The sequence below is a fragment of the Kitasatospora sp. NPDC092039 genome (assembly GCF_044756065.1).
Lineage (GTDB): Bacteria > Actinomycetota > Actinomycetes > Streptomycetales > Streptomycetaceae > Kitasatospora.
On the sequence record NZ_JBIVSD010000007.1, the window covers coordinates 169,833 to 276,873 of the forward strand.

A 107,041-nucleotide genomic window follows, 5' to 3' on the forward strand; every position below is an offset into this window, starting at 1 on the left:
CTTGCGGCGGGAGAGCAGTATCTGAAGCCCGAGAAATACCCCCACTTCGCTGAGGACTTCATGCGGTACGAGGTCGTCGCCATCGTCCACAGCTCGTACGAGAATTAGCATCCCCGGACTGCTTCAGACCGAGGAGACCGTTCGATCGCTCCTGCACGCACACTGGCCGCCCATGGACGACGAAACCGTCGAGGAACGCGTTGCTGCTCGTCTACAGCGGCAGGAACTGCTGAAGACCCAGACCAAATCATTCAACTTTCTGATCGAAGAGCACGTGCTGCGACGCCCGATCGGGAGCATCGACGAGCAGCGTCGCCAACTCCTCCACCTGCTCGCCAGCGGAAAACCTCGCCACATTGCGGTTCAGGTAGTGCCGGACACAGGAGCCCACCCTGGTCTCAACGGGCCTTTCGTCCTGCTTGAGACGCCCGAACATGACCGTCTCGCATATGAAGAAGGCCAATCGATGGGGCTACTCTCTTCGGAGCCGGACAAGGTCAACCAGCTCTGCCAGCGGCATGAAATGATCCTCAGGAAGGCCCTCACCCCCGAGGCCTCGGCGGAGTTCATCAGCAAGCTCGCGGAGGAACTATGAGCACTGAACCGGCCTGGTTCAAGTCCAGCCACAGTGGCACTGAGGGTGGCAACTGTGTAGAGGTCGCCCTCGCTCCGGGTACCGTCCGCGTCCGGGACTCCAAGGACAAGGCCGGGCCCCAGCTCGCCTTCACCACCGAGGCCTGGGCCGACTTCGTCGGCTTCGCCCGCGACAACGGCCCCGACGCGGGTCAGTTCCGGTAGGGGACCAGCCGGGCCAGGTCCAGCTCGAAGTCGAACGGCGCGGGAATGCGGATCTTCTCGCCGAACTCACGCTCCGTCCGGGTGTGGTAGCGGTCGCGATTGGGCTCGGAGAACAGCGTCACCGTCTTCTGCCGCGGATCCACGATCAGGTAGAGCGGGAAGCCCATCCGCGGGTAGTCGCGGACCTTCCCGCTCCAGTCGTTGTCGGGGTTGGACGGCGAGACGATCTCGACCGCGATCAGTGCCAGCTCGGCGGGGATCTCCCGGCCCAGCTCGATGACGTCCTCGGGCAGGTAGGTGAGGTCGGGGTTCCGGACCGAACCGACCTCGGGCGAGGAGAGGTCGCTGTTCCCGGTCGGGAAGTACCCGGCCGGGCAGTGTGCCTCGAACTGGCGTTGGACGATCGCCAGGTTGAGCTGGTGAATCGACGACGGTGACGCCTGCATGACGATGACGTCGCCGGACAGCTCGACCTTGTAGCCGTCCGGCAGACTGCGACGGGCCTCTTCGAGCAGACGGTAGTGCTCAGGGTTCATGCGCTCTCCTCCGGTGCTCCGACCACCGTACGGCAGCCGGAGCACCGGAGGCGGCACCGTCGGCCGGGTTCAGTCCTCCGGGGGCGGGCCCGGGGCTTCCGCCGGGAGGCGGGCGGCCAGGAGGGCGCCGGCGGCGACCAGGGCGGCGGTGAGCCCCAGCGCGAGGCGGTAGGGGCCGGCGCCCGTGCCGTCGCCGAGGGCGCCGATCAGGGCTGCCGTGGCGGCGATGCCGAGGGCGCCGCCGAGGGTGCGCAGGATGGTGAACAGGCCCATCGCGCGGCCCATGGCGGGGCCTGGGACGTCGGCGAAGCCGGCGATCTGGACGGTGAGGACGGCGGTGCCCAGGATCAGGCCGACGGCGAACATCAGCACCCGTACCGCCCAGGGGTTCTCGGCGAAGCCGAGGGCGGCCAGGACGAGCGCCGCCAGCAGGAGCCCTGGCAGGGCGAGGCGGCGCGGGCCGAGGCGGGGCAGCAGGCGGTCCACCACCTGGGAGGCGGCCATCAGCCCGATCGCCTCCGGGAAGACGCTCAGTCCGGCGTCCAGGGCGCTGGCGCCGCGCGCCGCCTGGTAGAGCAGCGGCAGCACGAACAGCGCGCCCATCAGCCCGGCCGAGGTCAGCAGGGCGAGCCAGCTCGCCGCTCCGAAGGTCCGGTCCGCGAGCAGCCGAAGGTCCACCAGCGGCTCGGGGGCGCGCAGTTGGTGCCGTACGGCCGCCCCCAGCAGAGCCAGGCCGAGCAGGCCGCTGAGTGCCACCGCGGGCGAGGTCCAGCCGTGCGCCGGGCCGAAGCCGAGTGCGTAGGTCAGCAGGCCGAGGCCGGGGGTGGCGAGCAGGAAGCCGGTGGTGTCGAAGCGGCCGGCCGGGGGCTCCTCGGCGCCGCGCAGGCCGACCAGCCCGACGGCCACGGCTGCCGCCCCGATCGGCACGTTGACCAGGAACAGCCAGTGCCAGGAGAGGTGTTCGGTGAGGAACCCGCCGAGCGGCGGCCCGAGGGCGGGCATCAGCGCGGTCGGGACGATCAGGACGCGGCCCAGGCCCGCCCGCTCGTGCGGGGCGAAGGCCCGGAACAGCAGGGTCATCCCGACCGGCGTGAGCAGCCCGCCGGCCACCCCCTGGACGGCCCGGGCGGCCGACAGCGCGCCCAGGCCGGGCGCCGCCGCGCAGAGCGCGGAGGCGAGGGTGAAGGCGGCGAGCGAGCCGAGGAACACCCGTTTGACGCCGTACCGGTCACCGAGCCAGCCGGCCACCGGCAGCCCGAGCGCGAGGCCGACCAGGAAGGCCGTCTCCACGGCGTTGGCCGCCGAGACGGGCCGGCCGAAGTCCTCGGCGATGCTGAACAGCGCCGGGTTGACGATGGTCGAGTCCAGGCCGTTCATGCACATCGCGGCCGTGTAGACGACCACCACCGCGGCGCGCCCCGCGAGCAGGGGGCGCGCCGGGGCCTCGACCGCCGGAGGGGTCACAGGGTCGTCCAGTGCGCGCTGATCCACTCCAGGGCGGCCGCTCGCTCGCACGGGCCGTGGGCGACGTCCCAGCCGGCCGGGACGGCGGCGAAGGCGGGCCACAGGGAGTGCTGGCCCTCGGCGTTGACGAGCGCGAGGAACTCGCCGTCGGCGTCGAAGGGGTTGGCGGGGGCGTCACTCATCGGTGGTCTTCTCCATCGTCGGTCGCCTTCTGGAGGTCGGCGAGGTGGTCGGCGATCACGCTCGCGATGTGCGCGATCGGGGCGGGCAGGGTCATGTCCTTGTGGGAGCAGGCCACGTCGGTGTTGGCGATCCGGCCGGAGACGTACGGCTCCCAGAGCTCGGGCACCAGGGTGTCGTCGATGGTGTCGACGGTGGCGCGGAAGAACAGCACGTCGCCCTCGAAGCGGCGGTGGTCGTAACCGCGCACCAGGTGGTTGGTGTTGAGGTAGATCTCGTTCAGCGCGGCCACGGTCGCCTCGTCGAGCCCGGCGAGGGGGCTGCCCTCGCGGCGCAACAGCTCGGTGACGGCGCCGAGTTCGAGCGGCCGGCCGGCCAGGTCCGCGGGCCCGAAGCCGCCCATGGTGAGCAGCGCCTCCAGTGCCTCGGCCTGGTCGGGGACGGGCAGCTCGCGGAAGCCCTCGGCCGGGTAGGCGTCCAGGACGGCGAGCAGCTCGACCTCCTGGCCCAGCTCCTGGAGCCGGACGGCCACCGCGTGCGCGATGATCCCGCCGGTGGACCAGCCGAGCAGCCGGTACGGGCCCTCGGGCTGGACCTCGCGCAGCCGGTCGGCGTAGTGCGCGGCCAGTTCCTCCAGCGATCCCGGCAAGGGGAGGCCGGCGGTGGCGGCGCCGACGCCCTGGGCCTGGAGGCCGTAGATCGGCACCTCGCCGGGCAGGTTGCGGATCAGGCCGGTGTAGCACCAGCTGAGGCCGCCGGCCGGGTGGACCGCGAACAGCGGGCGCTGCCGGCCCGGGGCGACCGGCCGCAGCGGGAGCAGCACGTCCAGGGCGTCGGTGTCCGGCGCGCCCGCCGCGAGGGCGGCGTCCAGGGCGGCCACGGTGGACGCCTGGAACAGCGCGCCGATGCCGACCTCCAGGCCGAGCACCTCGCGGATCCGCCCGGCGAGGCGCACGACCAGCAGCGAGTGCCCGCCGAGCGCGAAGAAGTCGTCCTCGACGCCGACCGCGGCCACGCCCAGCACCTCGGCGAACAGTTCGCACAGCTGCTGCTCGCGCGGGGTGCGCGGCGGGCGGCCGGCGCCGGTGGCGGGGGCCTCGGGGGCAGGCAGGGCGCGGCGGTCGAGCTTGCCGTTGGCGGTCAGCGGGAGGCGGTCGAGCAGCACCACGGCGGAGGGGGCCATGTGGACGGGCAGTCCGGCGGCGGCGTGGGCGCGCAGCTCGTCCGGGTCGGCGGTGCCCACCGCGTAGCCGACCAGCCGCTTGTCCCCCGGCACGTCCTCCCGGACCACCACCGCGGCGTCGGCGACGGCCGGATGGGCCGCCAACACGGCCTCGATCTCGCCGAGTTCGATCCGGAAGCCACGCAGCTTGACCTGCTGGTCGGCGCGGCCGAAGTACTCCAGCACGCCGTCGGTGCGGCGCCGGGCGAGGTCCCCGGAGCGGTACATCCGGGTGCTGCGCTCGCCGAACAGTCCGGCGTACGGGTCGGCGACGAAGCGGGTGGCGGTCAGCTCGGGGCGGCCGAGGTAGCCACGGGCCAGGCCCGCCCCGGCCACGTACATCTCGCCCGTGACGCCGGGCGGGACGGGCTGGAGGTACTGGTCGAGGACGTAGACCCGAAGGTCGGGAATGTTGACGCCGATGGTGCTGCTGCTCCCGGCGGCGGCGCTCGCCCGGTCGAGGGCGATGTACGAGACGTGCACGGTGGTCTCGGTGATGCCGTACATGTTGACCAGGGTGGGCGCGTCCTCGGCGTGCCGGTCGTACCAGTCGTCCAGCCGGGCGAGTTCGAGCGCCTCACCGCCGAACACCACGTAGCGCAGCGCGAGTTCGCTGCCCGGGCGGTCCCGGTCGGCGGCACTGAGCTGGTAGAAGGCCGACGGCGTCTGGTTGAGCACGGTGACCCGCTCGCGGGCGAGCAGCTCCAGGAAGGCCGCCGGGTCGCGGCTGACCAGGTGCGGGACGACGACCAGCCGGCCGCCGTGCAGCAGGGCGCCCCACAGCTCCCAGACCGAGAAGTCGAAGGCGTAGGAGTGGAACAGCGTCCAGACGTCCTCGGCGCCGAAGCCGAACCAGTGGTCGGTCGCGCCGAACAGCCGGACCACGTTGTGGTGGGTGACCGGCACGCCCTTGGGGCGACCGGTGGAGCCGGACGTGTAGATGACGTACGCGGTGTCGTCGGCCCGCAGCGGGCGGGTGCGCTCGTGCTGGGCCAGCGGGGTGGCGGGGAAGGCGGCGGACTCGGGCCCGTCGACCAGCAGTTGCCGCACCTCGTGGGCGGGCAGCCGGGGCGCGGTGACACGGTCGGTGAGCAGGGCGGCGGGCACCGCGTCGGCCAGCATGTAGGCGAGGCGGTCGGCCGGGTAGTCAGGGTCGAGCGGCAGGTACGCGGCGCCGGACTTGGCCACCGCCAGCAGGGCGACGACCAGTTCGAGCGAGCGCGGCAGGGCGAGCGCGACGATGCTGCCGGGGCCGATGCCCTCGGCGGCCAGCAGCCGGGCCAACCGGTCGGCACGGGCCGCGAGTGCGGTGTAGTCGAGCTGCTCGTCGCGGTAACTGACCGCGACGGAGCGCGGGTTGGCGGCGGCGGCCGCCTCGAACAGCTCGGGCAGGGTGGCGCTCGGGGCGGAGCCGACGGGCGCACTCGGACCGGAGCCGGCGGGGGCAGCGTTCCACTCGACCAGGGCGCGCTGCCGCTCCTCCTCGCTGATCAGCGGCAGTCGGCCGATCGGGGTGTCCGGAGCACTCGCGGCGGCGGTGAGCAGCCTGGTCAGGCGCTCCCCGAGAGCAGCCACCGTCGCGGCGTCGAAGAGGTCGGTGCGGTACTCCAGGAAGCCGCCGATGCCGCCGCCGGGCAGTTCACCGGCGTTGAGGGTGAGGTCGAACTTGGCGGTGCCGCTGGGGATCGCGGCGATCTCGGCGGTGAGGCCGCCGCCCAGGGCGATCGGCTCGTCCGGTCGGCTCTGCCAGGCGAGCATGACCTGGAACAGCGGGTGGCGGGCGAGCGAGCGGGCCGGGTTGAGCTCCTCGACCAGGCGGTCGAAGGGCAGTTCGCCGTGCTCGTGCGCGGCGAGCACGGTGCCCCGGACGCGGGCCAGCAGGTCGCGGAAGGTCGGGTCTCCGGAGGTGTCGGTGCGCAGCACCACCGAGTTGACGAAGTAGCCGACCAGCGCGGCGGTCTCCTCGTCCTCGCGGCCGGCCACCGGGGTGCCGACCGGGATGTCGGTGCCGGCGCCGTGCCGGGTGAGCAGCGCGGCGAGCCCGGCCTGGACGGCCATGAAGACGGTGCTGTCGGCAGCCCGGGCGAGCCCGGCCAGGGCGGCGTGCGCCTCGGCGCCGAGCGCGAAGGGCACGGTGGCGCCCCGGTGGCCGGCGACGGCCGGGCGGGGGCGGTCGACGGGCAGCTCCAGCTGGTCGGGCAGTCCGGCGAGTGCGGTACGCCAGTGCTCGGTCAGCCGGGCGGCGAGCGGGCTGGGGGCGTCGGCGGCGCCGAGCCGCTCTCGCTGCCAGGCCGCATGGTCGGCGAACTGGAGGGTGAGCTTCGGCAGTTCGGGTTCCTTCCCGGCGGTCCGAGCGGTGTAGGCGGCGGCCAGGTCCCGCAGCAGTGGGGTGGTGGACGCGCCGTCGCTCGCGATGTGGTGGAGCAGCAGGAGCAGGGTGTGGCGCTCGGGGCCTTCGGCGAACAGCGTGGTGCGCAGCGGCGGTTCGGTGGCCAGGTCGAAGGCGTACCGGACGGCCTCGGCCAACTCGCCTGCCCCGTCGTGCAGTTCGATGGCTGACGGGGGCAGGATGCGCTGGTACGGCGTGCCGTCCGGCTCCTCCCCGTAGACGGTGCGCAGGACTTCGTGGCGGGCGACGAGGTCACCGAGGGCGAGGACGAGGGCGGACCGGTCGAGCGGACCGGTGAGGGTGAGCGCCAGCGGGATGTTGTAGGTGGGGCTGGGGCCTTCGAGGCGGTGCAGGAACCAGAGGCCGCGCTGGGCGGGCGAGAGCGGCATCCGCTCGGTGCGCGGCACCGGGACGGGACGGCGCGCGGCCTCCGCGCCCGCGCCCGCGCCCGCGACGGGAGCCTCACCGAGCAGCGCGGCGAGGCCGGCCGGGGTCGGCTGCCGGAACACGTCGGCGAAGCCGACCGGCACGGCGAAGGTGTCGCGCAGCCGGGCGGCCAGGCGGCCGGCTAGCAGCGAGTGGCCGCCGAGGTCGAAGAAGGAGGCGTCCCGGCCGGGTGCCCGCGGCAGGCCGAGGACCTCGGCGAACAGGCCGCAGACCAGCTCCTCCCGGGGCGTGGCCGCAGCGGCGCCTTCGGTCGCGGCGGCGGCCGGCTCGGGCAGGGCGCGGTGGTCGAGCTTGTCGTGGGCGGTGCGCGGCAGTTCGTCCAGCAGCAGGACGGCCGCCGGGACCATGTGCGCGGGCAGCCGGGCGGCCAGCGCGGCGCGCAGCCCGTCCGGGTCGGGCGTGCTGCCGCTCTCCGGGACGGCGTAGCCGAGCAGCCGCTTGCCCTGCGGGCCGGGGCGGGCGATCACCACGGCCTGGGCGACACCGGGCAGTTCGGCGAGGACGGCGGCGATCTCCCCGGGCTCGATCCGGAAGCCGCGGATCTTCACCTGGTCGTCGGCCCGGCCGAGGAACTCCAGGGTTCCGTCGGGGCGGCGCCGGGCGAGGTCGCCGGTGCGGTACATCCGGGCGCCGGGCGGGCCGAACGGGTCGGCGAGGAAGCGCTCGGCGGTGAGGTCGGGGCGGCCGAGGTAGCCGCGGGCCAGGCAGGCGCCGGCCACGTACAGCTCGCCGGTGACGCCGTCGGGCGCGGGGCGCAGCGAGCCGTCCAGGACGTAGGCGCGGGAGCCGCGCACCACCCGGCCGCGCGGGGCGCCGTCCGGGCCCGGGATCCAGGCGTAGGCGTCGACGGTGGTCTCGGTCGGGCCGTAGAGGTCGACCGGGTGCAGGCCGGGGACGGCGGTCAGGCGCTGCCAGAGGGCGGGCGGGGTGGCCTCGCCGCCGACCACGAGGACGGACGGGCGGTGCCGGCCCTCGTCCAGGATGCCCTCGGCGAGCAGGACTTCGAGGTAGGAGGGGGTGAGGTCGAGGTAGTCGATGCGCTCGCGGTCGAGGTGGGCGGCGAGCGCGGCCGGGTCGCGGTAGGTGGCGTCGTCCAGCAGGTGGAGCTCGTGGCCGTGCACCATCCAGAGCACCGGGTCCCAGGAGGCGTCGAAGGCGAAGGAGGCGCTGTGGGCGACCCGCAGCCGGTCCCGGCCGGTGCGGCGCAGCGCGGGGGCGATGTGGTCCTCGCCGAGTCCCGCGTACAGGTTGGCCAGCGAGGCGTGGGTGACGACCACGCCCTTGGGGCGGCCGGTGGAGCCCGAGGTGTGCAACACGTAGGCGGGCTGGTGCCGTTCTGGTCCGGGCGGGGCGCTCTGGGCCTCGCTGCCGTGTTCGCCGTCGGCTTCCTCCGGCTCTACGGTGGGCCGGACGGTCGGCAGACCGGCGGGCAGGTCGAGCCCGGCGAGGGAGTCGGCGGTGCCGATCGCGCAGACCGGGCGAGCGTCGGCCAGGACGGCGGCGAGGCGCTGCGCGGGGTGGGCGAGGTCGAGGGAGACGCAGGCGCCGCCAGCCTTGAGCACGGCGAGCATCGCGACCAGGGTGTCGGTGCCGCGCGGCAGGGCGATGGCGACCGGCGCGCCGGCCCGGACCCCGAGGGCGGTCAGCCGGTGGGCGAGCCGGTTGGCGGCGGTGTCGAGCTGCCGGTAGGTCAGTGCGGCCGTGCCGGAGCGGACGGCGACGGCGTCCGGGGTGCGGGCGGCCTGAGCGGCGAACAGTTCGGGTACGGTCCGCTCGACCGCGGGCTCGGTACGGCCTTCGGTGGCGCGGCGCAGAGCCTCGGGGTCGAGCAGGTCGATCCGGGCGATCGGCGCCTGCGGGTCGGTGAGCAACTGGTCGGCGAGGGCGCTGAGGTAGCGCAGCAGGCCGTCGCGGTGGGCGGCCAGGGAGGCGGCGCCGTAGCGGGCCGGGTCGGCGTCGATGACCAGGCGCAGCGCGCCGTCCGGGCCGGGTGAGACGTTCAGGGCGAGGTCGTCGACCGGGCCGGCGGCGAGGTTGCGGACGGTGCCGGGCAGGCCTGCCAGGTCGAGGTCGCTCTCGAAGGCCTTGATGTTGACCATCGGGCCGAACAGGGCGCGGCGGTCGCCGGTGCGGGCGAGGTCGCGGCGCAGGTCCTCCAGCGGGTAGCGCTGGTGGCGGCGCACGGCGCGCAGTTCGCGGACCACGGCGCGCAGCAGGGCCTCCGCACTGTCGGCGGGACGGACGGCGAGGCGCAGCGGGAGCACGTTGGCGGCGGCGACGGGGGTGCGCAGGGCGGCCGGTCCGCGGCGGTTGGCGAGCGGCAGGCCGAGGACGACGTCCCGGGTACCGGTCAGGCGGTGCAGGTACCCGGCCGCGGCGGCGAGGAGCAGCTCGGCCCAGGTGGCGCGGACGGCTCCGGCGGCGCGCTCCAGTCGGTCGCGGGTACCGGCGGGCAGCTCGACGGTGAGGCGGATCGACGCGCCGGAGGCGGCGTTGGTGGCGCCGAGGGTGCCGGCGGTGCCTGCGCCGTTGTCGATGCTGCCGCCCTGGTCGCCGGTGGTGGGTTCGGGGGTGCCCGGGAGGGTCGCCGGGGTGTCGGCATCGGCCATCCGGGCGGACCAGTGGGCGCGGTCGGCCTCGTACTCCGCGCTCTCCCGGTAGGCGGCCTCCTCGGCGGCGGCCTCGGCGAGCCCGGCGAAGGGGCTCGGGGCCGGTTCGGCCCCGGTGGTGCGGGCGGTGTAGAGCGCGGCGACCCGGTCGCCGAGGAGGGTCAACGCGTAGGCGTCGACGGCGAGGTGGTGGATGCGGCGGTACCAGACCCGGCGGTCGTCGGTGAGCCGGATGAGCGCGTGGGTGAACAGCGGGCCCTCGGCGAGGTCGGCCGGGCGGGCGAGGTCGGCGCGCATCCAGACCTCGGCCTCGGCGGCTGGGTCGGCGGCGGCGCGCAGGTCGAGGCGGTGCAGCGGCCAGTGCCGGCCGGGGCGCAGCCGCTGACGGGGCGTGCCGTCCGGGCCGGTGACGACGACGGCGTTCAGCGCCTGCGCCTCGTCCACCGCCTGCCGCAGCGCCTGCTCGAACCGGTCCTCGTCGAGCGGGCCGGTGATCTCGACGGCGTCGCCGGTGTTGTAGACCGGGCTCGCGGGATCGAGGGCCTGGGCGTACCAGATGGCGGCCTGGGCGGCGAGCAGGGGGACGTCGGCGGTCTGGCTGTCGGCGATCTGGGTTTCGACGGCAGGCATGGGGTGGAGAGCTCCTCGGGGATCCGAAACGCCTTACTTAGGTTAGCCTAATCTAACTTCATATGATCTGGTCAACGGCCCCTTACGGCCGGGCCCCTGACAATCCGGAGACGCCGCCCATGCCCCAGACCGAGTCCCAGACCGAGCCCCCGACCGCTCCGCCCGCGATCGTTCCTCCCACCACGCGTCCTGCCACACCTCCCGCCACGCCTCCCGCCGAGGCCAGGCAGGCCGTGCGCGACCGTGTCCACGCGCACCGGGCCGAGCTGCTCGCGCTCAGCCGCCGCATTCACGCCCACCCGGAGACCGCCTTCGAGGAGCACCGCGCGGCCGCCTGGTGCACCGAACTGCTGCGTGAACACGGCTACTCGGTGACCGCGCCCGCCCACGGCCTGGCCACCGCGTTCGACGCGCGCCTCGGCAGCGGGCCGGTCACCGTCGCGCTGGTCTGCGAGTACGACGCGCTGCCCGGGCTCGGTCACGCCTGCGGGCACAACCTGATCGCCGCCGCCGGGATCGGCGCGGCGCTCGGGCTCGCCCCGTTCGCGGACCGGCTCGGGCTCACCGTGCGGGTGATCGGCGCGCCGGCCGAGGAGCGCGGGGCGGGCAAGGCGCTGCTGCTGGAGGCCGGGGCCTTCGACGGGGTGGACGCCGCGATGATGGTCCACCCCTGCCCCGTCGAGGTCGCCGACTTCCGCTCCTTCGCGCTCGGCACGCTGTCCGTCCGCTACACCGGGCGCGCCGCCCACCCCAGCCTCGACCCGCACCGGGGGCGCAACGCCGCCGACGCGCTCACCGTCGCCCAGGTCGCGATCGGCCTGCTGCGCCAGCAACTCCCGCCGCAGTGGCGGGTGCACGGCATCACCACGGCGGCCGGGACGGCGCCGAACCTGATCCCGGACAGCGCGAGCGCCGAGTACGAGATCCGGGCTTCGGCGGCCGAGGACCTCGCCGAACTGCGCTCCCGGGTCGAGGACTGCTTCCGCGCCGGGGCGCTCGCCACCGGCTGCGAGGTGGAGCTGACCAGGCCCGAGCCGGACTACCTGGACATGCGCTCCGACCCCCGGCTGCTGGCGCTGTGGCGGGCCAACGCGGCGGCCCTCGGTCGGCCGGAGCCGGTCGAGAGCGGGCCCTTCGCCTGTACGGACATGGGGAACGTGTCGCACGCGGTGCCGTCGATCCATCCGGTACTGGACATCACGGGCGGCGTCTGCGCTCCGCACGAGGCGGCGTTCGCCGAGGCGGCGCTGGGCGCGGAGGCGGAGCGGGCGGTGCTGGACGGCGCGGTGGCGATGGCATGGACGGCGGCGGACCTGGCGGCCGGCGCCGCGACCGCAGGGGTGCGCTGATCCCCAGGGTGCGCCGACCGACGGGGGGACAGCGGACCGGGAACAGCGAACAGAAGTCAGCGGACAGGATTCAGCGAACAGAGTTCAGAAAACAGATGATGAAATCTGTTCGCTGAACTCTGTCAGCCGCCGAGCAGCACCCCTGGCGCCACCCGCACCGCCGTCACGCCCGACTCCCGTACCAGCGTTCCGAGCTCGCCCTCCTGCCACGGGTCGGCGAGCACCACGGCGGCGCCCGTCCGCAACGGCCACAAGTACTCCCAGAGCGGCAGACCCAGGTGCAGCACCCGGTCGCCCGGCCCGAGCGGGTGGGCCGCCTGGAGCTCGCGCACCCGGCGGTCCGCCTCCCCGTGGGTGAGCCGTACGGCGGTCGGGCGCCCGCCTGGGCCGTACCCGACGCAGAGCAGGTGCTGCGGGGTGAGCGCCCGGGGCGGGTCGGTGGGCAGTTCGCCGTCCGTCTCCAGCCCGGCCAGCGCCCCCGGCACTCCCTCCCCCAGCACGCAGACCGGGGCGTTCTCCGCGAGCAGCCGCTCCCGCCGTCCGGGCGTGTCCGCCGGATCCAGCGGCAGGTACGCCGCGCCGGACTTCACCACCGCCAGCAGCGCAGTCAGCAGTTCCGCCGGACGCCGGAGCCCCGCCAGACCGACCACCGCGCCCGGGCGGGCGCCACGGGCGGCCAGGGCGCGCGCCAGCCGGTTGGCCGAGGCGTTCAACTCCCGGTAGTCGACGGTCTCCCCGTCCGCGAGCACCAGCGCCGGCGCGTCCGGCGTCCGCGCCGCCTGCGCCTCGACCGGCCCCACCACGGTGGTCGCCGGGTACCGCACCGCACGACGGGGCAGCGAAGGCAGCTCCGGGGCGGAGAGCACCGAGGACACCGCGGGCGGTTCCACGCCCCGGAAGGCCTCCCGGACCGCCTCGCCCACCCCCGCCGCCATCACGCCGCGCCCAGCAGCTCGGCCCAGGCCTCGATCGCCGGGCGCTCCGCGAGCTGGACGAACGCCACCTCGGCGCCCGCCTCCTGCCAGCGCGCGGCGAGGGTCATCAGCCGGATGGAGTCCAGGCCCCAGTCGACCAGGTTCTCGTCCAGCGGGATTTCCGCCGGGTCCTCGCCGAGGAGGTCGGCGACCTCGGCCCGGATCCGCTCCACCGTGAAGCCCACGCCCGTCACTTGCCGCCCACCCCTTCGAGTTCCACGTTCTCCGAAACGCCCGCAGCGTCCGCGACATCCGCGCCGCCCGCGCCGCTCGCGACATCCGAGGCGGCCGGCCGCGCGGCCGCACCCAGCGCTCCGAGCACGGTCTCCGCCGTGCCGACCATGCCGCAGCGCCCGGCCACCCAGGCCAGCGCGCCGTGGTGCTCGGCAGGGCCGAAGTCGGCGACCGCGTCGGCCACCACGAAGGCCTGGACGTCCTGCATCCAGGCGTCGCAGGCGGTGGCCTGCACCCCGATGTGGGCGTAGACGCCGGTGATCACCAACTGGTCCCGCCCCTGCTCGCGCAGCAGCTGCTCCAACCCCGTGCGCACGAAGGCGCTGTACTTCCACTTGGTGAGCACGGTGTCACCCGGCGCCGGGGCGACGGCCGCGGCGATCGCGGTGGCCCGCGGGTCGTCCGGGATGCCCGGGCCCCAGAAGTCCTGCTGCAGTCCGCGCTCGGCCGGGCTCTGCCCGCCGAGCTGCGCCGAGTACACCACGGGCACGCCCGCGGCGCGCGCGGCCGCCGCCAACGCCGTGACGTTGCCGAGGAGTTCGGGTACCGGTGCGGCCTCGGGGTCGAAGGCGCCCAGGAAGTGGTTCTGCAGGTCGTGCACCAGCAGGACGGCGCGCGCGGGATCCACCGTCCAGGAGACCCGGTTGGCGGGCAGCTCCTCGGCGGCGGGCATGGGATAGCGGGGAATGCGGGGCAGGCCCACGGTGGTGTTCCTTAACTCGATGGCGTGGTAGCGGGATCGGCGGGCGGTCGGCAGTCGGCGGTTGGCAGCCGGCAGTCGGCGGTCCAGCGGGCAGCAGGCGGCAGTCCAGCGCGCGGTCACCGGGCGGTCAGCGAGGCCGCGATCGCGGCGCGCAGGTCCTTCTTGCTGACCTTCCCGATCCCGGTCGCGGGGAAGGCGGCGACGAACTCGACCCGGTCCGGCACCTTGTACTCGGCGAGCCCGCGCTGCCGCACGAACCGCTTCAACTCGACGCCCTTCGGCGGCCGTTCGCGGTGCTCGGCGCGCAGCACCACGTAGGCGCAGGTGCGCTCGCCCAGGTACGGGTCGGGCATCGACACCACCGCCGCGTCGTGCACTGCAGGGTGCGCGAGGAGGTGGTTCTCGATCTCCTCGGCGGCGACCTTCTCGCCGCCCCGGTTGATCTGGTCCTTGGCCCGCCCCTCGACCACCAGGTGGCCGGTCGGGGTGCGCCGGACCAGGTCCCCGGTGCGGTAGAACCCGTCCGCCGTGAAGGAGGCGGCGTTGTGCTCGGGGGCGTTCCAGTAGCCGCGGATGGTGTACGGGCCGCGGGTGAGCAGGTGGCCGGTGGAGCCGTCGGGCAGGTCCCGGTCTTGGTCGTCCACCACCCGGACCTCGTCGTCCGGCGAGATGGGCCGGCCCTGGGTGGTGGTGATCAGCTCCTCCGGGTCGTCCAGCCGGGTGTAGTTGACCAGTCCCTCGGCCATCCCGAACACCTGCTGGAGCGTGCAGCCCAGCACCGGTCGCACCCTCCGGGCCGCCTCCTCGCTGAACTTGGCACCGCCGACCAGCAGCACCTCCAGGCTCTGGTACCCGCGGACGCCGCGCTCGGCGGCGTCCAGCCAGAGCAGGGCGAGCGGGGGCACCAGCCCGGTGATGGTCACGCCCTCGCGTTCGATCAGCGGGAAGGCCGTCTCCGGGGCGGGCTGCGGGCAGAGCACCACCCGGCCGCCGGCGTACAGCGTGCCGAGCGAACCCGGGGAGCTGAGCGGGAAGTTGTGGGCGGCGGGCAGCACGCACAGGTACACGCTGTCCGCGTCCTGCCCGCACAGCTCGACCGATCCGCGCAGTGAGTAGATGTAGTCGTCGTGGGTGCGCGGGATCAGCTTCGGCACGCCCGTGCTGCCGCCGGAGAGCTGGAGGAAGGCGACGTCCCCGGGTGCGGGCTCTCCGCCGAAGGCCTCCGGGCCGGGCCCGTCGCAGGGCACGTCCGCGAGCCGGACGTGCTCGCCCGGGTCCTCGCCGGCCACCAGCACCAGTCGCAGCGCGGGGTTCTCCGCCCGTACCCGGGTGGCGAGTTCGCGGTAGTCGTAGCCGCCCTCGACGGCCGGCACCACGTAGGCTGCGGCTCCGGTGAAGGAGCAGAAGTACCCGATCTCGGCGTACCGGTGGGCGGGCAGCGCAAAGGCCGGCAGCGCGCCGATCCGGAACAGCGCGAAGACGACCTCGAAGAACTCGGCGGCGTTGGGCAGTTGGACGACCACCCGGTCCCCGGCCCGGATGCCCCGGGCGAGCAGCCCGGCGGCCATCCGGTCGGCCCGGCGGTCGAGTTCGGCGTACGTCCAGCGCCGCTCCGCGGCCGCCACCGAGTGGCCGCCCGGATCGACGACGGCGGTCCGCCCGCCGTGCGCGGCGGCGCGCTCGCGCAGCATCCGCCCGAAGGTCTCGCCGCGCCAGTACCCGGCGGCCCGGTATCGCTCGGCGAACTCCGCGGGGTACGGGGTGAACCCGGCGAGAACGGTCTCCAGCGGCGTCACCGGGCCACCCCCGCGGCGTCCAGGAAGGTGCGGAACTTGGCCCTGGTCTCGGCGAGTTCGGCCTCCGGCCGGGACTGCTCGACCACGCCGGCGCCGGCGTACACCCTCAGCGTCCGCTCCTCCGCCTCGGCACAGCGGATGGTGACCACCCACTCGCCGTCGCCGGTCGCGTCCTGCCAGCCGACCATGCCGGTGTAGAGGCCGCGGTCGAAGGGCTCGACCTCGCCGATCACCCGGCGCGCGACGTCCGTCGGCGTGCCGCAGACCGCCGGGGTGGGGTGCAGCGCGCAGGCCAGTTCCAGGGCGGAGAACGCCGGGTCGGCCAGCTCGCCGCGGATCGTGGTGGCCAGGTGCCACATCGCGGCCGTCCTTACCAGGGTGGGCCGTTCGGGCACCTCCAGGGTGCGGCAGTACGGCGCCAGCGCCTCGCGGATGGCGTCCACCACGACGGCGTGCTCGTGCAGGTCCTTGGGCGACTCCAGCAGCGCGGCGGCCCGCCGGACGTCCTCGCCGAGGTCCTCGCTGCGCGGCACCGAGCCGGCCAGCGGGTTGGCCAGCACGGCCGTTCCCCGTCGGGAGAGCAGGAGTTCGGGGCTGGCGCCGATCAGGGTGCGGCCGCCACCGGACGGCACGGCGAAGGTGTAGCCGCCCGGGTCGCGCCGGGCCAGCCGCTGCAGGATGGCGGGCAGGTCGAGCGGCTCGGCGGAGGTCAGCTCCAGCGTCCTGGCCAGCACGACCTTGCTCAACTCCCCGCCGCGCAGCCGCTCGACGGCCGCCGCGACGCCCGCGCCGTACGCCTCCGGTGCGGGCACCGGAGTGATCCGCCAGTCGGTCCGCTCTACCGGCGGGGCAGGCAGGGCGATCAGCGGGTCGTCGCGCAGCGCCCCGGCGGTGCGCACCCGGGCGGGGACGGCGAGTTCGACCCGGCTGTCCCGGTCGAACGCCACCGCGCCGACCACCAAGGGCAGTTCGACCCCGTCCCGGCCCGCCCGGGCCAGCGTCTCGGCGACCCGCACCGGCAGCGGCCGGCCGTCCTGCGGCACCCGGGCGTGCGTGCCGGAGCCGAGCAGGGTGCGGGTCGGCGAGGCGAAGAACGCCTCGTAGGAGCCGGCCCGGTACTGGCCGAGCAGTCCGCTGGCCGCGCCGATCACGGCGTGGTCCGGGCCCTCGGCGAGGGCGGTCGCCGGGGCGTCGGGCCCGGCGGGTATCGGCCCGGCAGGGGCATGGTGCACCGTGGTCACGGCGGTTTCTCCAGTCTGGGACGGTTCTACGGGAGGACGAGGAGGAACGGGGGAACGAGGAGGAACGGGGGCGGCACGAGGAGCGGCCCGAGGGGCGGGGCACCGCCAGGCACCGCTCAGGCGCGCAGGGTCGCGCCGCCGTCGACGTACAGGTCGTGCATGGTGATGTGCCGCGCCCGCTCGGAGGCCAGGAACACCACGGCCTCCGCGATGTCGGAGGGCGCGGCGATCCGCCCGAGCGGGATGCCGACCCGCCAGGCCCCCAAGTCGCCGTCGATCACCCGGCGTTCGGCCGCTTCGGCGTCCTCGCCCCACAGCGCGCGCTGCATCTCGGTGTCGGTCGAGCCGGGTGACACCACGTTGCAGCGCACCCCGGACCGGGCGAGCTCCAGCCCCAGGCAGCGGGTGAACATGGTGGCCGCCGCCTTGGACGCCGCGTAGGCGGCCATCCCGGCCCGCGGCACCCCGGCGGCGTTGGACCCGACGGTCACGATCGCGCCGCGCCCGCGGGCCGCCATCCGCCGGCCGACGGCGCGGCTGACGCGGAAGACTCCGGTGGTGTTGACGGCGAAGGTGTCCGCCCAGTCCTCGTCGGTGAGTTCGACGACCGGGGCGGTGCGCAGGATGCCCGCGACGTTCACCAGCGTGCCGATCGGGCCGAGTTGGCGCTCGATCAACTCCACCGTCCCGTCCACGGCCTGGGCGTCGGCGACGTCCAGCACGTACGGACGCACGGTCGGCAGCTCGGCCACCAGGGCGTCGAGCCCACCGGGATTGCGGTCCACCGCCGCGACGACGGCGCCTTCGGCCACCAGCGCCCGCACCACGGCCGCGCCGATGCCCTGCCCGGCCCCGGTGACCATCGCGACGGCACCGGAAAATTCGGACTGCTGCTGCACAGGACATCCCCTCCGACCAGCAAGATTAGGCAAGCCTAACCTAACACAGCTGTTCGTCCACGCCGATGGTCTGTGCGAACGTCAACTTGCTCCGGAGCCCCTCCGGGCCCTTCGAGGGGCAGGGGCATGCGGCGCCGGAACCGCGCCCGGACACGACGAAGCCGCCCGGCCCCGGGCGGGACGGGCGGCCTCGGTGTCCTGCGGTGCTGTCCGAGTGGCTTCCTGACGGTGTACGGCCCGCGAGGATCGAGGCGGAGCCGGTCAGGGGCCTGGGTGGCTGCCCCGGCCGGTCGGAGAGGCCGGGGACGGGCAGGACCGGGCAGGGCCGGGCGGTGGAGAAAGAGGTCGAGGCTCGGCAGGCCCGCCGGTCTCCACCGGCCCTGCGCGGCAGAAGCCCCGTGCCACCGGGGAGTTGTGCTCACGGACCGTCCAGCGGCCGTACGGCTTGGGAACTCCGGGGTTCCCGGGAACCCCGGAGGCTCCGGGCGCTAGCGCGGCGCGGCGGGGGCCGTCGAGGCCTTCGCGGGCGCGGCCGGCGACTTGGCCGGAGACGTGGAAGCGGGAGTGGCGGGGGCGGCACCGGGGGCGGCACCGGGGGCCGGGGAGAGGCCGGTGCAGCCGCGCAGGCCGTCGCGGCGCTTGAGGGCGGCCTCGGCGGTGGCGCCGGTGACCGGTTCCGGGATGCCCTTGTCGTCGATGGTGGCCGGGGTGAAGACCTCGCCGGTCACCTTGCCGTCGGCGGTGAGGGCGAGGGTGGTGACGCCGGTCTCGTTGGAGTTGGCGTAGTTGGAGGTGCCGTACCAGAGGAAGTTGCCGAATCCGTACCCGACGTAGGTGTTGCCGAGCATGCCCGAGCCGACCATGGTGTGGGCGTGGGTGCCGACCACCGCGGTGGCCCCGGCGGTGGCGAGCTTCTTGGCGATGGTGGTCTGCGGTCCGGTCGGGCAGGCCTTGCCCTCGTCGCCCCAGTGCAGGTAGACGAGCACCACCGGCGCCTGCTGCTTCGCCGTCTCCACCGCCTTGACCAGCGCCGGGACGTCCAGCGCCGAGGCGATGCCGGGCTTGTCGGCACCGGCCCGCCACTTCTGGTTGGTGAGGTCCTCGACCTGACTGGCGGCGACCACCGCGACCTTCACCCCGCGCACGGTGGTGACGTACGGGGCGTACGCCTCCTTGGCGTTGCGCCCGAAGCCGACCACCGGGATCGGCGAGGAGTCCTTGGCGGCGAGGGTGTCGGCGAGGCCGTCGGCCCCGAAGTCCACGGCGTGGTTGTTCGCCATCGAGACGACGTCGACGCCCGAGTCCCTGAGCGCCGACAGCGCCTTGGGCGAGGTGCGGAAGGTGTACGTCTTCGGCTCCGGGGCGCCGCGCCCGGTGATCGCGGTCTCCAGGTTGAGGACGGACAGGTCGGCGTCGGCGAGGGTGCGGGAGATCGGGCCGAGCACCGGCTCAGGCGGCTGGACGGCCAGCCGGGCCTCGGTGCGGCCCTCGAAGTGGACGTCGCCGGCGAAGGCGACGGTGATGGTGCCGTCGGGCCTGGGCGGGGTGCTCTTGCCCGGGGCCGCGCCGGAGGGCGAGCCGTCCGGCGCGGCGGAGGTGCTCGGCGGGACGGGGGCCGCGGAGGCCGTTGCCGGCGCCGGTGCCGGGTCGTCCGGCCCGCAGGCCGCGACGGCGGTCATTCCGACGAACAGCGCGACGGCGGCCGCGGCACGGCGCATGAGTGGATCCCCCCGAGGATGATGCAAGAGCGGTCAGCCTACGCCACCGAATCACCACCCTCCGGACCCGAGCCCACAACATTCCGGCCACAAAAGGGCACTACCGGCCCCGGTCGGGCCCCCGACCGGTCCCCGGCCCGACCGGTCCCCGGCCCGGACGTTCCCCCGGCCCGGAGGTTGCCCGGCCAGGACCCCGACCGGCCGTTCCCCCGGACGGCGCCCCTGGCCCGCCCGGCCCAATCGCCCCGCCCGACCCGGCCACCGCGTCCCTGGCGCGGAGGCGGGCGGGGCGCGCAGCGTGGTGTACAGGGGACGAGCCCCGCGCCGAAGGCCGGGAGGTGTGACGTGATGGGCAGCAGTCAGCTCTCACCTGTGGGCGGCGAACCCCCGATCGGGGGCGAGGACCGGCCCTTCCCCGCCCGCGAGCGCCGGATCGTGGTCGGGATCGACGGCTCCGATCCGTCGAAGGCGGCCCTGCGCTGGGCGGTCGGCCAGGCCGTGCTGACCGGGGCGACGGTGCACGCCGTCGCCGCCTGGGAGTACCCCTCGCTGTACGGATGGTTCGCGCCGATGGTGGACGACGGCTTCGAGCGGACCGCCCGCCGCACGCTGAGCGCCGAGATCAACGAGATCCTGGGGCCGGACCGCCCGGTGGAGGTCCGCGAGAGCCTGGTGCTCGGCCACGCCGCCGAAGTGCTGCTGGAGGCCGCCGAGGGGGCGGACCTGCTGGTGCTGGGCAGCCGCGGCCGAGGCACCTTCGCCCGGACCCTGCTCGGCTCGGTGTCCGCCCGCTGCGCGGTGCACGGGGCCTGCCCGGTGGTGATCGTCCGCGCCGACGGGACGGCCGCCGCCCCGTCGCGGGCCGTGGCGGAAGGCGCCGAACAGCGGGCCCGCGGCACCGTGCGTACCAAGGACTGGCAGCTCAGCCTGCACGTGGTCGAGGACGAGGACACCACCCGGGTGCACGCCGTCCTGGACGCCGACGGCCATGTGCTGCACAGCGACGCCCGCTCCCGCCGCAACCCGCGCGACGCCCCGGTGCCGGAGGTCGGCGACGAGTTCGCGGTCGGCCGCGCCCTGGTGGACCTCGGCCACCAGCTGCTGCGCGCCGGCGTCCACGGCGCCACCGGGTCCATGGAGGAGTGAACCCCCACCCCCGGGTGGGCACCGGGCCTCGACGCGGACGCCGCCCCCTCGGCGTCGTCACCGGGCTGTGGCGTGCGCACCGGCTGGTCGGGTGCGCCATGCTGGATCACCGCCGAACCCCAACCCCCGTACCGACCTACCGACGCCGCCCCGGCACCCGTCCCGCGACCCGATCGGAAGAGCCGCACCCCGCCATGGACACCACCCCGGCCCCCGAGAACCCTGGCCCCCGATCCGCGGACGCCCGGCCCCTGGGCCCCGGCGTCGTCTCCGACTTCACCCCCGACGAGCGCGCCCGGGGTCGCGCACTGCGGCGCGCGCAGCTGCCGTGGGCGCTGGGCGGACGGCTGGCGGGCCTGGCGCTGACCCTGCTGCTCGGCCTCACCCCGGCCGGTGCGGCCCTGGTGACCGCCACCGGCGACTGGTTCGGCGGCTCCCGGACGGCCGGGGTGCTGGCCGGTGCGGCGGCCCTGCTGCTGCTCGGCCAGGCGCTGCAACTGCCGTTCGGCGCCGGGGTGCGGACCGTCCGGGCCCGGTTCGGACTGGTGACCCAGGGCTGGGCGGGCTGGGCGCTGGACGCCGTGCGCGGCCTCGCCCTCGCCCTCGTCCTCGTCCTCCCGCTCGCGCTCGGCCTGTTCGCACTGACCGCCTGGTCGCCGCAGCGCTGGTGGCTGCCGGCCGCGGGCGCGGCGGCGCTGCTGACGGTCGCGCTCTCCTTCCTCCACCCGCTGCTGATCGAACCGGTCTTCAACCGCTTCTCCCCGATGCCCCCGGGCGAGCTGCGCACCGCGCTGCTGGCGCTGGCCGAGCGGGACGGCGTCCGGGTGCGGGACGTCCTGGTGGCGGACGCCTCCCGCCGGACCACCGCGCTCAACGCGTACGTCTCCGGGTTCGGGGCGACCCGCCGGATCGTCGCGTACGACACGCTGCTGACCACCGCCGAGCCGCGCGAGGTGGAGCTGGTGGTCGCGCACGAGCTGGGCCACGTCAAGCACCGGGACGTGCCGGTGGGCACCGCGCTGGGTGCGGGCGGCGCGGCCGTCGCGGTGGCGGTCCTGGGCGTGCTCGGCGCCTGGCGCCCGCTGTTGGACGCCGCCGGGGCGACGGACGCGGCGGACCCCCGGGCACTGCCGCTGCTGGCGGCACTCGCGGCGCTGCTGGGCGCGGTGTCGGGGCCGCTGCAGTGCGCGGTGAGCCGCCGGATCGAGGCCAGGGCGGACCGGCACGCGCTCGAACTGACCGGGGACGTCGAGCAGTTCGTGGCCATGCAGCACAGACTGGCGGTGGCGAACGTCTCCGATGTCGACCCGCCGAGGGTGCTTGAGCTACTGTTCGCCACTCACCCGAGTGCGACCAGCCGGATCGCCGCAGCCCGCGCCTGGCAGGCCGCACCGGGGCGACCGGCGCCGGAGCGGCGCGCGACCCCGGGCGAATCTGTTGTATAGTGCAACAAATATCGAGGAGGTAGGAACGCCGTGCCCGGCCGCCAGTCGTCCATCGAGACCATCCAGCGCGAGCTGACCGCCTTCGCCCGCCGCGCCCGGCACAAGGCCTCCCAGCTGCACCCCGACCTCTCCCTGGTCACGTACAGCATCCTCGACCTGATCACCGAGCGCGGCGGCTGCCGGGCCGCCGACGTGGCCGCGTACTTCATGCTCGACAAGTCCACCGTCAGCCGCCAGGTCACCGCCCTGGAGAAGCTCGGCCTGCTGGCCCGCGAGACGGACCCGGACGACCAGCGCGGCCAGATCCTGCGCGCCACCGAGGCCGGGCTCACCCTGCTGCGGGACGCCAACGAGCAACGCCGGCTCTCCTTCACCGCGCGCTTCACCGACTGGTCCGACGAGGACGTCGCCCGCTTCGCCGACTACCTGGCCCGCTACGGCCAGGAGGGCTGACCGGGCCCGTCGGCGAACGGCCGGGACCCTCCGGGTGCGCCCCGCGCCCTCCACGGTGTACAGAGGAGGAGTGCCCCTCCGGCAGCGCCCCGATGCGCCGCACCCGCCGCCCGCGCCGCATCCCCCCGACCGCCGCCGTGCCTGGCGGCCCGACCGCCGGGTGCTGACGGCGCTCACGCTCGCGCTGGTCGTGCTGATCACCGTGGTCGACATCCTCTCCCCGCCGGACATCCACCTCGGCCCGCTGCTGATCGTCGCCCCCGCCCTCACCGCCTCCTTCGCCGGCCCGCGGGCCACCGCCGGGGTCGCCGCGCTCGCGTTCGCCGCGCTGACCGTCATCGGCGCCGTACGCCACAGCCTGACCAGCGCCAACATCGAGACCCAACTGGGCGCGCAGCTGGTCGTCTCGGTGCTGATCGTCGGCCTGCGGGTGCTGCGCGACCGGCACGAGCGCGAACTGGCCCGGGTGCGCTCGGTGTCCGAGGCCGCCCAGCGGGTGCTGCTGCGCCCGCTGCCGGAGCGGATCGGGCCGCTGCACCTGGCCTCCGTCTACCTGGCGGCGGAGGCCGAGGCGCAGGTCGGCGGCGACCTGTACGCCGCCGCCCGCACCGCCACCGGCACCCGGCTGCTGGTCGGCGACGTGCGAGGGAAGGGACTGTCCTCGCTCGGCGACGCGGCCCTGCTGCTCGGCGCGTTCCGCGCCGCCGCCCACCTCCACGCCGAACTGCCGGACCTGGCCGCCTACCTGGACGGCAGCGTGAGCTGGGACCTCGGCCAACTCGCCGAACAGTCCCAGCGGGACCGCCGGGACCGGGACCGGGACCGCCGGGACCGGGGCGAGTGGCGCGAGCGGGGCGAGCGGCAGGGCCTGCAGGCGCTGGCCGCGCTGCCCCTCCCTCCGCCCGAGGAGCCCCCCGAGGAGAGCGGGGAGGCCGGTGAATCCTTCATCACCGCCGTCCTGCTCGATATCCCCGACGACGGCTCCCCGGTCCGCCTGATCGACTGCGGCCACCCGCCCCCGCTGCTGCTGCGCCCCGACGGCATCACCGCCCTCACCGCCCACCACCCCGCCCCGCCACTGGGCCTCGGCGAACTCGCACCGGTGCGGTACGAGACGGAGACCTTCCCGTTCCGGCCCGGCGACCGGCTGCTGATCTACACCGACGGCGTGATCGAGGCCCGCGACGCCCGGCGGCGCTTCTACCCGCTCACCGAACGCGTCGCCGCCTGGCACGCCGAGCGCCCCGCAGCACTGCTCCACCATCTGCGCCGCGACCTGCTCGCCCACGTCGGCGGCCGGCTGAACGACGACGCGGCGATGGTCGTGGTCGAGCGGCTGCCGTGAGGGACGCTGCCGGCCGACAGCCGACAGATGACAGATGACAGATGACAGAATTCAGCTGACAGAATTCAGCTGACAGATTTTGACATCTGTCAGCCGACGACTCGGCGAGCCCGCCCTACGCCTTGTACGGCAGCTGCGGCACGTCGAAGCAGTTCGTCGCCATCGACGGCACCTGGCTGACCCAGCCGCCCTGCCCGCCCCGGGCCGCGTCCTGCCAGCGGGCGGCGTTCAGGCAGGCCCGGGTCGGGCCGGTGGGCGGCGGCCGCGGGACGAAGGAGGCGGGCAGGATCAGGCCGTGCGCGTCGTACGGCTCGGCGCGGTTCATGAACGCCTCGACGCAGGAGCGGGTCGGTGCGGCGCCGCAGGAGTCCAGCGCGTCGGTCAGCCACTGCGCGCCCGCCCATCCCTCCAGCTCCCAGGCGGACAGCCGGGCGGCCCGGTCCGGGTGGTAACGGGCCATCGCGGTACGGAAGTCGTGCACCGCCGGGTACTGCTCGTCCTCGTAGTTCAGGCTCGACGAGGTCGCCCACAGGGCGTTGCGGCAGTTCGGCGAGGCCGCGTAGTCGGTGCGCACCGACTCCGACCAGTTCTGCACATTGGTGACCTTCGCCGCCACCGTCACCCCGGCCTCGTCCAGCGCCCGGCACAGCGCGGTGTTGCCCCGGGAGTCCATCGCGTCGAACAGCAGCTGCGAGCCGTCGGCGCGCACCGCCGCGGCCACCGCCTGGAAGTTCGGCAGCGCGAAGTCCACGGTCTGGAGCAGCACCCGGTACCCCTCGGCCTCCAGTCCGGCCTTCAGCTGTCCGGCGTAACGGGTCGAGTCGGCCTGGTTGTAGGCGACCACGGCGGCGCTGGTCGCAGCCAGGCGCTGCTTGAAGAAACGGAACACCTCGGTGCTCTGGTAGAGCGTCCCGTTCCAGCCGACCGACCGCCCGTCGCGCGGGGCGGCACTCCCGTAGATCCCGTAGAGGTGCGGCCAGCGGTCGTACTCCGTGCCGATCGGCTGGCCGCCGACGTCCGGCACCCCCTTGCCGCTCACGTACGGGGCGCCCGCGTAGTCGAGGACGCTGCCGCTGACGAAGGCGAAGACGTGCGCCTGGTCGATCAGCCGGTGGACGCAGTCCTGGTTGCCGACCCCGCTGCCGCCGTCGTCACAGGTCACCAACCGGACGGTGCGCCCGTGCAGGCCGCCGCGGTCGTTGAGGGCCTGGAAGAAGGCCTCGGCACCGTAGCGCGGGCCGCTGAACACCTCGCTGCCGACCGGGCTGGTGAGCGAGGTGACGAGGCCGATCCTGATCTCGGTGGCGGTGACCCCGGTGTCCGAGGCGGCGTTGGCGCTCCCGGTCGCGCCGGTGGCACCGGTCGCGGGAGTGGCTCCGGTGGTGGGCGTGGGTCGGACCGTGAAGGCCTCACCGGGCAACCGGGTGCCGCAGCCGGCGAGCAGCGCGAGGGTCAGCACCAGGGCGACACGGGCGGTGCGGGAGCGGTTCGGGCGGACCGCCGACGGGACACGGCCGGGCCGCCGGCGCGGCAGCGCGTCGGCGGCCCGGCGTCGCGACGGGGCGGTCGGCCGCATCCGCTCAGCTGCAGCCGGGGATCGGGGAGGCGGTGGCACCGCCGGCCTGGGTGAGCAGACCGCACAGGGTCGAGCGGGACACCTTCCAGGTGCCGTTGTCGAGGACGGACTGACCGGTCGCGCTCGGCTCCACCACGTTGCCCTGGAGCGAGAGCGAGTAGGTGACGGTCGCGTCGCTCGCGTCGGTGAACTCGACGTCGTCGACCTTCGCCTGCACCTGGCCGACCCGCGGGTCCTGGGAGAAGCCCTGGAGCACCGGCAGCAGCGCGTCGCCGCCCTGGAGTAGCTTGGCCTTCTCGGTGATCGGGGTGTCGGGGGCGAAGAACTTCTCCCAGTTGGTGGTGATCTCCGCCTTGGCGGCGGCCGGATCGGCGGGAGCGGTGCCGGTGGCCGTGGCCGTCGCGGTGCCCGGGGCGGAGGCCGGACCCGTGGCGGTGGCGCCGGTGGCCGCCGGGGAGGTCGCCGCGGTCCCGGACTTGCCGTCACTGCTGCACGCGGCCGCCGTACCGGCGAGCAGCAGGGCGAGCAGCGCGCCCGCCGTCCGCAGAGCCCTGCCGCCGCCCCCGGGGGTACCGCTTCGCGTCACGTGCATGGTGGTCTTCCCTCTCGACTGCGCCGCCCGGGCCCCGCACTCGGTGTCCGGATGCTGTTCCAGGCCGATCCTGGAAACGTCTCAAGTGACACCATGAAGGCGGATCCATGGACGAATCGCATTCCGACGGCGAAATCACCCGTAACGCCCCGGAGGGTTCCCCCGTCCGGGGCGGGTGGTTCCGGCGCCGGCCCCTCCGGGGCGGGTTCCGTCGGGCCCGGCTCCTCCGGACCGGCCGGGAGTGGGCGGGCTGGCTGCTCGCCGCGGCCGGCGCCGTGCTGTGCGTGCTCGGCTGGTACGGGACCTCCGGTGAGCGCTTCGCCGAGCAGCAGGTCCCGTACCTGGCGTCGTCCACCATCCCCGGCGCGGCGCTGATCGTGTCCGGGACCGTCCTGGTCGCCCTGCGGCCACCGCCGTCACCGCCCGGACGCTCGGACCTGACCGACCGACGGGTGGAGCGGCTGTACGACCTGCTGGTCGAACCGGACGCCGCGCCCGACCCGCCGGACCCGACCGGCCGTTCCGGCTGCTCCGGCCCGTCCGACTCCGCCGTCTCCTCCGGCCCGTCGAACAGCTCCGACAGCTCCGGCCGGGCCCACGACGCCGGGTGGCTGGCCGTCCCCGAGGGCACCCGCTACCACCGGCCGGACTGCCCGCTCGTCGTGGGCAAGGGGCGGGCCGCGGCCGTGGACGCGGACGCCGTGCGGGCCCGTGGTTTGACGCCCTGCCCGCTCTGTTCGCCGCCGACAGCCGGCCCGGGGCCCACCCGTCCGGGCGAATCCGCCCCACCGAACGCCGGCTGACCCCCATGAGCGCATCGGTCCTCACCGCCCTCACCGCCGCCCCCGGCTCGTTCGGCCTCACCGTCGACCTCGCCCTCGCCGGACTCACCGTCGGCGCCGCCGCCGCGCTCAGCGGTATCGGCCTGGTCGTCTGCCACCGCGCCACCGGCGTGCTCAACATCGCCCAGGGCGCCCAGGCCATGGCGGTCGCCTACCTGCTGCGCGACCTCGTCGTGGTCCGGCACTGGCCGGTCTGGCCCGCCGTCGCCTGCTGCCTGCTGGTCGTCGCCCCCGCGCTCGGGGTCCTGCTCGACCTCCTGGTCTACCGCCCGCTGCAACGGCGCGGCGCCGGACCGGCCGAGACCATGGTCGCCGGGATCGGGGTGTTCGTGCTGCTCATCGGTCTGGCCGTACTGCTGTGGGGCGCGGCGCCACTGGCCGGCGCGCCCTCCCCGCTCGGCGGCGCCCCGATCCGGCTGCCCGGCGGGCACGGGCTGCGGCCGGACACCGTCGCCCAGCTCGCCGCCATCCTGGTGCTCGGCCTCACCGTCCTCGCCGCCACCCGGTGGACCGGGTTCGGCCTGCGGCTGCGCGCCGTCGTCGACGACCGCCGCCTCGCCGCCCTCACCGGAGTCGACGCCGACCGGGTCTCCGCCGCCGGCTGGGCCTTCGGCACCTTCACCGCCGGACTGGTCGGCGTCGCCCTCGCGCCGTACCTGCTGCTCGACCCGTACGGGCTGCCGCTGCTGGTGATGGAGACCATGGCCGTCGCGGTCGCCGCCCGGCTGCGCAGCATCCCGGTCGCGGTCGCCACCGGGATCGGGCTCGGCATCGCCCAGGCCGAGTTCACCCGGCTGCGGCCGTCCGGACAGTTGCTGCCGCTGGTCGAGGCCGTGCAGTCCAACCTGTTCGTGGTCGCGCTGCTCGCCACCGCCCTGCTCGCCGGGCCGGGCATCACCGGGGAACGGGCCGGGGGCGGAGCCGCGCCGCTGGTCGGCCGCCGTCCAAGGGGAGGGGATGGAAGCGGGGGCGGGGCCAGGGACGGGATCAGGGGTGGGGGCGGGGGCGGCTCCGGGGCTGGGGCCGGGGGCGGGGGCGGGGGCGGACGGCTGGCGGGCTCCGTCTGCCTGGTGCTGCTCCTGCTGCCGCTCGGCTTCCGGGGCAACGACCTGCGCGACGCCCTGCTCGTGCCCGCGCTCGGCCTCGTCCTGCTGTCCATCGTCGTGGTCACCGGCTACGGCGGGCAGATCTCGCTCGGCCAGGCCGGCTACGCGGGGCTCGGCGCGATCGGCACCGCACTGCTGATGTCCGGCCGCATCCCCGGCCTCCCGCCCCTGCCCGCCGCACCCGCCCTGCTGCTCGCCGTCCTCGCCACCGCCCCGCTCGGCCTGCTCACCGGATGGCCCGCGATCCGCCGCCGCGGACTCGCCCTCGCCCTGGTCACCTTCGCGGTGGGAACGGCGATGAGCCGGTTCGTCTTCGAGCAGCCGTACGCCACCACCGGCCTGGTGCTCGACCGTCCGTCCTTCCTCGCCGGCGACCGCGCCTTCTACCTCGCCGAACTCCTCCTCCTCGGCCTCGGCCTGCTCACCGTCCGCGCACTGCACCGGGGCCGCCTCGGCCGGGCCCTGACCGCCATGCGGGACCACGAACCGGGCGCGGTCGCGGCCGGCGTGGACGTCCCCGGCCTCAAGCTCCTCGCCTTCGTCGCGGGCGCGGCCCTGGCAGCCCTCGGCGGCGGACTGATGGGCCTCGCCGGACGCGCCTTCGACCCCACCGCCTTCGACCCGGTGCGCGGCCTCCTCTGGTTCGCCGCCGTGATGGTCGCCGGCGCCGACAGCGCCCTCGCCGCCGTCCTCGCCGCCGCCCTCCTCATCGGCCTCGACGCGGGCACCGTCGCCGGAGTCTCCGCCGTCGCCGTCGGCGCCCTCGCCGCCACCATCGGCCGCCTCCCCGGCGGCCTCACCGCCCTTCCCCTCCACCGCCACCGCCCACCCCCGCCGACTCCCCTACCGCCCTCCCACCTCACCCCGACGGGCCACCGCCTACGGGAGACCCTCACAGCCCGGAACGGACAGCGATGACCGCCGACTCCCCCGCCACGCAGCACGCGGAAGGACAGACCGGGCCCGCCCACCAGTCGGGCAGGGCCACCGCACTGCCCCTGGCGCAGCTCGCGGAAGGACGATCGCAGCCGGGTCAGGCAACACCACCTGGTGGCGCGGCCCGAGCGGATCGCCCGCGCCCACCAGACCCGACACCGCAGCTGCCGCAACCCGAGAGGCACAGCCACAAGTGCCACACGCCCCTCGCCGCACGAGGCGTCGTACGGCGAAGGGGGCAAGCCCGTGCGTGGACAGGGCGCACCCTCCCGTGCGGCGGACCGCACCGCAGCACGCGGCGTACGGCCGGAGACGCCGCTCCCCGCTGCGCGCCTCATCACACGGCACCGTGCGGCAGCACGCGTGCGTCGCGGCCGCGCGAGGCGGGCCTGATGACCCGGCCGGGACGAACAAGCCACCGCAGCCACCGGCACCACCCACAGGCGCGGGGTACGGCCATGAACACCACCCGCACCACTCGCCGTACGAGACGTCGAAGCCACCGCGCACGCCGAACCACCCACCCAGCGCGCGAGGTAGGGCCCATGGACACCCCGCTCCCCGCCGCACGAGGCGTCGAGGCCGCGAACGGAGCGGCCCTGAGTGCGCAGCCGGGACAACCCACCGCGCCCACCAGCCACCACCCCGTCGTCCACCCGCCGCACGAGGTGCGGCTGTGACCGCCGCCCTGCCCGCCGCGCGGCTCACCGCGCGCGCGGTCGTGCGCCGGTACGGGGGGATCGAGGCGGTGGGTGGGGTGGATCTGGTGGCGCGGGCGGGGCGGATCACGGCGTTGATCGGACCGAACGGGGCGGGGAAGAGCACATTGTTCGACTGTCTGGCGGGGACGGTTCGGCCGGACGGCGGGCGGGTGCTGCTCAGCGGGCGGGATGTCACCGGGCTGGCCGCGCACCGGCGGGTGCGGCTGGGGCTGGCGCGGACCTTCCAGCAGATCGCCGTCTTCCCCACTCTCTCGGTGGCCGACAACGTCCTGGTGGGCGCCGAGCAGCACGCCCATCGGGTGGATGCCCGGGCGGCCGCCGAGCGGTCCGCCCGCGCGTTGCGGCTCCTCGGTCTGCAGGAGCTCGCCGCCGAGCCCGCCGGTGGGCAGCCCACGGGGGTGTTGCGGCTGGTGGAGCTGGCGCGGGCGCTGGCGGGCGGGCCCCGGGTGCTGTTGCTGGACGAACCGGCGGCGGGACTCGACGCGGTACAGACGGCCCGCCTGGTGTCCGTGCTGCGCGGACTCGCCGAGCGCGGCATGGCGCTGCTGCTGGTCGAGCACGACGCGGAGCTGGTCGCCGAACTCGCCGACACCGTCTACGCCATGGCGGAGGGCCGGGTGGTCGCGGCCGGACCGGCCACGGCCGTCCTCGCCGACCCCCGGGTCGCCAGGGCGTGGGGAGCCGCCACATGAGCCGCAACCACCGCACCACCGAGGCGGGTTGATGCCCGTCGAAGCCGCCCTCCGTGCCGCCCGGGTCCGCTACGGCCCGCTGGAGGCGTTGCACGGCGTCGACCTGGACTTCCCGTCCGCCGCCGTCACCGTTCTGCTCGGCCGCAACGGGGCCGGGCGGACCAGCGCGCTGCACGCCCTCGCCGGGGTGGTGCCGCTGGCGGGCGGACGGGCGCTCTGGCGGGGGCGGGACGTCGGCGGGCTGTCGGTGCACCAGCGGGTGCGGCGGGGGCTGGCCCTCGTCCCGGCCGAGCGCGGGGTGTTCGGCTCGCTGACCGTGGCCGAGAACCTGGGCCTCGGCGGGCCTGGACGCGCCGCGGTGCTGGAGCTGTTCCCGGAGCTGGCCGGCCTGCTGGCCCGCCGGGCCGGCACCCTGTCCGGCGGTCAGCGGCAACTCGTCGCCGTCGGACGGGCCTTGGCTGCGCGACCGGCCCTGCTCCTGCTGGACGAGCCCGAGCGCGGCCTGTCCCCCGCCGTCGCCACCCGGCTGCACGCCCGCCTGCTGGCGGACGCCGCCGCCGGCCGTACGGTCGTGCTCACCGCCCGGTCGCTGCCGCGCACCCTTGCCGGGGCGGCGGTGGTGCACGTGCTGCACCGGGGCGAGGTGGTGTTCTCCGGCGAACCCGGGGAGGCCCTCCCGGGCCGGTTGACGATCGCCCCGTGACGAGCGCAACCGACGGTGAACCGGCGCGTCCAGCCGCCCGCACTGCAGCAGCTGCTCGGCTGCCTCGGGTGGGCGATCGGGGTACCGTTCCCGTACACCGCCGCGCAGACCGCCGCGCACGACACCGGGACGCCGCGGAGCACCTGCCTCGGGCAGGGACGGCTCACGGGCGCGGTCGGTCCGGCCGTGATGTGTCAGGCACGGCTCCCGGCCTGATCGCCGCCGGGCGCGTACGAGGCCGAACCCGAGCCCAAGACCGAAGCAGAGGAGGGCGGCGGGCGCGACAGTCGTCGCGCTGGGGAGGCGGTGGCGGCAGATGTCGAACATCCTGGGCTCCTTCCCGGGGGCCCGGGCGGCCCCCACTCGTGGTGCCCTAACGATGACCCCGTCCACCCCTCCCGCACATGTACCGATCGGCACAACCTGAGTAGCGCCGTCCCTGGTGCTCCCTGCCGATCGGCAGGGAGCACCAGGGACGGCAGTGGTGAACGGTCCACCAGCGAACGCCCCCTGGCACAGGCCGCCGCCGCAGGCCGCGCGCCGGAGGCCGTCAGCCCCGGCCCGGTCCGCGCCGCTCCCAGCCCGAGGGCCAGCCACGGGGTGGCCGCGGCGACCACTGCCAGCGGCCAGCCGACGAACGGCGACGGCAGGGCCGGCCCGACGTACGCCGCGAGTCCCGCGCCGACCAGCAGGATGCCGGCCGCCGGCAGGTGCACGGCCGGTCGGAAGCGTCGCGCCTCGTGCACCCTGCGGCGCCCGTCCGCCAGGACCACCGGGACGACGACCAGGCCGGCGAAGGCGAGCCCCAGGAACCACGGCAGCGCGAGACCGCTGACCGTGGCGTACGCGTGCGGCTGGGCTCCCAGGGCCGGGGCACCGGGCGCGTACTCGACCGTCACCTCCGCGCCGACGCGGGCCGGGCCCGCCGTCTCGACGTCCAGGGCGAGGGTCCGCGGGCCGTCCGCGAAGGGCACCGAGAGGTCCACGGTGGTGCGGTACACGGCCTTCCTGTTCACCGTGGCGATCCGCCGGGGCTCCGAGCGGAGCAGCACGATCGGGAGTGCGCTGCTGACGGCGCCCGCCTGGTGGATGCGGCGCAGTCGGCGGCCCTCCGCGCCGTCCGGCCCACTGGCCTGGGCCAGCGCGGCGGCGGAGACGAGCACCAGGGTGACGCCGAGGAGGACGGCGAGCATCCGTGACCCCCGCGACCCGTCGCGCCGCGGATCCGGTGACGGTTCGCATCCGGTGACGGCTCCGAGGCGATCGTCTTACGGCGGGCGGCCGTTCGGCGGGCGGTGGCGGTGGCAGTGACAGCGGTGGCGGTGGCCAGCCAGGCGACCCCGGCCAGGGCCGCCAGGCCGGTCGGGAGCAGCCGCTCGGCGGTGGACGTGCCGCGGCCGGACGGCAGGACCGCGACGAGCAGCCCGTGCCCGGCGGCGACCAGGGCGGCCGCCAGGGCCGGCCAGCCCGTCAGCCGCGTCCACACGGTGGTCATGGATCTCCTGGTCCCGGGGTGAGTGTCAGCGGAACGGGATCGTCCCAGGCGCCGTCACGTCCCGGTACCCCCGGTCGGGACGCCCGGGCGGGCCCGCTACGGCCGAAGGACGTACGGAGTCGTGGTGCTCACCCAGGCGAAGCCGAGGCGCTGGAGGATGGGCCGGCTCTGGTCGCTCGCGTCGACCTGGAGGTACTGGTAGCCGAGCTCGGCCGCGAGGCGGGCGCGGTGGGCGACGAGGGCGCGGTAGATGCCCCGGCCGCGCCATTCGGGCGCGGTGCCGCCACCCCAGAGGCCGGCGAACCCGGTGCCCGGGACCAGCTCCATCCGGGCGCCGCTGACCGGGCGGTCGCCGGCCATCGCGACGACCATGCTGACCGTCCCCGTGCCGTGCCGCAGCTGGTCGAGCATCCGCCCGCGCAGACCGGGGTGCTCGGTGCCGAAGGCCTGTTCGTGGGCTGCCATCAGCAGGTCCACCCCGGTCGGGTCGGTCACCGGGAGCAGCCGGACGCCCTCGGGCAGGACGGCCTCGGTGGGCAGGTCCGCGATCCGGGCGATCATCAGCGCCTCGGCCGGCTCCGGGGTGAAGCCCGCCGCCAGCAGTCGGGCGCCGAGGTCGGCCGGGCGGTCGTGGGAGTAGGCCTTCCACTCGAACTCCCGCCCGAGCTCGGCGAAGTGGCGCACCTGCGCGGCGATCGCCGCGTCCGCGCCGGCCTCGTCCAGACCGGACCAGACCACGCCGTTCCAACCGTGCTCCGGGCCCGTCTGCCGGACCACCGCGCCGTCGCGTTCGACGCGGCACCCGGGGTCGGGCGGCGCGTTGCGCCGGAGCCGGTCGTCGAACAGGGCGAGCACCTCGTCGTGGTTCATCCGCTCACTCCAGCACGGCCCGGGAGCGCACGCCATCGAGTTTCCGCGCGGGCGGCCGAGGGCCGCGGCCCTCGGCCGCCGGACGTCCACCGGCCGACACGCTCTCGGCCGCCGTACGCTCCGCCGCCCGCAACCGGCCTGACCTGATCAGCTCACTCGGCGCCTCCGCCCCCATGATGGCGTCCAACAGGTCGCGGGCCTCGGCGAGTTCGTCCATCTGCCGGGTGATCCGGGCGCGCTCCCGGGCCAGCCCGGTGAGCAGCTCGGGGCAGGTCGGGCCGGGCGGGCGCTGCCCCGGCAGCGGCAGGCCGTGGAGGATCTCGGCGATCACCGCGCTGTTGAGGCCGGCCGCGAGCAGGGTGCGGATGCCGTGGACGGTGTCCACGTCCCGCTCGCCGTACTCGCGGTAGCCGCTGGGGCGGCGCTCGGGGGCGAGCAGTCCCTGTTCCTCGTAGTAGCGCAGGGCGCGCGGGGTGACGCCTGCTCGCCGCGCGAGTTCTCCGATCCGCATCACGGACACCTCCTCGGCGGAACGCCCACCTGACGCTCCGGCCCGTCTCTCCGCCTTGGCCCTGGCGCCACGGCTCTCCATCTCGGCTCAGGCGCCTCAGCTCCGGCTCCTCGGCTCTGGAGCCGCAACTCCGGCGCCTTGACCCTGCCGTCGGCGTGAAGGTCTAGCGTAACCGCCATGCCGAACGAACGAACTTCCTCAACCTCCCCTGCCCGTACCGCCGTTGCCGTGCTGGGACTGGGCCCGATGGGCCGGGCGCTGGCCGGCGCGCTGCTGGCCGCCGGCCATCCGGTCACCGTGTGGAACCGCACACCGGGCCGCGACGGCGAGCCACTCGCCCTCGGCGCGCGCCCGGCCGCGAGCGCCGCCGAGGCGGTGGCGGGCGCCCCGCTCGTGCTGCTCTGCGTCCGCGACCAGTCGGCCGGGCGGGCCGTCCTGGAGGCCGCCGGGACGGCGCTGCGCGGACGGACCGTCGTCAACGCCACGTCGATCGCGCCGGGTGACGCGCGGACGAACGCCTCCGACGCCGAGGCCCGGGGCTTCCGCCTGCTGGGCGCCGCGATCCTCACCCCCACCCCGACCATCGGCCGCCCGGAGGGCACCGTCCTGCTGAGCGGCGACACCGAGGCCTTCACCGACCACGAGGCGACGCTGCGGGCGCTGGGCACGGTACGCCACGTGGGCGCGGACCCGGGCCGGGCGGCGGCCTACGACGCGGCCCTGCTCGACCTCTTCTGGACCACCGTGCACGGCTACCTGCACGCCCTCGCGCTGGCCCGCGCCGAGGGCATCAGCGGAGCCGAACTGGCGCCGTACGCCCAGGGGTTGCCGCGTCTGCTGCCGCCACTGATCGACCGCTTCGCGCAGCGCGCGGACGAACGCCGGCATCCGGGTGACCACAGCAGCCTCGCCTCCGCCGAGGCCGGGTTGGCGCACGTCGCGCACACCGCCCGGGCGCGCGGCCTGGACACCTCCGTACTGGACGCGGCGCTCGCGGTCACCCGGCGGGCGGTCGGGGCCGGGCACGGGCCGGACGGGGTGTCCGCCCTGGTCGAGCTGCTCGCCGGGTAGCCCGGCAGCCGGAGCAACCCGCCATCGCGGCAGCCGGGAGGCCCGGGAGCCCGGGAGCCCGCCAGCCCGCCACCCGCGCGGCGCTACTGCGCCAGGTACCCGCCGTCCACCGGCAGCACGACCCCGGTGACGAAGGACGCGTCGTCGGAGGCGAGGAAGAGGACGGCCGCCGCGACCTCGGCCGGGTCGCCGAGCCGGCCCATCGGGTGCAGCTTCTCGATCGCCGCGAGGTACTCGGTGCCGCCGGGCTCGTCGTACAGCCGGGCGACGCGCTCGGTGGTGATGGTGCCAGGGGCGACGGCGTTGATCCGGACGCCACGGTCCGCCCACTCGACGGCGAGGTGCTTGGTGAGGCCGGAGGCGACGAACTTGGCGGGCCCGTACACCGCCTGGCCGCGCTGGCCGGCCTCGCCGGAGATGGAGGACAGGCAGACGATCGAGCCGCCGGGCCGGTCCTGCGCGGTCATCGCCTCGATCGCGTACTTGCAGGTGAGGAACATCCCGCGGCCGTCCACGGCCATCACGTGGTCCCAGTCCTCGGCGGTGGCCTCGGTGATCTCCATCAGCGGGATGATCCCCGCGTTGGCCACCAGGACGTCCAGTCGTCCGTGCCGCTCGACGGCGGCCGCCACCATCCGGCGGGCGTCCTCGTCCCGGGCCACGTCCCCGACCACCGTGCTGACGGCGCCCGGGAGTTGCTCGGCCAGCCGGTCCAGGCCCGCCGCGTCCACGTCGGCGGCGACCACCGACGCGCCCTCCCGGACGAAGCGCTCGGCGACGGCCCGGCCGATGCCGCTGGCCGCGCCCGTCACCACACAGGAGCGGCCGGCCAGCCGCCCGCCCGCGGGGCCTCCCGCGTTCACAGTCACCATGGCGCGACTCTACCCAGCGGGCGGGCGGGAGCCGGGGCTCTTCGACCGGTGCGCCGGATCCGGCCGGTGCGCGGCTCAAAAGCGGTGCGGGGGCCGGGCGGTGGCCGAGATCACCGCCCACCGAACCCCCGCCGAGAACCCCGCGCACCACCCACCGCGCCCCCGCCGACAACGACGGCGGCGGCCGGGACCGTCGAACGGTCCCGGCCGCCGCGCCGGCTGAACTCCGCGGACTACACCCGCGCGTCGGTGGCCAGGGCCTCCGCCACCGGGAGGTCGGGCTGCGGGTGGGTCAGCAGGTGCACGCCCGCCGCCAGCGCGCCGCCGACCAGCGGGGCGAGCAGGAACAGCCACAGCTGCGACAGCGCGTCGCCGCCCGCGAACAGCGCCGGGCCGAGGCTGCGCGCCGGGTTGACCGAGGTGCCGGTGAGCGGGATGCCGACCAGGTGGACGACCACCAGCGCGACCCCGATCGGCAGCCCGGCGAAGCCGACCGCGGCCAGCCGGTGGGTGACCGACAGGACGACGTACACCAGCAGGAAGGTGAGGACGACCTCGGTCAGGAAGGCGCCGCCGGCGTCGATGTGCACCTGGGAGCGGTCGCCCCAGCCGTTGGTGCCGAGCTTGCCGTGGGTCTCCAGCCCCGGTATCCGCTTCGCCAGCAGCAGGACGAGCGCCGCACCCGCGATGCCGCCGAAGAGCTGCGCCACCCAGTACGACACCGCCGTGCGCCCGTCGATCCGGCGGGCCAGCAGGAAGCCGAGCGTCACCGCCGGGTTGACGTGGCAGCCGGAGACCGGGCCGAGCGCGTACGCGAGAGCGAGCAGCACGAAGCCGAACGCGAGCGCGATGCCCACCGCGCCGATCGCCTCCCCGGCGAGCACCGCCGCCCCCACCGCCAGCAGCACCAGCAACAGCGTCCCGACGAACTCGCCGACCACCGCCCGCCTGTCCGTTCCACCCATGCGTCCGGTCCTCCTGACCGTCAGGGCAGGCGGTCCGGTGCCGCCCACGGCCGACCGACCCCGGCCGACCGTTCGAGGGACCACATGTCGGCCGAACGGCGTACCGCCGTGTTCACGGCGCGTCCGCCTGCCGAATTGCTCCGACCGGATGAAACCGTACGAAAATGGCGAGCCCGATGCAAAACGGAGGTAAAACGGGCAGACGCGGACAGGCCGGGCGGCGGGCGGCTGTCAGACCGTCAGCACGATCTTTCCGCGCAGGTGCCCCTGCTCACTGATCCGCTGCGCCTCGGCCGCCTCCGCCAACGGGAGCACCCGGTGCAGCGGCAGCCGCAGGGTGCCCGCCTCGTGCAGGGCGAGCGCGGCCGCGTAGGCGCGCTGGTGGTAGGACTCGACGCCCTCGGCGCCGCCGGTGAAGCGGACGCCGTGCTCCTCCGCGCCCTGGATGTCGGTGATCGTCAGCACCCGGTCCGCGCTCCCCGTCAGCTCGATCGACAGCGGCAGCACCCCGTCCCGACCGGCCACGTCCAGCACCCGGTCCACCCCGCCCGGGGCGGCGGCCCGCACCCGCTCGGCCAGGCCCTCGCCGTACGTCACCGGGATCGCGCCGAGCTCGCGCAGATGGGCGTGGTTCGACTCGCTCGCCGTGCCGACCACCGTGATCCCGCGCGCCCGGGCGAGCTGGAGCAGCACGGTGCCCACCCCGCCGCCGGCGCCGTGCACCAGCAGGGTCTCGCCGGAGCGCACGCCGAGGACGTCGAGGGCGCGCTCGGAGGTCTCGGCGCCCACCGCGATCGCCGCGGCCTCCGCCCAGCCCAACGTGGCCGGCTTGTGGGCCAGCGTCTCCGCGTCCACCAGCGCGTGCTCGGCGTACCCGCCGCCCATCAGTGCGCCGAACACCTCGTCGCCGGGCGCGAAACCGCTCACCTCGGTGCCGACGGCCTCGACCACACCGGACAGCTCGAAGCCCGGCACGTAGGGGAAGGCGACCGGGAAGTACGCGGCCAGCTCGCCGGTGCGCAGCTTGTGGTCCAGCGGGTTGACGCCCACGGCGCGGACCGCGACCCGCACCTGGCCGGGGCCGGGGGCGGGCAGTTCGATGTCGATCGGGCGCAGCAGGTCCGCGCCGCCGAACTCGTGGAAGGCGATCGCCTTGGTCATGGAAGGTCCTTGGGTTTGAGGTGAGTTGGTTCCTCCGACGTCTTCCATCCTGCGGCCGGGCAGCGGCCGTTCGGCCAGCCCTTCGGACGGTTCGACCTGGCCGAACGGCCAGGCACGGAGGGCAGCGCCCGAACTAGGCTGGACCGCATGGACGGCACGAGCGGTACCAGCGGCGCGGGCGGCAGCGCGGACGGCGACACGGACCACGGCGCGAACCACGGCACGGACGGCGGCGCGGACCACAGCGCGGACGGCGGCGCGGACGAGACCTGGCGGCGGCACTGGGGCCGCCCCGAGGACGCGCTGGCCCGGGTCGCCGAGGTGCTCCGCACGCCCCGCCCGGACCTCCTGCGGCAGCTGTCGGCGGTGCTCGACACCCTCGTCCCGCACACGGCGCTGGCGCAGCTCAGCGGCGTCTGCACGTTCAGCCCCTCGCTCGGCTACGGCCCGCCCGAGCTGACCGGGGCCATCGGCGCACTCGACCTGTCCCGGCTGGCCGAGCGCGCGGCCGGGACGACGGCGGCCGGCCGCCCCTGGCAGGGTGAGGCCGAACTCGCCGGACACTCCCGGCCGGTGGTCGTCACGGCGACCTCACCGGGCAACGGCCACGGCGCCGTCCTGGTCCTCGTCCGGGCGGACACCGGCCCCGTGGCGTCCGGGGCACTCGCCGTCCTGCAACAGCTGTGGGACCTGGTGATCGCCCACTCCGACCACCGCGCCACCGACGCCGCCCCCGCCCAGACCGCCACCTCCCGCGCCTCCGCCAACGCCCGCGCCCGGGCCATCGCCGAGTTCACCGGCACCCACAGCGCCGCGCTCTCCGCGATCCTGGCGCCGTTGCGCTCGGCCGACCTGGACGACGCCACGGCCCGCCGCAGCGCCACCGAGCTGGCCGTCACCGCCCTGCTCGAACTGCGCCAGGGCGCCGAACTGGACCGCGCGCTCAGCGAGAAGCCCGCCGCCGAGGCCTTCGCCCGGATGGTGCGCGAGCTGCGCCCGCTGCTCCGGCACACCCGGGTCCAGCTCGACGTCGTGCCCCCGGCGGAGGCCGACCGGTCCCTGCCCGCGGACGCCGCGCACACCGCCCGCGACGCCGTCCGGGCGGCCGTGCTGCTGATGCTCGAACAGGAGAAGCCGACCCGGCTGCACGTGAGCTGGCAGTTCACGGCGGACGGCCTGCTGCGCGCCGTGGTGCGCGGGGACGGGCTCGGCCTGCTCACCGCCGAGGCCCTCACCGTCCACCGCACCGCCGACCGCATCACCGCCCTCGGCGGACGCCACGGCGTCGAGGCCGTTCCCGGCTGGGGCACCACGGTGACCGTCGACCTCCCGCTCGCCCTGCCCGAGCCCGTACCCACCACCACCGCCGACCCGCTGGACGGCCTCCACCCGCGCGAGCGGGAGGTCCTCGACCAGTTGGCGCGCGGCCGCCGCAACCGGGACATCGCGGCGGCGCTGCACATCAGCGAGTCGACGGTGAAGTTCCACGTCGCCAACATCCTCGCCAAACTGGACGTCGCCTCACGCGGCGAGGCCGCAGCCCTCGCCCACCGCGCCGGCCTGCCGCACGGCCCGGTCGGGCTGCACGCCGCCTCCTGACCGACCGACTCGCCCCGAGGAAGACCGACATGACCGACCCCGCCACCTGGGACCCGACCGCTCCCGCCACCTGGGACCCGACCGCCCCCGGCGTCCTGCGCCTGCCCTCCGGCCGCCTCCTGCGCGGCCGCGGCCTCAGCCACCCCCTGCCGCCCGGCGCCCGACCGAGCTTCGGGCTCTACCTGCTGGGCCGTCGGCCGCAGCCCTTCGACTGGCCGAGCCGCTGGGTCCGCTGGCCCGACTTCCGTCTCCCCGCCGACCGCGCGGACGCCGCCGACGCCTTCCGCGAAGCCTGGGACCGCTCCCCCACCGAACGCGTCGAACTCGCCTGCGCCGGCGGCCGCGGCCGTACCGGCACCGCCCTCGCCTGCATCGCCGTCCTCGACGGCGTCCCGCCCACCGAGGCGGTGGCGTACGTGCGCGAGCACTACAGCCGGCACGCCGTCGAAACGCCCTGGCAGCGCAAGTTCGTGGAGCGGCTGGCCTCCGGCGCGTGACGGTCCACCTCAGCTCCGCCGGACGAGCGTGACGTCCGGCTCCTCCCCCGTCACCGTGAAGCGCTCCGGGGCGCCCGGCTGGTCAGGGTGCCACCCGGCGGCGAGGGCGGCGCGCACGAGGGTCGCGGCGAGGAACGGGGTGACGGGGGCGAGGTTGAAGACCTCGGCGACGCGGTCGGCGGGGGCGGTCAGCAGGGTGCCGTAGTTGAGCCACGGGTCGTCGAAGCGTCGGACCAGTTCCACCCGGCGGCCGGACCGCCGGTCGGGCCAGATGCGGACCACCACGTGCTCGGCGTCGTGGAAGCGGACCACCCAGCGGTAGTCGCGGCCGTCGACGTGGATCCTGCGCGGTGTCCTGGGTGCCATCGGGGCAGCGGTAGGCCCTGGAGGTCAGAGATCCCAGGTGCGGGCGGCCGCCCAGGTGTCGAGGGACTGCCAGTCGATGTCCGGGTGTGCGGCGTGCAGGGCGTCGGTGTCGACGTCGAGGCCCGGGTCCTGGAAGTAGCGGAACATCGCGGCGAGGTCCTCCGAGTAGCCGGCCACGACCGAGAGCGGCACCTCCTCGCAGCGGATGGCGCGGCCGCTCGCCGCGCTGATGGCGGCGGCGATCTGCTCGCCGGTGCACCACTGGGAGGCGATGTCGATGCGTCGGCCCGCGTAGGCGTCGGGCCGGGCGAGGACGTGGGCGGCGAAGGCGCCGATGGTGTCGGCGGCGATCACGGGCAGCGGGACGCCGGGCGGCATGGGGAGGTGGAAGACGCCGTCGCGGAGGGACTGGAGCGTCCAGTCGTTGGCGTAGTTGTCCAGGAACGCGGCGGGGCCGAGGACGGTCCAGGGCAGGTCGAGGCCGGCCAGGTGCCGCTCGATGCGGTACTTGCTGTCGAAGTGCGGGATGCCGGTGGAGCGGTCGGCGTTGGTGGCGGAGGTGAAGACGACGTGCCGGACGGTGCCCGCGGCCCGGGCGGCGTCCAGCAGGGCGATGCCCTGGCGGACCTCGGTGTCGGGGTCGGTTCCGAACGGGGTGGACATCGCGAACAGCGCGCCGGCGCCGTCGAGGGCGGCGGCGAGCGAGGCCGGGTCGTCGAAGTCGGCGTGGGCCGACTCGGCGCCGAGTGCGGCGAGTTCGGCGGCGGCGGGCGAGCCGGGGTCACGGGTGAGGGCGCGGACGGGGCGGCCGGCGCGCAGCAGGGCGCGGGCGGTGGCGCCGCCCTGGGCGCCGGTGGCTCCGGTCACGGCGACGGGGAGCGAGGCGGCGACCGGGTTGTTTATCTGCGTCATGCAGACAACATAGAGATATATATCTGCGCGACGCAAATAAATATCGCTGAACCCGGCCGGTTACCCTTCCCCCATGACGACGACCCGCGACGACCTGATGGCACGGCTGTGGCCGGCCTCGCGCCGCTACCTGGCCTCGTACGTCCTGTTCAACCAGGCCGTCGCCGACCACCTGGGCATGCACCCGACCGACGTCCAGTGCCTCAACCTGCTCACCCTGGAGGACGGGCCGGTCACCACCGGCCGGATCGCCGAGCTCACCGGGCTCACCAGCGGCTCGGCCACCCGGCTGGTCGACCGGCTGGCGAGGGCCGGGCTGGTCGCCCGGCAGCGGGACGAGGCGGACCGGCGCCGCGTGCTGGTCGTGGTCCTCCCCGAGGCGCTGGAGCGCTTCGGGGAGGTGTGGCGCGAACTGTCCACCGACTGGGTGGCCGCCTTCGCCGAGGACAGCGAGGACGAACTCGCCTTCCTGCTGCGGCACATGAACCGTACGGTCGAGCTCGGCCACCGCCAGGCCGCCCGCCTGGCGGCGATGGACTCCGGCCGGCCGAGCAACGCCGGCGAGCCACGCGGGGCCGGTGAGTCGAGCGACGTCGCCGAGCCAGGTGGGGGCGGCGAGTCGAGCGACGTCGCCGAGTAAGGCGGGGCCGGCGAGTCGAGCGACGCCGGGGAGGCGGGCAACTGTTCTACGGACGGTTGAGACAGGCGACGCCGGAGCCCGCGTTCACTGCGCCCGGCCGCCCAGATGCCGGGCCAGGAACTCTTCGGACGAGGCCAGTTCGAGCTCCGGAACGTCCAAGTGGCCGCCGGGGTTGGCGTGCAGCGTCTTCTCCCGCGAACCCAGCGCGCCGAACAGTGCGAGCGCCCCCTCGCGCGGGACCAACTCGTCGTCCCACTGCAGGAGGAACTCCACCGGTACCCCGACCCGGGCCGCCGCCTCCGTCTGCGACGCGTGCCCCGTCAGCCCGAACACCGCGACGGCGATGCGCGGTTCGACCGCCGCCAGCGGGATGCCGATCACGCTCCCCAGCGACAGGCCCCAGAAACCCACCGGTCCGAAGACCTCCCCGCGGTCCCCCCACTCCCCCCGCTCGCCCAGTGCGTCCAGCACGGCCACCCACTCCGGCACCGCCCGCTCCGCGAGCGCCGCCGTGTGCCGCGCGACCCAGGCGCTGATCGGTCGGCCCGCCGCGATGAGCTCCCCGATCTCGGTGGCGAACCGCTCGTCCTGCGCGCTGCGCGGCCGTTCCCCGTGCCCGGGCGCGTCCAGCGCCAGCGCCGCGAACCCGTGCCGCCGCACGCACCGCCGGGCCCGGTCCACCTGCCCCTGCCCCAGCTTGTGCTGGCCACCTCCGTGTCCCAGCAGCACCAACGGCCGCCCGTCGAGGGGCGGTCCGTCCGGCTGCCAGAGCACACCGGGCACGCCGTCGAGGGTGAAGCGGCGTTCCGTCACGCCGTCCGCGCTGGATTCCGAGGTGAAGTGCACCCCGCCATCATGGCTCCCGACACACGTTCGAGTCCCGGCTTTTCCCGTTGTCGACGGACCGGCCGCGGACGGCGGCGTTCCCGGCGGTCAGGGAGGCTCGGCACGGCGGTCCGGGAGGAACGGCGGGACACGTCGCGGGGACCGGCCGGTACGGTGCCCACCGGCGACGCGATGATCTCGACGACGGACGCGAACAGCCCCCGGATCACTTCCGGGGGCCGTGCGAGCGCGTACGTCCGAAGATACCCCCGGCACCGCCGAAGCGGGGAGGACACCTCCACCGGCCCGGCGCGGGGCCGCCCACCGAGGAGACCGGTGGGCGGGCGGGGGTGCTACCGCGCGACCGGGGCCGACTCGCGCAGGAAGGCGAGGAGCAGCTCGGTGGTCTCGGCGGGGCGTTCCAGGCTGGGGAGGTGGCCGGCCCAGGGGAGTTCCTGGTGGCGGGCGTCGGGGAGGATGGTGGGGAGGGCCGCGGCGATCTCCCGGAAGTCCGGGAAGTCGTGGGCGCCGGACACGGCCAGAGTGGGCGCGGTGATCCGGCTGAGGTCGACGTCCTCGCGGTCGGGGCCGACCGTCGCCTCCAGCTGGACGTCGAAGGCGTGGCGCTGCATCCGGCGGACCTTCGCGCGGGTCTCCTCGTCGGCCTCCGGGCCGAGCCAGGCCTCGACGTTCAGCTCGACGGCCGCGTCGATCTCCCCGGCCTCGATCAGCTCGTCCTCGCGGCCGCCGAAGGCGCGCAGGGTGTCGCTGGGCTGGTGTCCGGGCATGCCCGCGCCGAGCAGGGCCAGCGCGGTCACCGCCTCGGGGCGCAGCGCGGCGGCCGTCAGGGCGATCCGGCCGCCGTGGGAGGCGCCGACCAGGGCGGCGGTCTCGATGCCGAGGTGGTCGAGCAGCGCCAGGACGTCCGCGGTGTCGCTGTACGGGACCTCCGAGAGCGGCGTCTCGCCGAAACCGTGGAAGTCGCAGCGGACCACCCGGTAACCGGCGTCGATCAGCGGCTGCCACTGGGCGTCCCACATCCGACGGTCGCACACCGAGGAGTGCAGCAGAACCACGGCGGGCCCACTGCCTGCTACATCATGAGAAATGATCATCAGGCGGATAGTAGCGCCCTCGCCGCCCGTTCCCCAAGCACTTTTTGCCCGAGCAGCTTTTGCCCCGAGCAGCTTGATTCGCCCCACCGGTAAGCGTTTCCGGCCGCCCCGGGCTCTGGACGGGTGAAGGAGGTGCTCATGGGAGAAGCGAAGAGTGATCGGGACGACGGGTTCCAGGCGTTCATCGTCGCGGTCTGGCCGCGCCTGGTGCGGACGGCGTACCTGCTGGCCGGCGAACAGTACGCGGCCGAGGACCTGGTGCAGTCCGCCGCCGAGAAGGCCTGCGCGGCCTGGTCGAAGGTGCGCCGGGCCGACGATCCGTACGCCTACGTGCGGCGGATCCTGGTCAACCAGCACGCCCGCCGCTGGCGCCGCCGGGCACCGGAGCTGCTGGTGGACGCGGTGCCGGACGCGGCGGGGGTGGAGGACGGCTTCGCCCGCTCCGACCAGCGCGGCGCCCTGCTGGCCGCGCTGGCCACCCTGCCGCCGCGCCAGCGCGAGGCGGTGGTGCTGCGGCACTGGGAGGACCTGAGCGACAGCCAGACGGCCGCGGCCATGGGGTGCTCGGTGGGCGCGGTGCGCAGCCACGCGGCGAAGGGCGTCGCCCGGCTGCGGCAGGTCACGGCGCTGGTGGAACTCAAGGGCTCGGCCCGCATCGGAGGAGCGGTATGACGAACGGTACGAACCGGGAGCCGGACGGGACGGGCGCCGGCCTGGACGACGGCACGGACCTGTGGGTGGGGCTCGGCCTGGCCGAGGCGGCGGCCGGTGCGCGAGTCGGCCCGCCGCCGGTGGCGGACATCGTGGCGGGCGGGCGCCGGCTGCGGCACCGCCGCCGTACGGTGGTCGGCGCGGCGGCGCTGGCCACCGTGGTGGCGCTGACCGGCGGGGCGCTGGCGCAGCTGCGCCCGGACCCGGCGGCCGCCCGCGGGACCGGTCCGGCGGGCGTCGGCGCCGTGCTCGCGCCGGCGGCGGCCCCTACCGCTACCGCGACCGGCCCCGCGCCGACCGCCGCCGCGCCGACCGCTCCCGCGACGGGCACCACCCCCGGGGTGCGCGACCCGCTCACCCCGGTCCGGGTCCTGCTGGGCCAGGGCCGGACCGGGGACGGCAGGCAGTGGCAGCTGTGGGAGGCGCTGTGGCCACTGGCCCCGCAGGAGCGGGCGTTCGAACAGGCGACGGCGGTGTGGGAGGAGCGCAGCCGGTACGACTCCACGGTCCCCAAGCCGACGGAGGAGTTCGTCCGGCAGTACTGGCAACCGGACAGCGACGTCACCAACGTCTACCTCACGCTGGACGGGCAGCGGCTCGGCCACGACTCCGCGGGCTCCCGGCCGGCCCCGGGCAGGGTCGACCCGCGCAGCCGGACCACCTTCGCCGGCGGCCTGGTCGGCCGTTCGAGCAAGGACGGCGTCATTCCCCCGGTCGACCTGGTGCTGATCTCGCTCGGCCCGGACGTCGGCCGGGTGGTGGTGACCTGGGCGGACGGCAGCATCACCGAGCCGCAGGCCGTCACGGTGGCCGACTCCCCCGTCCGGGAGATGGCGGTGGCCCGCCCGGGGACGATGCGGGCGAAGTCCTGGCAGTTCTTCGACAAGGACGGCAGGGAGCTTCCCGACGCCGGCGCCAGGTACTTCACCGAACCGGCCTCCTGAGGTGGACGGCGGGAGTGGGCAGTCGGCCGGGCCGACGTCCCACTCCCGTCCGACCTCCCACTCCCCGTCCGCCCCCTCAGCCCAGCAGCAGCTTCGCGGCCACCGCCGCGCCGTCCGTGCGGACGCCGGCGGCGAGGGCGGCGGCGCGCTCGCGGGTGGCGGGGGCGAGAGCCTCGCGCAGGGCGGCGGTGAGGGACTCGGCGGTCGGGGTCGGGCCGTCATGGGCGACGCCGACGCCCAGCGCCGCCACCCGCGAGGCCCAGTACGGCTGGTCCACGATCTGCGGGACCAGCACCTGGGGCACGCCGGCCCGGGCGGCCGTGGTGGTGGTGCCCGCGCCGCCGTGGTGGACGACGGCGGCGACCTTCGGGAACAGCGCCTGCTGGTTGACCTCGCCGATCGCGAAGCAGTCCTCGGCCCCGTCCACCTCGGCCAGTCGGGCCCAGCCCCGGCCGAGCAGCACCCGGCGGCCCCGCGCCCGGACCGCCTCGACGGCGACCCGGGCGGCGTCCGCCGGGTCGCGCAGCGGCATGCTGCCGAAGCCGACGTACACCGGCGCCTCGCCGGCCGCCAGGAAGGCCGACAGGTCGGCGGGCAGCGGGCGTTCGTCCGGCAGGATCCAGGCGCCGGTCTGCACCACGTCGGGCCAGCCCGCGCCGCCGCCCTCGGCCGGGCTCGTCCACGGGTCGAGCAGCGGGTCGGTCGCCAGCCACGGCCGGTCGGTGAGGACGTGGTCCCGCACGTTGTCGACCTCCGGCAGCCCGACCGCCGCCCGGTGGGCGTTGACCGGTCCTCCGAACAGCGCGTTCATCGTCCCGACGTTGAGGTCCCACAGCTCCCGGGGGTCGGTCACCTCCGGCGGGTACGGCTGCATCGGGTACTCGAACGGCCGGTGGTGCGGGGAGGGCAGCACGGTCGGCTGGAGGGCGATGTACCGGAAGCGGGCACCCAGTTGCTCGGCCGCCGAGCGGGAGCCGGCCACCGCCGGGAACAGGCCGGTGGACACCACCGCGCCGCCGGGCTCGGCCGCGCCGAGCACCGCCGCGTGGAACTGCTCCACCAGCGCGGCCGCGCGCTTGGGCAGGTCGGACGGCGCCGGGGGCGGGCCGCTGACCAGCTCGCGCACCGACTGCCCCACCGGCACCAGCTCCACCCCGGCCTCCGCCAGCCGGGCCGCGAACTCCTCGTCCGGCGGCGCGCACACCCGCGCCTCAGCGCCCAGTTCCCGCAGCCGCAGCGCCAGCGCGGCCATCGGCTCGACGTCCCCGCGCGACCCGTACGTCGACAGAACAACCCGCACTTCGTGACTCCCCGTTCCAGTGGATCATGCCCTTGAGCCGGTGATTCTGCGCCATCACCGGGGCCTTGCCGCAAGGCCCCCCGTGCGCTATACGTTGAGCGTGGCGAGGAGTGGGTGCACCTCCGCGAACGCCGACGCGACACCGAACTCCCGTCGGCCGCCGGGCCCTTCCGGTCCCTCCGGCGCACCACGTGCCAGACTCTCCCCATGCGCGCGATCATCGAGAACACGGCCGCCCGACTCGCCCGCGTACCCGGCGTGGTGGGGGTGATGCTCGGCGGCAGCCGGGCCCGGGGCGAGGAACGGCCGGAGTCGGACTGGGACCTCGGGGTGTACTACCGGGGCGCCCTCGACCTCGACGCACTGCGGGCGCTCGCCGGGCCGGAGACCGAGGTGGCCGGGCCGGGCGGCTGGGGCCCCTGGGTCAACGGCGGGGCGTGGCTGCGGGTCGACGGCGTCGCCGTGGACTGGATCCTGCGGGACCTCGACCGGGTCGAACGGGTCTGGGCGGACTGCCGCCAGGGCCGCTACGAGGTGGGGACGCAGGCCGGCCACCCGCTCGGTTTCTGGTCGCCCTGCTATCCGGGCGAGGTCGCCCTCGGGCGGCCCTTGGCCGATCCCACCGGGGAGTTGGCGCGGCTGAAGCGGCAGACCGCCGACTACCCGGAGCCGCTGCGCGAGGCGCTCACCGCGGCCGCCTGGGAGGCCGGCTTCCTGCTCGACACCGCCGCGAAGAGCGCCGCCCGCGCCGACGCCCTGCACGTGTCGCTCTGCCTGTCCCGCGCCGTCGGCGTCCTGGTCCAGGCGCTGTACGCCCACCACCGCCGCTGGTGCCTCAACGAGAAGGGCGCCCTGGCCGTGGCCGAGCGACTGCCCGACGCCCCACCGGAGTTCGGCCCGCGCGTGCGCGGTCTGCTCGCCGCGCCCGGCGGGTCGGCGGCCGAGCTGACGGCCACCGTCGCCCGGGCGCAGGAGCTGACCCGGGAGACCGTGGCCGCGCTGAACCGCTGACCCGGGAGACCGCGACCGCGCCGAAGCGCTGGCCCGGCCCCGGTCGGCCGCCGAGCGAACGCCCGGCGGCCGACCGGAGTTCAGCCGCCGAGCCCGGCGGTGGTGCGCGGATCGCCGTCGGCCACCACCTCGGCGGCCGCCGCCGTCACCTCCCGGACCCAGGCCCGCGCCAGCTCCTCCGGCCACGCGCCGAGGCAGTCCGGGCAGCCGGCCTCGTCGACCGCCGCCACGAACCGCCGCTCCGCCTCGGTCGCCTCCGCACCGGTCCAGCGCCAGGCCGTGACGGCGACCTCGTCGGGTGGGAGCTCCCCGGACACCAGCTCGACGGCCGTCTCGTACATCCGGCAGCGCTCCACCAACTCCTCGTCGAGGACCGGCAGGCCGAGCTCCTCCATCGCCTGCCGCAACAGCTCCGACAGCTCGCCCGCCCGCTCACCCCGGCCCGACCGTCCCGCCAGCTCGCACAGCGCGGGCGATTCCCCGCCGATGCCCCGCGCCAGCAGTTCGGCGGCGGCCATCGGCAGGTCCTCGGGGAACACCCGCCCGGCGTCGTGCCGCAGGGCCAGGGTGAATACGGCGTCCATGCGGCCATCCTGACGCCACGACCGGGGGCCCGCCAGCGAATTCCGGCACCCTGCGGAAAACCGCAGGGTGCGGGGGTACGGAAAGCCGCAGCCGGTTCGCCGGAAACCCGCATACCGCCGATGACCTGCGGTTCCTAGCGTGGAGTCGACCGGGGACAAGCCGTCCCCCGACCCCTCCGGAGTCCCGCATGCAGCACACGATCCTCGCCGTCGCCCAGCAGCCCGCCGACGGCTTCGCCGGCTGGGCGGCCGACCTGGTGGACACCATGGGCGGCCCGGGCGCCGGCCTGGCGATCGCGCTGGAGAACCTGTTCCCGCCGCTGCCCAGCGAGGTGATCCTGCCGCTGACGGGCTTCGCCGCCGGGCAGGGCGTGATCAGCCTCGCCTCCGCGCTGACCTGGACCACCCTCGGTTCGGTCGCCGGAGCGGTCGTCCTGTACTGGCTGGGCGCCCTGTTCGGCCGGGAGCGGATGCACGCGATCTGGGCCCGCCTGCCGCTGGTCAAGGCCTCCGACCTGGAGCGCACCGAGGCCTGGTTCGCCCGGCACGGCACGAAGGCGGTGCTGCTGGGCCGGATGGTGCCGATCTTCCGCAGCCTGATCTCGGTGCCCGCCGGGGTCGAGCGGATGCCGCTGCCCGCGTTCGTCATGCTGACCACGCTCGGCAGCCTGGTGTGGAACAGCGTGCTGGTGATGGCCGGGTTCCTGCTCGGGGACCGCTGGGACGTGGTGGAGACGTACGTCGGTCTGTTCTCCAAGGCGGTCCTGGTGCTGGTCGCGCTGGCCGTGGCCGGGTACGTCGCGATGCGCTGGCGCGGGCGCAACGGCGCCGCCCAGCACCGCCGCGCCCGGTGACCGCCCCCGTCCGCCGCCCGGGCCCGGCCGGGCCCACCAGCCCCACGACCCCCTCGGGCCCCTCAGGCCTCCTGGGCCCGGCCGAACCCTCAGGTCCCACCGCCCCCACGGGCTCCGCACGTCCGGCCCGCCCCGTAAGCTCGGGCCCCGTGCAGGGGACCGGACCGGACACCACGTCATGGCCGCGCCGTGCGGCCGGAGTTCTGCTCGGCTGCCCGAGCGCCGCCATCGGCGCGCTGTACCTCCTGCTCGCCGCCACCGCCCTCGGCCCGTTCCTGCTCTGGCCGCGCACCCGCCCGTACGCGGTGCCGGGCCTGCTGTCCGGGGCGCGCCGCCTCGCCGCGCTCGAACGGGCCCGGCGCAGCGCCTTCTTCGGCGACCGCTTCCCCCGCCACTACCGGGCGGACGACCGCAGGCTGCTGCGCTACCTGGCGGTGCGCAGCGGTGGCGGACTGGTCGCCGGGGTGGTGCTGGGGCTGCTGGTCTTCGGGCTGGTGCTGGCCGTGCTGCTGGTCGGCGGGGTGGTGCGCGGCTCGCTGGGCTGGGAGGAGCTGGCGACCCAGGTGCTGCTCGGCGGGGTGCTGCTCTTCCTCGCCGTGCAGGGCCTGTTCTCACTGGCCGCGCTGGACGCCCGGCTCGCCCGGGAGTGCTTCGGACCGTCCGAGGCCGAGCTGCTGCGCCGCCGGATCGCCGAACTCGCCGACAGCCGGGCCGCGGTGGTGCGGGCGGTGGACACCGAGCGGCGGCGGATCGAGCGGGACCTGCACGACGGCGTGCAGCAGCGGGTGGTGGCGCTGGCGATGCTGCTCGGCCGGGCGCGGCGCGGCCTGGACCGCGACCGGGACCCGGAGCGGACGGAGGCGCTGCTGCGCCAGGCGCACCGGGAGGCGCAGGGGGTGCTGACCGAGCTGCGCGAGGTGGCCTGGCGGGCGTACCCGTCGGCGCTGGACACCCTGGGGCTGGAGGAGGCGCTGGGCGGGGTGGCCGAGCGGTGCGCCGTCCCGTTGCGGCTCCGCTACGACGTGGCCGGCCCGCTGCCCGGACCCGTGCGGACCGCGGCCTACTTCGTGGTCTCCGAGTGCGTCACCAACGCCGCCAAGCACTCCGCCGCCTCGGCGGTCTCGGTGCGGGTCGAGCTGACCGCCGGCCTGCTCACCGTACGGGTGGAGGACGACGGCGGCGGCGGCGCGGACCCGGCGGGCAGCGGCCTGACCGGCCTGCGCGGGCGGGTCGCCGCACTGGACGGTACCCTCCACGTCCACAGCCCCGCCGGGGGCCCGACCGTCATCACCGCGGAGCTGCCATGCGCGTGACCCTCGCCGAGGACTCGACCCTGCTGCGGGAGGGCCTGGTCCGCCTGCTCGCCGAGGAGGGGCACGAGGTGCTGGCCGCGGTCGGGGACGCCGCGGCGCTGACGGCGGCGGTGGCGCGGCAGCCGCCGGACGTCGTGGTGGTGGACATCCGGATGCCGCCGACCCACACCGACGAGGGGCTGCGGGCCGCGGTGGAGATCCGCGGGCGGTGGCCGGACGTCGGCGTCCTGGTGCTCTCCCAGCACATCGAACGCGGGTACGCGGCGCAGCTGTTGGCCGCCGGTGCAGAGCGGGTCGGGTACCTGCTCAAGGACCGGGTGGCCGAGGTCGACGAGTTCCTGGACGCGCTGGTGCGGGTGGCGGCGGGCGGCGCGGTGATCGACCCGGAGGTGGTGCGGCAGCTGGTGGTGCGCACCACCCGGACCGACCCGCTGGCCCGGCTCACCCCACGCGAGCGCAGCGTGCTGGAGGCGCTCGCGCAGGGCTGGACCAACGCGGCGATCGCCCAGCGGCTGCACGTCTCGTCGAGCGCGGTGGAGAAGAACCTCAACGCCGTCTTCGACAAGCTGGAGCTGCCCCGCACCACCGACTACAACCGCCGCATCCTGGCGGTGCTGCGCTACCTCGGCGGGTAGGACGCCGCTCGGACACCCCGCGCCTCAGTGGTGCCAGGCCTGCCCGCCGGTGTTGTGGATGAACCGCTGGAGGACCTTGAGCGCGGCCAGGTACTCCTCGTCGGAGATGCCCGCGTGGCGCTCGGCCCACAGCTCGTCCTGAAGGGCGGCCGCCTCGTCGAAGAACGCCCGGCCCTCCGGGGTGAGGCCGAGCCGGCCCGCGGCGGACTCGGTGACCCAGCCGCGCTCGACGGTCGCGTCGATCTCGGCGCCCAGGGCCTCCGGCCCGGTGTCCAGGTAGTCGCGCAGGACGGCGGAGACGTCGTCCCGGGTCCGCGGCTGCTCGGCCCGGGCGAGCTGGGCGAGTACCCACCACTGCGGCTGGGTGGTGCCGAGCTCGGCCAGCGCACCGTGGGTGCGGCTGACGACGGCCTTGTAGGCCGCCCAACTCCAGTAGCCGATCGGCTGCTTGACCAGTTCGGCGTCGCTGTGCGAGTACTCCACGGCCCGGACCTTCCCCGTCCTCGTCGACCGCCCTTCCGGCGGCCGCTCCGATACGGACGACGATAGGAGTTCAAGTCGGCTTGAGGTCAAGCGCGGCCCGGGCGGGCGGGGCGGCCTCGGCGGGCCGGGCGGGCCGTGGCGGCTATTCGGCCGCCACGGCGGCCGGGGTCCCGCCGGTGACGGCGAGCAGCTCCCGGTAGGTCATCGGCACGACGGTGTGCGGGTGCCCGGCGGCGGCCCAGAGCACCTCGTACGCCTCGAGCGCCGTGTCGACCACGGTGCGCAGCCGCGCCGGGTGGCCGGTCGGGGCGACGCCGCCGATGGCCTGGCCGGTGGCCTCGCGGACCTGGGCGGCGGTGGCGCGCTCGATCGGGCCGGTGCCCAGCTGCGCGGCCAGGTGGGCGGTGTCGACCCGGTGGGCGCCACTGGTCATCACCAGCAGTGGCGCTCCGTCGCAGACGAACACCAGGCTGTTCGCGATGGCGCCGACCTCGCAGCCGAGCGCGGCGGCGGCCTCGGCGGCGGTGCGGGCGGAGTCGGGCAGGACGCGGATCTCGCCGGGGACACCGGCCGCCGCCAGCGCTTCGGCGACGGCCTGACTGCGGATGGGGAGAGAAGAGGTCATCGGCCCATCATGCCGTCCGGGCCGACGGCGGCCCGCACCGAGCGGCGCGCCCGCGGATGCCCGTCGACGCCCGCAGATGCCCGTCACGCCCGCGGATGCCCGTCGACGCCCGCGGACGTACCGGCTCCGCCCGCGGAGCGTCTTCCGTCGGTGCGTCACACACTTTTCACACCACGGCCATCCACCGGCCGCGCGTCTGGTCGACACTGTGTCGAGCAAGTCCGGAAGCGCCTGCTCCGCATACGTACGGTCAACGACCGGGTGACATTGTGTCCACCGCGTGCGCAAGCACGGCTCAGGCGGCGAACGGGTTTTCACTCCAATCACACGGTACGACTAGTATCGCTTCGTCAAAAATCCCGTGCCCGGACGGCCCGCCCCTCACCGGCCGGCCGCCAGCCCCAAGGAGTCAGCTCTGCGCGCGCGTGCGAATCGGCGGCCCCCGACGCCGAAGGGCCCCCGCAGGCGTCCACGCCTGTCCCTGCGGACGGCGCTGCTCGTCCTGGCCGTCGTCCCCAGCATCGCCCTCGCCGTCCTCTGGGCGGTCACCAGCGGCGAGACCGTCTTCGACTTCCAACGGCAGGCCGCCCAGGGCCTGCTGGCCCAGAAGGCCGGACAGCCGTCCAACATCGTCTACTACAACCTCCAGGAGGAGCGCCGGCTCAGCGCCGAGGCGCTCGCCCGGCCCGGCGCCAACGCCGACCAGCTCCGCCGCCAGCGCCAGCTGACCGACGAGGCGGTGCGCCAGTTCCAGACCCTCTCCGGCGAGACCGCCGACAGCGCGCCCGAGGAGGTGCGCACCGCCGTCACCGAGGCCCGGCAGGCGATGGGCAGGCTGGCCGAGCAGCGCGCCAACGTGGACCGCGGCTCCGTCGACCAGCAGACGGTCTACACCTACTACACCGACCTGATCGCGGTGGACCTGCGGCTGTTCACCGCACTCAGCCACGTGGACACCGGTGAGGTCACCTGGATCTCCAAGACCCTGGTCAACGCCTTCTGGGCCAAGGAGATGATCGCCCGCGAGGACGCCCTCCTCGCCCGCGGCTGGCCCACCGGCCGGCTGAGCACCGCCGACCTCCAGGCCGTCCAGCAGACCATCGGCGCGCAGGACCACCTGCTCACCGTCCAGGTCCTCCCGTACATCCCGGAGGGCGAGTCGGCCGCCTGGCGCGAGCTGATGAACAGCCCGGCCTGGCAGGCCAAGGCCGCCGTCGAACAGCAGCTCACCAAGCCCACCGCCGCCGAGGCCAACGGCACCGTCAGGCTGCCCGCCGCCCAGGAGCAGTGGCGACAGGCCCTCGACCAGCTCAACCCGCCGCTGGTCAAGGCCCTGGAGACCCGCACCAGCGGCATCGTGGACGTCGGCAAGGGCACCATCATGGACCTGCTCGTCCGCGTGGTGCTGACTACCGTCATCGGCCTGATCACGGTCGTCGCGGTCGTCATCGCCTCCTGGCGCCTGAGCCGCTCGCTGCGCCGCCGCATCAAGGACCTGCACACCCAGGCCGAGGAGATGCGGCGCACCCTGCCCGAGGTGGTCGACCGGCTCGGCCGCGGCGAGCAGGTGGACGTCGAGGCCGAGAGCCGCACCATCACGGCCGGCTCGCACGGCGACGGCACCGACGAGCTGGCCCGCCTCGGCCAGGCGCTCGACCTGGCCCGCTCCGCCGCCCTGGAGGCCGCCGTCGGCCAGGCCGAGCAGCACCGCGGCTTCGAGCGGCTGCTCCAGCGCATCGCCCGCCGCACCCAGCTGCTGATCGGCCGCCAGCTGCGCAAACTGGACGAGCTGGAGCGCCGGCACGACGATCCGGAGGTCCTGGAGGGCCTCTTCGACCTCGACCACCTCACCGCCCGCCTGCGCCGCTACGAGGAGAACCTCGTCATCATGGCCGGCGGCCAGCCCCAGCGGCGCTGGCGCAAGCCCGTCCCGCTGCTGGACGTGCTGCGCGCCGCGCAGGGCGAGGTGCAGGACTACCGCCGGATCTCGATCGACATCGAGGGCCACCCGTGGCTCTCCGAGCGGGCCGTCGGCCCGGTGGCGCACGTGCTCGCCGAGCTGATGGAGAACGCCACCACCTTCTCCAAGCCGCCCACGCCGGTCGAGGTGCGCGCCGCCATGGTCGGCCGCGGGCTCGCGATCGAGATCGAGGACCGGGGCCTCGGCATGGACCCGGAGCAGTACGACGCCGCCAACGAGCTGATGAGCCGCCCGCCACGCACCGACGTGCTGGCCCGGGCCGACGACATCCGCCTCGGCTTCCACGTGGTCTCCCGGCTGGCCTCCCTGCACGGGCTGAGGATCGAGTTCCGCCCGTCGGCCTTCGGCGGCACCCGGGTGGTCGTGCTCGTCCCGGACCAGCTGGTCATCGAGGGCGACACCGGACTGCCGGACGGCGCCGGCGGCACGGCCACCGAGCCGATCCCCCTGGTGCGCCGCTCGCGCCGGGCGGTGCGCTCGGCCTCCGACGAGACGCCCGCCCCGGCGCCGGCCGGTCCGCCGGTCGCTCCGGTGGACTCCTTCGCGCAGGGTGACTTCGCGCCGCAGGCCGCTCCGGTGCCGCTGTCGGCGCCGGAGCCGCTTCCGGCGCCGACTCCGCCGCAGGCCCCGGTTCCGGAACCGGTGGCCCTGCCGGTGCGGGTGCCGCTGCGGCTGCCCCGGGCGGACGCCGGGGCGGGCGACGGGCCGGCCGACGGGCCGGAGACGACGCTCCAGGACGTCCCGGTGCCACCGGCGCCGTTCCCGGCGGAGCAGCCGTTCGCCGCCGAGCAGCCCTACCCGGGCGGGCAGCCGTACGCCGCTGAGCAGCCGTACCCGGCGGAGCAGCCGTTCACCGCCGAGCAGCCCTACCCGGGCGAGCAGGCGTACGGCTCCGAACCGCCGTACGCCGGTGAACCGCCGTACGCCGCGGAGCCGTCGTACGGGTCAGGACCGTCCTACGGCTCGGAACACCCCGTCCAACCGGAGCAGCCCATCGAGCACAGCTCGCCGGCCGACCCGGCGCCCGCCCCGGACGCCCCGGCCTACCCGGACATCGCCTACGCCCGGGTCACCGAGGCCGAGGCGCCGTACGCCGACGAGCAGTACCGCCCGGCCGACCACTACCGGCTGGCCGAGCGGCGCCAGCCCCGGGAGTACCGGACCTCGGTGCCGTTCAGCCCGGCCGAGGGCGGCCAGCCCCCGCTGCCGCAGCGCGTCCGGCAGGCCAGTCTGGCGGCCGAGCTGCGGGTGCCCCCGCCCGCCCAGCCGCAGTGGGTCGGGCGGCCCGCCGAGGACGCCACGCCCGCGGGCCCGTTCCAGCGCGCCGAGCGCCCGGTGCGGCGCTCGGGTGCGGCGATCGGCGCCTTCCAGCGCCAGTCCCGCGCCGCCCGGGCCCAGGACAGCGGCGAGCACCCGCTGCCCGCCACCTCGCCGGTCACCTCCCCCGCCCCCGCCGACCCCCCGGCTCCCGCACCCGCCCCGTCCCCCTGGGCCCTGCCGGCCGCGGAGTCCCGAACCACACGAACGGATGACCAGTCATGAACCGCACGATCGCCACCCACCAGGACCTGGACTGGCTGCTGGACGGACTCGTCGACTCGGTGCCCGGGACCAGGAACGCCGTCCTGCTCTCCGACGACGGTCTCGTGGTCAGCCACTCCCGCACCATCGAGCGGGCCGACGCCGAGCGCCTGGCCGCCGTGGCCACCGGTCAGCAGAGCCTGGCCCGCGGGGTCGGGGCGCTGTTCGACGGCGGTCCGGTGCACCAGGTGATCGTCGAGCTCGCCGAGTGCTGGCTGTTCGTCATCGCCGCCGCCCAGGGCACCCACCTGGCCGTGGTCGCCTCCCAGGAGGTGGACGCCGAGGTGATGTCGGTCGCGATGCACACCCTGGTGCAGCAGGTCGGCCAGAAGCTCACCACGCCGGTCCGCGACGACGCCGCCGGTGCCCCCGGCGCCGCTCCGGCGTCCTTCGACGCCTTCGCCGCCCGGAACCGGGGCTGACCGGGGTGGAACCGTACGGGAACGACGCCTGGGGGGACGGCCTCGACGACGGCCGGCAGGCCGACCCGGGGGCCGGCCCGCAGCCGGCCGCGCGGTTCGGTCGGGACGACGGCGGGCGGCGCGCCGCGGTACCGCACTGGAGCGAGCTGGAGGAGGACGACGCGGAGGACGGGACGGGCAGCATGGTGCGCCCGTACACGATCACCCGTGGCCGGACCGCGCCCGAGCGCGACGACCTCACCCTCATCACCGTGCTCACCACGGTCGAGGAGGAGGCCGACGCGGCCCTGGCGCGGGGCAGCCGCGCCGGTGCGCGCGGCCTCCAGCCCGAACACCGGCTGATCCTCGAACGCTGCCGGCGCCCGATCGCCGTCGCCGAGGTGTCGGCGGGCCTGGACCTCCCGGTCTCGGTCACCAAGATCCTGCTGGGCGACCTGGTCGCCCAGGGCCTGCTGAAGGCCCGGGCACCGCTCTCGGTGGCCCGGGCCGCCGGGGGCGTGGACCTCGGCCTGCTCACGGCCGTACGCGAAGGACTCCGGAGACTCTGAACATGGCAACGCCCCACTCCGCCACCGACCACCCCGCCGCCGCCCCGGCCGCCGTCAAGATCCTGATCGCCGGCGGCTTCGGCGTGGGCAAGACCACCCTGGTCGGCTCGGTCAGCGAGGTCACCCCGCTGCGCACCGAGGAGTACCTGACCCGGGCCAGCGTCGGCGTCGACGACCTGTCCGGCGTCGACCAGAAGACCACCACCACCGTCGCCCTCGACTTCGGCCGGATCACCGTCAGCCCCGAGCTGGTCGTCTACCTGTTCGGCACGCCCGGCCAGGAGCGCTTCTGGTTCATGTGGAACGACCTGGTCAACGGCGCCCTCGGCGGGATCGTCATCGCCGACACCCGCCGCCTGGAGACCAGCTTCGCCTCCATCGACTTCTTCGAGAGCCGGGGCATCCCGTTCGTGGTCGCGATCAACTGCTTCCACAACACCAACACCCGCACCTCCGACGAGATCCGGGCCGCGCTCGACCTCGACCCGCAGGTGCCGATGCTGCTCGGCGACGTGCGCGAGCGCGCCTTCGGGCGGGACCTCCTGCTCGCCCTGGTCGACCACCTGATGGACCTCGCCGCGGCCCCCGCCGGCTGAACCGGCTCCGGCCGGACCCCGCCGCCCCCTCGCACCACCCCGTCGCACCACCCCTTCGCACTCCCCGAACCGCCTGTGAACCCCCCTTCGGAGCACCCCTCATGAGCAGATCCCTGCGCGTCCTCGTCAACGGCGGCGGCATCGGCGGCCTGACCCTCGCCACCGCCCTCGCCAAGCGCGGCCACCAGGTCGACGTCGCCGAGCTGCGCGAGCAGTTGGAGGCCCTCGGCGTCGGCATCATCCAGCCGTCCAACGCCCTGCACGTGATGCGCGAGATCGGCGTCCTGGAGGACTGCCTCGCCGTCGGCTTCGAGTGGGAGGTGCTGACCATCTGCGACCCGGCCGGCGCCACCCTCGCGCGGATCCCGCAGCCCCGGATGGGCGACGCCCCCGCCAACAACGGCATCCCGCGCCCCGCGCTGGCCCGCGTGCTCGCCGACGCGGCCGCCGCGGCGGGCGTCACGGTCCGCTTCGGCACCACCATCGGCACCCTGTGCGAGGACGCCCACGGCGTCGAGGTCGCCCTCACCGACGGCCACGTCGGCCGCTACGACCTGGTCGTCGGCTTCGACGGCATCGGCTCGCCGCTGCGCCGCCACCTGTACGGCGACAGGTACCTCCCCGAGTACACCGGCTTCGCCAACTGGCGTGTCACGCTGCCGCGTTCGCCCGAGGTGCAGGGCGTGGTGATGTCCTCCGGCAACCTCCGGGCCAAGGCCCTGCTCACCCCGATCAGCGCCGAGCGGATGTACCTGGGCGCGGTCTTCGCCGAGGCCGAGGACTTCCGCCCGGATCCGCAGCGCGCCCACGAGCAGCTGCGCGAGCGGCTGGCCGGCTTCGGCGGCCCGGTCGCCGAGGCGCTGGCGGGGGTCACCGACCCGGCCGCGGTGGTCTACTCGCGGATCTCCCAGGTCACCGTCGAGGAGCCCTGGCACGTCGGCCGGATCGTCCTGGCCGGCGACGCCGCCCACGCCTCCACCCCGCACCTGGCCCAGGGCGCCGCGATGGCCGTCGAGGACGCCCTCGTGCTCGCCCAGAGCCTGGACGCGGCCGACGGCGTCCCGGCCGCCCTCGCCGCCTGGGAGGAGCGCCGCCGCCCGCGGGCGATGTGGGTCCAGGCCCTGTCCCGGGCGATCCTCAAGCAGGAGACGGGCGCGCCGACCACGCCGGAGGAGGACGAGCTGCTGAAGGTCGGCATCCCCGGCGCGGCGCACGTCCTCGTGCAGCCGTACTGACGTCCTCGCCGTCCTCGCCGTCCCGACGTCCCGACGGCTCCGGAGGCCGGCGGACCCGGCGGAGCGCCGAAGCGCTCCGTCGGGTCACCAGATGCCGGCCAGCTGCAGCACCCGGTAGCCGAGCCAGCCCGGCAGCACCAGCAGGACGGCCAGCCACATGCCCACCAGGTCGGCCTTCCGCGTGGCCAGCTGGGCCCGGTAGGCCATCGTGCGCCGTCGCCGTCCGGTGGCCGCCAGCGCGGTACGGATGGTGTGGGCCACGTGCACCGTGGGCGTCTCCACGGTCCTGACGCCCGAGCGCGCCATCCAGACCCGCAGCCCCCTGCGCTCCTGCACGGGTAGGGCCCTGGGCATCCAGTGCCGGTCGAAGACGACGACGGCACCGACCCAGTACTTCCCCGTCGCCACCTCCTCCGGCAGCAGCGGAGTGGGCAGGTCCTCGTTGAAGCGGGCGGCCAGCTCGGAGCGGCCGGCCGGGACCAGCAGGATCAGCTTCTCCGGGGGCTGGGTGGCCCGCGCCCGCTCGATCTCCCACCGCAGCCCCTCCCCGTGCCCGAGCCGCAGGACGATGAGCTGGGAGAGGTCCATCAGTCGGCCGACGGTGCCCTGCCAGTCGTCGAGCGGCAGGTAGAACCGGGCCGCGCCCAGCAGCGGCAGCGGCTCGCCCGGCCGCCCCACCGCGATCACGGGGCCCACGACGGCCAGTGCGGCGGCCAGTTGCTCCTCCCGGGTGTGGAGGGTGAGGTCCGCCCAGTCGTCCACCCGCGCGGCGGTCTCGTCGTCGTCGAAGCTGCGCAGGTAGAGCACGGGGTCGCGACCGTCCCGCAACAGGGCCTGGGCCGCCCCGCGGACGGCGAGCGGACGGGTGCGGCGCAGGACCAGGAAGCCGGCCCCCGCGGCCGCCACACCCCCCACCAGCACCGCGACCGACGCTTCCAGGGTCATGCGGTCGCCCCGCTCCGAGACCGCGACGGCCAGGATCCCGCCTCCGAACAGCACGTACCCGGCGGTGTTCGCCACCCGGACGGTCCTCCGCCACCGCGGCTGCCGCGCCTCGTACTGGTTGACGAGTCCGACGAGTTCCACCACCCCGGCGCGGCGGAGGCGCCGCAGCCACAGGGCGGGCCCGAGCAGCACCAGGGCGACCGCCCCGAGCAGCACGGCGCCCACCCTGCTCACCCCCACGTCCTGCCCCATGCCGACGTTGACCAGCAGGTGCAGTGCCGCATAGGCCGAAGCGATCGCACCCACCGAGATCCACCGGGCGAACATCCGTAGCCGGGACGACACTTCAGCCCACCCCCCTGAACCGCTTGAGCAGGACGCTTCAAACCGATACCGCATCCGACTGATCGTCATGCGTATTCGACCGATAACGGTTTGGAGGCGAACACCCGGGCGGAGGCGCCCTTGTGCCCGCACGGCCTCGCGGTACAGGCTGGCGGCCGTCCCGACCGGTCGACGCCCTGGGGGTACGGTGCCGTCCCTGTTCCGCATGCTCGACCTGCACGAGGCCGTGGAGCGCGAACGGCGGAACCCGGGCGGCCGGCTCTTCGTCTCCGACTACAACGGCGGGCACCCGTACGTCGCCGACTACCTGGGCCCGCTCGCCGACACCCCGCCGTACCTGCTCGGCGACGTCACCCGGTACTCGGCGATCGACGAGGACAACGCGCTGCGGGCCAAGATCGCCCGGCTGCACGGCGAGTACGACGACGTGGAGCACGGGCCCGGCCGGGTGATCCCGGCGGGCGGCTCCAGCAGCCTGCTCGGCACCTTCTGCACCTGGCTGCACCTGAGCGGCGTACGGCGCGTCCACTACCTGCCGCCCGTCTACTACAAGTTCGCCTACCTCTTCCGGAGGTTCGGCATCGAGCCGGTCCGGGTGAGCGAGCTGCACGCCCAGCAGCCGGGCTTCGCACCGGAGCTGCCCGACGAGCGGACGGTCCTGCTGCTCACCGACCCGCTCTGGTACGCCGGTCGGCCCGTCCCGGCCGAGGTGCTCAAGCGGATCGGCGAGTGGCAACGGGCCACCGGGTCACTGGTGTTCGTGGACGGCACCTTCCAGTACCTGCGCTGGGACGGCGGCCGGCGCGAGGAGAGCGCCGCGCTGCCGGCCGACCTCACGCTGCGGCTGGTGTGCCCCACCAAGTACTTGTCCATCCACGGCTACCGCTGCGCCCACCTGCTGGTCCCCGAGCACCTGCGGGAGCCGCTCGCCGACCTGCACCTCAACCTGCACGGGGACGTCACGGTCGCCGACCGCCTGTTCGCCCACCGCGCCGCCGACCTGATGCTCGGCGAGGAGGGCAACCGGCGGCTGGTCGAGCACATCCGGGCCAACCACCGGCGGATCCTCCGCAGCGGCGCGCTGCGGGAGTGCGCGCCGGTGGACACCAGCTACTTCCTGTTCGCCCGGACCGCCGCCCCGGCCGACCGGCTGCTCGCGCTCGACGAGCGCTACTTCGAACTGACCGGCCACGAGGGGTTCGTACGGATCAACCTGCTGAACGAGGCGGCACTGGACGGGTTGACGGCGCTCGCGCGGTGATCTCGTCGCGCCGGTCCCACACCGCCTTGGAGATCCGGGCGAGCAGCCGGGCCGCCGGGTCGGTGCGGTCCGTGCCGTCGGCGAGCGGGCCGGTGTAGCAGACGGCGATCAGGTAGGGCGGGCAGTCGGCCGACTGGACGAGTCCGACGCTCAGCCGGACGCCGGGGAACCAGCCGTTCTTGAAGGCGATCCGGGTGTTGGCCGGGAGGCCTGCGGCCAGGTCGACCCGGAAGTCGTTCTGTTCGAGGAGCGCGAGGAGTTCGGGCTCGCCGGCGAGCGAGCGCAGCAGGCGGACCAGGTCGTGGGCGCTCACCCGGTTGTGCACGCCCCGGGCGCGCGCCGCGTAGTCCTCGATCCCGCGCGGGGTGGCGCTGCGGGTGGCCCCGGCGCGCCGCCAGACGTCGGCGACCGCCTGCTGGGTGGTGCGGGCCAGGCAGAGGTTGGTGGCCAGGTTGGAGGAGTGGGTGATCATCCGCTCGGCGAGGAGGCGGAGCGGGACGTGGGTGCCCAGGAGCTCCCAGGGCAGGGGGTCGCTGTCCCAGTCCGGGTCGTTGCCGAACTCGCCGCCCACGACGGACTCGAAGCGGTTCACCACGGGGACCTCGGCATCGAGGTTGACGCCGCTGCGGCAGAGCGCGGCCAGCACCGCGACCTTCATCGTGCTCGCGGCATCGTGGAGTTCGTCCGGGTTGTGGACGAACACCGGCTTCGAGTCGCCCGTCCAGGGGGCCACCACCACAGAGAGCATGGGGGAAGCGTAGGGGAGGTCGGGGCCGGACCCCGGCTGTTGCGGCGGACGACACGAACGCCCCGAACCGGCGGGGGCGGCGCGGCCGGTCAGCCGCCGGGCGGCAGGGCCGCGGGCTTGCGCAGCAGCCACTGGCCGGCCGTCCGCCGCGACTGCCGTACGACGACGCGGCCGTGGACCTTCTTGCCGACCAGCTCCACCCGCAGCGTGACCGGCGTCCCGGCGTCCGGGCCCCGGCGGTTCCTGACCTTGCTGAAGGCCAGCATCAGGCCGTCGGTGTCGACCACGATGCCCGGCCTGGTGATCAGTGTCAGGGTCTTGCCCTGCATGTCCAGGTCGATCAGCAGGGTGTCCCGGGTGATCACGGCCTGGGTGAAGTCGAGGGTCACCTCGCACCACTGCACGGAGAGTTCCAGCCTGCGCGGCACCACCCAGCGCCCCTCCCGCCTGACCGGGCTGAACCCCTGCTGGATCCGGACGACGTCCTTGGGCTCCGCCACCACCCCGCCTGCGGCGACCGACACGGCCGGCAGGTCGGCGGTGAGGTCGGCCAGCTCGCCGACCGTCCGCGCCGACAGGGCGGCCTCCACGCGCTGGTCCAGTTCGTCCGAGGTCAGCCGGCCGTCGCCCGCCGCGACCCCCAGCAGCTCGACCACCCGGTCCCGGTCCTCGTGGGAGGCCCGCATCGCGGGCTGCGCGTCACGGCCGGCCGGCTTCCCGGCGGGCGAGATCTCTCCCGGCATTCTTCCCGTCCTGAACTCGACGAAGGTGTGCGCGCCGTACGGTCGGCGGCACGGACCGGAACTCACGATATATCGCGATAGGGGTTCCCGCCAGACCCGTTCAGGAGGGCGTGCCCGCCGCGGCGCGCGGACCCACCGGCACGGGGATGCCGCCGGCGGCGCGACGAAGCGCGGAGCGGGAAGTCGGCGGGGCCGACTTCCCGCTCCGCGGGCCTCCTCCGGGATCAGTTGACGAAGTAGCTGAACCCGACGGTCGCCGCGGACATCCCGGCCGCGATCTGCCGGGTCAGCGCTCCCTGACAGTTCGCCGCGGCGTACACGTCGACCGTCGCGTCCGTGAGGTTCTGGACGAGGACCGGCGACAACGTCGGGTAGCACCCCCGTGCCGGGTTCTGCTTCGCGACACCGTTCACCACCAGGGTCCCCGTCGCTGCCTGGGCGGGCACGGCGGACGCGAGCACTCCGGCGGCGACCAGCATCCCGACCACGGCGATTCGACGACGCATGGCTGTTCTCCTTTCCGAGGGCGCACAACGGGTGACGGCGCCCTTCGGGGCCATGGATTCCCCCAACGTCCTGTCCATGCCAGAACACCCGCCGCAATCCCCCGAACCGACGCAGCGGCCGGCCCGAGCCGCACCCGTCGGCCGCACCCGCACCGCGGCCCCGCTCCGTCCCGAGGGGCGCGCCCTACCGCCGCAGGTGCCGGCTCACGTCGCCGACCAGGGTGATCCGCACCCGCCGCTCCACGAACCGCCACCGCCCGTCCTTCCCGCGCGCGAAGCGGTCGTGGTACCGGCCGGCGGCGACGGCCTGCAGCGGCAGCCCGGGCAGCGCCTGCAGCACGGTGACGTACGAACGGGCGGTCGCCGTCCCCGCCGGCTCGTCGACCTCGACCGCCACGTTGCTGGTGACGTGCTGGGTCCGCGGAGTGCCGTCGGCGTACACGACGATCGTGTCCCGGAACATCGCCTCGATCGCCTCGCCCCCGCGCACCGGTCCGCCGCCGCCGACGAAGACGGCGTCGGCGAGCAGGACGCCGAGCCCCGCGAAGTCGCCGTCGTCCACGAGTTCGGCGTAGCGCGCGATCAGGTTCTCGATCGCCCGGTGGCTCGGCACCGGATCGACGGACGCGGACATGTTCCCCCCTGGGGCCGGACGGCGGTCGTACCCCCCGACCCTCCCACGCCCTGCCGGCGGGCGGGAAGAACCGCTGGTGGGCCCGGCCCCCGGCGGCTACCGGCCGGGTGCGGCGGCCAGCCGGGATATCTCGGCGGCGACGGCCTCCGGCTCGGCGGCGACGGTGACGCGGGCGACGCCGTCCAGACCCGGGTGGGTGCCGACCCGCACCGAGTGGTGCGCGTTGCGCAGCAGGTCCAGGTCGTTGATGTCGTTGCCGAAGGCGTTGTACGCCTCGATCCCCAGCGAGGTCAGCGCCTCCCACTTGTTGGTGGTGCCCGGGGCGAAGTCGATGATCGCCTCGTCGAGGTGGTGGTTGACGGTCATCCCGAGCGCACGCCCGGCCTCGGCGAGGCCCGCCAGGTCGGTCGCGTCCACCACCAGGAACTTGACGACGGCGGGGAGTTCGGCGAGCTCCACCCGGCGGGCCAGGGCGCCCTGGTCGACCCGGCCGCGGATCGGGTGGTCGGCCGGCCCGGTGTAGGCGTAGTCCCACGGGCCGTCGGCGAGGTAGCCCGCCCGGAACCGCTCCGCCTCGGCCAGCAGCCGGCCGAGTTCACCGGACTCGAACGCGGCCCGCGCCCGCACCCGGCCGTCCACGGAGACCAGGCTGCCGTTGCCGCCGATCAGTGTCGCGGTGGGGAAGGCCCCGTCGAGGACGGGCAGGAGGTCGCGGACCGGCCGGGCGGAGGCGAAGACCAGCTGGTGGCCGGCCCGCTCGCAGGCGTCGAGGGCCGCGAGGATCCGGGTGTCGATCGTCCGCCCGTCGAAGCAGAGCGTGCCGTCGATGTCGAAGACCGTGGTGCGGGCGCTGGAAGTGATCACCGGTTGATCGTATCCAGCCGGTGCCGTACACGATCCACCGCCCGGCACCGCCCCGCGGAAGGCCCTGGAGGTGGGCGGCCATCGGCTCGGCGCCCCGGCGCGGAGCCCGCGGTGGTCGGCCTCGTCGTAGTCGTCGCGGGAGGCGTCGTACGAGTCGCGGGAGCTACGGCTACCCGGGCCAGGCGGCGTACCCTCCGTCGGCGGCGACCCGGCGCCGCAGGAACCGGCGGAGGGGCCCCGTACCGACGATGGGTCAGCTGTGCTGCGGGGCGGGCTGTGTCGCCGGGCCCGCGAGCAGCGGCCACTCCCGGTGGACGGGCGGCAGCGGCAGCTTGCCCTCGATGACCGGGGTGCCGAAGACCTTCAGGTGGGCGAGCAGCGAGCCGTTCAGATCGACGCCGCCGACCAGCGACCAACTTCCCCGCACCTGCGGCGGATTGCCGGAGGAGTCGGCGACCAGCGAGCCGTCGGCCTGGGCGCGCAGGTAGGGGGCGACGGCGGTCTCCACGCCGACGGTGTCGTACAGGCCGACGCTGATCTCGGCGCCGAGCGCGGACCGTACGCCCGCCTTGCCGTCGAGCCGCAGGTGCACCGGGGTGACCTTGGTCTCGGCACCGGTGACCGGGGTCCAGCCCTTGCCGCCGGTGTAGTCGGCGCGCATCGCCCAGGTGCCGGTGACGTCCTGCTCCGCCTCCAGGTGGACCTGGCCGTCGGCGCTGACCTCCAGGTAGCAGGTGAGACCGAGGTTGACGACCACCGGCAGGCCGGCGACCGTCAGGACCGGGCTGGCCTGCAGCTTGGCGAAGGGCACCCGGATCGGTGCCGCACCGGTGCTGCGGCCGGCGTCGCCGGTGACCTTCCACCGGGCGTGGGCGCCGAGGTCGAAACCGATCGAGGCGGTGCGCGGGCTGCCCGCCGCCGCGCCGTGGTAGGCGAAGTGGACGGCGGGGTGCAGCTGGAGCGAGCCGGACGCGTCGAGGGTGGCGCCGTCCGGCAGCGGGACGGGGGCCTTGACGTCCACCTCCAGGGTGCCGGAGGCGTCGGCCCGGACGCCGTCGCCGCTCAGGCCGGCGGTCGCCTTGAGGTCCTTGACCAGCGGGGTCACCGTGATGCCGCGCGGGTCGACGGGGACGTTGCCGTCGGCCTCGGTGCCGCCGAGGAGTTCAGCCAGAGTGGCCGGACGGGTGGTCAGGGCGAGCGTGTCGCCCGTGCCGGGACGGACGCCGGTGACGGCGACCAGCGCGCCCTGCGGGGCGGCGGCGGTGGGCGGGCTGGCGATCAGCTGCCCGGGCTGAACGACGGCGGCCGCAGCGGTCGGGACGGCGCCCGGCGAGGCGGCGGCCGGCGGAGCGGCGGCCGAGGCGGCGGCAGACGGCGGAGCGGCGGCCGGGGCCGTGCCGGCGGGTGCAGGGGCCCCCGCCGCCGACAGCACCGCCGTGCCGCCCGCCGGGTCGTACGCCGTCAGCTGGAGGTTCCTGGTGGCCGCCGCGACGGCGCCACCGTCCTTGCCGGGACCGCCGATAGCGGCCTGCCGGTCCCCGGCAGGCGCGGCGGTGACGGCCGCCCCGCCCGGGGTCGGACGGCCGGTGGCGGGGGTGCCCGCCTTGGCGCGCGGGGTGCTGCCGGCGGGCGGCGCGGCGGCCGCCGGGCGGCCCCCGGCGACGGTCGGGGCCGGGTCGGCGACGGTGGCGGCGACCGGTGCGGCACCGCCCCGGGAGGAGCCGGGGCTGGTCGGCCCGCACGCGGCGGCCCCGGCGAGGACGAGGGTGAGGACGGCGGGACCGGCGGCCCTGCCTATCGAGCTCCTGAACACGCGGCGTCATGTTACTGACGGGGAATAAGTTTGTCGAAGACCGGCCAAAAACCAGGTCTGTGCGGGTTTACCCGCAGGTCATCCCGGTTGGCCGGAGCCGGATCACCCTGCCCGGCCGAGCCGCGCCGCCGGCAACGGCGCCCCGTCCAGCACGCCGGCCCCGCCCCCGCCCGACAGCTCCGCCAGGTAGCGCGAGCGCGCCATCGGCTCGGCCCCGAGGCTCCGCACGTGCGGCCCGTCCCACTGGGCGTCGAGCAGCCGCCCGCCCGCCGCGCCGAACCGCGCCCCGAGGTCGGCGACGGCGACCCGGGCGGCGTCCGGGCGGCGGTGGAACATCGAGTCCAGGCTCAGCACCGGGCCGACCGCGACCCCGAACACCCCGCCGATCAGCTCCTCCCCGTCCCACACCTCCCCGCTGTGCGCCGCCCCCAGCTCGTGCAGCCGCAGCAGCGCCGCCGCCAACTCCTCGGTGATCCAGGCCGGTTGTCGCCCCCCGGCGCAGGCCGCCAGCACCTGCCCGAAGGCCCGGTCGGCGCTGGTCCACCAGGAGCACCGGTTGCGCAGCCGCCGCGCCAGCCGGCTCCCGAGCCGTACGCCGTCGGGCGCGATCACCGGCCGGGGGTCGGGCGACCACCAGGCCAGCGCGTACGGGTCGGCGTCGCCCGGCAGCAGCGCCACCTCGCCCGCCTCGACGGCGTCCCCGTACACCGCCTCGTTGTAGGCGCTCGCGTACACGTCCGCCGCCGGCAGCGGGAACAGCCCGCGCCGGTACGCCGCCAGCAACTCCCCGGCCGTGAGCCCGCCGAGCGACCCGCCGAAGGCCACCGGACCGTCTCCGGGGCCGAGTCGGACGTCGAGCGAGTCGAAGACGGTCACGGCGCCGCCGCCCGCAGGTACCCCTCCCGCTCCAGGCCCGCCAGGTAGTGGTCGATCAACCCGGCGTCCACCGGCGGCAGTTCGACCCCGCTCCCGGCCAGCGCCGCGTCCGCGTCGGCCCGCTCGAACAGCGGGAACGTCGGCCGGAAGTACATCTCGCTGATCGACAGCTCCGACCCCGGCGCGCGGTCCACGAACAGCGGGACGAACGGCGCGATCGGGTGCGTCGGGTTCCCGGCGGCGAACCGGACCAGCCGCTGCACCCACTCCCCGTACGGGAGTCGGGCGATCCGGTGGCCGCGCGCCCGCAGCCGCTCGGCGAGGTCGGCGAGGACGCCCGGCCGAGGGGAGGTGAGGTGGTAGACCTCGCCGGCGGCGGGCGCGTGGGCGGCGATGTGGGCGATTGCGCGGGCGAAGCGGTCGGCGGGGACGAAGTCGAGCAGCAGCCGCACGTCGGGGCAGGTACCGCTGTCGGCCAGGTAGGCGATCAGCGCGCACAGTTCGGTACCGGTGTTCATCACCCCGTCCGCGAGGTCCCCGGTGACGTCGTTGGTGCGCAGCACGGTGACCGGCAGCCCGGCGGCGGCCGCGTTGTGCAGCAGCTGTTCGGCGACCCACTTGCTCTCGACGTAGCCGACGCCGAGCCGTTCCGGGTGGGCGAGCGGGGTCCGCTCGGTGACCTTGGCGACGCCCGCCGCACCGAAGCCGGCCAGCACGGCGAGGGTGGAGAGGTAGTGCACGGGGATGCCCCGGCTGTGCCCGGCGAGGCGGACGACCTCCCGGGTGCCGCCGACGTTGGCCTGCCGCAACTGGTGGTACGGGTAGAGGAAGTTGACCTGCCCGCCGAGGTGGTGGATCGCGTCCAGGTGCTCGGCCAGCCAGTCGAACCTGTCGTCCGTCAGCCCGAGCCGGGGCCGGGTGAGGTCGCCGACCAGCGGGACCACCCGCGGGTCGGCGAGGTCGTGCCGCAGGAAGCGCTGCTGCGCCGCCCGCAGCCGTTCCAGCGCGTGCTCCCCGTCGGGCGCGCGGACCAGGCAGTGCACGCGTGCCCGGGTGGTGGCGAGCAGCGCGTGCAGCAGGTGGGCGCCGCAGAAGCCGGTGGCGCCGGTGAGCAGGATCTCGGCGGGGTCGGCCCGGGAGGGGGCGGGGCTCCAGGACTGCCGGAGGTCCTCGGTGAGCCGGGCCTCCGTGAACCAGTCGACGCCGGTCTCCCGCACCACGGGGGCCGGGGTGCGCGCGGCCCGCAGCGCCCCGGCGAAGGCGCGCAGGACGGGATCGCGCAGCAGTGCCCGGGTGAGCGCCCGCACCTGTCCGACGTCGACGCCGAACATGATCCGTGCCCGCGCCAGCATCTCCATCGCCAGCAGTGAGGTGCCGCCGAGCGCGAAGAAGTCGCCGTCCGCGCCGACGTGTTCGACGCCGAGCAGCTCCGCCCAGAGCTGTCCGACGGCCGCCTCCACCGCCGCCGCTCCGGCCGGACCGGGCGGGGGGGCCGGCTCCGGGGTCGGCTCCGCCGGGCGCTCCGGCGGTCCCGCCGCCGGTCCGGGCGCTGGGCGCACCGGCGCCTGCGGCAGCCGCCGCCGGTCGATCTTCCCCGCCGCCGTGAGCGGCATCGCCTCCAGCGGCACGAACTCGGCCGGCACCAGGTACTCCGGCAGCCGCTCGGCGAGGAACGCCCGGAGCGTCCCGGCCCCGCCCGCCGCCCCGGCGGCGGGCGTGTAGTACGCGGTGAGCGTGCGGCTGCCGTCCGCCGCCTCGCCGTCGGCCGCGACCCGGGCCTGCCGGACGTCGGGGTGGGCGGCCAGGACGGCTTCGATCTCGGCCGGGTCCACCCGGTGCCCGCGCACCTTCACCTGGTCGTCGAAGCGTCCGAGGATCTCCAGCCGCCCGTCCGTGCGCCATCGCCCGGCGTCGCCGGTGCGGTACATCCGCTCGCCGGGCAGCGGCGCGTACGGGTCGGGCAGGAAGGACTCGGCGGTGAGCCCGACCTGCCGCCAGTAGCCCCGGGCCAGACCGGGCCCGCCGAGGTGGATCTGCCCCTTCTCCCCGGGCCGGACGGGGCGCAGCCGGGCGTCCAGCACGTGCACCCGTACCCCGGGCAGCGGCCGTCCGATCGGTACGGGTGCGGCGGCGGTGCCCTCCGCCCCGCCGAGCAGGTCGGCCGTGACCTCGCAGAGCGTCGAGGTGACGGCCGCCTCGGTGACGCCGTACGCGTTGAGCAGCCGGGTGCCCGGCAGCCGCTCCAGGCAGCGCCGGCAGTCGTCGGCGTGCACGGCGTCCCCGCCGACCACCACCAGCCGCAGCCCCCCGGGGCCGGGCCCGCCGGGCGGGAGCAGGTCGAGCAGGTGGTGCCAGTAGGCGGGGGTGAAGTCGGCCACGGCCAGGCCCAGCCCGGGCAGCCGGCCGGCCAGCTCGGTGGGCGCCCAGGTGCCGCCCGCGCTCCCGCCGCCGCCCAGCACCACCGTGGCACCGGCGAGCAGCGCGCCGAACACCTGCTCCAGCGCGGTGTCGGAGCCCAGCGCGGCCAGTTGCAGGACGCGTTCGCCGGGGCGCAGCCGGTAGGCGTGGACGATCCGGTCGAGAGTGAACAGCAGCGCACGGTGGGTGACCGGGACGCCCTTGGGGCGGCCGGTGGTGCCGGAGGTGTAGATCAGATAGGCGAGGTCGTCGGGGACGGCGCCGCCCCCGTCGGAGAGCCTCCCGGCCTCCGGGGGCTCCCCGGCGGACGGGACCTCGCCGGGAGGCGGGACCTCCCCGGCCGCGCCGCCCTCCGGCCCGAGCACGGGCACCCGGGGCGTCCCCGGGAACCCGTCACCGTCCGCCACCACCACCCGCGCCCCGCAGTCCTCGATCAGCCGGGCCAGTCGCCGCCGGGGGTGCGCCGGGTCCAGCGGCAGGAAGGCCCCGCCGGCCTTGAGCACGGCCAGCCAGGCGGTCACCAGGCCCGTCCCGCGCTCCAGGCAGACCGGCACCACCTGCTCCGGGCCGGTCCCGCGGGCCCGCAGCGCGGCGGCCAACCGGTCGCTGCGCAGGTCGAGTTCGCGGTAGCTCAGCGTGGCGTCGTCGGCGACGACGGCGGCCGCCTCCGGGTCGTGCGCCGCCCGCGCGCGGAACAGTCCGTGCACCGTGTCGGCGAATCCGGCCACCGCCCGCCGTACCGGGGTCCCGTCGGGGAAACCCAGTTCGGCCGGGCGCCACTCACGTTCCACCCAGTCCCGGCAGTCGGCCCGCCCGGCCGGCCCGTGGACCTGCCACCAGCCCGCCGGGACGGTCAAGTCCCCCGGCCAGATCGCGTACTGACCGTCGTCGTTGCGGACCACGGCGTGACGGCCGGAGTTCACATCCGTTCGTACGCCCCGTGCGCTGTCTACTGCGTCGTCCACCGGCTTGACCTCGTGCTGTGGCGGCAGAATGCTTGGGAGTGCGACATTTCCGACTATACGCACTCATGCCCCGTCGAGGACGTCCGGTCGCACCCCCACCGGACGCCTCGCTGCTGCGCGAAAGCGCTCATCCGTCCCACCGGGCACAAGCCCCGCAGGCCTGGCCCGCCCAGCCCTCGCCCGAACTCCCCCGCCCGACCGGCGGGGTGATGTCGCGGAGGAGGTAGCCTCGTTGACTCGCCGGCGACAACACCTGATGGTCTGTTACCTGCTCTGGATGGTGCTGTTCACCGGCATCTACTACGTGAACCCGGGCCAGCGGATCATCTGGTGGACGGGCATCGGCCTCGGCGGCGTCGCCGCCATCGTGGTCGGCGTCCGCCTCAACCGTCCCGCGCACGCGCGCTTCTGGTACGTGCTGGCGCTCGCCAACCTCAGCTTCACCGTGGGTGAGGTGGTGCAGGCCGTCCAGCTGGACATCCTGCACCTGCCCAACCCGTTCCCGTCCGTCGCGGACGGCTTCTACCTCGCCGAGTACGTGCTGTACGCGATCGGCGTGCTGGGCTTCATCCGCTGGCGCACGGCCCGTCAGGACCTCGCCGGACTGCTCGACGCGCTCATCCCCACCATCGGGCTGGCCCTGCTCGCGTGGATCTACCTGATCCTCCCGTACGCCCGGAACCCGGACCTCACCTGGTTCCAGCGGGCCGTCTCGATCGCCTACCCGCTCGGCGACGTGGTGGTGCTCGCCCTGCTGATGCGCCTGCTGACCGCACGCGGCGGCAACTCCCGCTCGCTGCAGCTGCTCGCCGTCGGCTCGCTCGGCATCCTGGTCTCCGACGTGCTGTACGGGCTGATCCAGCTGCACGGCACCTGGCACATCGGCACGCCCGTCGAACTCGGCTGGGCCGCCTTCTACACCGCCTGGGGCGCGGCCGCGCTGCACCCGTCGATGGTCGAGCTGACCCGGCCGGTGCCCACCCAGCACCCGGACCTGAGCCCCGCCCGGCTGGCGCTGCTCACCCTCGCCTCGCTGATCGCCCCGACGATGCTGATCATCGAGTCGCTGGCCGGCAACACCAGCAACGCGGGCGTGATCGGCGCCTTCTCCGCGTTGCTCTACCTGCTGGTGCTGGCCCGGCTGGCGGTGGTGGTCTCCGCCCGCAGACAGGCCGTCGCCCGCGAGCGGGCGCTGCGCGAGGCGGGCGCCCGGCTGACCGGGGCCGTCACGGTGGAGGAGGTCGCGGACGCCGTCCAGTCCGCCGCCTCCACCCTGATGCCGGCCGAGGCCGGGCACGTCGCCCTGCTCGCGGTGACCGAGGACGGCGTGCTGCACGTCCGGCACGCCGGGAGCGGCTCCGCCCGGCCCCGGCCGGGGGACGCCGCGTCGTCCGACCAGGTGATCGAACTGGCCGCCGCCCGGGAGACCCTGCTGCTGCCCGTGGCCTCGCTGGGCCTGGAGGCCGTCGGGCCACCCGACGGCACCGCGAAGGCCGGGGGCGCGAAGAACGGGGGCGCGAAGGCCGGGGGCGCGAAGGCCGGGAGCGCGAAGAACGGTGCCGCGCGGCCCAACGGCGAGCGGCGCGGCCGCCTCGGCGGCATGCCGTACGCCCTGGTCTGCCCGCTCACCCTCGCCGAGCGCCCCTCCGGCGACCCGCTGATCGGCGCGCTCATCGTCACCGGCACCGAGCAGGAGCTGACCAGCCTCTGGAGCTCGCTGGAGATCCTCGCCGCGCAGGCCGCCCTCGCCGTCGAGCGGGTGGTGCTGAGCCGGGAGGTCACCCGCCGCAACAGCGAGCTGTACTTCCGCACCCTGGTGCAGAACGCCAGCGACGTCATCCTGATCCTCGACGCGGACGACGGCGTGCGCTACGCCTCCCCGTCCGCCGAGACGGTGCTCGGCCGCCCGGACCTGGCCGGCACCCTGCTGACCGACCTGGTCCCGCCCGAGGACAGCCGGGAGGTCGGCAAGGCGCTGGCCCGGATGCGGGAGGCCTCCGACCAGCCCCGGGGCGAGCAGCCGCGCGAGCACTGGCGGCTGCTGCGCCAGGACCGCACCCCGATCGAGGCCGAGGTCCGCTTCAACGACCTGCGCGCGGACCCGACCGTCGGCGCCCTGGTGCTCACCCTGCGCGACGTGACCGAGCAGCGGCGGATGGAGCGGGAGCTGACCCACCGGGCCTTCCACGACTCGCTGACCGGCCTGGCCAACCGGGTGCTGTTCCAGGACCGGGTCGGCCACGCGCTGTCCCGGGGCGAGCGCAGCGGGGCGGTCACCGGGGTGCTCTTCATCGACCTGGACGACTTCAAGGTGGTCAACGACACCCAGGGCCACGCGGTCGGCGACGAGCTGCTGGTCGCCGTCTCGCTGCGGATCTCCACCGCGCTGCGCGCCTCGGACACCGCCGCCCGGCTCGGCGGCGACGAGTTCGCCGTACTGGTGGAGGACGCCAGGCGGCCCGCCGACGTGGACACCATCGCGGCCGGGGTGCTGGCGGTGTTCGCCGAGCCGTTCCGGCTGAAGTCGGGCGCGGTCCGGGTGAGCGCCAGCATCGGCGTGGCGACCACCGAGGACAGCGTGGACGCGGCCGAGCTGCTCACCCACGCCGACCTCGCGCTCTACTCCGCCAAGGCGGCCGGCCGCCGCCAGTGGTGCCACTACCGCCCGGCCCTGCAGACCGGGATGGTGGAACGGCACGAGCTGAACGAGCACCTCGACTCGGCGATCGCGGAGTCGGCCTTCCAGCTGTACTACCAGCCGATCGTCGACCTGCGCTCGGGCGATCTGGTCGCCTTCGAGGCGCTGGTCCGCTGGCCGCACGACCGGCGCGGCATGGTGCTGCCCGACGAGTTCATCGCCCTGGCCGAGGAGAGCGGCCAGATCGTCCCGCTCGGCGCCTGGGTGCTGGAGCGCGCCGCCCAGGAGGCCGCCGCCTGGCAGGCCGCGAGCTCCGCGGCCCGTACGGCCGCCGGCCGGCCGCCGCTGCGGGTCAACGTCAACGTCTCGGCGCGCCAGTTCCGCGACGCCGGCTTCGTGGACGTGGTCCGTCGGTCGCTGGCCACCTCCGGCATCGACCCGCACACCCTGGTCCTGGAGCTCACCGAGTCCGTGCTGATGCGCCGCGACGACCGCATCCACGCCGACATGGCCACGCTGTCCGGCCTCGGCGTCGGCATCGCCATCGACGACTTCGGCACCGGCTACTCCTCGCTGTCCTACCTGCGCGAGTTCCCGATCTCCCTGCTCAAGATCGACAAGTCCTTCATCGACGGCCTCGGCCACTCGCCCCAGCAGTACGCCCTGGTCGAGGGCATCACCCGGATCGCCGACACCCTCGGGGTCCAGGTCATCGCCGAGGGCATCGAGCACCCCGAACAGCGCGACCTGCTCGCCGCCATGGGCTGCCCGCTCGGCCAGGGCTACCTCTTCGCCCACCCCATGGACTCCCCCAGGGCCCGCGCCCTGGTCGGCGGGACCTCCTACGAACCGGCCTGAGGCCCCGGAAACCTCCGACGAACCGGCCTGAGGCCCCGGAACCGGGCCCCGGCCGGTCAGGAGTTCGCGCGGACCAGGTCGAGCAGCCCCGGGAAGCGCCGGTCCAGGTCCTCGCGGCGCAGGGTGGCCGCACGGCTGTTGCCGCGGTCGACCTGGCGGATCAGGCCCGCCTCGCGCAGCACCCGGAAGTGGTGGGTGAGCGTGGACTTGGAGACCGGGAGGTCGAAGGAGGCACAGGTGCGCGCCGTCCCCTCGTCCTCCCGCAGCAGGGCGGCGACCACCCCGTAGCGCAGCGGATCGGCGAGCGCGGTGAGCACCGTGCGCAGGTCCATCTCCTCCGTCGAGGGGTGGCCTTCCGGGTCGGGCATCGGATCCTCCATCGCCAGGCGTTCTCAGGTACGGGTTGCATCGTACCTCGACCGCATGACACCGTGAGGTTCGACCAAATCCGTACCTGGCCGTCCGGACCGACGGCCGGTTCAAGCCTGGAGTCACGCCGTCTTGCGCACCCAGAGCCCGCCCTCCGCCGCACCCTCCGCCGCGGAGGTCCCGCACCCCGGCCGCACCCTGACGCTGGCCGCCGTCCTCCTCGCGGTCTTCGTCGTCCCCATGTCCATCTCCGGCACCGCGGTCGCCCTCCCCCGGATCGGCGCCGGCACCCGCGCCGACCTGGCCCCGCTCCAGTGGGTGGTCAACGCCTTCAACGTGGCCTTCGCCTGCTTCACCCTGGTCTGGGGCTCGGTCGCCGACGTGATCGGCCGGGTCCGGGCCTTCGCCGCCGGCGTCGCCCTCTACGCCCTCGGCTCACTGGCCGGCGCCGTCGCCACCGACGTCCGCTGGCTGGACGCCGCCCGCGCCCTCGCCGGCATCGGCGGCGCCGCGGTCTTCTCCTGCGGCGCGGCGATCCTCTCCACCGTCTTCGCCGGCCCGGCCCGCGCCAGGGCCTTCGCGCTGTTCGGCACCACCGCCGGGGTCGGCGTCGCGATCGGCCCCTCCCTGGCCGGCGTGCTGGTGCAGGGCGTCGGCTGGCGGTGGGTGTTCGCCCTGCACGCCGTCGCCCTGGCCGTGGTCCTGCTCGCGCTGCCCGCGATCTCCCGCGCGGTGCCCGCCGACACCCGCGGCGGACGGATCGACGTTCCCGGCAGCGCCCTGTCCGTGCTCGCCATGGTGCTGCTCACCACCGCCATCGTGCAGGGCTCCCAGTGGGGTTGGGGCAGCGCGGGCGTACGCGGCCTGTTCCTCGGCGCGGCCCTCGTGCTGGCCGTGTTCGCCGTCGTCGAGCGGCGCAGCGCCCACCCGCTGCTGGACCTCGGCCTGCTGCGCGACCGCCGCTTCCTCGGCCTCTGCCTGGTGCCGGTGGCCGCCTCCTTCGGCTTCGTCACCCTGCTCACCTACCTGCCGAGCTACCTCACCGCCGTCACCGGCCGCGGCACCGGCGCCGCCGGGCTGCTGATGCTGCTGCTCACCGCGCCGGTGCTGGTCCTGCCGCTGCTCGCCGCCGGGCTGGTCTCGCGCGGCGTGCCCGCACTCACGCTGATCCTCCTCAGCCTGGCCTGCCTGGTGGCCGGCGACCTCGCCCTCACCCTGCTCTCCCCCTCCGTCACCGTCCTGCTGCTCGCCGTCCCGATGCTGGTCACCGGCGCCGGGATGGGCCTGTCCGCCGGACTGGTCGACGGTCAGGCGCTGGAGCTGGTCGATCCGGCCAAGGCGGGCATGGCGGCCGGCTTCCTCAACACCCTGCGGCTGGGCAGCGAGGCCGTCGCCGTCGCGGTCTACGGCTCCGCGCTGGCCACCGTGCTGGGCACCCGGATCGCCGACGGCATCGGCGCGCACCCGGGTGCCGCCCGGGCCGGCGAGGTCGCCGACCGGGCGGCCGGCGGGGACCTCGCGGGCGCCGCCGAGCTGTCCGGCGCCACCGACCGCCGGGCCTTCACGGACTTCCTCGCACACTCCTACGACTCCGCGTTCCACTCCGTGCTGTGGGGCCTGGCGGCCGTCGGCGCGGTGCTGGGCGTCGTGATCGCGGCGCTGCTGCGCGGCGGTGGGCGGCGTCCGGACGCGCCCCGCGGCTGATCCGGCCCGTCGCCGGGGGCCGGATGGCCATGGCGGTGGGCGCGTCGTCGCCGGAGGCGGGGCCGTCGGGCGGCCCGTCGCCCGGCGTGGCGGAGCGGACGGACGGCCCGCCGTCGGCGCGGCGGGCCGCCGTCGCGGCCCGGTTCCGGATCAGCCGAGCGGCAGCTCCAGCCGGGACTCGTTGCCGCCGACCGAGCCGATGGTGACGGTGCCCTTCTCCGCGGCGTAGGAGTACAGGTCGTCACGGCTGTTGACGACCAGGGCCAGCCGGTGGCCGGTCCGCACGTCGTAGGAGGCGGCCTGGAGCTTCCAGCTGACGGTGGTGTCCGTGTCCGGGCTCAGACCGGTCGCGGTATACGGCTCGTGGGTGATGATCCGCGCGGTGCCGTCCGGATCGATGTCGAACAGGTAGGCCACCAGGGTCGCCGCCTCCTCGGTGCTGCGCACCGTCAGCCGGACCTCCGCGGCGCCCCGGATCCGGCGGGCCGCGTCACCGCCCTGCGCCGTCAGCTCCTCCGTCGACCAGGACAGCAGCCGCGACGGCTCGAACTGCTCCGGGACGTAGCGCTTGGGGTTGCCGAACCACTCCTTCTCCCCGGTCTTGAGCAGCTCACCCGCGTTGGCCTCGGTCGGGTTGCCGGCGACGAAGTCCTGCGACCACCCGGCGGTCGGCTTGTCCGTCAGCGTGCCTTCGCCGGTCAGGTGCCAGGCCTCCCCGCCGGTGGTGACCTCGCTCCACGACCCGTACGGCTCGCGGTGCGCCGGAACGGTGATCCGGTTGCCGCCGATGCCGGTGCCGGTGGTCTCGTAGGTGAACATGGACTGGTTGACCACCTGCGGCCAGCTCGGCACCTCGTTGTCGACGCCGAGCAGGTGGTGGTCCAGCCAGGCATAGGCCTCCTGGATCGGCTCCGCCAGCCCCGGGAACGGCCAGCCGAGCGGCAGGCCGACCAGGCCGGGGCCCTCGGGGGCGCCGTGGTCGCCGATCCACAGGTTGAGGTGCTTCGGCACGGTGAGCCGCTCGAAGGTCTCGATCACCGGGCCGACCGGGAAGAGCGTCTCGTGCCAGGTGTTGGAGACGAAGGTCGGGATGCCTCGTTCGTTGGTCAGCTCCACATGGGTCTGCGGGGAGCGCCTGGTGCCCCACTCCACCACCTTGTCCAGGTTCTCGCCGGCCTCGAAGTCCTGGAGGATCTTCAGGGTCTCCGGGTCGAACTTGTCGGACCCGTCCTCCGCCTCACCGCCGGTGAAGCCGATCAGCGCCCTGACGGCCGCCAGGTGCCGGGTGCCGTTGGCGTAGAGGCTGGTGGCCAGGTTGCCCCAGGTGCTCAGGGCGACGACCGCGTCGACCCTGTCCTGCGGGTCGTGGGCGGCGACCAGCTGGCTGATCCCGGAGCCGTAGGACTCGCCGAGGAAACCGATCCGGCTGGGCTCGAAGTACCGCTCCGCGAAGTCGATCACCTTCGAGCCGTCGGCCCAGTCCTTCTCCCCGCCGACGTCGATGAAGCCCCCGGAGGTGGACAGCCAGCCCTTCTTGCCGATGCCGCGCGGGGTGTAGGCGAGGACGTGGTACCCCTTCTGCGCCAGCTTGAGGTACAGGTGCAGGAAGGGCAGCCAGCCGAACGGGTTCCAGCCGGCGGGCACGATCACGACCGGATGCGGCGCGCCGTCGCGGAGCCTGATGGCGAGCCCCGACAGCCGGGCGCCCTCCGCGCCGTCGATGCCGGTGAGCTCGGTCGCGGCCTTCTCCCGCACCTCCCCCACCAGCTCCGCCAGCGGCTGCGGCAGTTGCACGCCGGCCTCACCCCGGAGCGCGGCGAGCAGCGCCTCGGCCACGCCCACCGCGGACGAACTGGGGGTGAGTCCGTCGCCCCAGATGCCGTTGGTGGCGATGTCGGTGAGCGTGGCCTCCGTGATCGACGGGATCGGCTCTCCACTGATGCTGGTCATGCGAACCACCCTTTCCGCAACGGATACTGACCGCATCCTGGTCACGGCGGGCGGAAGCAAACTGACTCGTCATCAGGTTCACTGGAACGAGTGGACTCTGCGGTCAGCTCCTGACGACGGCGGAAGGATCCTCGCGCCCGTCGAGGAGCCGTTCCCGGAGCTCGGCGGTGCACATCATGTAGCCGTCCGGGGTGGGCACGTGGGTGAGGTAGTGGGCGAGGTCCGAACCCAGCGCGAACACCCGCACCGGGGTGCCCGTGGCGCGCGCGGACTCCACCACCCTGCGCAGCCCGTCCAGGACGGCCGGGTGCCGGGTCTGGTAGGACTCCGCCACCAGGTGGTTGCCGCGGTCCGCGGCGAGGTAGAACTGCACCAGGTCCTTCACCCCGACGAACAGTTCGCCGGCGCCGGCCGCGCAGATCTCCGCCGTGGCGTGCACCGCCGCGGGCGTCTCGATGAACGCGGACAGCGGCACCTCGGGCGGCAGTTCGAGGTGCTTCCTGAGCTGGGCGAACTCCTCCGCGTCGTTGAGGAACGGGACGGACAGGTGCACCCGGCCGGCGGCGTCGCCGAGCCGCTCGCGCAGCGAGCCCAGCATGGCGTGCAGCGCGTCCCGGTAGGCGGCCGACCCCAGCAGCCAGCGGGCGCCGTGCAGGCCCAGCTCGGGGTTGGGCTCGACCGCGACCGGGGCCTGCTCGGTGACGCTGGCGGCGTGGTCGGAGCGGAGGTCGAGCATCCTCAGGACCAGCCGCTGGCCGGGCAGCAGCGCCTCGACGAAGCCGCACAGCCGGTCCGCGAGGGCCCGTCCGTAGGCCACCGCCTCGGCCGGGCCGCCGGCCAGCGAGTCCAGCGGGCTCAGCGCCGCCGCCAGGCAGAGGAACTCCTCCCGGATGAAGAAGCACTCGACCCGCTCCGCCTCCGGGCCGCAGGAGTTGATCGTGCGGATGTCCCGCAGGTCCGCGATGACCGCGCACGCCGAGCCGAGGTCGTCCAGCGAGGGGCACCCGGGCCCGGCGCTCCGGTCAACCCCGGCCCCGAGCACGATCGACTCGCTCTCGAGGTCCACCACCACCTCGCCGACCAGGAGGTCGAGGTCCTCCTGGTCGACGCGGAGCACGGGTATCCCCCGGCCGCGGCAGAGCGACTGCATGTGGCCGGTCAGCCCACCCGCACCGCAGACGACCGCGCGGGCCACCACGATCGCCTCGTACAGGCCCGCGTCGAGGGAGGGGGCGACGAGGACGGACCCCTCCAGTGGACGTCTCGTGCGATTGCAGGCACCTCGCACTTCGCTCTGTGTACCACCGGTCAGCAGGGATCCCTGAATCCGTCGCCCGTTCAACTAATCCTCCTGTTCTTCGGCGGTCGCCAGTCCCAGCTGTCGGCGCAGTTGTCGTGGCGTCACGGAAACATCGGTGAGCCGTTCGACCGCGGCCCGGTTGACGACCACCCTCATCAGGCGGTCGTGCCGGGCGGCATCCGCCGCGTGGGCCGGACGTCCGCCCATGGACCGGATGCGGGTCTCCAGTTGGGAATCGAGCCTCTCCCGCTCGATTCGACCGCGTGAGGCCAATCTCCTCGCCTCCATAACCACAGCGTCCTCGAATCCTCCCGACGCCGCTTCCTCCAGATTGCCGTCACCTCCGTGGCGCCGGGTGAGGAATTCGGCCACGCCTTCGGCCGTGTTCCGCAGGGAAATGCCGGCGTCCGGTTCCGGGTCCAGTTCCAGCCGTTCCACCACGTGGGCGGCGACCGCGATCGAGTGGTTCTTGATGGCGGCGAGATTGAAGGTGAACGCACCGGTCCGGCCGTTGCGCACCATCTCGTCGCCCTCCCTCAGCACGCCGACCGCGGAGATCGGGCCTGGCTCCCCGTCGGCGCCCAGCAGCGCCCCCCGCGCGTCGACCTCCAGGCCGCGCCCGGTGCGCTCGTGGGGCACCGCGAGCCCGCGCCGCAGGACGTTCCGCCAGAGCGGCTGGTCGACCCTGCCGTAGTCCGACTCCCGGCCGAAGTTGGACACCACCAGGTCCGCCTCGATGGCGTGCGTCCGCTCCGGGGACGCGACCGACACCGCCAGCCGGCCCGACTCCGCCGGCCGGACCCCCTCCACCTTGCCGACGACCAGCCTCACCGGCCCGTCCACCGGGTGCATGGCGCGCTCGATGACCGCCATCGTGTACTCCAGCACCCCGACCCGCAGCGCGGCCAGCGCGGTTCCGAACTCGTCCAGCAGGCTCCGCAGTTCCGCCGAAGGAATGCGCTCGACGGCCTCCGGCAGGTGCGGCTCCCACGCCTTGACCACCCGCTCGGCGACCACCGCCGGGGCGATGTCGGGATGCTCCCGGACGACCGTCGCGCACGCCGTGTCCCACTCGGCCCGCACCCGGGCGAGGAACTCCTCACGGTTCCGGTAGGGCTCCAGCAACGACTTCGGGCAGGGCAGGCGCACCACCCCGTGCTCGTGGCCGCCGGGGTACGTCCGGAACAGGGTGCCGGTCCTGGAGATCAGGTGGATCCGTCCGGTGTGGCCCCGGCGCAGCAGGAGGCCCGCCGAGTCGTAGGCGCTCAGCACCGAGCCGACGATCGCGACCGTCGCCTCGGAACGGAGGTCCGCGAGCTTCCGGATTCCGGCCGCGGAGTAGGGGTTGCGCACGAAGGACGCATGGGTGCGGACCTCGGAGGCGAAGGCCGGCTCCCGGAGTTCGAGACCGGTCGCGAGGACGACGTGGTCGGCGCAGAGCACGGTGGCCGCCCGGCTCGGACCGCCTTCCACGGCGAACCGTTCCACCGTCACGTCGACGCGGCCGGAGCGGACTTCGAGGTCGACCGCTTCGCCGTCCGCCTCGACGAGCACGACACCCGGGCGGGCCTCACGCCGCGCCTCGGCCAGCCGGTCGACCAGGTAGTCCTGGAAGATCCGTCGGGGCGCCGGCCCCTGCTCGACGAACCGGAGGCCGACCCAGGGCTCCGGCCAACCGCCGCGGTCCGCCTCGTGGTTGGCCCAACGGACGAAGTCGAGCACGTCCTCGCGGAACACCGACATCCGGCCCGCCTGGATGTTGAACACGTGGTCCCAGGGGTTGCCGTCCCGGTGGTAGGCGACCCCGGCGCACCGGTAGTCGGGACGCCGTTCCAGCAGGACGATCTCCAGCGGCCCGCGCGCGAAGCAGAGCAGCCGGATGGCCGTGGCCGTCCCGGCCAGGCCCGCCCCGACTATCAGGACTCTTGGACACGTACCCGTTCGACTCATGGTGAAGCCTCCCCCTCGAAGGATGGGAATCCGGCCCCGCCGCCCCGGACACCGGACACGGGTTCTGCCGGCGTCGTGCCGCCCGGAAGGAGCGAAGCGCTGTCCGAACTACGGCGATCGGCCGCCCCGCCCCTTCCGCCCCGGCCGCGCTCCCGGAGCTCACGGGGAAGGGAACCTTCACCGGCCCCAGGATCCTAGAACAGGCGATCCACCACGTCATGACGACCGGTCAGGAATGCTTGCGGCGGGTGAGGAGGATGCCTCGGGTGCGGCGGCCACGGCGAGTGCGGGGAGTGCGGGGAGTGCGGCGGGCGCCACGGTTACGGCGGTTACGGCGCAAGCTTGTTGGCGCAGGACCTGTCGGCCGTCGGCCCCACCCGGCACAATCACCGGTATGACGACGACCACCGGCGCGCCGCCTGGACGCAACACCCCGGTCGCCCTCGCCCGCGGCTTCCTGACCGGGGGCGTGATCGGCGGCTCGCTCGCCGCGATGGTCGTCGGCGTCGTGGTCGAGAAGGTGCCGCTGCTCGTCGGGGGCCTGGGCGTTCCGATCGCCTACGGCCTGTTGCTGCTCCTCGCCGACCGGCCGCGGCAGGCCCGGGAGGCCGCTGTCGTCCCGCGCACCGCGCTCGCGACGGTCGAGAGCCTGACCGCCGCCGAGACGAAGCTGACCGACGTGCCGGTGCGCTTCGACCTCACCGTCGTGCCCGACGAAGGGCCCGCGTTCCGGGTGGAGTTCACCCAGGACGTCAACGTCGTCGACCTCCCCGACCACCGGCCGGGCGACGTCCTGGTGGTCCGGTATCCGCCGGACCGGCCGTGGCTGGTGAGGATCGTGAAGCGGCCGACTCCGGAGTGGGAGGAACGGGCGGCCGGCGCGCGGCTCGACGCCGTGCCCGACGCGGCCAGGGTGAGCGAGCCGCCCGAGGTCCGTGCCGTCGGCTTCCTCGGGCTGCTCGGCCTGCTGCTCGGCGCGGCGGCCGTCGTCCTCCTGTTCCGGGCGGACCTGTTCGAGCGGAAGGCCACCGCCCAGCCGCCCCCGTCCGCGACGCCGACGGTCTCCTCGACGTGGTCGTCCACCGTGGTGTCGGCGGGCTCCGGCACCGTCGTGCTCGGCGCCGGGCAGTCCTTCCTCGACGACGGCGCACTGCGCCTCGCCGTCGACTCGCTGACCCGGCAGGGGGACTCACACCCGGTGACCGGCCTCACCGTCACGGATCGCACGCTGTCGGTGGTGTTCTCCTCGGCCGATACGAAGGCCCGGGAGTTCGATCCGCTGGAACTGCCCTACGAGCGGCTCCCCGCCCTGGTGGAGGAGGCGAGGAACACCCTGGGCGCCCGAGCCCCGCAGGACTGGAGCATCGTCGTCCACCGCCTCACCGGCGCCGTCACCATCGTGGTCAGCGCGACCGGGGCCGAGGGAAGCGCCGTACTGGAGGCCGACGGCCAGGGCCGGGTGCGACGGCGCACCTCGTCGCACTGATCACGGACAGGAGCGGGTCACGCATGGACTGGCACGGAGTTCTGGCGCTGTGGTGCGGGGTGTTCGGCCTCGTGGCGCTGGTCGGGTACGGCCGGTCGCTGGCCGGCGTGACCCGGGCGCAGCGGACGGTCCGCGCGACGGGCCGGATCGAACGGGTCCGGGAGCCCCGGAACGGGAGCTCCGACAGGGACGGGATAGCGGTCGTCGTCCGCTTCCAGGACCCCTCCACCGGCGAGGAGTTCACCGTCACCAACGACGGCGACTGCGGCGACCGGATCACCACGGCCTGGGTGGGCCGGGAGATCGGAGTCCACTACCCGCCGGGGATCCCGCACGCCTTCCGGTTCGTCAACGACCCCCGGGAGCGGAGCCGGGGGCTCGCCTGGCCGAACTCGGCGGTGTTCCTGATCTACGTCGGGCTGGTGGTCGTCGCCTCGATCGACTGGGGCTGGCCGTGGTCCCTGGTCGCGGTCTGCGGGCCCCTCACCGTCCTGACCGCGATCCACCTGCCCGGGGAGAGGCGGACGACGAGAAGCCGGCTCGACGCACTGGCCGCCATGGTGTCCGTGCCGGGCCGCGTCGTCGCCGTCCTCAGGACCGTCGCGACCGACGCGGACGGCGACGTCCGGACCAGCCGGACACCCGTCATCGCCTTCACCACCCAGGACGGAACGGCCGTCACCGCCTACTACCCGTCGGCCCTGCCCGACCGCGCCGTCGTGCACGGCCAGGACCTCACGGTCCACTACGCGCCGGGGGATCCGGCCGACTTCACACCGGATCTCGCGGCCACCCGCCGATCCGTGGCGGGGAACGTCGGCTTCGCGGTCACGGCGCTCGTCGTCATGGCGGCGGCGACGGTCGCGGGCGTGGTCCTGCTCCGGTAACGCCGCCGGCGCCTGCTAGGGCGTGTCTGCGGGTCCGGCAGCGGGTCCGGGATCGTCCCGGTCCGCCCCGCACCGTGCCGCGGCGGCCACCGGGTTGCCCCGGTTTCCCGGCCAGGGCGCCGCCCGGGCCTCAGGGGTTCGTAGCGGCCCGATCGGAATCGCTGCGCAGCACGCAGAACTCGTTGCCCTCCGGGTCGGCGAGGACGGCCCACCCCGAACCGTCGGGGTTCCGGTGGTCGCCGACGAAGGCGGCACCGAGGCCCAGCAGCCGGTCCACCTCCTGGTCGCGCGAGGTCTCGGGGCGCAGGCACAGGTGGATCCGGTTCTTGACCGTCTTCGCCTCGGGCACCTGGTTGAAGTACAGCACCGGGCCGTCCGCCAGCAGCACCTGGGTCTCGTGGTCCCCCGGCCGGCAGTCGGGATCCAACGGTCGACCGGTCACCCTGCTCCAGAACCGGGCCAGTTCATAGGCATCCGCACAGTCGATCGCCACGTTCTGCAACACCGAGACCATGCGGGCGAGTCTTCCCGATCTCCGCGCCGCGCGCCACCGGGTCGGCCCGGCTCCCGACGGACCCGGTCCTCACGGGCCTGCTGCCACGCTGATCCGCGACGGTACCGCGTGACCGGCGGCTCGGTCGGCGTGCGGCCGGCGCCGTCGCTGTGACCGACCCCGAGGAGTGGGAAGTCGGCCGGGCCGACTTCCCACTCCTTCGCACTCCGTTCCCACTGCGCGTCCCGGTCCACCGCGCGGTTTCGGCCGGATCCGCCGTCCCAGGAGCGGTGTTCCGGCCTCCGTTCGTGTCCGCCCCGCACGGGTCGCCGCCGTCGCCGATCCTGGGCGCAGCTGACGACACCCGGAGGTGGACGGATGAGGACCAGGTTCAGGGCCCGGACCGGAGTGCGCGCGGTGGCCGCCGCCCTGCTGGTCGCCGCGGCGACCGCCCAGGCCGCGACCCCGGCGCAGGCCCAGAGCGCCCGCCCCGGCATGCTCACCGTCGCGGACCTGCCGCCGGACGACCTCACCTGGCAGGGCGGCGCGTCGGACCAGCCCGGCGGGAGCTTCGACACCCGCTGTCTCGCCGACTGGAACCGCCCGAGCGTCCCCGAGGAGAACATCTGGAGCGCGGACTTCCTCACCTCCGAGACCGCCTCCGCCTACGAGCGGGTCTACGTGCTGCCGACCGAGGCCGAGGCGATCGCCCTCGCCGACTCCGCCCGGCAGTACTACGCCGGCTGCGCGGGCCGGCAGCAGGCCCAGTACCCGGGCGACGTGGTGACCGGCCAGGACCACGGCACGGTCGACGTCGAGGAGGGCGCGACCGTCGGCGGCATCCACCTGAAGTACGTCACCACGTGGAGCGGCCACGTCGACGTCCTCTACGGCGTGGGCCGGGACGGCAACACCGTCGCCCTGGTCGAGTGGGAGAGCAACTGGACCCAGCCCGACGTGCTCGCGTTCAAGGAGACCGTCCGGGCCGCCGTGAACAGGCTGTACTGATCCCGAGGGCCCGGTGGGGCACGACCCGGCGGGCCGTCAGCTCCGTCTAGGGTAACGCCATGACCGACCCGCGCCCCACCTCGGCCTTCCACCGCGCCAACGCCGACCCGGCGGTCACCGACCGGCTGATCGCCGCGCTGGACGCCCAGGCCGCCAACCCCGGCGTACGGCGGCTGCGCACCTGGGCGCACGCCGAACTCGCCGTACGCCCCGGCGAGCGCGCGCTGGACGTCGGCGCGGGCACCGGGTCGGAGACCCAGGTGCTCGCGGCGGCGGTCACCCCGGGGGGCGGCGCGAAGCACGGCGGGACGGGCGGCACGACGGACGGCGGAACGGGCGACGCGACGGGCAGCGGAACGGGCGGCGCGATCGGTAGCGCGATCGGTAGTGCGATCGGTGTCGAGCCCAACCCCGGGCTGCGGGCCGTCGCCGAGCGGCGTGCCGCCGAGGCCGGCAGCCCGGCCAGGTTCGTGGACGGCGACGCACTCGCACTGCCGCTGCCGGACAGCGAGTTCGACGCGGTCTGGTGCGAGCGCGTCCTCCAGCACCTCACCGATCCGGCGCGGGCCGTCGCCGAAATGGCCCGGGTGCTGCGCCCGGGCGGTCGGGTCGCGCTGCTGGACACCGACTGGTCCACCTTCCTGATCCACCCGGCCGAGCCGGAGGTCCAGTCCGCGCTGGCCACCGTCGTCCGGGACGCCGCCGCCCGACCCGACGCCGGGCGCAGCCTCGCGGGATGGCTGGTCGAGGCGGGGCTGACCGTCGACCGGCTCGGCGCCGACGTCCTGCTGCACGACTCCCACGCCACCGGCGGGCCGCTCGTCCGCGGGCTCGGCGCGGCGGCCGTCGAGCGGGGTCTGATCACCGAGGAGCAGCGCGACCGGCTGTACGCCGATCTCGACGCGGCCGCCGGGGCCGGGGCGTTCCACCTGTCGGTGACGATGTTCGCCACCGTCGCCCACCGGCACCGCTGAGCCCCGCCCGCCCGCCCGCATCCCTGGCTGCCTGTCCGCCTACCCGCCTGCCGACGCCGCACCGCCGGTCGTCACCTCCGGGGCGGCGGCCCGCACGATCACGGACGGCGACCGCCGGGCGGTACGGACACGGCGGCGGGACCGCGGGGCGCCGCGGGGCGTTCAGAGCCGGTGCAGCGCCGCCTCGCAGAGCCGGCAGCGTTCCTGCTCCAGCTCGGGCGGGTACCACGGTTCGCCCGGCCGGGCGGGGCGGTAGTGGGCGTGCTCCATCGGAGCGGTGTCCAGCCCGCAGAGGGTGCGCGGCTGCGGGTCCTCCGGGACGTCCGGGTCCTGGCCGGCGGCGTGCACCCCGACCACGCCCGGGCCGACACCCTCGGGGCCGAGGGCCTGGTCCGGGGCCATTTCGAAGAGGACGACGATCGCAGCCACGGTCCCACCGTGGAGGGCCGCGGCCGTCCGCGCATTTCGATCTTCACCCGCCGAGGCTCGGCGGGGAAGCCGGGGGTCCGGCCGCTACTCCTGGTAGCAGGGGCCGCCCGGTTCGGCGTCCGGTGAGCCCAGGGCGACGCCGAGCAGGATGAACAGCACCACGGCCGCCACGACCAGCACCACCCACTTGACCTCCGGCTCGACGCCCTCCGGCAGCACCACCGCCAGCACGGTCTGCAGGAGCCCCAGCAACACGGTCATGCCGACCCAGGCGATCGGCATGGTCAGCGCCATCGACGCCCGGGTCGGCGCGTCCATCCCGAACGGACAGGCGTCCCACCTCCGGGAGGCCAGGGCCGTCGCCAGCAAGGTGCCCACCGCCGCGAGCACCGGCCCCGCCAGGCACCACAGGCAGCCGTACGATCTGTTGTCCTCCGCCGATGCCGCCATCCGTGCCCGTCCCCCTCGTCCGACCTGCGATCCGTGACGCGTGACCGCGTTTCCGAGGTGCACACGCAGCGGGGCCCCGTCCGGTTCCCGGCGGCGGAGCGCGGCGGTCCGGCCGTCGTCCGGCTGTCCTCCGGTCGCCGTCCCCCGGCTACAGCCGCTCGGCGAGCGCCTCGTGGACCCGCTGCCAGGCGTCGGCCGTCGCGGCGGCGTCGTGGTCCGCCGGACGGTCGGCCGCGAAGCCGTGCCGGGCGCCCGGGTAGGTGACCAACTCGTGCTCGACCCCGGCCGCCGTCAGCCGCCGCTCGGCCTCCTGCCACTCCTCCAGCGGGAGGATGTGGTCCAGCCCGCCGCAGAAGCCCAGCAGGTACACGCCGTTCGCGGCGATCCGCTCAGCCGTCTCCAGCGGCGGCACCGGACCGACCAACGGGAAGCCCGAGTTCAGCAGCCAACCCGGGTAGAACACCGCGGCCAGCTCGAAGCGCAGCTCGGTGGCCGCCCGTACGGCGATGTGCCCGCCCATGCTCGTCCCGACGAACGCCACCCCGCGCCCCTCGGCCAGGCCCCGGGCGGCGGCGAGCGCCTCGGCGGCGTCGGCGACCAGCTCGTCACGGTCCAGGGCGCGCATCAGCACCAGGCCCGCCTCGCGTTCCTCGGCGGCGTAGCCGAGTTCCGTGCGCCGGGCGCTGCGCCAGTAGAAGTCCGGGGCCACCGCCACGTAGCCGAGGCCCGCCAACTCGGCGCACACGCCCCGGAGGTAGTCGTTGACCCCGTAGAGCTCCGAGCAGACCACCACCGCGCCGCGCACCTCGCCCTCCGGCCGGTGCACGTACGCCTCGATCCCGCCCGGCGCGCCGAGTTCCTGCCACTGACTCGTCATCAGATCCCCCGTAGTCATCCGAAAAGTGTCGCGGCGCATCGTAGACCAGACGCGGAGTGGCTCCGGCCACCCGGGGGCGGTCCGCATCAACCCGGGGGTGTAAACCCGTGGGCCGATGCGCGGCGACGGAGGATCAATCGACGGGCCGATGACGCCCACCCGGCACGCGTGACAGCGTTCCACGCATGGACACCACGCCTGTCGCATCCCCCACCGGACCGACCCGCCGCCGCCTGCTGGGCGCCGCCCTCGCGCTGGGGGCCGTCGCGCCACTGGGCCTCACCCGCACCGCCTCGGCCGCGCCCGTTCCCGCTTCCCCTGCCGTCGATGCCGGGCGCCTCACCCTGCCCGCGCCCACCGGCCCGTACCCGGTGGGCATGGTGCCGCTGCACCTGCGCGACGAGTCCCGCCTGGACCCGAACGCCAGGCCCGGCCGGTTCCGCGAGCTGATGGCCACCGTCTGGTACCCGGCCCGCACCGCCGACGCCGGCGCGTACCCGCTCGCCCCCTGGATGACCGAAGGCGCCCTGAAGGCCTTCCTCGACGACGTCGGCTTCCCGATCCCCCTCGCGCTGGCCCCGCTCACCTCGGGCCACCAGGGCGCCCCCGTCCACCGGACCGGCCGACCGCTTCCCGTGGTGCTCTACTCCCACGGCGCGGGCAGCCATCGCGCCGACCACACCGTCACCGTCCAGGAGTTGGCCAGCCACGGTTTCGCCGTCGTCACCGTCGACCACACCCACGACGGGGTCACCGAGTTCCCGGACGGCACCGTCGTCACCCGGGACGGCGTCGCCCCCGGGCTGTACCCGCGGGACTACGCCGCCGACCTGCTCTTCCTGCTCGACCGCGTCGTCGACCTCGCCAACGGGCGCAACCCCGACGTCGCCGGCCGCACCCTGCCGACCGGTCTGCTCGGTGGCCTCGACGCACGCAACATCGGCGCCTTCGGCTGGTCCAAGGGCGGCACCGCCACCGCCCTCGCCATGGTCGCCGACCGGCGCATCCGCGCCGGGCTCTCCCTCGACGGCCCGATGGCCTCCAACCCCGCGATCAGCACCGACATCGACCGGCCGTTCATGCTGATGACCGCCGACTTCGCCCGCGCCACCAACCCGTACGCCGAGACCTTCTGGTCCCACCTGCGCGGCTGGCGCCTCGACGTCCAGGCCACCGGTGCCAAGCACCCCTCCTACGGCGACAACATGACGCTGATCCCGCAGGCGGGCAGGCTGCTCGGCATGACCGAGCAGCAGGTCCAGTCCCAGGTCGGCACCCTCGACCCCGCTCGCGGCGTCCTCATCCAACAGACGTACCCGCGCGCCTTCTTCGACCTCCACCTGCGCGGCCGGCACTGCGGCGATCTGCTCGACGGGCCGTCGAAGGCCTTCCCCGAGGTCGTCTACCACCCCTGAGCCCCGCCGACTCGCCCTCGCCCCCGCCCGTCAACCCCCGGCGGGGGCGACCCCCGTCCGGTACAGCTCCACCAGCAGCGGCCGCAGCGCCTCACCCGCCGGCGTCAGCCGGTACGAGGTCCGCACCGGAAATCCCCGCAGCCATTCCCGCACCACCAACTCCCGCTCCCCCAACGCCTGCAGGCGCTCCGCCAGCACCTTCGAACTGATCTCCGGCAACCGCGCGCGCAGCTCCCCGTACGAGGCGGGGCCGTGCATCAACTCCCGCAGCACCAGCGTCGTCCAGCGGCCGGCCACCGCCGCGAGCGCCACCTCCACCGGGCAGTGCGCCTCGGGCCGCACCGTACGGCCGCGCCCGTCCGGCACCAGCTCCTCGTCCCAGAGCCGGCCGCCGGTTCCCATTTGGTGACCCACACCATGCCGGTCTTCACTGCTCCCATGACTCACCCCGCCACCCTCCCCCTCACCACCGACCCGGCACAACACCCGGCCGTCTTCGCCGCCGCCTTCAACTCCGGCGACCCTGCCCTGCTCGCCCAGGTCTACGAACCCGGCGCCGTCTTCGTCCCCACCCCCGGCACCACCACCACCGGCCCCGAACTCCACCGCGCCAACGCCGACTTCCTCGCCCTCGGCCTGCCCATCACCGTCCACCCCCGGCACACCTACGTGGCCGGCGACCTCGCCCTCCTCATCGTCGACTGGCAGATCACCGGCACCACCCCCGACGGCACCCACATCCACCTCACCGGCACCGCCACCGACGTCGCCCGCCGCGACCCCACCGGCCACTGGCGCTACGTGATCGACAACCCCTTCGGCACGGCCCGGCCCTGAGCCGGACCACCCGACTACTGCCGCACGAACGGCTCGTCAGCGGCAGACACCCCGGTCAGCTGCAGCCGCTCCTGGCCCTCGTAATTGGAGGGCGCTCGCGAGAAGGTTCGCTACTCGACCCACCCCTCTCCCTCACGCTGTTCAGAGGTTCGTCACCGCGGATCCCGGGCCCCGGCAACCAGAGGCCCTTCCATTCTCCATGGGCGAACACCGGGAGCGCCCCACCGACGAACGGATGGGGCGCTCCTGGAGGCCAACTCAACCCGATCTCATCATCCCCGGATACTGTCGACCGGACGGCTCTTGACGGGTGACGACGCTACGGAGACCACTCAGGACTTAGTCATAAGGAAACCCGGATCCTTCAGAAGCCAGAGATCCTTGCCGTTCTCCTCGGCCGTCAACCAGAACCTGCAGGTTCCCCCATCGCCCTTCCTGGTCGCCTCTACGAAGAACCCGGGGCCCACATCATCAAGAAAGGACCTCTTCCAGCGCCCTTGGATCTCTACCGTCCGTGCCGAATCCGAGCTCTTGCATACGTATGCGGGGACTTGAGCCGCCCCGAGACCTCCGTCCGGAAGTAGCTCGAGGATGGCCGCCCCACCTGCCCACCGGCCGATCGGATCGGGTGCATCAGGCCAGGAAGGCCGGAGCATCAGCCACACGACCCAACCAGCCCCAAACACGCCAAGCAGGCCGCCCAGCACACTCCAGAGGACAATCCGCCGGCCTCTCACACGCCCCTCCATCAAAGATCCCCGGAAGACACGGCGAGACCACTGCTGGCCCACCCGCCGCGTCCCAGCTGCCGAACTCGTCGATTCAGCCCTTCTCCCAGTCCTCAAAGTCACTTCGCCGAGCATAGTTCCCATCGGCCAGGTACGCCCTAGCCATGTCGACAATGTAGGTCATGGCGGGCGATGGCCCGATGTCCCAACTCACCAGTTCCGGTGGACCGAACTTCTGGCGGGCAGCTTCGCCAATCGCTCGACCCTTCACATTGTTCACCAGGTCAGCGATGTGATCCTCCTGCTCATCCTTGGAATGGTATGCCTCATGGGCATCAGCCCACTGCCACGCGGCATCAGTTCCGAAATGGTATGCAAGCATCCCTTGCCACACCGCATGATGAAAGGCGTTCGACTCATCAGTATCCCGGTTCTTCGGAACAGCGGGATATTCCTTGTGCTTAAGCTCATCCGCCGTCATCTTGAAGAGGAACGCCTGGCCGCACTCCCATATCCGGCTGTAGCAGAGATCCATCTCGGCAGGAGCCGCAATGTCGTCACCTTTCTTCGCCTTCGGATGTGTCCCGTCCTTGTCCCAGACGAACGGGTAGGAGGTCCTGGCGTTGTACTTCTTCAGCTGCTCCAAGCCATAGTTCCTGCGTGCCTGCTTTATCAGCTTCTGCGCGTCCTGGTGTTGCAGGAACTTCTGGTACCCCTTCTGGCGGACGGGTTCCTCGGCCTTGATCTGCTCGACGATCTTTTGGTAGTTCTCCCCGACGCCCTCGACCTTGGTGCCCATGTTGGAGCAACTGGCCATGCCGCTCGCGCACTCCTCCAGCGCCATACCAGTCGGGTCGGTCTTGTCCACCGGGTTGTTGTTGCTGTATGCGTACGCGTTCCACTGCTGTGGGTCCTCGGGGAGGATCAGCGGGTCCGGGCTGAGGAAGCGGCCCGTGCTCGGCTGGTACTGGCGGGCGCCGAGGTTGGTGAAGCCGGTGGTGTCGTCCTTCAGACCACCAACGAAGCCCTTGTCGCCGGCCCAGGAGTTGGCCGCGCCGGAGCCGCGCACGGCACCGAACGGGTCGGTCCAGCGGCGGGTCTCGGTGGTGCTGGCCGAGTCGATGGACAGCGTGCCGGTGTTGTGGTGGTCGGTGAACTGGTAGGTGAGCTTGGTCGGACCCTGACGGACCAGGGTGATGCCGCCGGGCATCGTGTAGTAGCGGGTACCGGTGCTGGACTTGCTCCCGATGTCGTAGACGAGTTCGTCCCCGCCGCCGAGGTTGACCGTGACCTTGCCCGGGTTGCGGCGCCCCCAGGCGAACATCGTCGCGACCTCCCAGTCCATCGTCCACATCCGGAGCGCGGTCGACTCGCGCAAGTGCCTGGACAACTGGGGCAGCACCGCGGGATCTCCGGTGGTGGTCTACGACTGCTGGAACGGTGACAAGCAGCACTACACGACCACCCGACAGAACCAGCTCAAGACCGTACCGACCGGGCTCTGCCTGGGCACCAAGGACGCCACGGTCGTCGACGGAACCCCGGTCGTCTCACAGGTGTGTGACAACTCCGGCGCCCAGACGTGAATCCGCCGCTATGACGGTTCGCTCTACAACCCGGCGTCGAACAAGTGCCTGGACCTTCCCGCGGTGAACACCCAGAACGGCACCGCGTTGAAGGTCTGGCAGTGCGCCGACCAGGCGAATCAGCACTGGATCTTCGACAACCAGACGCTCCAGGGCGTATAACCCCCGCATCCGGGGACGGTGAAACACCGCGGCCCCTCGCCGAGCGCCTCGTGCGTCCGGCGAGGGGCCGCGGAGGTGTTCAGGGGCGTCAGACGGGCTGGCCTGCCGGGGTGGCGGGGGTGGGGGCGATGGTGCTGCCGGCGTGGGTGCCGAGGGTCCGTTCGACCTTGGCGACGGCGGTGCGGTACTGCATGGAGGCGGCCTGTTCGGAGGTGCCCTGGCGTTCGAAGTAGCCGAAGGCCATGGCGACCGTGCCGAAGCGCTCGATGCCGACGTAGGCGTTGAGTTGGACGCCGGCCAGGCTGCCGTCGAGGTGGACGGCGGGGGCGTCCTTGCGGTCGCCGAGGGTGACCGGGGTGACGGTGAAGGTCACGCTGTCCTCGGTGCCGGCGTTGAAGGTGATGTTGTGGCAGGTCCGCAGGGCGTCGGCGACGGTGTTGAAGTCGGCGGTGAGCCGGTCGGGTGCCTCGGCCGCGAGGGTCTGGGTGACCATCGGGTTGCCGTCCGGGCCGTCGAGTTCGACGGCGGCGTACGGGAGGTCCTTGCCGGTCTGGGTGGCGCGCATGTTGATCAGTGCGCTCAGCGCGGCGCAGCCGGTCACCGGGGCCGGGCTCTCGCCGGGGCCGGGGCTCTGCGTCACCGGCAGCTCGGTGTAGCCGGGGCCGAGGTCGGCGGCGGTCAGCAGGGCCGACTTCAGCTGGTCGGCGGTGGGCAGTTCCTGGGTGTCCTGGGCGGGTGCGGCCGTCACCGGCAGGGCCGCCGGGCCCAGGGCGACCGCCACGGCGGCGGCCGCGGCGGCGAGGGCGTGGATGGGCCTGGGACGAGACATGCGGGCCCCCGGTCGAGGGTTCGGGCAGGGACAGGCAACCAGTGTCCCACCGGGGTCCGGACGGGGCGCGCGGGCGGGGATATCCGCAGGTCAGGGCCAGGTCATGACCGGCTCAGGACCGGCTCAGGACGGGTTCGCCGGGCCGCTGGGCGGCGGGGCGTCGAGGGACGTCGCGGCGTCGAGGGGCTCCAGGGTGTCGAGGGTCTCGGTGAGCCACTGCACCCAGAAGGTCTCCAGACCGATGCCGGCCCGCAGCACCGCGTGCTGGAGCCGGTTCCCGGTGTCCGCCCGCTCGGCCGGGAAGTCGCGCCGCTCGATCTCCCGGTAGTCGGCCAACTGCTCCCGGTGCAGGGCCAGATGGCGTTCCAGCTCGGCCGCCAGCCCGTCCGTGCCGACCACCGCGGCCGCCCGCAGCCGCAGCAGCAGCGGCTCCCGGACGGCGCGCGGGTCGGCGCCCTCAGCGGTCCAGCGGGCCAGTTCGGCGCGGCCCTCCGGCAGGACCTCGTACTCCTTCCTCTGCCCGCGCACCGGCCCGTCCGGCTGGAGGGCCCGGATCTGTCCGGAGGCCTCCAGCCGGCCGAGTTCGCGGTAGATCTGCTGGTGGGTGGCGGGCCAGAAGAAGCCGATCGACTTGTCGAACCGCCTGGTCAGCTCCAGCCCCGAGGACGGCTTCTCCAGCAGGGCGGTGAGGATGGCGTGCGGCAGCGACATGCCGTCGATCGTACGGGGCCCACGGGCGGGTCAGCGCGAGACGGCCAGGTCAGAGGGACGCGGCCAGTTCGGTGCCCTGCTTGATGGCGCGCTTGGCGTCCAGTTCGGCGGCCACGTCGGCGCCGCCGATCAGGTGCACGGACAGGCCGCGCCCGCGCAGCGCCTCGTACAGGTCGCGGCGCGGTTCCTGGCCGGTGCAGAGCACGACGGTGTCCACGGGCAGCAGTTGGCGCTCGCCGTCCACGGTGAGGTGCAGGCCGGCGTCGTCGATCAGGTCGTAGGTGACGCCGGGGACCATCACCACGCCGCGGTGCTTGAGCTCGGTGCGGTGGATCCAGCCGGTGGTCTTGCCCAGGCCGGCGCCGACCTTGCCGGTCTTGCGCTGGAGCAGGTGGACGCTGCGCGGGGGCTTCGGCCGCTCCGGGGCGCACAGGCCGCCGCGCTCGCGGTACTCCGGGTCGATGCCCCACTTGGCCTGGAACACGGGCGGGTTGAGGCTCGCCGCGTCGCCCTGGTCGGTGAGGAACTCGGCCACGTCGAAGCCGATGCCGCCGGCGCCGAGGATCGCGACCCGCTCGCCGACCGGCGCGCCGTCGCGCAGCACGTCGAGGTAGCCGAGCACGCTGGGGTGGTCGATTCCCGGGATGTCGGCGGGGGTTCGCGGGGTGACGCCGGTGGCGAGGACGATCTCGTCGTGGCCCTGCTCGGCCAGCTGCTCGGCGGTGACGGTCTCGCCGAGCCGCTGGGTGACGGCCAACTCCGCGAGCCGGGTACGGAAGTAGCGCAGCGTCTCGTCGAACTCCTCCTTGCCGGGGATGCGCCGGGCGATGTTCAGCTGCCCGCCGATCGTCTCGGCGGCGTCGTAGAGGGTGACGTCGTGGCCGCGTTCGGCGGCGGAGACGGCGAAGGCGAGGCCGGCCGGGCCCGCCCCGACGACGCCGATCCGCTTGCGCGACCGGGTGGGGCCGAGGACGAGTTCGGTCTCGTGGCAGGCGCGCGGGTTGACCAGGCAGGAGGTGATCTGGAGGTTGAAGGTGTGGTCGAGGCAGGCCTGGTTGCAGCCGATGCAGGTGTTGATGGCCTCGGCGCGGCCGTCCCGGGCCTTGGCGACGAAGTCGGCGTCGGCGAGCAGCGGGCGGGCCATCGAGACCAGGTCGGCGCTGCCGTCGGCGAGCAGGCTCTCGGCGATCTCGGGGGTGTTGATGCGGTTGGTGGTGACCAGCGGGATGCCGACCGTGCCCATCACCTTCTTCGTCACCCAGGCGAAGGCGCCGCGCGGCACCGAGGTGGCGATGGTGGGGATGCGGGCCTCGTGCCAGCCGATGCCGCTGTTGATGATGGTCGCCCCGGCGGCCTCGACGGCCTGGGCGAGCTGGACGACCTCGTCCAGGGTGGAGCCGCCGGGTACCAGATCGAGCATGGAGAGGCGGTAGACGATGATGAAGTCCTCGCCGACCCGCTCGCGGACCCGGCGGACGATCTCCACCGGGAAGCGCATCCGCCGCTCGTACGTTCCGCCCCACTCGTCCTCGCGCCGGTTGGTCGCGGCGACGATGAACTCGTTGACGAGGTAGCCCTCGGAGCCCATGATCTCGACGCCGTCGTACCCGGCGCGGCGGGCGAGTTCGGCGCAGCGGGCGAAGTCCTCGACGGTCTGCTCGACCTGCTCGGCGGTGAGCTCGTTGGGCGTGAAGGGGCTGATCGGGGCCTGGACCGCGCTGGGGGCGACCAGGTCGCGGTGGTAGGCGTAGCGGCCGAAGTGCAGGATCTGCAGGGCGATCCGGCCGCCGGCGGCGTGCACCGCGTCGGTGACCACGCGGTGCTTGTCGGCCTCCTCCTCGGTGGTCAGCATCGCGCCGCCCTCCCAGGGGCGCCCGGCCTCGTTGGGGGCGATGCCGCCGGTGACGATCAGGCCGACGCCGCCCCGGGCCCGCTCGGCGTAGAAGGCGGCCATCCGCTCGTAGCCGCCGGGGGCCTCCTCCAGGCCGACGTGCATGGAGCCCATGATCACGCGGTTGGGCAGGGTGGTGAAGCCGAGGTCGAGCGGGCTGAGCAGGTGCGGGTAGCGGCTGCTGCCGGGGTGGGCGCTCATCGACGTCTCCTGGGGCGCGGGCGGGGTGGTTGTTACCGCAGGGTAGGGGACCGGCGCCGCCTTATGCAACTAGTTGCATAAGGCTGGCCAGGGTCGCCGGGAGCGCCCGCCGGATGGCTCGAACCCGGCGCCGGGGCGCGGCCGGCGGCGTATCGTCGTGTCCCGGACCGCGCGGGGGGCAACGCGCAGGACGTGGGCTCGGGAGAGGAGCGACCGTGCGGGGTGGCTCGGTGGCCGTGGTCGGGGGCAGCATCGCCGGGAGCGCCTTCGCCGGCGCCGCCGCCCGGCTCGGCGCGGAACGGGTGGTGGTGCTGGAACGCAGCCCCGGCCACCTGGAGGACCGCGGCGTGGGGCTGTGCACCCACGACGACCGCTTCGACGAACTGGTCCGGGCCGGGCACCTGGACGCGGGCACCCGGCGCCACCGCCTCACCGTCCGCCGCTGGGTCACCCGGGGCGCGGCCGGCGAGGGCGACGGGCCGGACGGCTGCGGGCGGCTGCTCTGGGCCCAGCCCTTCCCGTTCCACTCCCACCACTGGGGCGTGCTCTGGCAGGCGCTGCGCGAACGGACGCCCGAGCGGGTCGAGTTCCGGCTGGGCGCCACGGTGACGGCCGTCGGCAACGGGCCGGGCGGAGGCAGCGGGCCGGGCATCGGCAATGGACGGGACGGAGACGACGGGCCGGGCGGCGGTGGCGGATCGAACGGCGGCGACGGGTCTCACGGCGCCTGGGTCGAAGCGGGGAGCGGCCGCGAGGAGTACGACCTGGTGATCGGCGCCGACGGCTACCGCTCGGTGGTGCGCGCCGCCGTCTGCCCGCAGGCCGAGCCCGAGTACGCCGGGTACGTGTGCTGGCGCGGCAGCTACGACGCCGCCCTGCTGGCCGAACTGCCCGGCGGCGCCGCGCCCTGGCCGGAGGAGCACTGCATCACCGCCTGCTACCCCGGCGGCCAGACGGTGATCTACCGCATCCCCGGGGTCGAGCCCGGCCGCACCCAGGTGAACTGGGTCTTCTACGCCCCCACCCCCGACTGGCTGCGGCTGGACGGCCCGACCAGCATCCCGGCGGGCAGCCTCACCGACGCGCGGCTGGACGAGCTGCGGCAGCTCGCCGAACGGCACCTGCCGCCGTACTGGGCCGGGCTGGTCACGCTCACCCCGCGCGAACGGACCTTCCTGCAGCCGATCTACGACCTGGCGGCCCCGCGCCGCACGGCCGGCCGGCTGCTGATCGGCGGAGACGCGGCCACCGTGGTGCGCCCGCACAACACCAGCGGCGCGGTGAAGGCGATGCAGGATGCCCACGCCTTCGAGCTGGCGGGACGGGACGCCGGCTCCTGGCCCGGCCTGCTGGCCGCTTACGACCGCGAACGCACCGCGACCGGTCGGGAGTTGGTGGAACTGGGCCGCACCCTCGGGCGGGCCCAGGTCACCGCGGCGCCGGACTGGTCGGGGATGGACGAGCCGGCCATGACCGCCTGGTGGCGGCAACAGCTCACCGGCAGCGGGGGTTTCGGCGGCCACGCGCTCGGCCGGACCGGCTGAGCGGACGGCGTGACCGCCGAAATCCCGTCAATTCACGCGGCGGCAGCGGGTGTCGACCGCCACCGGCTGGACGGGGTCAGACGTTGACGCCGTAGTCGGTCGCGATGCCGCGCAGACCGGAGGCGTAACCCTGGCCGATGGCGCGGAACTTCCACTCGTTGCCGTTGCGGTACAGCTCGCCGAAGACCATCGCGGTCTCGGTCGAGGCGTCCTCGGTGAGGTCGTAGCGCGCGATCTCCACGCCGTTGGCCTGGTTGACGATCCGGATGAACGCGTTGCGCACCTGGCCGAAGCTCTGCAGCCGGGCGTCGGCGTCGTAGATCGACACCGGGAAGACCACCTTGGCCACGTCGACCGGGACGCGGTCCAGGTCGACCTTGATCTGCTCGTCGTCCCCGTCCCCGCCGCCGGTCAGGTTGTCGCCGCTGTGCTCGACCGAACCGTCGGGGCTGCGGAGGTTGTTGAAGAAGACGAAGTGCTGGTCCGAGACCACCTTGCCCAGCGCGTTGCACAGCAGCGCGCTGGCGTCCAGGTCGTAGTCGGCCCCGGTGGTGGTACGCACGTCCCAGCCGAGACCGACGATCACGGCGCTCAGACCGGGCGCCTCCTTGCTCAGCGAGACGTTCCCGCCCTTGGCCAGCGAAACTCCCACAATGCCCTCCTCGGATCTCTCCCTGTGGACGAATCTACAACACTGTAGAGATCACGAGAATCCGTCTGCGACCGGCCGCGCACCCTGCCGCGCCGCGCATGCCGAGCACCGTGACGACCGGGGACCCTAGACTGGCAGTGGATTTCCCCTCGTCGCAGGCCTGTCGCCGGAGGTCCCGATGCGCCAGCGGTACAGCTTCCACCTCGATCAGGGCGGGCACTCGGTGACCGTCAACGTGCGGTCCGGCTGGATCACCGAGACCGAGCTGCTGGTCGACGGCAAGGAGTGCGCCTTCCACCGGGTCCACGGGCACGGCGTCTACCCGCTGACCCTCGCCGCCCAGGTCGCCGAGGAGCCGCCGAAGCCGCTCGCGGTGCGGCTGGACCGCACGGGCCGGGCCGAGCACCCGCTCTCCTGCGTGCTGGAGCTGTCCGGCGCCGAGCACCCGATGCCGGAGCGCACGGCGCGCTGAAACCATCCGTTCGGGTGGGTTTGTTCACGCAGATCGGAAAGCCCCTTCCCGCGGAGCGCTCAGCCCTCCCAACCGCCCCCGAGGCACTCCGCGACGATCTCCTCGACCGCCTTCCGGGCCCGCTCGGCGTCCTCCGCGACCAGCCCGATCCTGGTGCGGCGGTCGAGCACGTCGGCGGCGTCCAGCGCGCCCTCGTGGCGGACGGCGTGGGCGACCTCGGCGCGGGTCACGTCCAGGCCCTCCGCGATCGGCGCCAACTCCCCGGCCGCCAGCACCTCGTGGGCCGCACCGCCGTGGCGGGCGAGCAGCGAGGCGGGCACCGGGCCGGCGGGCCCCGCCCCGGTCGGCAACGGGCGGCTGTCGCGGTGGCCGGGGGCGCCGATCAGCGGCAGCCGGGCGGTCCAGCAGGCGCGGGCGGGCAGGCCGCGCAGCCGGACGGCGGTGTCCACCGCGTCCTGGGCCATCCGGCGGTAGGTGGTGAGCTTGCCGCCGACCACGGTGATCACCCCGTCCGGGTTCTCCAGCACCGCGTGCTCGCGCGAGATGTCGGCGGTGCTGCCGTCCCCGGTGTCGATCAGCGGGCGCAGCCCGGCGTAGGCCCCGCGAACGTCCGCCCTGGTCAGGGCGGTGGCGAGGGCGGCGTTAACGGTGTCGAGGAGGAAGGCGAGCTCGGCCTCGGTGGGCTGCGGCTCGTCCGGGACCGGGCCCGGGGCGTCCTCGTCGGTCAGGCCGATCGCCACCCGGCCGAGCTGCTGCGGCAGGGCGAAGACGAACCGGCTGGTGGAGCCGGGCACCGGCACGGTGAGGGCGGCGGTGGGGTGGCCGAGGGCCGCCGCGTCCACCAGCAGGTGGGTGCCCCGGCTGGGCCGGAGCCTGATCGAGGTGTCCACCTCGCCCGCCCAGACGCCGGTGGCGTTGACCACCGCGCCGGCCCGGACGGCCAGTTCCCGCCCGCTCAGGGTGTCCACCAGCCGGGCCGAGGTGCCGGTGACCCGCTCGGCGCGAACCCTGGTCAGCACGCTCGCGCCGTACTGCGCGGCGGTCCGGGCCAGCGCGACCACCAGCCGGGCGTCGTCCACGAGTTGGCCGTCGTGGGCGACCAGCGCGCCGCGCAGCCCGTCGGTCCGTACGCCCGGCACCAGCCGGCGGGTCCGGTCGGCGTCGATCCGGCGCACCCGGGGCAGCAGGGCGCCCGGGGTGCCGGCCGTCAGGCGCAGCGCGTCGCCGGCGTGGAAGCCGGTGCGGATCAGCGCGGCCTGGCCCGGGCGCAGCAGACCCGGGATCAGCGGCACCAGTTGGGGCAGCGCCCGGATCAGGTGCGGGGCGGTGCGGGTCATCAGCACGTTGCGCTCGACGGCGCTCTCCCGGGCCACCTTGAGCTGCCCGGAGGCGAGGTAGCGCAGCCCGCCGTGCACCAGCTTGGAGCTCCAGCGGCTGGTGCCGAAGGCGAGGTCGCGGGCCTCGACCAGCACCGTGCGCAGGCCGCGCGAGGCCGCGTCCAGGGCCACTCCGGCGCCGGTGACGCCACCGCCGACGACCAGGAGGTCGATCCGGGCGTCGTCGCCGAGCGCGTGGAGTTCCAGCTCCCGGCGGACGGCGTCGAGCCGGCCGGTTCCTGCGTACGGTCCAGCGGACGGGCCCGGGTGCCGGTCGGCGTACGGCCCGGCGTGCGGGCCCGGGTACCGGTCGGCGTGCGGGCCTGGGGTGGGGGTCACGGCGCGAGGTATCCGTTCAGTGCTCTGGCCAGTTCGCGCCGCCAGGCCGCCTCGGGCAGCAGGGAGGCGACCATGCGGTGCGACTGGACGGTGGACTGGGCGATCAGCAGGACCATGGCGGCCAGTTCGAGCGGCTCGCCGGCCCGGATCGAGCCGTGCGCCTGGCCCTGCTCGATGCCGGTGCGCAGCGCCTCCAGCAGTCCGCGCTGGCTGGCGCCGAGCCGCTCGACGACGTACTCGAGCAGCAGGTCGGAGTCGTCGGAGCGCAGCAGCGCGCCGATCACCGGGTGGTCGCGCAGCCGGACGGCGATGTCGACGGTCCGCTCGACGAAGGCCTCCCGGTCGCGGCCGGCCTGCGCGGTGGCGGCCAGGGTGGCGAGGATCTCCCGGGTGAGCAGCGCGCCGATCACCGCCCGGACGTCGGGCCAGCGGCGGTAGACGGTCGGGCGGCTGACCCCGGCGCGGCGGGCGATCTCGGCGAGCTGGGTGCGGCGCACGCCGAGGTGGACGATCAGGTCGGCGGCGGCGTCCAGGATCGTGTCGTCGGTGCTGCGCGGCTCGGTGCCGCTGGGCTGATCGGCCGCACTCGACGGCTCGGCGTTACTACTTGACATGATGTGTGAAACTGTAACGCATGGCACCTGAGACGCAAGCGGAACCGGCCGGCGCCGCACTTCCGCTCCCCCCGATGAAGTGGGACGCCTGGGGCGACCCGACGCTCGCCAAGGAGCTGTCCGCCGACATCAAGGGTCTGCTCGCCGCCGCCCTCGGCGTCACCGGCGACGCCGCCCCCGGGCCGGGCGCCGACGAGGTCGTGCTGCACCCGTCCCGGATCTCCGCCGAGGACCTCAAGGCGCTCGCCGCCGCCGTCGGCGAGGCGCACGTCAGCGCCGCCGACGCCGACCGGCTGCCGCGCGCCGGCGGCAAGTCCACCCCCGACCTGCTGCGCCGCCGCAGCCGCGAACCCCAGGACGCGCCCGACGCCGTCGTGCTGCCCGGCAGCGAGCAGGAGGTCACCGCCGTCCTCGCGGTGTGCGCCGAACGCCGCATCGCCGTCGTCCCGTTCGGCGGCGGCACCAGCGTGGTCGGCGGCCTCGACCCCGAGCGCGGCGCCTTCCACGCCGTCGTCTCCCTCGACCTGCGCCGCTTCGACCGGCTGCTCGACCTGGACGAGACCTCCGGCGAGGCCGTCCTCGGCGCCGGCCTCACCGGCCCCGCCGCCGAACAGCTGCTCGCCGAGCGCGGCTGGGAACTCGGCCACTACCCGCAGAGCTTCCGCTACGCCACCATCGGCGGCTTCGCGGCCACCCGCTCCTCCGGCCAGGACTCCGCCGGGTACGGGCGCTTCGACGAGATGGTGCGCGGGCTGCGCGTCGTCACCCCCAGCGGGGTGCTCGACCTCGGCCGCGCCCCCGCCTCCGCCGCCGGCCCCGACCTGCGCCAGCTCTTCCTCGGCTCCGAGGGCACCCTCGGCGTGATCACCGCCGTCCGGCTGCGGGTCCACCCGCTGCCCGCCGTCAAGGCGTACGAGGCGTGGAGCTTCCCCGACTTCGCCACCGGCACCACCGCGCTGCGCGCCGTCGAGCAGCAGGGCACCGGCCCGACCGTGATCCGGCTCTCCGACGAGGCCGAGACCATGGTCAACCTGGCCATGACCGAGCAGATCGGCGGCGCCCCGGCGGTCACCGGCTGCCTGGCCGTCACCGTCTTCGAGGGCAGCGCGGCCCAGGTCGCCGCCCGGCAGCAGCTCACCCGCGACGCCCTGCTCGCCGCCGGCGGCACCTCGCTCGGCGAAGCCCCGGCCCGGGCCTGGGAGCACGGCCGGTTCAACGCCCCCTACCTGCGCGACTCGCTGCTCAGCGCGGGCGCGCTCTGCGAGACCCTGGAGACCGCGACCAGCTGGAGCCGGCTGCCCGCCCTGCGGGTCGCCGTCACCGAGGCGCTCGCCACGGCCCTGCCCGGCTCCCTCGTGCTCTGCCACGTCTCGCACGTCTACCCGACCGGCGCCTCGCTCTACTTCACCGTGGTCGCCGCCCTCGGCGAGGACCCGCTCACCCGCTGGGGCACCGCCAAGCGCGCCGCTGGGGACGCCATCCTCGGCGCCGGCGGCACCATCAGCCACCACCACGCCGTCGGCGCCGACCACCGGCCCTGGATGACCGACGAGGTCGGCGAGCTCGGCGTGCGCATCCTGCGCGCCGTCAAGGCCGAACTCGACCCGGCGGGCATCCTCAACCCCGGCAAGCTGATCCCGTGACCGGCGTGAGAACCGTCCGCAGGGTCGCCGTTCTCACCAACCCGGCGGCGGGCATCGGCCACGCCGAACCCGCCGCCCACCGGGCCACCGCCCGGCTGCGGGCCCTCGGCGTCCAGGTCGAACCGCACGCCGGCCGCTCCCCCGAGGACGCCGTCCGCCTCGCCCGCGAGGCCGCGGCCGACGGCGTGGACGCGGTGGCGGTGGTCGGCGGCGACGGCATGATCAACCTTGCCCTCCAGGCCCTCGCCGGCACCCCCGTCCCGCTCGGCGTGGTACCGGCCGGCACCGGCAACGACCACGCCCGCGAGTACGGGCTGCCGCTCGGCGCCCCCGAGGCCGCCGCCGACGTCATCGCCGCCGGGCGCACCCGAGGCGTCGACCTCGGCCGGATCACCGGCCCCGACGGCGCCGTCCGCTGGTACGGCTCCGTCCTCGCCACCGGCTTCGACTCCCTCGTCAGCGACCGCGCCAACCGGCTGCGCTGGCCGCGCGGCCGGATGCGCTACAACCTCGCCATCCTCGCCGAGTTCGCCAACCTGCGCCCGCTGCCGTTCCGGATCACCCTCGCCGACGGCACCGTCATCGAACGCGACCTCACCCTGGCCGCCGTCGGCAACACCCGCAGCTACGGCGGCGGCATGCTGATGTGCCCCGCCGCCCTCCCCGACGACGGGCTGCTCGACCTCACCCTGGTCGACGCCATGCCCCGGCTGCGCATCGCCCGCTTCTTCCCCACCCTCTTCAAGGGCACCCACGTGGGACACCCCGAGGTCACCACGCTGCGCACCGAGTCCCTGCGGATCGAGTCCCCCGGCATCACCGCCTACGCCGACGGGGAGTTCATCGCCTCCCTCCCGGTGGAGGTCGCGGTGGCGAAGGGCGCCCTGCGGATACTGGTGCCGTGAGGCGCCGCCGTCGCGGCCCGGCCGCGACGGCGGAGGTCCGCGCACTCCGGGGGGTGCGCGGACCTCGGAACAGGCGACCGGAAAAACCGGGTGCTTCGACGTCGGACGGTCGGGTAGCCTGCGGGCATGTCGAGCCCTGAGGCATCCAGGGTGGGGGCTTTCGGTCACGCGCCGTCAGCCCCCTGAAACCCGGTAACGCCGAACCACCGAGACCGAGCGAGCGCCACGCCTGCGCCGCCCGGGGGCTGCGCGTGCGGTGACGAGACGTCCCTTCCTCGTTCCCACCGCCTCCTCGGAGCCTCTCGATGCCCCTTCCGCTCTACCTGCTCGCCCTGGCCGTGTTCGCCATGGGCACCTCGGAGTTCATGCTCGCCGGACTGCTGCCCGGCCTCGCCGCCGACCTCGGCGTCACCGTCGGTACGGCCGGCGGGCTGACCTCGGCCTTCGCCGCCGGGATGGTGGTCGGCGCGCCGCTGACGGCCGCCCTCGCCCGCCGGCTGCCGGAGCGCGGCAGCCTGCTCGGGTTCGTCCTGGTCTTCGCGGCGGCGCACGCCGTCGGGGCCGTCACCGGGAGCTTCCCGGTGCTGTTCGCGACCCGGGTGGTGGCCGCGCTCGCCGATGCCGGGTTCCTGGCGGTGGCCCTGACCACCGCCGCGTCCCTCGTCCCGGCGGACCGGAAGGGACGGGCGCTCGCGGTCCTGCTGTCGGGGACGACGGTGGCCACGGTGGCCGGCGTCCCGGGCGGGGCGGTGCTGGGCGCGCTGTTCGGGTGGCGCGCCGCGTTCTGGGCCGTCGCGCTGCTCTGCCTGCCGGCCGCCGTCGGGATCGCCAAGGGCCTGCCGGCCGTCGCCGCTCCGGCCGACCGGCACTGCGCTCCGGCGCTGCGGACGGAGGTCGCGGAGCTGCGCCGCCCCCGGCTGCTCCGCGCGATGCTGCTCGCCGCGCTGGTGAACGCGGCGACCTTCGGCGGCTTCACCTTCCTCGCCCCCGTGGTGACCGGCCCCGCCGGGCTGGGCGAGCCGTGGGTGCCGGTCGCGCTGGTGCTGTTCGGCGCCGGGTCGTTCGCGGGGGTCACCGCCGCCGGACGGCTCGCGGACCGGCACCCGGGCCGGGTGCTCGCCGTCGGCGGCCCGCTGCTGCTGGCGGGCTGGCCCGCGCTGGCCGTCCTGGCGGACGCACCGGGCGCCCTGCTGCCGCTGGTGTTCCTGCTGGGCGCGCTGTCCTTCGCCGTCGGCGGCACGCTGATCACCCGGGTGCTGTACGAGGCCGCGGGCTCCCCCACCCTGGCGGGCGCCTACGCCACCGCCGCGCTCAACCTCGGTGCCACCGCGGGACCGCTGCTCGCCGCCGCCGCCCTCGGCACGGCGGCCGGCGGCCTCGGGCCGTTCTACGCCGGCGGCCTGCTGGTCGCAGCGGCGCTGCTGGTGGCGACGGTCCGGCCGCGGTTCGCCTGAACCACCCGCGTCGCACCACGGACGTCTGATCGCGGACGCCAGCGCGCGGGCGTCGGAAAACGGACGCCAGGGCCCGGGCGTCGGACCACGGCGGCCCCGGTTCACACCCCCGGGGCCGCCGTCACCCGCCCGTCCGCGATCGCCGCCACCAGTTCGCCGTGGTCGGCCTCCGTCCGGTCCGCGTAGCGCACGGCGAAGTCGGCGACCGCCTCGGCGAAGATGTCCGCGCCGCCCAGGTAGCCGGCGATGGCGAGGCGGTCGCCGGTGCGGGCGTGGGCGCGGGCGAGGGTGCGGCCGCAGAGGTCGGCGTAGGCGCGCAGGCCGGCGGGCCGGAGGTCGGCGATGTCCGTCGAGCCCTTCATGTCGCGCAGTTGGCGCCCGTAGAAGTGGCGCCCGGCGGGGCCGGTGGTCCAGCCGAGGAAGATGTCGCTGGCGGCCTGCATCAGGCGCTGCCCGGTGACGACCCGGCGACCGCCGTGGTGGGCGACCACCTCGGCGTCCGCCCGCAGCGCCGGCAGGTGTTCCTCCAGCACCGACCGGCCGGCCTCCTTGAGCTGGAGGAACAACGGGTCGCGGCCGTCCCGGCCCTCCAGCAGCACGACGAAGCAGCGGGTGCCGACGCTGCCCACGCCGACCACCTTGGTGGCCGCGTCGACGAAGCGGTAGCGGTCCAGCAGCACCCGGCGCTCCTCCGCGAGGGTCGACCGGTAGTCGCTGAACACCTTTCCGAGGTCGCGCAGTTCGGTCGGTTTCAGCGGTTCGATCAGCGGCGGCTCGCTGATGATCCGGCGCCGCCCGTCCCGTTCCTCGGTGAGCTTGTCGAAGGCCTGGAGGCTGGTGCGGCGCCGGGCGTGGGCGAGGTCGGCCTCGACCCGTGCGCGCCGCTTCGGCCCGCGCAGCACGGCCGGCAGGTCGGCGGTGTCCACCCGGGCGTACCAGACGTCGAGTTCGCCCATCCCGGCCAGTCGCCGCATGGCGCCCGCGTACCCGTGGACGGCGGCGAGCGCGGCCCGCCGTACCCGCCGTTCGTCCAGGCCGTTGTCCCGGGCGGCGACGGCGACGCTGGCGGCGAGCCGCTTGACGTCCCATTCGAAGGGGCCGGGGAAGGTCTCGTCGAAGTCGTTGACGTCGAAGAGCAGTGCCCGCTCCGGCGAGGCGTACACGCCGAAGTTCGACAGGTGGGCGTCGCCGCAGAGCTGGACGGTGAGCCCGGTCTCGGGGAGGGCGCCGAGGTCGGCCGCCAGGACGGCGGCGGCGCCGCGCAGGTAGGCGAACGGGCTCTCCGCCATCCGCCCGTAGCGGATCGGCAGCAGCCGGGCGACCCGGTCCTCGCCCTGCCGCTCCAGGACGCCGAGCGGGTCGGGCCGGTCGGCGGCGGGGATCCACCGGCCGTGGGCGGAGCGGGAGACGCGCTCCCGGGCGGCCCGACCGCGCCGGCGGCGTTCGGCGGGGGTGGTCATGCGGCGGCTCCGTCCGTCAGCGGGGTCCCCTTCCCGCGACGCTAGGACAGGAGGGCCGGAGGGCGCAGCGCGCGCCCTCCGGCCCTCCGCCGTCCGGGTGAAGCGGGCGGCCCTCACCGAGCGGCGGGCCCCCCCGCCCCGGGGGGGGCGCCCCCCCGGGGGGGGCCCCCCCCACCCCCCCCCGCCCCCCGGGGGCCCCCCCCGGCCCCCGCGAGGGGGGGGGGGGCCCGAAAGGGGGGCCGCGCCCCCGCCCCACCCGCCG

Annotated in this window: 94 protein-coding genes and 2 pseudogenes (1 of these 96 running past the window's edge); 43 read left to right on the forward strand and 53 right to left on the reverse strand. The window is 74.8% G+C overall.

What is annotated here, in order from left to right; genetic code table 11:
- The 3 genes in view from ACIQI7_RS16550 to ACIQI7_RS16560 are tightly spaced (at most 43 nt apart) and all read left to right on the forward strand, a layout consistent with a single transcriptional unit that may run on beyond the window.
- A protein-coding gene (locus ACIQI7_RS16550) for a helix-turn-helix transcriptional regulator (RefSeq protein WP_401110070.1) crosses the window boundary here: on the forward strand, positions 1 to 108 show its 3' portion. The gene continues 216 nt to the left of window position 1, outside the view; 108 of the gene's 324 nt are visible here — the last part of the coding sequence; the start codon falls outside the window, past its left edge; it ends in the stop codon at positions 106 to 108.
- Between the two features lie 43 nt (positions 109 to 151).
- A complete protein-coding gene (locus ACIQI7_RS16555; protein ID WP_401110494.1) occupies positions 152 to 595 on the forward strand; it encodes a DUF5753 domain-containing protein in 444 nt (147 codons plus the stop codon).
- Positions 592 to 798 carry a DUF397 domain-containing protein gene (locus ACIQI7_RS16560; RefSeq protein ID WP_401110073.1) on the forward strand — a complete coding sequence of 69 codons (207 nt, stop codon included), beginning with the start codon at positions 592 to 594 and terminating at the stop codon, positions 796 to 798. Before ACIQI7_RS16555 ends, ACIQI7_RS16560 begins: the two co-directional genes overlap by 4 nt.
- Here the strand turns inward: ACIQI7_RS16560 and ACIQI7_RS16565 are convergent.
- The 4 genes from ACIQI7_RS16565 to ACIQI7_RS16580 form a co-directional block, all read right to left on the reverse strand.
- The gene (locus tag ACIQI7_RS16565; RefSeq protein ID WP_401110076.1) at positions 786 to 1,334 is read right to left on the reverse strand and encodes a Uma2 family endonuclease; all 549 of its coding nucleotides are present in this window, start codon (positions 1,332 to 1,334) and stop codon (positions 786 to 788) included. The two genes, ACIQI7_RS16560 and ACIQI7_RS16565, sit on opposite strands and share 13 nt — an antisense overlap.
- A gap of 69 nt (positions 1,335 to 1,403) precedes the next feature.
- Entirely contained in the window at positions 1,404 to 2,798 is a 1,395-nt protein-coding gene (locus ACIQI7_RS16570; RefSeq protein ID WP_401110078.1) for a DHA2 family efflux MFS transporter permease subunit, read from the reverse strand.
- Complete coding sequence (locus ACIQI7_RS16575) at positions 2,795 to 2,980, reverse strand: MbtH family protein (protein WP_401110081.1); 186 nt, start codon at positions 2,978 to 2,980, stop codon at positions 2,795 to 2,797. Before ACIQI7_RS16575 ends, ACIQI7_RS16570 begins: the two co-directional genes overlap by 4 nt.
- On the reverse strand, positions 2,977 to 10,275 hold the full coding sequence (locus ACIQI7_RS16580; RefSeq protein ID WP_401110084.1) for an amino acid adenylation domain-containing protein: 7,299 nt from the start codon (positions 10,273 to 10,275) through the stop codon (positions 2,977 to 2,979). The genes ACIQI7_RS16575 and ACIQI7_RS16580 overlap by 4 nt, the downstream gene beginning before the upstream one ends.
- Before the next feature lie 119 nt (positions 10,276 to 10,394).
- Between ACIQI7_RS16580 and ACIQI7_RS16585 the strand changes: the two genes are divergently transcribed.
- Positions 10,395 to 11,624, forward strand: coding sequence for an amidohydrolase (locus ACIQI7_RS16585; protein WP_401110087.1), 1,230 nt, complete (start codon positions 10,395 to 10,397; stop codon positions 11,622 to 11,624).
- A 122-nt stretch (positions 11,625 to 11,746) separates the two neighbouring features.
- Here ACIQI7_RS16585 and ACIQI7_RS16590 read toward each other — a convergent pair whose 3' ends face one another.
- The 7 genes and pseudogenes from ACIQI7_RS16590 to ACIQI7_RS16620 form a co-directional block, all read right to left on the reverse strand.
- On the reverse strand, positions 11,747 to 12,559 hold the full coding sequence (locus ACIQI7_RS16590; RefSeq protein ID WP_401110089.1) for an AMP-binding protein: 813 nt from the start codon (positions 12,557 to 12,559) through the stop codon (positions 11,747 to 11,749).
- Positions 12,559 to 12,792 (reverse strand): phosphopantetheine-binding protein, encoded by a 234-nt coding sequence (locus tag ACIQI7_RS16595; protein WP_387757559.1) that lies wholly within the window; start codon positions 12,790 to 12,792, stop codon positions 12,559 to 12,561. The genes ACIQI7_RS16590 and ACIQI7_RS16595 overlap by 1 nt, the downstream gene beginning before the upstream one ends.
- Positions 12,793 to 12,917: 125 nt before the next feature.
- Positions 12,918 to 13,535: pseudogene (locus ACIQI7_RS16600) on the reverse strand (isochorismatase family protein); the annotation flags it as partial.
- A 116-nt stretch (positions 13,536 to 13,651) separates the two neighbouring features.
- Positions 13,652 to 15,331, reverse strand: a complete 1,680-nt coding sequence (locus tag ACIQI7_RS16605; protein ID WP_401110092.1) for a (2,3-dihydroxybenzoyl)adenylate synthase — start codon at positions 15,329 to 15,331, stop codon at positions 13,652 to 13,654.
- Entirely contained in the window at positions 15,328 to 16,572 is a 1,245-nt protein-coding gene (gene dhbC / locus ACIQI7_RS16610) for an isochorismate synthase DhbC (protein WP_401110095.1), read from the reverse strand. Before dhbC ends, ACIQI7_RS16605 begins: the two co-directional genes overlap by 4 nt.
- Before the next feature lie 116 nt (positions 16,573 to 16,688).
- Complete coding sequence (locus ACIQI7_RS16615) at positions 16,689 to 17,504, reverse strand: 2,3-dihydro-2,3-dihydroxybenzoate dehydrogenase (protein WP_401110097.1); 816 nt, start codon at positions 17,502 to 17,504, stop codon at positions 16,689 to 16,691.
- A 455-nt stretch (positions 17,505 to 17,959) separates the two neighbouring features.
- Positions 17,960 to 19,189, reverse strand: coding sequence for a CapA family protein (locus tag ACIQI7_RS16620; protein ID WP_401110100.1), 1,230 nt, complete (start codon positions 19,187 to 19,189; stop codon positions 17,960 to 17,962).
- Between the two features lie 348 nt (positions 19,190 to 19,537).
- On the opposite strand from ACIQI7_RS16620, the gene ACIQI7_RS16625 reads away from it, so the two are divergent.
- The 4 genes from ACIQI7_RS16625 to ACIQI7_RS16640 all read left to right on the forward strand — a co-directional run bounded on the left by ACIQI7_RS16625 (position 19,538) and on the right by ACIQI7_RS16640 (position 23,578).
- Positions 19,538 to 20,335, forward strand: coding sequence for a universal stress protein (locus tag ACIQI7_RS16625; protein WP_401110103.1), 798 nt, complete (start codon positions 19,538 to 19,540; stop codon positions 20,333 to 20,335).
- Positions 20,336 to 20,529: 194 nt separating this feature from the next.
- On the forward strand, positions 20,530 to 21,780 hold the full coding sequence (locus ACIQI7_RS16630; RefSeq protein WP_401110104.1) for a M48 family metalloprotease: 1,251 nt from the start codon (positions 20,530 to 20,532) through the stop codon (positions 21,778 to 21,780).
- Positions 21,781 to 21,810: 30 nt separating this feature from the next.
- Positions 21,811 to 22,233 (forward strand): MarR family winged helix-turn-helix transcriptional regulator, encoded by a 423-nt coding sequence (locus ACIQI7_RS16635; RefSeq protein WP_049651037.1) that lies wholly within the window; start codon positions 21,811 to 21,813, stop codon positions 22,231 to 22,233.
- Between the two features lie 70 nt (positions 22,234 to 22,303).
- Complete coding sequence (locus ACIQI7_RS16640) at positions 22,304 to 23,578, forward strand: PP2C family protein-serine/threonine phosphatase (RefSeq protein ID WP_401110108.1); 1,275 nt, start codon at positions 22,304 to 22,306, stop codon at positions 23,576 to 23,578.
- 115 nt (positions 23,579 to 23,693) lie between these two features.
- Here ACIQI7_RS16640 and ACIQI7_RS16645 read toward each other — a convergent pair whose 3' ends face one another.
- Both ACIQI7_RS16645 and ACIQI7_RS16650 read right to left on the reverse strand, forming a co-directional pair.
- Positions 23,694 to 25,154, reverse strand: coding sequence for an ABC transporter substrate-binding protein (locus tag ACIQI7_RS16645; protein WP_401110111.1), 1,461 nt, complete (start codon positions 25,152 to 25,154; stop codon positions 23,694 to 23,696).
- 4 nt (positions 25,155 to 25,158) lie between these two features.
- Complete coding sequence (locus tag ACIQI7_RS16650; RefSeq protein WP_401110114.1) at positions 25,159 to 25,746, reverse strand: hypothetical protein; 588 nt, start codon at positions 25,744 to 25,746, stop codon at positions 25,159 to 25,161.
- Positions 25,747 to 25,853: 107 nt separating this feature from the next.
- Here ACIQI7_RS16650 and ACIQI7_RS16655 point away from each other — a divergent pair, with 107 nt between their 5' ends.
- From ACIQI7_RS16655 to ACIQI7_RS16675, 5 genes are all read left to right on the forward strand, one after another.
- On the forward strand, positions 25,854 to 26,549 hold the full coding sequence (locus ACIQI7_RS16655; RefSeq protein ID WP_401110117.1) for a hypothetical protein: 696 nt from the start codon (positions 25,854 to 25,856) through the stop codon (positions 26,547 to 26,549).
- Positions 26,550 to 26,554: 5 nt separating this feature from the next.
- On the forward strand, positions 26,555 to 28,612 hold the full coding sequence (locus ACIQI7_RS16660) for an ABC transporter permease (RefSeq protein ID WP_401110120.1): 2,058 nt from the start codon (positions 26,555 to 26,557) through the stop codon (positions 28,610 to 28,612).
- Between the two features lie 563 nt (positions 28,613 to 29,175).
- Positions 29,176 to 29,310: a hypothetical protein gene (locus ACIQI7_RS16665; RefSeq protein WP_401110121.1), complete on the forward strand. Its 135-nt coding sequence runs from the start codon at positions 29,176 to 29,178 to the stop codon at positions 29,308 to 29,310.
- Positions 29,307 to 30,044 (forward strand): ABC transporter ATP-binding protein, encoded by a 738-nt coding sequence (locus ACIQI7_RS16670; protein ID WP_401110122.1) that lies wholly within the window; start codon positions 29,307 to 29,309, stop codon positions 30,042 to 30,044. Before ACIQI7_RS16665 ends, ACIQI7_RS16670 begins: the two co-directional genes overlap by 4 nt.
- 31 nt (positions 30,045 to 30,075) lie before the next feature.
- Positions 30,076 to 30,747, forward strand: a complete 672-nt coding sequence (locus tag ACIQI7_RS16675) for an ATP-binding cassette domain-containing protein (RefSeq protein WP_401110125.1) — start codon at positions 30,076 to 30,078, stop codon at positions 30,745 to 30,747.
- A gap of 194 nt (positions 30,748 to 30,941) precedes the next feature.
- Here the strand turns inward: ACIQI7_RS16675 and ACIQI7_RS16680 are convergent, their stop codons facing one another.
- From ACIQI7_RS16680 to ACIQI7_RS16690, 3 genes are all read right to left on the reverse strand, one after another.
- On the reverse strand, positions 30,942 to 31,940 hold the full coding sequence (locus ACIQI7_RS16680) for a hypothetical protein (RefSeq protein WP_401110128.1): 999 nt from the start codon (positions 31,938 to 31,940) through the stop codon (positions 30,942 to 30,944).
- 398 nt (positions 31,941 to 32,338) lie between these two features.
- Complete coding sequence (locus tag ACIQI7_RS16685) at positions 32,339 to 33,112, reverse strand: GNAT family N-acetyltransferase (RefSeq protein ID WP_401110131.1); 774 nt, start codon at positions 33,110 to 33,112, stop codon at positions 32,339 to 32,341.
- A gap of 4 nt (positions 33,113 to 33,116) precedes the next feature.
- Positions 33,117 to 33,623, reverse strand: coding sequence for a MerR family transcriptional regulator (locus ACIQI7_RS16690; protein ID WP_401110497.1), 507 nt, complete (start codon positions 33,621 to 33,623; stop codon positions 33,117 to 33,119).
- 228 nt (positions 33,624 to 33,851) lie between these two features.
- Here ACIQI7_RS16690 and ACIQI7_RS16695 point away from each other — a divergent pair, with 228 nt between their 5' ends.
- Positions 33,852 to 34,694 (forward strand): NAD(P)-binding domain-containing protein, encoded by an 843-nt coding sequence (locus ACIQI7_RS16695; protein ID WP_401110133.1) that lies wholly within the window; start codon positions 33,852 to 33,854, stop codon positions 34,692 to 34,694.
- An 83-nt stretch (positions 34,695 to 34,777) separates the two neighbouring features.
- Here the strand turns inward: ACIQI7_RS16695 and ACIQI7_RS16700 are convergent, their stop codons facing one another.
- From ACIQI7_RS16700 to ACIQI7_RS16710, 3 genes are all read right to left on the reverse strand, one after another.
- Positions 34,778 to 35,566: an SDR family NAD(P)-dependent oxidoreductase gene (locus ACIQI7_RS16700; RefSeq protein ID WP_401110136.1), complete on the reverse strand. Its 789-nt coding sequence runs from the start codon at positions 35,564 to 35,566 to the stop codon at positions 34,778 to 34,780.
- A gap of 233 nt (positions 35,567 to 35,799) precedes the next feature.
- Positions 35,800 to 36,531 (reverse strand): MIP family channel protein, encoded by a 732-nt coding sequence (locus tag ACIQI7_RS16705; protein ID WP_401110138.1) that lies wholly within the window; start codon positions 36,529 to 36,531, stop codon positions 35,800 to 35,802.
- A 231-nt stretch (positions 36,532 to 36,762) separates the two neighbouring features.
- Positions 36,763 to 37,692 carry an NADP-dependent oxidoreductase gene (locus ACIQI7_RS16710; RefSeq protein ID WP_401110141.1) on the reverse strand — a complete coding sequence of 310 codons (930 nt, stop codon included), beginning with the start codon at positions 37,690 to 37,692 and terminating at the stop codon, positions 36,763 to 36,765.
- A 147-nt stretch (positions 37,693 to 37,839) separates the two neighbouring features.
- Here ACIQI7_RS16710 and ACIQI7_RS16715 point away from each other — a divergent pair, with 147 nt between their 5' ends.
- Positions 37,840 to 39,291, forward strand: coding sequence for a LuxR C-terminal-related transcriptional regulator (locus tag ACIQI7_RS16715; RefSeq protein WP_401110144.1), 1,452 nt, complete (start codon positions 37,840 to 37,842; stop codon positions 39,289 to 39,291).
- 29 nt (positions 39,292 to 39,320) lie between these two features.
- Positions 39,321 to 39,788 carry a protein phosphatase gene (locus tag ACIQI7_RS16720; protein WP_401110146.1) on the forward strand — a complete coding sequence of 156 codons (468 nt, stop codon included), beginning with the start codon at positions 39,321 to 39,323 and terminating at the stop codon, positions 39,786 to 39,788.
- 9 nt (positions 39,789 to 39,797) lie between these two features.
- On the opposite strand, the gene ACIQI7_RS16725 is transcribed toward ACIQI7_RS16720, so the two are convergent.
- Both ACIQI7_RS16725 and ACIQI7_RS16730 read right to left on the reverse strand, forming a co-directional pair.
- Positions 39,798 to 40,154 (reverse strand): hypothetical protein, encoded by a 357-nt coding sequence (locus ACIQI7_RS16725; RefSeq protein ID WP_401110148.1) that lies wholly within the window; start codon positions 40,152 to 40,154, stop codon positions 39,798 to 39,800.
- A 24-nt stretch (positions 40,155 to 40,178) separates the two neighbouring features.
- Positions 40,179 to 41,066, reverse strand: a complete 888-nt coding sequence (locus ACIQI7_RS16730) for an NmrA family NAD(P)-binding protein (RefSeq protein WP_401110151.1) — start codon at positions 41,064 to 41,066, stop codon at positions 40,179 to 40,181.
- Between the two features lie 73 nt (positions 41,067 to 41,139).
- Between ACIQI7_RS16730 and ACIQI7_RS16735 the strand changes: the two genes are divergently transcribed.
- Positions 41,140 to 41,706 carry a MarR family winged helix-turn-helix transcriptional regulator gene (locus ACIQI7_RS16735; RefSeq protein WP_401110153.1) on the forward strand — a complete coding sequence of 189 codons (567 nt, stop codon included), beginning with the start codon at positions 41,140 to 41,142 and terminating at the stop codon, positions 41,704 to 41,706.
- Between the two features lie 84 nt (positions 41,707 to 41,790).
- Here the strand turns inward: ACIQI7_RS16735 and ACIQI7_RS16740 are convergent, their stop codons facing one another.
- Both ACIQI7_RS16740 and ACIQI7_RS16745 read right to left on the reverse strand, forming a co-directional pair.
- Entirely contained in the window at positions 41,791 to 42,552 is a 762-nt protein-coding gene (locus ACIQI7_RS16740; RefSeq protein ID WP_401110154.1) for a dienelactone hydrolase family protein, read from the reverse strand.
- A 332-nt stretch (positions 42,553 to 42,884) separates the two neighbouring features.
- On the reverse strand, positions 42,885 to 43,646 hold the full coding sequence (locus ACIQI7_RS16745; protein WP_401110157.1) for an alpha/beta fold hydrolase: 762 nt from the start codon (positions 43,644 to 43,646) through the stop codon (positions 42,885 to 42,887).
- Positions 43,647 to 43,784: 138 nt separating this feature from the next.
- On the opposite strand from ACIQI7_RS16745, the gene ACIQI7_RS16750 reads away from it, so the two are divergent.
- Positions 43,785 to 44,318 (forward strand): SigE family RNA polymerase sigma factor, encoded by a 534-nt coding sequence (locus tag ACIQI7_RS16750; protein WP_401110160.1) that lies wholly within the window; start codon positions 43,785 to 43,787, stop codon positions 44,316 to 44,318.
- A complete protein-coding gene (locus ACIQI7_RS16755; RefSeq protein ID WP_401110162.1) occupies positions 44,315 to 45,301 on the forward strand; it encodes a hypothetical protein in 987 nt (328 codons plus the stop codon). The genes ACIQI7_RS16750 and ACIQI7_RS16755 overlap by 4 nt, the downstream gene beginning before the upstream one ends.
- A 76-nt stretch (positions 45,302 to 45,377) precedes the next feature.
- On the opposite strand, the gene ACIQI7_RS16760 is transcribed toward ACIQI7_RS16755, so the two are convergent.
- Entirely contained in the window at positions 45,378 to 46,601 is a 1,224-nt protein-coding gene (locus tag ACIQI7_RS16760) for a glycosyltransferase (protein ID WP_401110164.1), read from the reverse strand.
- Positions 46,602 to 46,808: 207 nt separating this feature from the next.
- Here ACIQI7_RS16760 and ACIQI7_RS16765 point away from each other — a divergent pair, with 207 nt between their 5' ends.
- Entirely contained in the window at positions 46,809 to 47,612 is an 804-nt protein-coding gene (locus ACIQI7_RS16765; protein WP_401110167.1) for a nucleotidyltransferase domain-containing protein, read from the forward strand.
- Between the two features lie 80 nt (positions 47,613 to 47,692).
- Here ACIQI7_RS16765 and ACIQI7_RS16770 read toward each other — a convergent pair whose 3' ends face one another.
- The gene (locus ACIQI7_RS16770; RefSeq protein ID WP_401110170.1) at positions 47,693 to 48,196 is read right to left on the reverse strand and encodes a hypothetical protein; all 504 of its coding nucleotides are present in this window, start codon (positions 48,194 to 48,196) and stop codon (positions 47,693 to 47,695) included.
- Positions 48,197 to 48,384: 188 nt separating this feature from the next.
- On the opposite strand from ACIQI7_RS16770, the gene ACIQI7_RS16775 reads away from it, so the two are divergent.
- The 3 genes from ACIQI7_RS16775 to ACIQI7_RS16785 all read left to right on the forward strand — a co-directional run bounded on the left by ACIQI7_RS16775 (position 48,385) and on the right by ACIQI7_RS16785 (position 50,998).
- Positions 48,385 to 49,050, forward strand: a complete 666-nt coding sequence (locus tag ACIQI7_RS16775) for a DedA family protein (RefSeq protein WP_401110173.1) — start codon at positions 48,385 to 48,387, stop codon at positions 49,048 to 49,050.
- 149 nt (positions 49,051 to 49,199) lie between these two features.
- Complete coding sequence (locus ACIQI7_RS16780) at positions 49,200 to 50,363, forward strand: sensor histidine kinase (RefSeq protein ID WP_401110176.1); 1,164 nt, start codon at positions 49,200 to 49,202, stop codon at positions 50,361 to 50,363.
- Positions 50,354 to 50,998 (forward strand): response regulator, encoded by a 645-nt coding sequence (locus ACIQI7_RS16785; protein WP_401110179.1) that lies wholly within the window; start codon positions 50,354 to 50,356, stop codon positions 50,996 to 50,998. Before ACIQI7_RS16780 ends, ACIQI7_RS16785 begins: the two co-directional genes overlap by 10 nt.
- Before the next feature lie 24 nt (positions 50,999 to 51,022).
- Here the strand turns inward: ACIQI7_RS16785 and ACIQI7_RS16790 are convergent, their stop codons facing one another.
- Both ACIQI7_RS16790 and ACIQI7_RS16795 read right to left on the reverse strand, forming a co-directional pair.
- Positions 51,023 to 51,481, reverse strand: coding sequence for a MarR family winged helix-turn-helix transcriptional regulator (locus ACIQI7_RS16790; RefSeq protein ID WP_401110182.1), 459 nt, complete (start codon positions 51,479 to 51,481; stop codon positions 51,023 to 51,025).
- 142 nt (positions 51,482 to 51,623) lie between these two features.
- Positions 51,624 to 52,106, reverse strand: coding sequence for a YbaK/EbsC family protein (locus ACIQI7_RS16795; protein ID WP_401110185.1), 483 nt, complete (start codon positions 52,104 to 52,106; stop codon positions 51,624 to 51,626).
- A 361-nt stretch (positions 52,107 to 52,467) separates the two neighbouring features.
- Between ACIQI7_RS16795 and ACIQI7_RS16800 the strand changes: the two genes are divergently transcribed.
- The 5 genes from ACIQI7_RS16800 to ACIQI7_RS16820 all read left to right on the forward strand — a co-directional run bounded on the left by ACIQI7_RS16800 (position 52,468) and on the right by ACIQI7_RS16820 (position 58,469).
- Positions 52,468 to 55,629 carry a nitrate- and nitrite sensing domain-containing protein gene (locus ACIQI7_RS16800; protein WP_401110187.1) on the forward strand — a complete coding sequence of 1,054 codons (3,162 nt, stop codon included), beginning with the start codon at positions 52,468 to 52,470 and terminating at the stop codon, positions 55,627 to 55,629.
- A complete protein-coding gene (locus ACIQI7_RS16805) occupies positions 55,626 to 56,090 on the forward strand; it encodes a roadblock/LC7 domain-containing protein (protein WP_387757502.1) in 465 nt (154 codons plus the stop codon). Before ACIQI7_RS16800 ends, ACIQI7_RS16805 begins: the two co-directional genes overlap by 4 nt.
- A gap of 5 nt (positions 56,091 to 56,095) precedes the next feature.
- Positions 56,096 to 56,638 (forward strand): DUF742 domain-containing protein, encoded by a 543-nt coding sequence (locus ACIQI7_RS16810; RefSeq protein WP_401110191.1) that lies wholly within the window; start codon positions 56,096 to 56,098, stop codon positions 56,636 to 56,638.
- A 2-nt stretch (positions 56,639 to 56,640) separates the two neighbouring features.
- On the forward strand, positions 56,641 to 57,234 hold the full coding sequence (locus tag ACIQI7_RS16815) for a GTP-binding protein (protein ID WP_401110193.1): 594 nt from the start codon (positions 56,641 to 56,643) through the stop codon (positions 57,232 to 57,234).
- A 101-nt stretch (positions 57,235 to 57,335) separates the two neighbouring features.
- The gene (locus ACIQI7_RS16820; RefSeq protein WP_401110195.1) at positions 57,336 to 58,469 is read left to right on the forward strand and encodes an FAD-dependent monooxygenase; all 1,134 of its coding nucleotides are present in this window, start codon (positions 57,336 to 57,338) and stop codon (positions 58,467 to 58,469) included.
- 84 nt (positions 58,470 to 58,553) lie between these two features.
- On the opposite strand, the gene ACIQI7_RS16825 is transcribed toward ACIQI7_RS16820, so the two are convergent.
- The gene (locus ACIQI7_RS16825; RefSeq protein ID WP_401110197.1) at positions 58,554 to 59,720 is read right to left on the reverse strand and encodes a transferase; all 1,167 of its coding nucleotides are present in this window, start codon (positions 59,718 to 59,720) and stop codon (positions 58,554 to 58,556) included.
- A gap of 244 nt (positions 59,721 to 59,964) precedes the next feature.
- Here ACIQI7_RS16825 and ACIQI7_RS16830 point away from each other — a divergent pair, with 244 nt between their 5' ends.
- A complete protein-coding gene (locus tag ACIQI7_RS16830; RefSeq protein ID WP_401110200.1) occupies positions 59,965 to 61,020 on the forward strand; it encodes an aminotransferase class I/II-fold pyridoxal phosphate-dependent enzyme in 1,056 nt (351 codons plus the stop codon).
- Here the strand turns inward: ACIQI7_RS16830 and ACIQI7_RS16835 are convergent.
- From ACIQI7_RS16835 to ACIQI7_RS16870, 8 genes are all read right to left on the reverse strand, one after another.
- Complete coding sequence (locus ACIQI7_RS16835) at positions 60,968 to 61,768, reverse strand: serine hydrolase (protein WP_401110203.1); 801 nt, start codon at positions 61,766 to 61,768, stop codon at positions 60,968 to 60,970. The two genes, ACIQI7_RS16830 and ACIQI7_RS16835, sit on opposite strands and share 53 nt — an antisense overlap.
- An 89-nt stretch (positions 61,769 to 61,857) precedes the next feature.
- Positions 61,858 to 62,511, reverse strand: a complete 654-nt coding sequence (locus tag ACIQI7_RS16840; protein WP_401110206.1) for a DUF1707 domain-containing protein — start codon at positions 62,509 to 62,511, stop codon at positions 61,858 to 61,860.
- Positions 62,512 to 62,735: 224 nt separating this feature from the next.
- Positions 62,736 to 63,017: a hypothetical protein gene (locus tag ACIQI7_RS16845; RefSeq protein WP_401110208.1), complete on the reverse strand. Its 282-nt coding sequence runs from the start codon at positions 63,015 to 63,017 to the stop codon at positions 62,736 to 62,738.
- Positions 63,018 to 63,201: 184 nt separating this feature from the next.
- Entirely contained in the window at positions 63,202 to 63,651 is a 450-nt protein-coding gene (locus tag ACIQI7_RS16850; protein ID WP_401110211.1) for a nuclear transport factor 2 family protein, read from the reverse strand.
- A 96-nt stretch (positions 63,652 to 63,747) separates the two neighbouring features.
- Positions 63,748 to 64,515 carry an HAD hydrolase family protein gene (locus tag ACIQI7_RS16855; protein WP_401110214.1) on the reverse strand — a complete coding sequence of 256 codons (768 nt, stop codon included), beginning with the start codon at positions 64,513 to 64,515 and terminating at the stop codon, positions 63,748 to 63,750.
- Between the two features lie 253 nt (positions 64,516 to 64,768).
- Complete coding sequence (locus tag ACIQI7_RS16860) at positions 64,769 to 66,328, reverse strand: hypothetical protein (RefSeq protein ID WP_401110216.1); 1,560 nt, start codon at positions 66,326 to 66,328, stop codon at positions 64,769 to 64,771.
- A gap of 102 nt (positions 66,329 to 66,430) precedes the next feature.
- Positions 66,431 to 67,204, reverse strand: a complete 774-nt coding sequence (locus ACIQI7_RS16865; RefSeq protein WP_401110218.1) for a leucyl/phenylalanyl-tRNA--protein transferase — start codon at positions 67,202 to 67,204, stop codon at positions 66,431 to 66,433.
- Positions 67,201 to 70,545, reverse strand: coding sequence for an amino acid adenylation domain-containing protein (locus tag ACIQI7_RS16870; protein ID WP_401110221.1), 3,345 nt, complete (start codon positions 70,543 to 70,545; stop codon positions 67,201 to 67,203). Before ACIQI7_RS16870 ends, ACIQI7_RS16865 begins: the two co-directional genes overlap by 4 nt.
- Before the next feature lie 274 nt (positions 70,546 to 70,819).
- Between ACIQI7_RS16870 and ACIQI7_RS16875 the strand changes: the two genes are divergently transcribed.
- On the forward strand, positions 70,820 to 74,083 hold the full coding sequence (locus ACIQI7_RS16875) for an EAL domain-containing protein (protein WP_401110224.1): 3,264 nt from the start codon (positions 70,820 to 70,822) through the stop codon (positions 74,081 to 74,083).
- A gap of 56 nt (positions 74,084 to 74,139) precedes the next feature.
- Here the strand turns inward: ACIQI7_RS16875 and ACIQI7_RS16880 are convergent, their stop codons facing one another.
- On the reverse strand, positions 74,140 to 74,451 hold the full coding sequence (locus ACIQI7_RS16880; protein WP_401110227.1) for an ArsR/SmtB family transcription factor: 312 nt from the start codon (positions 74,449 to 74,451) through the stop codon (positions 74,140 to 74,142).
- Between the two features lie 133 nt (positions 74,452 to 74,584).
- Between ACIQI7_RS16880 and ACIQI7_RS16885 the strand changes: the two genes are divergently transcribed.
- Complete coding sequence (locus ACIQI7_RS16885; RefSeq protein ID WP_401110229.1) at positions 74,585 to 76,156, forward strand: MFS transporter; 1,572 nt, start codon at positions 74,585 to 74,587, stop codon at positions 76,154 to 76,156.
- A 150-nt stretch (positions 76,157 to 76,306) separates the two neighbouring features.
- On the opposite strand, the gene ACIQI7_RS16890 is transcribed toward ACIQI7_RS16885, so the two are convergent.
- From ACIQI7_RS16890 to ACIQI7_RS16900, 3 genes are all read right to left on the reverse strand, one after another.
- The gene (locus ACIQI7_RS16890) at positions 76,307 to 78,106 is read right to left on the reverse strand and encodes a CocE/NonD family hydrolase (RefSeq protein WP_401110230.1); all 1,800 of its coding nucleotides are present in this window, start codon (positions 78,104 to 78,106) and stop codon (positions 76,307 to 76,309) included.
- 103 nt (positions 78,107 to 78,209) lie between these two features.
- The gene (locus ACIQI7_RS16895) at positions 78,210 to 79,394 is read right to left on the reverse strand and encodes a putative PEP-binding protein (RefSeq protein ID WP_401110232.1); all 1,185 of its coding nucleotides are present in this window, start codon (positions 79,392 to 79,394) and stop codon (positions 78,210 to 78,212) included.
- A gap of 54 nt (positions 79,395 to 79,448) precedes the next feature.
- Complete coding sequence (locus ACIQI7_RS16900; protein ID WP_401110234.1) at positions 79,449 to 81,356, reverse strand: FAD/NAD(P)-binding protein; 1,908 nt, start codon at positions 81,354 to 81,356, stop codon at positions 79,449 to 79,451.
- 394 nt (positions 81,357 to 81,750) lie between these two features.
- Here ACIQI7_RS16900 and ACIQI7_RS16905 point away from each other — a divergent pair, with 394 nt between their 5' ends.
- Positions 81,751 to 82,842 carry a hypothetical protein gene (locus ACIQI7_RS16905; RefSeq protein ID WP_401110236.1) on the forward strand — a complete coding sequence of 364 codons (1,092 nt, stop codon included), beginning with the start codon at positions 81,751 to 81,753 and terminating at the stop codon, positions 82,840 to 82,842.
- Between the two features lie 23 nt (positions 82,843 to 82,865).
- Positions 82,866 to 83,729 (forward strand): DUF3592 domain-containing protein, encoded by an 864-nt coding sequence (locus tag ACIQI7_RS16910; RefSeq protein WP_401110238.1) that lies wholly within the window; start codon positions 82,866 to 82,868, stop codon positions 83,727 to 83,729.
- A gap of 130 nt (positions 83,730 to 83,859) precedes the next feature.
- Here the strand turns inward: ACIQI7_RS16910 and ACIQI7_RS16915 are convergent, their stop codons facing one another.
- Positions 83,860 to 84,243 (reverse strand): VOC family protein, encoded by a 384-nt coding sequence (locus ACIQI7_RS16915; RefSeq protein WP_401110241.1) that lies wholly within the window; start codon positions 84,241 to 84,243, stop codon positions 83,860 to 83,862.
- 357 nt (positions 84,244 to 84,600) lie between these two features.
- Here ACIQI7_RS16915 and ACIQI7_RS16920 point away from each other — a divergent pair, with 357 nt between their 5' ends.
- Together ACIQI7_RS16920 and ACIQI7_RS16925 are read left to right on the forward strand one after the other, a co-directional pair.
- Positions 84,601 to 85,230: a hypothetical protein gene (locus tag ACIQI7_RS16920; protein WP_401110244.1), complete on the forward strand. Its 630-nt coding sequence runs from the start codon at positions 84,601 to 84,603 to the stop codon at positions 85,228 to 85,230.
- A 59-nt stretch (positions 85,231 to 85,289) separates the two neighbouring features.
- Positions 85,290 to 86,204 (forward strand): methyltransferase domain-containing protein, encoded by a 915-nt coding sequence (locus tag ACIQI7_RS16925; RefSeq protein WP_401110246.1) that lies wholly within the window; start codon positions 85,290 to 85,292, stop codon positions 86,202 to 86,204.
- Positions 86,205 to 86,366: 162 nt separating this feature from the next.
- Here ACIQI7_RS16925 and ACIQI7_RS16930 read toward each other — a convergent pair whose 3' ends face one another.
- From ACIQI7_RS16930 to ACIQI7_RS16940, 3 genes are all read right to left on the reverse strand, one after another.
- Positions 86,367 to 86,633 carry a hypothetical protein gene (locus ACIQI7_RS16930; protein ID WP_401110248.1) on the reverse strand — a complete coding sequence of 89 codons (267 nt, stop codon included), beginning with the start codon at positions 86,631 to 86,633 and terminating at the stop codon, positions 86,367 to 86,369.
- An 84-nt stretch (positions 86,634 to 86,717) separates the two neighbouring features.
- On the reverse strand, positions 86,718 to 87,083 hold the full coding sequence (locus ACIQI7_RS16935; RefSeq protein ID WP_401110250.1) for a hypothetical protein: 366 nt from the start codon (positions 87,081 to 87,083) through the stop codon (positions 86,718 to 86,720).
- Between the two features lie 148 nt (positions 87,084 to 87,231).
- Positions 87,232 to 87,978, reverse strand: a complete 747-nt coding sequence (locus tag ACIQI7_RS16940) for a dienelactone hydrolase family protein (protein ID WP_401110253.1) — start codon at positions 87,976 to 87,978, stop codon at positions 87,232 to 87,234.
- A gap of 167 nt (positions 87,979 to 88,145) precedes the next feature.
- On the opposite strand from ACIQI7_RS16940, the gene ACIQI7_RS16945 reads away from it, so the two are divergent.
- Positions 88,146 to 89,375, forward strand: a complete 1,230-nt coding sequence (locus ACIQI7_RS16945) for an alpha/beta hydrolase family protein (RefSeq protein ID WP_401110256.1) — start codon at positions 88,146 to 88,148, stop codon at positions 89,373 to 89,375.
- A gap of 30 nt (positions 89,376 to 89,405) precedes the next feature.
- On the opposite strand, the gene ACIQI7_RS16950 is transcribed toward ACIQI7_RS16945, so the two are convergent.
- A complete protein-coding gene (locus ACIQI7_RS16950; protein WP_401110259.1) occupies positions 89,406 to 89,777 on the reverse strand; it encodes a winged helix-turn-helix transcriptional regulator in 372 nt (123 codons plus the stop codon).
- Positions 89,778 to 89,813: 36 nt separating this feature from the next.
- Between ACIQI7_RS16950 and ACIQI7_RS16955 the strand changes: the two genes are divergently transcribed.
- Positions 89,814 to 90,212: a YybH family protein gene (locus tag ACIQI7_RS16955; RefSeq protein WP_401110261.1), complete on the forward strand. Its 399-nt coding sequence runs from the start codon at positions 89,814 to 89,816 to the stop codon at positions 90,210 to 90,212.
- A gap of 822 nt (positions 90,213 to 91,034) precedes the next feature.
- On the opposite strand, the gene ACIQI7_RS16960 is transcribed toward ACIQI7_RS16955, so the two are convergent.
- A complete protein-coding gene (locus ACIQI7_RS16960; protein ID WP_401110264.1) occupies positions 91,035 to 92,285 on the reverse strand; it encodes an RHS repeat domain-containing protein in 1,251 nt (416 codons plus the stop codon).
- Between ACIQI7_RS16960 and ACIQI7_RS16965 the strand changes: the two are divergent.
- Positions 92,242 to 92,688 (forward strand): annotated as a pseudogene (locus ACIQI7_RS16965) (ricin-type beta-trefoil lectin domain protein). The gene ACIQI7_RS16960 and the pseudogene ACIQI7_RS16965 sit on opposite strands and share 44 nt — an antisense overlap.
- Positions 92,689 to 92,776: 88 nt before the next feature.
- On the opposite strand, the gene ACIQI7_RS16970 reads toward ACIQI7_RS16965, so the two are convergent.
- The 3 genes from ACIQI7_RS16970 to ACIQI7_RS16980 all read right to left on the reverse strand — a co-directional run bounded on the left by ACIQI7_RS16970 (position 92,777) and on the right by ACIQI7_RS16980 (position 96,320).
- Positions 92,777 to 93,517, reverse strand: a complete 741-nt coding sequence (locus ACIQI7_RS16970) for a hypothetical protein (protein WP_401110267.1) — start codon at positions 93,515 to 93,517, stop codon at positions 92,777 to 92,779.
- A 123-nt stretch (positions 93,518 to 93,640) separates the two neighbouring features.
- On the reverse strand, positions 93,641 to 94,228 hold the full coding sequence (locus ACIQI7_RS16975) for a PadR family transcriptional regulator (RefSeq protein WP_401110269.1): 588 nt from the start codon (positions 94,226 to 94,228) through the stop codon (positions 93,641 to 93,643).
- Positions 94,229 to 94,277: 49 nt separating this feature from the next.
- A complete protein-coding gene (locus tag ACIQI7_RS16980) occupies positions 94,278 to 96,320 on the reverse strand; it encodes an FAD-dependent oxidoreductase (protein ID WP_401110272.1) in 2,043 nt (680 codons plus the stop codon).
- 215 nt (positions 96,321 to 96,535) lie between these two features.
- On the opposite strand from ACIQI7_RS16980, the gene ACIQI7_RS16985 reads away from it, so the two are divergent.
- On the forward strand, positions 96,536 to 97,864 hold the full coding sequence (locus tag ACIQI7_RS16985; protein ID WP_401110274.1) for a monooxygenase: 1,329 nt from the start codon (positions 96,536 to 96,538) through the stop codon (positions 97,862 to 97,864).
- A gap of 76 nt (positions 97,865 to 97,940) precedes the next feature.
- Here the strand turns inward: ACIQI7_RS16985 and ACIQI7_RS16990 are convergent, their stop codons facing one another.
- On the reverse strand, positions 97,941 to 98,516 hold the full coding sequence (locus ACIQI7_RS16990) for a TerD family protein (RefSeq protein WP_387760860.1): 576 nt from the start codon (positions 98,514 to 98,516) through the stop codon (positions 97,941 to 97,943).
- A gap of 178 nt (positions 98,517 to 98,694) precedes the next feature.
- On the opposite strand from ACIQI7_RS16990, the gene ACIQI7_RS16995 reads away from it, so the two are divergent.
- A complete protein-coding gene (locus tag ACIQI7_RS16995; protein WP_387760859.1) occupies positions 98,695 to 98,988 on the forward strand; it encodes a hypothetical protein in 294 nt (97 codons plus the stop codon).
- A gap of 59 nt (positions 98,989 to 99,047) precedes the next feature.
- Here the strand turns inward: ACIQI7_RS16995 and ACIQI7_RS17000 are convergent, their stop codons facing one another.
- Together ACIQI7_RS17000 and ACIQI7_RS17005 are read right to left on the reverse strand one after the other, a co-directional pair.
- Positions 99,048 to 100,571, reverse strand: a complete 1,524-nt coding sequence (locus ACIQI7_RS17000) for a glycerol-3-phosphate dehydrogenase/oxidase (protein ID WP_401110499.1) — start codon at positions 100,569 to 100,571, stop codon at positions 99,048 to 99,050.
- 128 nt (positions 100,572 to 100,699) lie between these two features.
- A complete protein-coding gene (locus ACIQI7_RS17005; RefSeq protein WP_401110279.1) occupies positions 100,700 to 101,317 on the reverse strand; it encodes a TetR/AcrR family transcriptional regulator in 618 nt (205 codons plus the stop codon).
- 74 nt (positions 101,318 to 101,391) lie between these two features.
- Here ACIQI7_RS17005 and ACIQI7_RS17010 point away from each other — a divergent pair, with 74 nt between their 5' ends.
- The 3 genes from ACIQI7_RS17010 (at position 101,392) to ACIQI7_RS17020 (ending at position 105,319) form a co-directional block, all read left to right on the forward strand.
- Positions 101,392 to 102,960, forward strand: a complete 1,569-nt coding sequence (locus ACIQI7_RS17010) for an FAD-binding oxidoreductase (protein WP_401110282.1) — start codon at positions 101,392 to 101,394, stop codon at positions 102,958 to 102,960.
- Positions 102,957 to 103,865, forward strand: a complete 909-nt coding sequence (locus tag ACIQI7_RS17015; RefSeq protein WP_401110285.1) for a diacylglycerol kinase — start codon at positions 102,957 to 102,959, stop codon at positions 103,863 to 103,865. Before ACIQI7_RS17010 ends, ACIQI7_RS17015 begins: the two co-directional genes overlap by 4 nt.
- Before the next feature lie 305 nt (positions 103,866 to 104,170).
- Positions 104,171 to 105,319 (forward strand): Cmx/CmrA family chloramphenicol efflux MFS transporter, encoded by a 1,149-nt coding sequence (locus ACIQI7_RS17020; protein ID WP_401110287.1) that lies wholly within the window; start codon positions 104,171 to 104,173, stop codon positions 105,317 to 105,319.
- Positions 105,320 to 105,420: 101 nt separating this feature from the next.
- Here ACIQI7_RS17020 and ACIQI7_RS17025 read toward each other — a convergent pair whose 3' ends face one another.
- Entirely contained in the window at positions 105,421 to 106,779 is a 1,359-nt protein-coding gene (locus ACIQI7_RS17025) for a DUF2252 domain-containing protein (RefSeq protein ID WP_401110289.1), read from the reverse strand.
- Positions 106,780 to 107,041 lie beyond the last annotated feature (262 nt).

Coding starts and splice junctions, on each gene's coding strand:
- ACIQI7_RS16685 (WP_401110131.1), bottom strand. CDS start 33,112: ATGAACCACGACGAGGTGCTCGCCCTGTTCGACGACCGGCTCCGGCGC.
- ACIQI7_RS16620 (WP_401110100.1), bottom strand. CDS start 19,189: ATGCGCCGTGCCGCGGCCGCCGTCGCGCTGTTCGTCGGAATGACCGCC.
- ACIQI7_RS16715 (WP_401110144.1), top strand. CDS start 37,840: ATGGACGGCACGAGCGGTACCAGCGGCGCGGGCGGCAGCGCGGACGGC.
- ACIQI7_RS16690 (WP_401110497.1), bottom strand. CDS start 33,623: ATGCGGATCGGAGAACTCGCGCGGCGAGCAGGCGTCACCCCGCGCGCC.
- ACIQI7_RS16590 (WP_401110089.1), bottom strand. CDS start 12,559: ATGGCGGCGGGGGTGGGCGAGGCGGTCCGGGAGGCCTTCCGGGGCGTG.
- ACIQI7_RS16815 (WP_401110193.1), top strand. CDS start 56,641: ATGGCAACGCCCCACTCCGCCACCGACCACCCCGCCGCCGCCCCGGCC.
- ACIQI7_RS17010 (WP_401110282.1), top strand. CDS start 101,392: ATGAAGTGGGACGCCTGGGGCGACCCGACGCTCGCCAAGGAGCTGTCC.
- ACIQI7_RS16745 (WP_401110157.1), bottom strand. CDS start 43,646: ATGATCATTTCTCATGATGTAGCAGGCAGTGGGCCCGCCGTGGTTCTG.
- ACIQI7_RS16680 (WP_401110128.1), bottom strand. CDS start 31,940: ATGCTCGCCGTCCTCCTCGGCGTCACCCTGGTGCTCGTCTCCGCCGCC.
- ACIQI7_RS16950 (WP_401110259.1), bottom strand. CDS start 89,777: ATGGGAACCGGCGGCCGGCTCTGGGACGAGGAGCTGGTGCCGGACGGG.
- ACIQI7_RS16560 (WP_401110073.1), top strand. CDS start 592: ATGAGCACTGAACCGGCCTGGTTCAAGTCCAGCCACAGTGGCACTGAG.
- ACIQI7_RS17005 (WP_401110279.1), bottom strand. CDS start 101,317: ATGTCAAGTAGTAACGCCGAGCCGTCGAGTGCGGCCGATCAGCCCAGC.
- ACIQI7_RS16960 (WP_401110264.1), bottom strand. CDS start 92,285: ATGGACTGGGAGGTCGCGACGATGTTCGCCTGGGGGCGCCGCAACCCG.
- ACIQI7_RS16630 (WP_401110104.1), top strand. CDS start 20,530: ATGGACACCACCCCGGCCCCCGAGAACCCTGGCCCCCGATCCGCGGAC.
- ACIQI7_RS16940 (WP_401110253.1), bottom strand. CDS start 87,978: ATGACTACGGGGGATCTGATGACGAGTCAGTGGCAGGAACTCGGCGCG.
- ACIQI7_RS16725 (WP_401110148.1), bottom strand. CDS start 40,154: ATGGCACCCAGGACACCGCGCAGGATCCACGTCGACGGCCGCGACTAC.
- ACIQI7_RS16730 (WP_401110151.1), bottom strand. CDS start 41,066: ATGACGCAGATAAACAACCCGGTCGCCGCCTCGCTCCCCGTCGCCGTG.
- ACIQI7_RS16580 (WP_401110084.1), bottom strand. CDS start 10,275: ATGCCTGCCGTCGAAACCCAGATCGCCGACAGCCAGACCGCCGACGTC.
- ACIQI7_RS17025 (WP_401110289.1), bottom strand. CDS start 106,779: ATGACCACCCCCGCCGAACGCCGCCGGCGCGGTCGGGCCGCCCGGGAG.
- ACIQI7_RS16850 (WP_401110211.1), bottom strand. CDS start 63,651: ATGTCCGCGTCCGTCGATCCGGTGCCGAGCCACCGGGCGATCGAGAAC.
- ACIQI7_RS16890 (WP_401110230.1), bottom strand. CDS start 78,106: ATGACCAGCATCAGTGGAGAGCCGATCCCGTCGATCACGGAGGCCACG.
- ACIQI7_RS16750 (WP_401110160.1), top strand. CDS start 43,785: ATGGGAGAAGCGAAGAGTGATCGGGACGACGGGTTCCAGGCGTTCATC.
- ACIQI7_RS17020 (WP_401110287.1), top strand. CDS start 104,171: ATGCCCCTTCCGCTCTACCTGCTCGCCCTGGCCGTGTTCGCCATGGGC.
- ACIQI7_RS16655 (WP_401110117.1), top strand. CDS start 25,854: ATGGACGAATCGCATTCCGACGGCGAAATCACCCGTAACGCCCCGGAG.
- ACIQI7_RS16955 (WP_401110261.1), top strand. CDS start 89,814: ATGACTCACCCCGCCACCCTCCCCCTCACCACCGACCCGGCACAACAC.
- ACIQI7_RS16805 (WP_387757502.1), top strand. CDS start 55,626: ATGAACCGCACGATCGCCACCCACCAGGACCTGGACTGGCTGCTGGAC.
- ACIQI7_RS16920 (WP_401110244.1), top strand. CDS start 84,601: ATGAGGACCAGGTTCAGGGCCCGGACCGGAGTGCGCGCGGTGGCCGCC.
- ACIQI7_RS16765 (WP_401110167.1), top strand. CDS start 46,809: ATGCGCGCGATCATCGAGAACACGGCCGCCCGACTCGCCCGCGTACCC.
- ACIQI7_RS16705 (WP_401110138.1), bottom strand. CDS start 36,531: ATGGGTGGAACGGACAGGCGGGCGGTGGTCGGCGAGTTCGTCGGGACG.
- ACIQI7_RS16660 (WP_401110120.1), top strand. CDS start 26,555: ATGAGCGCATCGGTCCTCACCGCCCTCACCGCCGCCCCCGGCTCGTTC.
- ACIQI7_RS16840 (WP_401110206.1), bottom strand. CDS start 62,511: ATGCCGGGAGAGATCTCGCCCGCCGGGAAGCCGGCCGGCCGTGACGCG.
- ACIQI7_RS16770 (WP_401110170.1), bottom strand. CDS start 48,196: ATGGACGCCGTATTCACCCTGGCCCTGCGGCACGACGCCGGGCGGGTG.
- ACIQI7_RS16820 (WP_401110195.1), top strand. CDS start 57,336: ATGAGCAGATCCCTGCGCGTCCTCGTCAACGGCGGCGGCATCGGCGGC.
- ACIQI7_RS16585 (WP_401110087.1), top strand. CDS start 10,395: ATGCCCCAGACCGAGTCCCAGACCGAGCCCCCGACCGCTCCGCCCGCG.
- ACIQI7_RS16905 (WP_401110236.1), top strand. CDS start 81,751: ATGACGACGACCACCGGCGCGCCGCCTGGACGCAACACCCCGGTCGCC.
- ACIQI7_RS16975 (WP_401110269.1), bottom strand. CDS start 94,228: ATGTCGCTGCCGCACGCCATCCTCACCGCCCTGCTGGAGAAGCCGTCC.
- ACIQI7_RS16785 (WP_401110179.1), top strand. CDS start 50,354: ATGCGCGTGACCCTCGCCGAGGACTCGACCCTGCTGCGGGAGGGCCTG.
- ACIQI7_RS16650 (WP_401110114.1), bottom strand. CDS start 25,746: ATGCACGTGACGCGAAGCGGTACCCCCGGGGGCGGCGGCAGGGCTCTG.
- ACIQI7_RS16835 (WP_401110203.1), bottom strand. CDS start 61,768: ATGCTCTCTGTGGTGGTGGCCCCCTGGACGGGCGACTCGAAGCCGGTG.
- ACIQI7_RS16565 (WP_401110076.1), bottom strand. CDS start 1,334: ATGAACCCTGAGCACTACCGTCTGCTCGAAGAGGCCCGTCGCAGTCTG.
- ACIQI7_RS16700 (WP_401110136.1), bottom strand. CDS start 35,566: ATGGTGACTGTGAACGCGGGAGGCCCCGCGGGCGGGCGGCTGGCCGGC.
- ACIQI7_RS16880 (WP_401110227.1), bottom strand. CDS start 74,451: ATGCCCGACCCGGAAGGCCACCCCTCGACGGAGGAGATGGACCTGCGC.
- ACIQI7_RS16645 (WP_401110111.1), bottom strand. CDS start 25,154: ATGCGGCCGACCGCCCCGTCGCGACGCCGGGCCGCCGACGCGCTGCCG.
- ACIQI7_RS16735 (WP_401110153.1), top strand. CDS start 41,140: ATGACGACGACCCGCGACGACCTGATGGCACGGCTGTGGCCGGCCTCG.
- ACIQI7_RS16925 (WP_401110246.1), top strand. CDS start 85,290: ATGACCGACCCGCGCCCCACCTCGGCCTTCCACCGCGCCAACGCCGAC.
- ACIQI7_RS16980 (WP_401110272.1), bottom strand. CDS start 96,320: ATGAGCGCCCACCCCGGCAGCAGCCGCTACCCGCACCTGCTCAGCCCG.
- ACIQI7_RS16720 (WP_401110146.1), top strand. CDS start 39,321: ATGACCGACCCCGCCACCTGGGACCCGACCGCTCCCGCCACCTGGGAC.
- ACIQI7_RS16625 (WP_401110103.1), top strand. CDS start 19,538: ATGGGCAGCAGTCAGCTCTCACCTGTGGGCGGCGAACCCCCGATCGGG.
- ACIQI7_RS16675 (WP_401110125.1), top strand. CDS start 30,076: ATGCCCGTCGAAGCCGCCCTCCGTGCCGCCCGGGTCCGCTACGGCCCG.
- ACIQI7_RS16845 (WP_401110208.1), bottom strand. CDS start 63,017: ATGCGTCGTCGAATCGCCGTGGTCGGGATGCTGGTCGCCGCCGGAGTG.
- ACIQI7_RS16935 (WP_401110250.1), bottom strand. CDS start 87,083: ATGGCGGCATCGGCGGAGGACAACAGATCGTACGGCTGCCTGTGGTGC.
- ACIQI7_RS16795 (WP_401110185.1), bottom strand. CDS start 52,106: ATGACCTCTTCTCTCCCCATCCGCAGTCAGGCCGTCGCCGAAGCGCTG.
- ACIQI7_RS16970 (WP_401110267.1), bottom strand. CDS start 93,517: ATGTCTCGTCCCAGGCCCATCCACGCCCTCGCCGCCGCGGCCGCCGCC.
- ACIQI7_RS16995 (WP_387760859.1), top strand. CDS start 98,695: ATGCGCCAGCGGTACAGCTTCCACCTCGATCAGGGCGGGCACTCGGTG.
- ACIQI7_RS16915 (WP_401110241.1), bottom strand. CDS start 84,243: ATGGTCTCGGTGTTGCAGAACGTGGCGATCGACTGTGCGGATGCCTAT.
- ACIQI7_RS16775 (WP_401110173.1), top strand. CDS start 48,385: ATGCAGCACACGATCCTCGCCGTCGCCCAGCAGCCCGCCGACGGCTTC.
- ACIQI7_RS16900 (WP_401110234.1), bottom strand. CDS start 81,356: ATGAGTCGAACGGGTACGTGTCCAAGAGTCCTGATAGTCGGGGCGGGC.
- ACIQI7_RS16755 (WP_401110162.1), top strand. CDS start 44,315: ATGACGAACGGTACGAACCGGGAGCCGGACGGGACGGGCGCCGGCCTG.
- ACIQI7_RS16665 (WP_401110121.1), top strand. CDS start 29,176: ATGGACACCCCGCTCCCCGCCGCACGAGGCGTCGAGGCCGCGAACGGA.
- ACIQI7_RS16830 (WP_401110200.1), top strand. CDS start 59,965: ATGCTCGACCTGCACGAGGCCGTGGAGCGCGAACGGCGGAACCCGGGC.
- ACIQI7_RS16575 (WP_401110081.1), bottom strand. CDS start 2,980: ATGAGTGACGCCCCCGCCAACCCCTTCGACGCCGACGGCGAGTTCCTC.
- ACIQI7_RS16910 (WP_401110238.1), top strand. CDS start 82,866: ATGGACTGGCACGGAGTTCTGGCGCTGTGGTGCGGGGTGTTCGGCCTC.
- ACIQI7_RS16945 (WP_401110256.1), top strand. CDS start 88,146: ATGGACACCACGCCTGTCGCATCCCCCACCGGACCGACCCGCCGCCGC.
- ACIQI7_RS16710 (WP_401110141.1), bottom strand. CDS start 37,692: ATGACCAAGGCGATCGCCTTCCACGAGTTCGGCGGCGCGGACCTGCTG.